Source organism: Streptococcus parasanguinis (assembly GCF_016648855.1).
Classification (GTDB): domain Bacteria; phylum Bacillota; class Bacilli; order Lactobacillales; family Streptococcaceae; genus Streptococcus; species Streptococcus parasanguinis_L.
Genome location: NZ_JACLQU010000009.1, coordinates 1 through 89,703, shown reverse-complemented (window position 1 = coordinate 89,703; position 89,703 = coordinate 1). Strand labels below are relative to the sequence as shown.

Below are 89,703 nucleotides of genomic sequence, written 5' to 3'. Positions count from 1 at the left end.
CCGAACACAGCAGTTAAGCCCTAGAACGCCGGAAGTAGTTGGGGGTTGCCCCCTGTGAGATAAGGTAGTCGCTTAGCTTGATTCCGCCATAGCTCAGTTGGTAGTAGCGCATGACTGTTAATCATGATGTCGTAGGTTCGAGTCCTACTGGCGGAGTATAGAATAAAAGAGATCAAGTAATTGGTCTCTTTTTTACTTTTGATTTTAATGTTAATTAAAGCTCCGTTTAGTTAACGGAGCTTTTCTCTATTTAGTTATTTGGGAAAAATGCTTGATATAAGGCTTTAATTGCTTTTTCTTCTTGATCTTTACTTACAACGAACATAATGGAAACTTCACTAGAACCTTGAGAGATCATTTGAATATTCACTTCATTCTCTGATAGTGCTTTGGCTGCAGTGGCAGTAACCCCTACCTGACTCTTCATTTTCTCCCCAACAATCATAATGATGGAAAGATCATGTTCAATTTCGGCTGTGTCAACTTCGAGTTTTTGCGTTAATTGTTTTAAAATTTCTTGTTCTTTGATTGGAGTCAGTTCACGTGAACGCAAAATGATGGACAAGTCATCGATTCCTGTTGGCATATGTTCCCAACTGATATTTAGATCTTCTAAAATTTGAAGGACTTTTCGACCAAAACCGACTTCACGGTTCATAAGGTATTTTGTAGTGTTAATACTAACGAATCCTGAATCACCTGCAATTCCTACAACAGTCACATGATCATTTGAATGTTCCAAAACAATGCGGGTTCCAGGGTGGTCTGGATTATTAGTATTTTTAATGACTAATGGAATTTTACCTCTGTATGCTGGAACGAGTGCTTCATCATGCAAGACTGAAAAACCAGCATAGGCCAATTCGCGCATTTCTTTGTAGGTTAATTCAGGAATAGAATGTGGGTGTTTAATAATACCTGGATGTGCTGCAAAAATACCATTTACGTCTGTAAAGTTTTCGTATAAGTCTGCTTTTACACCTGCTGCAATGATAGATCCTGTGATATCAGAACCACCACGAGAAAATGTACAAATGTCCCCATCTTGGGTAACACCAAAGAACCCTGGAATGACAATTACTTCACTTGCATCTTTTAGTTCTTCAATTTTATCGTAACTAGAAGGTAAAATACGAGCGTTGGAAGGTTCTGCGGTGACTGTGATTCCTGCTTCTTTTGGATGGATATATTTTGCTTCTAATCCATTTTGATTAAAATAGGCAGCTATGAGTTTAGCGTTGTTGTTTTCACCGGCTGCCAAAAATGCATCGTATGTAAATGGATTTCCTTTTTTAGGCAAATTTGTCAGATCATAGATATCTTCAGCAATTTCTTGAATGATAGAATCTTTGAGACCCAATTCTTCTGTAATGGCACGATAACGCTCAATAATCCACTGTTGTGTTTGCGTAACATCTTTATCTGAAGTGAATTCTTTATAATAACGGATCAGTGCATCTGTTACTTTTGTATCTTCTGCATTTCGCTTACCAGGAGCTGATACAACTACAAATTTTCTTTCTGGATCATCTTTAATGATATTAAGTACTTTTTTTAATTGTGGAGCTGATGCTAGAGAACTTCCACCGAATTTAGTTACTTTCATATTTTCTCCTTAATAGTTTCATTAGTACATTATACCAAACTTCAGTTGTTGATACAATGTATTTATAAATAGGGCATAGAATAGGTGGATCTTATGAGGCTAGAAATTTTCATGATTTAAATTTTACAATTTTGTTACATCTTATAGATATATTTTACTATTCTTATTTTTTATGGTATGATATGTTATAATTAAAAAGTTTTAATATCAAAATATTTTATATTTAAACAAAAGGAGTCTGTGATGTTTGAAACAATTTTGTATTCTGTCGAAAACGACCTCGCGACAATCTCTTTAAATCGTCCTGAAGTATCCAATGGTTTTAACATTCCAATGTGTCAGGAAATTTTAGTTGCCCTGGAAGATGCAGAAAAAAATGAGGAAGTAAAATTCATTATTCTATCAGCAGAAGGGAAAATCTTTTCAGTTGGTGGAGATTTAAGCGAAATGAAACGCGCAGTCGATGCGGATGACATCGAGTCTCTTGTTTTAATTGCCGAATTAGTTAATACGATTTCAAAGAAAATCAAGCAATTGCCAAAACCGGTTATTATGGTGGCAGATGGAGCGGTCGCAGGAGCGGCGGCCAACATTGCAGTAGCTGTTGATTTTTGTATTATTAGTGATCGTACTAAATTTATCCAAGCCTTTGTTGGGGTTGGTTTAGCACCAGATGCGGGTGGGTTATTCTTGTTAGGAAAAGCCATTGGCATGTCTCGGGCTACTCATTTAGTAATGACGGGTGAAGCCTTGACTGCTGAAAAAGCATTTGATTATGGCCTAGCTTATCGTGTTTGTGAATCTGAAAAACTCGATAAAACCGTTGAGCAATTGCTTAAAAAATTAAGAAGAGGATCTTCAAATTCTTATGCTGCCATGAAAGAAATGGTTTGGGAAGCATTCTTGAAAGAATGGGACCAATATGCGGGTCTTGAATTGGATTTGCAAAAGAAACTAGCATTTACAGAAGATTTCAAGGAAGGGGTTATTGCCTACTCTGAGAAACGTCGGCCACAATTTAAAGGAAAATAAATTTGTAATTTTTCTATGTTTTGTGAAAAAATGCTTGCAAATTATTTTCATTTTTGATAAAATTTGACTATCAAAGTAAAATTAGGAGGTGGAGTTTTGAATTACCAATTAGTTAACGACTATTTAACATCCATCTTTAATAATGTTTTGGTTATTGAGGAGTCGAGCCTAAGAGCAAGTCGATTCAAAGATGTTTCTATTAAAGAAATGCATACGATCGATGTGATTGGTTCGACACCGAATGCAACCCCGAGTGATATTTCACGGGAGTTGATGGTGACTTTGGGGACTGTCACGACAAGTTTGAATAATCTTGAGCGCAAAGGGTATATCGAAAGAAGAAGATCGGAAGTTGATCGCCGGGTTGTACACTTGAGTTTAACGAAGAACGGTCGTCTACTTTATCGTCTTCATCAGCAATTCCATAAACGGATGGTCAACCAGATTATTGGAGATATGAGTCCCGAAGAGAAGAAAGTGATGCAAAAAGGATTGCAAAATCTGTATCGTTTCTTGGAGGAAATTAAATAATGGTCTTTGCTAAAATTAGTCAAGTTGCTCATTATGCACCTGACCAAGTCGTATCAAATGATGATTTGGCTGAGATCATGGATACAAGTGATGAATGGATCAGTAGTCGGACAGGTATCCTTCGGCGTCACATTTCAAAAGATGAGACGACAAGTGATCTAGCAACAATTGTTGCACAAAGATTATTAGCAAAAGCAAACTTAGACGCTGAGGAAATTGATTTTATCGTTGTCGCTACGATTACACCAGATAGCTTAATGCCATCAACTGCAGCCCGGGTACAAGCTAATATTGGAGCTTCTCGAGCTTTTGGATTTGATCTGACTGCAGCATGTAGTGGATTTGTATTTGCATTAGCCACTGCTGAAAAATACATTTCTTCAGGGATGTACCGGCGAGGAATTGTGATCGGTAGTGAGACGCTTTCAAAAGTATTAGACTGGTCAGACCGTTCCACTTCAGTCCTTTTTGGAGATGGAGCTGGCGGTGTCTTGCTTGAAGCGAGCGATCAAAAATCGTTTTTAGCTGAAAGTCTTTTTACGGATGGTAGCCGTGGTTCTAGTCTTGAATCTTGCTATTTGGGTCTGTCTTCTCCTTATTCAGAGGAAGTTACCGATCGAAGATATCTGACAATGGACGGACGGGCAGTTTTTGATTTTGCCATTCGTGATGTCACGAAAAGTATTCAAAAAATTATAGCAGACGCCTCTATGGAAGCAGAAGAGATTGACTATTTTCTGTTACACCAGGCGAATGACCGAATGTTAGATAAGATGTCAAAAAAACTGGGTGTCTCTAGAGAGAAAATCCCAGCAAATATGATGGAATATGGGAACACTAGTGCTGCTAGTATCCCCATTCTATTATCGGAGTGTGTCGAGAATCATCGAATCAAGATGGATGGAAGTCAAAAAATTCTTCTGACAGGATTCGGTGGAGGTTTGACATGGGGCACACTTCTTGTTACAATCTAGTTAAATATGTGGAAACACATTTTAAAAATTTATATATTATTTTTTAAGGAGGCCTATCATGGCAGTATTTGAAAAAGTACAAGAAATTATCGTTGAAGAACTTGGTAAAGAACCATCAGAAGTAACTCTTGAATCTACATTCGAAGATTTAGAAGCTGATTCATTGGATTTGTTCCAAGTGATCTCTGAAATCGAAGATGCTTTTGATATTCAAATCGAAACTGAAGAAGGATTATCTACAGTTGGTGATCTTGTCGCTTACGTAGAAGAAAAAACAAAATAATGATAGATGAGAGTATCGAAAGATATTCTCTCTTGTTTAGGTAATAGTTTGAGGCTCAAAGAAACAATATTTCGAACTCAAACTATTACTTAAGCGAAAAAAGAGGTAGGTATAATGCAAACACGAATTACTGAACTATTGAATATTAAATATCCAATCTTCCAAGGTGGGATGGCATGGGTTGCTGATGGTGATTTGGCTGGAGCAGTATCAAATGCTGGAGGTCTTGGAATCATTGGTGGTGGGAACGCTCCAAAAGAAGTTGTAAAGGCTAACATCGATAAGGTGAAGTCTATTACAGATAAACCTTTTGGTGTAAATATCATGCTTTTGTCCCCATTTGCAGATGACATTGTTGACCTGGTGATTGAAGAAGGTGTAAAGGTTGTTACAACTGGTGCTGGAAATCCAGGGAAATACATGGATCGTTTCCATGAAGCAGGGATCACTGTCATTCCAGTGGTTCCGTCTGTCGCACTTGCAAAACGGATGGAAAAATTGGGCGCTGATGCAGTGATTGCAGAAGGAATGGAAGCTGGAGGTCACATTGGTAAATTGACGACTATGACCTTGGTTCGCCAAGTGGTTGAAGCTATTTCTATTCCAGTAATTGGTGCTGGAGGAGTCGCTGATGGTGCCGGTGCTGCAGCTGTCTTTATGTTAGGTGCCGAAGCTGTTCAGGTGGGAACTCGTTTCGTGGTTGCAAAAGAATCTAATGCTCACCAAAACTTTAAGAATAAAATCTTGAAAGCAAAAGATATCGATACTGTAGTTTCAGCATCAGTTGTTGGACACCCTGTTCGTGCGATCAAGAATAAATTGGCTTCTGCCTATAACCAAGCTGAAAAAGATTTCTTGGCAGGTAAGAAGACTCAAGAAGAAATTGAAGAATTAGGAGCAGGAGCCCTTCGCAATGCCGTTGTTGATGGAGATGTTGACAATGGTTCTGTGATGGCGGGTCAAATTGCTGGACTTGTAAGCAAGGAAGAAACTTGTGCTGAAATTCTAGAAGATATCTATTATGGTGCAGCCAAGGTGATTCAAAGAGAGGCTGCTCGTTGGGCAGATGTAAACGTCTAAAAACGTCGAAAGGATTAGGATAGTGACAAAACGTGCGTTCTTATTTGCTGGTCAAGGGGCTCAGAAATTGGGCATGGCGAGCGATTTGTATGCGGCTTATCCCGTTGTCAAAGAGACATTTGATACGGCTAGTCGTATTCTAGGGTATGACTTGCGTGAATTGATTAATTCTAACGAAGAAAAACTGAATCAGACACGCTATACTCAACCAGCTATTTTGACAACGTCAGTAGCCATTTATCGTCTCTTAGCAGAAAATGGTATCACTCCTGATATTGTTGCCGGCCTTTCTTTGGGGGAATATTCTGCCCTGGTTGCGGCTGGAGCTCTTTCGTTTGAAGATGCAGTAGCTTTGGTTGCGAAACGTGGTGAATTTATGGAAACAGCGGCTCCTGCTGGAAGTGGGAAAATGGTAGCTGTTATGAATACTGATCCAAGTTTGATTGAAGAAATCTGTCAACAAGCATCTGAAAAGGGTGTAGTGACACCAGCTAACTACAATACACCCGCACAGATTGTGATTGGTGGTGAGGTTGCGGCTGTGGACTATGCTGTGGAACTTTTGAAGGAAGCAGGTGCCAAACGCTTGATCCCTTTGAATGTGTCAGGTCCATTCCACACAGCCTTACTGGAATCTGCTAGTCAAAAATTGGCAGCTGAACTAGAAAAAGTATCATTTAATGATTTTGATCTTCCTTTAGTTGGGAATACAGAAGCTACTATCATGAAGTCAGAAGATGTGAAAGCACTTTTGGCCCGTCAAGTAAAAGAACCGGTTCGTTTCTATGATTCAATTGCTACGATTCAAGAATTTGGTGTAGATGAGGTCATCGAGATCGGACCTGGAAAAGTCTTGTCAGGTTTCTTGAAGAAAATTGATAAAACTCTTCCAACTTATAACGTCGAAGATCAGGCTAGTCTAGATGCTCTTCTGAATGCTTAAAATGAGGTAAATATGGAACTTAAAAATAAAAATGTTTTTGTGACAGGTTCAACACGCGGAATTGGATTGGCTGTGGCTCATAAATTTGCGAGTCTCGGTGCTAATGTTGTCCTAAATGGACGTTCTGAAATTTCTGAGGACTTGCTTGCGCAGTTTGCTGACTATGGTGTGACTGTTGTTGGTATTTCTGGGGATATTTCTAATGGCGAAGATGCGCAACGTATGGTAGCTGAAGCAATTGAAAAGCTTGGAAGTGTTGATGTTTTGGTCAATAACGCTGGGATCACAAACGACAAGTTGATGTTGAAAATGACTGAAGAAGATTTTGAACGGGTCTTGAAAATCAACTTGACCGGTGCCTTTAATATGACACAAGCTGTCTTAAAACCTATGTCTAAGGCTCGTCAAGGTGCCATTATCAACATGTCCTCTGTTGTTGGTCTAATGGGGAATATTGGTCAAGCGAACTATGCAGCTTCAAAAGCTGGATTGATTGGTTTTACCAAATCCGTTGCGCGTGAAGTTGCGGCCCGTGGTGTTCGTGTGAATGCCATTGCACCTGGTTTCATTGAATCAGATATGACAGACGCTATTCCAGAGAAAATGAAAGATGCCATGCTAGCTCAAGTGCCAATGAAACGAATTGGTCAAGCTGAAGAAGTGGCAGAAGTTGCGGCTTTCTTGGCAGGTCAAGAATATTTAACTGGCCAAACAATTGCCATTGATGGCGGCATGACTATGCAATAATGAATGCTTACTGATCGAAAATCACTTACTTAAATATCCATCCGACAAAAGGAGAATATATATGTCTACAAATCGTGTTGTTGTTACAGGTTACGGTGTAACCTCACCAATCGGAAATACACCAGAGGAGTTCTGGAATAGCCTTCATGAAGGAAAAATTGGAATCAAGCCCATTACAAAATTTGATGCTTCTGAAATTCCAGTCTTTAATGCTGGTGAAATTCAAGATTTCCCATTCGATAAATATTTCGTGAAAAAAGATCAAAATCGTATGGATACTTACTCATTGTATGCAATCTATGCTGCGATGGAAGCTATTGAAAATTCAGGCTTGAATATGGAAGAAGAAGACCGCGATCGTGTAGGTGTGATTGTATCATCTGGTATCGGTGGTTTGCAAGAATTGGAAGACCAAATTATCCGGATGCATGAACGTGGGATGAAGAGAATCCAACCAATGTTTATTCCAAAAGCTCTTTCAAACATGGGTGCTGGAAACATCGCACTTAAGATTGGGGCTCAAGGGGTATGTAAATCCGTGACAACAGCTTGTGCTTCTGCTAATGATGCAATTGGTGAAGCTTTCCGTGAGATTAAATTTGGTATGCATGATGTTGTTTTGGCAGGTGGTGCTGAAGCTTCGATTACTAAGATTGGTATCGGTGGTTTCAATGCCCTTACAGCTCTTTCAACAACGGAAGACCCAGAACGTTCCTCTATTCCATTTGACAAAGACCGCAATGGTTTTGTGATGGGGGAAGGTGCAGGGGTTCTTGTCATCGAAAGCTTGGAACATGCACAAAAACGTGGTGCTAATATTTTAGCTGAAATTGTTGGTTACGGTTCAAACTGTGATGCCTACCATATGACAACACCGACACCAGATGGTTCAGGTGCGGCCAAAGCGATTAAATTAGCGATCAATGAAGCTGGTATTAAGCCTGAAGATGTCGATTATGTCAATGCGCATGGTACATCTACACCTGCTAATGAAAAAGGTGAAAGCGGAGCTATTGTTTCTGTTCTTGGAAAAGAGGTTCCTGTATCATCTACTAAATCATTTACAGGACACTTGCTTGGTGCTGCTGGTGCGGTTGAAGCGATTGCTACCATCGAAGCGATTCGTCACAGCTTTGTACCAAAAACTGCTGGTACTAAAGAATTGTCTGACTATATCGAAGCAAACGTTGTTTATGGTGAAGGTCAAGAAGCGGATATTCAGTACGCTATCTCAAATACCTTTGGTTTTGGAGGACACAATGCTGTTCTGGCCTTTAAACGTTGGGAGGGTTAATTCATGAATATTTCTGAAATCAAAGATTTGTTGGCTCAATTTGATGCGTCAACTTTGCGTGAATTCTCATATAAAAATAATGGCGAAGAATTGAATTTGAGTAAAAACCAAACGAGTTCAGTTGCATCTACACCGGTTGCTCCTGCAGTTGAAGTGGTAGCAACTCCTCAAACTCCTGTAGTAGCCCCTGTTGTTGAAGCACCAGCAACTCCAGCTGTAGCGGCTGAACCAGTTGCTACTCCAGCTCAGGCTGCAGAAGGTGATGTGGTTGAAAGTCCATTGGTTGGGGTGGCTTACTTGTCGCCAGCACCGGATAAACCAGCCTTTGTATCTGTAGGAGACAAAGTTACTAAGGGTCAAACACTCTTGATTATCGAAGCCATGAAAGTGATGAATGAAGTCCCAGCACCAAAAGATGGGGTAGTCACTGAAATTTTGGTAACGAATGAAGAAATGGTTGAATTTGGAAAAGGATTGGTTCGAATCAAATGACAATTGATATTAATGCTATTCGTGAGGCTTTGCCGCATCGTTACCCAATGCTTTTGGTGGATCGCGTTATAGAAACAAGCGAAGATACGATTGTTGCCATTAAAAACGTGACAATTAATGAACCATTTTTTAATGGACATTTTCCACAATATCCTGTTATGCCAGGTGTTCTCATCATGGAAGCTTTGGCACAAACAGCAGGTGTATTAGAGTTGTCAAAACCTGAAAATAAAGGGAAATTAGTCTTTTATGCAGGGATGGACAAGGTGAAGTTTAAAAAACAAGTCGTTCCAGGAGATCAACTGGTGATGACAGCTACTTTTGTCAAACGTCGTGGAACCATTGCTGTTGTTGAAGCGAAAGCAGAGGTAGACGGTAAGCTTGCAGCTTCAGGAACACTTACTTTTGCAATTGGAAATTAAGAAAGGCCTATCTATGTTTCGTAAGATCTTAATCGCCAATCGTGGTGAGATTGCAGTTCGCATTATTCGTGCAGCTCGTGAACTTGGCATCGAGACGGTTGCGGTGTATTCTACTGCTGATAAAGAAGCCTTGCATACCTTACTAGCGGATGAAGCAGTCTGTATTGGACCTGCTAAATCAACAGAATCTTATTTAAATATGAGTGCTGTCTTGTCTGCTGCTGTTTTAACAGGTGCAGAAGCCATCCATCCTGGTTTTGGATTTTTAAGTGAAAACTCAAAATTTGCAACCATGTGTGAGGAAGTAGGTATTAAATTTATCGGCCCATCTGCTAAAGTCATGGATATGATGGGGGATAAGATTAATGCTCGTAAACAGATGATCAAAGCAGGAGTACCTGTTATTCCTGGATCAGATGGTGAAGTGTTTACTGCTGAAGAAGCCCTCGAGATTGCCGAACGCATCGGTTATCCTGTGATGTTGAAAGCATCTGCGGGAGGCGGTGGTAAAGGAATTCGGAAGGTTGAAAAACCAGAGGATCTGGTTGCTGCTTTTGAATCAGCTTCCTCAGAAGCCCAAGCTGCTTTTGGAAATGGTGCCATGTATATGGAGCGGGTGATTTATCCTGCACGCCACATTGAAGTACAAATTTTAGCGGATCAGCATGGACATGTCGTTCACTTAGGTGAACGCGATTGTTCTCTTCAACGAAATAACCAAAAGGTTCTAGAGGAATCCCCTTCGATTGCCATCGGAAAAACGCTTCGCAATCGCATTGGTTCTGCTGCTGTTCGGGCAGCTGAATCAGTTGGATATGAGAATGCTGGAACGATTGAATTCTTGTATGATGAAGGCAAGGGTGAGTTCTACTTTATGGAAATGAATACCCGTGTGCAAGTAGAGCATCCTGTTACAGAATTTGTAACAGGAGTTGATATCGTTAAGGAACAGATTAAAATTGCAGCTGGACAAGAATTATCCGTTACTCAAGAGGATATTGTCTTTAAAGGCCATGCGATTGAATGCCGGATCAATGCGGAAAATCCTTCCTTTAACTTTGCACCAAGCCCAGGTAAGATTACTAATCTCTATCTTCCAAGTGGTGGGGTAGGATTACGTGTGGATTCTGCTGTGTATCCTGGTTATACGATTCCGCCATACTATGATAGTATGATTGCTAAGATCATTGTCCATGGTGAAAATCGCTTTGATGCACTGATGAAAATGCAGAGAGCTCTTTATGAGTTGGAAATCGATGGTGTCACAACCAATAGCAGTTTCCAGTTGGATTTGATTTCAGATTCACATGTGATCGCTGGTGATTATGATACTGCATTTTTGATGGAACAATTCCTTCCAAATTATAATAAGGAATGATGAAAAAGCCTGGACTTGTGAGGGAAGTATGAACATCATCCTCACAGTTGCAGGCTTTTATAGTAATGCTACAGATGCAGTAGCATATTATAAGGAGTAAGTAATGGCATTATTTTCTAAAAAAGATAAATATATTCGGATCAATCCGAATAGGTCAGCCTGGAAGGAACCTCAGCCAAAACCTGAAGTACCTGATGAACTATTTTCACAATGCCCAGGTTGTAAACATACCATTTACCAAAAAGATTTAGGTAGTGAACGGGTATGCCCGAATTGTGGCTATACCTTCCGTATTTCTGCTAAAGAACGCTTGGCGCTGACAGTGGATCCAGCTAGCTTTGAAGAAATGTTTACAGGAATCGAAACGACAGACCCTTTGAATTTTCCTAATTATAAGAAGAAACTGGCAGCAGTGCGGGAAATGACAGGGCTGGATGAAGCTGTGCTAACTGGAACTGCCTTGATTAAAGGCCAAAAAGTTGCTCTTGGGATCATGGATTCCAACTTTATCATGGCTTCAATGGGTTCTGTAGTAGGTGAAAAAATTACTCGTTTATTTGAATTTGCGACAAAAGAAAAATTGCCAGTTGTTCTCTTTACTGCTTCCGGTGGCGCTCGGATGCAAGAAGGTATCGTGAGTTTGATGCAAATGGCAAAAATTTCTGCGGCTGTTCAACGTCATTCTAAAGAAAAATTATTTTATTTGACGGTATTGACAGATCCAACAACCGGTGGGGTGACGGCTTCATTTGCTATGGAAGGTGATATTATCATGGCAGAGAGTCAAGCCTTGGTTGGGTTTGCCGGTCGGCGCGTGATTGAATCAACTGTGCGTGAAAAATTGCCAGATGATTTCCAAAAAGCAGAATTTCTACAAGAACATGGATTTGTTGACTTGATCGTGGAGAGAAGCCAAATCCGAGCAACAGTTGGACAATTATTGGCCCTTCATGGAGGTAAACATGAGTAAAATAACACAGATTATTAAAGAGGCACGTGACCAAGGAAGATTGACTGCGCTTGATTTTGCTCAAGGAATCTTTGATGATTTTATCGAATTACATGGAGATCGAAACTTCCGTGATGATGGTGCGGTGATTGGTGGGATTGGACGCTTAGGCGATCAAACGGTTACAGTCGTTGGGATCCAAAAAGGAAAAAATCTTCAGGATAATCTAAAACGTAATTTTGGGCAACCACATCCAGAAGGCTATCGAAAAGCTTTGCGCCTCATGAAGCAAGCAGAGAAATTTGGCCGTCCAGTTGTGACCTTTATCAATACAGCGGGTGCTTATCCTGGTGTTGGTGCTGAAGAACGAGGACAAGGGGAAGCCATTGCCCGCAACCTCATGGAAATGAGTGATCTAAAAGTTCCAATTATCGCGATTATCATCGGAGAAGGTGGTTCTGGAGGTGCCTTGGCTCTTGCTGTAGCAGACAAGGTTTGGATGCTGGAGAACTCCATCTATGCAGTCTTGAGTCCAGAAGGTTTCGCCTCTATTCTTTGGAAAGATGGAAGTCGTGCCATGGAAGCAGCAGAGTTGATGAAGATTACTTCTCACGAATTGTTAAATATGGAAATTGTCGATAAGGTGATTCCCGAGCATGGATTTTCAAATGGAGAACTACTGGCTCAAGTGAAGAAGGAATTACAGGAAGAGTTAAAGGTTTTACAAGCCTTACCTCTCGAAGAGCTTCTGGAGCAACGCTACCAACGTTTTCGTAAATATTAAAAAACTGAGCTTGCAAATTGCAAGACTCAGTTTTTTTAAACTTTATTTTGGTGCGATGACTTCTGCACCACCCATGTATGGGCGAAGGACTTCTGGAATGGTCACAGAACCGTCTTCGTTTTGGTAGTTTTCAAGAATAGCAGCGACGGTACGTCCGACTGCCAATCCAGAACCGTTCAAAGTGTGAAGGAGTTTTACCTTGCCATCTGCTTCATCACGGTAGCGGATTTGCGCACGGCGAGCTTGGAAATCTTCTGTATTGGAACAGCTTGAGATTTCACGGTAGGTGTTTTGCGCTGGAATCCATACTTCTAAGTCGTAAGTCTTGGCAGCTGAGAAGCCCATGTCTCCCGTTGAGAGAGCTACTACACGGTATGGAAGGTTCAGTTTTTGAAGGATATTTTCAGCATTGACAACCATTTTTTCCAATTCATCATATGATTCTTCTGGTTTAGCAAACTTCACCATTTCAACCTTATGGAATTGGTGCAAACGGATCAAGCCACGAGTATCACGACCAGCTGAACCAGCTTCTGAACGGAAAGATGGACTCATAGCGGTGAAGTAGATTGGAAGGTCTTTCCCATCAAGAATTTCATCGCGGTAGTAGTTCGTCAAAGGAACTTCAGCTGTTGGAATGAGGACATAATTGGTATCGCTAAGTTCAAAAGTGTCTTCCTTGAATTTTGGATACTGACCAGTACCAAACATAGAATCATGGTTGACCATGTAAGGAGGGATGACTTCAGTGTAGCCTTCCTTGCCATGTTCGTCCAACATGAAGTTGTAGATAGCGCGTTCTAAGCGAGCTCCAAGTCCTTTGTAGAAGAGGAAACGAGCACCAGTGACTTTAGCCCCGCGTTCCCAGTCAAGGATATCAAGGTCTTCTCCTAAATCCCAGTGAGCTTTTGGTTCAAAGCCAAATTCGCGCGGTGTTCCCCAACGGCGAACCTCAACGTTGTCATCCTCATCTGCTCCAACAGGGACACTATCAGCAGGGATGTTTGGAAGGGTAGTAGTGAATTCAGTTAATTTGGCATCGATTTCAGCCAATTCTGTATCCAATGCTTTGACCTCTGCAGAGAGGGTTTGCATGGCAGCAATCTTATCATCTGCATTTTCCTTGTTGCGCTTAGCTTGTGCGATTTCAGCAGATACAGTGTTACGCTCTGCTTTGAGATTTTCTACTTTGACTAAGATATCTCGACGTTTGGCATCGATTTCTTTCATTTCATTCAAAATAGCTGCATCTACGCCACGTGTTGCCAATTTTTTAGCAACCGCATCAAAGTCTGTACGAATCCGTTTAATATCTAACATAGCTTCTCCTTTAACAAAAAACACACCTGTTAGAGTGTTGGAGTGGCAGAGCCACGGTTCCATCCAACTTCACAGGTGTGCACTTGATTCGATATTGTATTTTAAAGAAACGGTAGAATTTCAATTAAGATTTCTATCTGCTCGCAGCAACCGCAGACTTTCTGAAAGAACCTCTTAACTTACTTATCCGTTTGCGTCTATTATACAAGAAAAGATCCTATTTTGCAAATAGATTTTTAATTTTAGCCGTGATGATTTGGATCAACGTAGGAAGTTTGACAATTTTCTCATTTCCTAGATGTTCCCGAGCAATCTTTAAAATTTTTCCAGAGTCTTTTGAAGCAAAGAGAAATTTTGATTCTCTGGTATAGATTTCAAAATGGCGGCTAATTTTACGTCCGGATACATTGGCTCCGATTCGCTCGATTTCTTGCCAGGGAATTTGGATGTAGTCTTCAACATTTGCATCCGCATAAAATTCAAAAGCGGCATTCCCGACTAGGATTTTTCCAACCTTTCCCCCCACTCCAAGGTAAGAAACCCCTGTAGTATGGAATTCAACGGTTTTATTCAATGATTGAGCCATGAGATCCTCCTGTATTGCTGTTCACTCCATTATATCATAATAAAAAGAAGGCCGAAACCTTCTTTTTAGTTGATCTTTGCTTACATCAAGCCAGCAACGTGTGCTAATACACCGATTACAAAGAGAGCGATGATGATAGTGATTGGAGATACTTTTTTCTTCAACAACCACATACAAGCAAAAGTAAGAAGCAATCCCATCAAACCAGGAATCAATGAATCCAAGTTTTGTTGGAAAGTTGTAACTTTTTCAGGTGTTTGAGATAGGCCTGAACCAACTTGAGCGAAGGCTTCTTGAATTCCTTTGAAACCTTCAGGAAGTTTATCCCAATGGATATAAGCTTTGTCGTCTAATTTGACAGAAGAAACATTGAAGACGAATTTAATAGATACCCAACGTTCTACCAAGACAGCGAGGATGAACATCCCGAGGATAGAAGCTCCTTTGGTGATGTCTTGCAAGATCCCACCAGACATATCTTTGGTAATTTCAGAACCTGCTTTGTAGCCAAGTTCTTGCGTGTACCACAAGAAGGACATACGAATCGCATTCCATGCGATAAAGAAGATGAGTGGGCCAAGGATGTTACCAGACGCAGCAAGTGATGCACCAAGGGCACCAAGGATAGGACGTACTGTAAACCAGAAGACTGGATCTCCGATACCCGCCAAAGGACCCATCATACCAATTTTAACCCCTTGGATGGCAGCATCGTCAATCGCAGCACCGTTTGCTCTTTCTTCTTCAAGAGCAAGTGTTACCCCGATGATAGGAGCAGCAACGTATGGGTGAGTGTTAAAGAATTCCATGTGACGTTCAAGAGCAGCCGCTTGGTCTTCTTTCTTTGTGTAGAGTTTTTTGATAGCTGGGATCAATGAGTATGCCCAACCCAAGTTTTGCATCCGTTCATAGTTCCAAGAACCTTGCAAGAAGGTTGAACGCCACCAAACTTTTTGACGATCTGATTTAGATAATTGTAATTTTTCAGTCATGATAGTGTCACACCTTTCTTAATAGTCTTCGAGAATGTCGCCGATTGGATCGTTAGAAGTAGCGGCTCCACCACCTCCATTGCCACCTTTCTTAGAGAGTGAAAGGTAGATTAAGGCAAGAGCAACACCGATTGCTCCAAGAGCGATCAAGGTCAATTGGCTAACAGCTGCAAGAGCAAAACCGATGGCAAAGAATGGCCATACTTCACGGCTCGCCATCATGTTGATAACCATGGCATAACCAACGGCTACAACCATACCACCACCGATTTGCATTCCATCAGAGAGCCATTTTGGCATTGCTTCAAGAGCAGTTTTGACAGTTTCGGCAGGAATCATCAACAAGAGGGCTGCAGGAATAGCGATACGAAGACCTTGAAGAAGAAGGGCCACAAAGTGAGCACGTTCTACACCTTTGATATCACCTTTTTTAGCAGCAGCATCGGCAGTGTGGACCAAACCAACGGAAAGGGTACGGACGATCATGGTCAAGAAAAGACCAGCAACTGCAAGTGGAATAGCGACACTTTGAGCGACAGCGATTCCTTTTGCACTGAAGTCTCCCCCAAGTACCATGATGATGGCAGCAGCGACAGATGCAAGAGCAGCATCGGGTGCAACTGCGGCACCAATGTTTGCCCAGCCAAGTGCAATAAATTGAAGTGAACCACCAAGCATAATGCCAGCAGTCAGGTTACCTGTTACCAAACCGATTAAGGTACAAGCAACAAGTGGTTGGTGGAATTGGAATTGGTCAAGGATACCTTCAAGACCTGCTAAGAAGGCAACAACGACCACTAATACCATAGAAATAATAGACATGTTTAAAATCCTTTCGTAAGTAATCGATTATTGAACGTTGGCTTTGTTAATTAAGTCAAACAAATCTTTCTTAGAGTCATTTGGCACTTTACGGACGTCAAATTCTACTCCAAGATCACGCATTTTTTCAAATGTAGCCACATCCTCTTTATCCATTGACAACACATTGTTGACCATGGTTTTACCAGTTGAGTGGGCCATTGAACCAACGTTCAAGGTTTTAATCGGAACACCACCTTCGATGGCGCGAAGAGCATCTTGAGGTGTTTCAAATAAGATCAAAGCATGGGTATTTCCAAAACGTGGATCTTTTGCAACGTCGATCAATTTTTGAATTGGGACAACGTTTGCTTTCACACCATTTGGTGCCGCTTGTTTGATCAATTCCTTACGGAGTTCATCTTTTGCAACAGAATCTGAAGCAACAATGATCCGATCGGCTTTTGAATCAGGTGTCCAAGCAGTTGCCACTTGTCCATGAAGAAGACGCGTATCTAAGCGGGCAAGGTTAATCTTGAGTTTTCCATCTCCGATAACTGTTCCTTCTGGAATAGCAGCTTGGGCTACAGGAGCAGCAGCGGCTGTACTAGCTTCTTCAACAGGATTCAATTCTTCTGGAAGAGCTTTGACACCGTCTTTTGCTTCCTTAATGATGTTTGCAGCGACTTTATCAACGCCGGCATTTGCATCCATCAAACGTTCTGTATAAGCTTGAATCAACATCGGAAGGTTTAATCCTGTAATGATCGCAAATTTACGATCTGGATTTTCTCCCATGACGCGACTTGCTTGGTTAAATGGAGAACCACTCCAAAGGTCAGCCAAAACCAAGACTTCATCTTCTGCATCAAATGCGGCAACAGCTGCATTGAATTTAGCATAGAGATCATCCGGGCCTTCACTTGGCATGAACGTAACCACTTGAACTTTCTCTTGATCCCCAAAGATCATCGAGCCGGATTGGTGGATTCCAGCTGCAAATTCACCGTGGCTAGCAATAATGATACCAATACTCATTATTGACATTCCTCCTTATAAAATTTGTTTGACTTTCAGTTTAAGAAAACTTTAAGCTACTTTATTATAAATCGTTTCCACACTTAAGTCAATTTTTCTATCAAAATCTCGATGTAAAAATATTAATTTATTATATTAAATTATCGGTAAATAAAAATTAAATGCTATTGAATGGCTCTTGTTTATTAGTTGATGATGGCAGAAGAAATCAATGATATGTAAGTTTCATAGGATTTGAATTTCAATAAAAATATTCCAACAATCGATCTATATCCGCAAAAATAAAAAATAAATATATAATAAATTGTAAAATAGAGTGATTGAGAGCACTCAAAAAGACTAGCCCAACTGGGCTAGTCCTGTAGGTTCAGTTGTTTAGTTTGTAAAGTCAAGTACCATACGTCCTTGAATGGTTCCAGCTTCCATTTCGTCAAAGACTTTGACAGCATCTTCCACTGGACGTTTTTGAACGACAGGAACGACCAAGCCTTCTGCACCAAATTGGAAAGCTTCTTCTAAATCTTTACGAGTTCCTACAAGAGAACCAATGACTTGGATACCATCTAATACAGTTTTCACAATGCTGAGGTCCATCATTTCAGAAGGAAGACCAACTGCGACCACGCGGCCACCTGCACGAACAGAATCTACTGCTTGGTTGAAAGCTACTTTAGAAACAGCTGTTACGACAGCAGAGTGAGCTCCACCATTTGTTTTTTCTTTGATCAATCCTGGGACATCTTCAACTTCGCGACCGTTGATGACAAAGTCTGCACCAACTTCTTTCGCCAATTCTAGTTTATCATTGTTGATATCGACAGCGATGACATGTGCGTTGAAGACTTTCTTAGCATATTGAACAGCCAAGTTTCCTAGTCCACCAGCTCCATAGATAACGATCCATTGTCCTGGTTCAGCTTTGGCTTCTTTGATGGCTTTGTAAGTTGTAACACCTGCACAGGTAATAGAAGAAGCTTGGGCTGGATCTAATCCTTCAGGTACTTTCACTGCGTAATCTGCAGTAACGATACATTTTTCAGCCATTCCTCCATCAACAGAGTAACCAGCATTTTTTACAGTACGGCAAAGAGTTTCGCGACCAGTTGTACAGTATTCACAAGTTCCACATCCTTCGAAGAACCATGCGACACTGACACGATCCCCAACCTTTAGGCTCTTAACATCTGGAGCAACTTCTTTAACAATACCGATTCCTTCGTGTCCAAGAACACGGCCTGGAACTTTACCAAAGTCTCCGTGAGCAACGTGCAAGTCAGTGTGGCAGACACCACAGTATTCGATTTGAACAAGAGCTTCCCCTGTTTCAAGTGGACGCATGTCTTTGTTTGCAACGATTTCAACACCAGTACCTTCTGGATTTACAACAACAGCTTTCATTTTGTTCCTCCTTAAGTGAACGAGAAGCGGTTTAAAATTTTTGAAAGCGCTTCTTTAATAACTATGTTAATAATATCACAAACCAGATGACGAGGCAATGAAAAAAATGGAAAAAAGGGGCGGTATTGATTAACCGATTAAGGATTTGGCGCAGAAAAAGACATGAGGGGATAACTCATGTCTGTTAGTTTTATAAGAATAATTGAATGAGTTGGCGCGCGACACCATCTTCGTTATTTGTGAAATCTGTGACGGAGTCTGCATAAGGGAGAAGGACGGAGCTAGCATTTTTCATAGCGTATCCATGACCAGCGAGAGCTAGCATGTCAGTATCGTTGTGCTCGTCTCCAAAGGCAATCAAATCCTTCTGATCCATATTGAGTTTATCCAGAAGGTAGGTCAGAGCAGAAGCTTTGGTCACATTTTTTGGATTGCATTCCAGAATATTTAAGGGACCACCCCAAGTATTGATAGACAGATTGTAGTCATAATGACGATTCATTTCATCTGCCAGAGCATATTTGTCTTCCGCTTTCGTTTGAAAGAGAATACAGTTTGGGTCGCTCGTTACCCGCTCGGGATTGAATTGATTTTCTGGTTGGAAAGATTCAATCCCGAATAATTTAGGATCTGCAACATGCTCATTTGGATCGGTAATAAAGAATTTATTGCGGTATTCGCCTGCTATAAAGTCCGCTTGGATAGTGTCTCGGTTAGCGACCATATCTAACAGGTATTTTTTATCTAAAGTCAAACATTGTTCATCTGCCCATTTTTTCTCAGGTAGATGCGTAAGGGAGCCGTTAAAATTGATCATCGGAGTATCTAGCTCTAGTTGTTTGTAATAGGTATGTGCCATACGGTAAGGGCGGCCTGTTGTAATAATGACTTTATGGCCAAGAGCACTAATTTTTTTTATCGTATCAATGGTAAAGTCGCTCAATTTGCTTTCGGAATTTAAGAGAGTGCCGTCTAGATCTAGAGCGATCATCTTTTTATGCATATTTCAGTTCCTTTCGAGAAGAATGAGACCATTATATCAGAAAAATCGGAAAAGCGCTCAAAAATCGAGAAGAGAAGTAGGATTTCTTGAAAGGCGAAAGATCTTTTGGTAAAATAGAAATAACGTTCGCAAATTGATTGGGAGCGAGAATGATGAAAAAGGAGTTTATTCTGAAATGGATAAGTTTTTTAAACTTTCAGAACATGGAACCACTGTTCGAACAGAGGTTCTTGCTGGTTTGACAACCTTTTTTGCGATGAGTTATATCCTCTTCGTAAACCCTCAAATGTTGTCACAAACAGGTATGCCAGCTCAAGGGGTCTTCCTTGCAACGATTATTGGATCCGTTGTCGGAACCTTGATGATGGCTTTTTATGCCAATTTACCTTATGCACAAGCACCTGGGATGGGCTTGAATGCCTTCTTTACCTTTACCGTTGTATTTGGTATGGGCTACTCATGGCAGGAAGCTTTGGGAATGGTCTTCATTTGTGGTGTGATCTCATTGATTATCACATTGACAAATGTTCGGAAGATGATCATCGAATCGATTCCGACCGCTCTTCGCTCTGCTATTTCAGCTGGGATCGGGATTTTCTTGGCCTATGTTGGAATTAAGAATGCGGGATTTTTGAAATTCACGATTGACCCTCATACCTATACAGTGGTTGGAGAAGGAGCAGATAAGGCGAATGCAACGATCTCAGCCAATGCATCTGCTGTTCCTGGATTGGTTGATTTTAACAATCCGGCTGTCCTCTTGGCTCTTGTTGGTCTTGCGATTACTATTTTCTTTGTTGTCAAAGGGATTAAGGGAGGAATTATCCTTTCTATCTTAGCAACGACTGTGCTTGGAATTCTCATCCATGTGGTTGATATCACTAAAATCGACTTTGCAAGTAATCATCTAGGAGCTGCCTTTAATGATTTAGGCAAGATCTTTGGTCAAGCTTTGGGATCAAAAGGATTGGGTTCTTTGATTTCCAATACGTCTCGTTTGCCTGAGACCTTAATGGCAATCTTAGCCTTCTCCTTGACGGATATTTTTGATACAATTGGAACTTTAATCGGTACGGGTGAAAAAGTTGGGATTGTTGCGACAAATGGGGAAAACCATCAATCAGCGAAATTAGATAAGGCCCTCTATTCAGACCTTGTAGCGACTTCAGTCGGAGCTATTGCAGGAACTTCAAACGTAACGACGTATGTTGAATCTGCAGCTGGTATTGGAGCTGGTGGACGCACTGGTCTGACAGCCTTGGTTGTAGCGATCTGTTTTGCTATTTCAAGTCTCTTTAGTCCGTTGTTGGCGATTGTACCGACCGCTGCCACAGCCCCAATTTTGATTGTTGTTGGGATCATGATGTTGAGTGGCTTGAAAAATATCCATTGGGAAGATATGTCAGAAGCAGTTCCTGCTTTCTTCACCTCTATCTTTATGGGCTTCAGCTACTCGATTACACAAGGGATCGCTGCTGGATTTATCACCTATAGCTTAGTGAAAGTGGTTAAAGGAGAAGCCAAAGAAGTGCACAGCATGATTTGGATCCTAGATGTTCTCTTTATTTTAAACTACGTTAGCATGGCCTTGAATTAAGTATCAGAAAAGTGCCAAAAAGGAATGGGAGTTGTCTCCCATTCCTTTCAGATTGAAGACAAAGTTATACCAAAAACATTCCTTAGGTGAGTACGGACGTCAGCGAACTTCTTTGAAGTTCCATGACTAATTATTGAGCCTAAGGTCTCAATAATTCCGAGTGCCTGAAACGTTATTGTTTCAGGCACTTTTCTCACAGCGGAAAGTTTCAGTATTTTCTTAAATCGATTTAAAAATTGGAACTCAAATTTATTTTTTTTTGCAGAATCACTTAACTTATTTTACTTTAAAATAGTTTGTCTATCTATCTAAAAAGCAAACCTGAGTCGAACAATTTCTAAAAGAAAGAGCAGATTTTTAAAAAGTTTGGTATAATAGAGAAATGATTAGTCACAATGAAACGGAGCTGATCGCTCTAGGAAAACAGCTAGGAAAACTCTTAGAAAAGCAAGACGTGATTATCTTATCAGGTGATCTAGGAGCAGGAAAAACGACCTTTACCAAGGGAATTGCAAAGGGGTTAGGGATTGATCAGATGATTAAAAGCCCGACCTATACCATTGTTCGTGAATACGAAGGTCGCTTGCCTTTATACCATTTGGATGTTTACCGGATTGGGAATGATCCAGATTCTATTGATTTAGATGATTTTCTATTTGGAGATGGTGCTACCATTATTGAATGGGGAGAGCTGATTGAGCCGAGTCTTTCGGATGCTTATCTAAAAATTTTTATCCGAAAATTAGAAGATGGGCGAGAGTTAGCTTTTGAAGCTCATGGAGCGCGTGCAGAAGCTTTACTGACATCCTTTGAGCAGGTGGAAAAAACGGATGACTAAGGAAAAGGAAGTGACAGTAGAAATTCGGCAAGCTGACAGTGCAGATGCGGCTCTTGTCGTTGATTTCTTAAATCAAGTTGGGAAAGAGTCAGATTACATGACACTAGATGAAGCTGGAATTGGCATGTCTCCAGCAGACATGGAGCAATTTCTGATGGTGCAAGAGATGGCGGAAAACCGGATTTGCCTCTTGCTATTTCTAGATCAGGAACTGGCAGCTTTGTTAAATATCACTGCAGCTTCTCAACGGTCCATTCGGCATATTGGTGATGTCTTTATTGTGGTTCAAAAAGCTTATTGGAATCAAGGGCTTGGACAGATCCTGTTGGAAGAAGGGATCGAGTGGGCGCACTCGACCGGTGTTCTTAGGAAACTAGTCTTGAATGTCCAAGTGCGCAATGAACGGGCGGTTCACCTGTATAAAAAGTTAGGTTTTGAGATCGAAGGTTGCCAAGCTCGTGGAGCTTGTTCAGCTGAAGGAGAATTCTTAGATGTTTACCTTATGGGGAAACTGATAGATTAGAGAGAGATTCTATATGGTTAAAAAAATTATTTTAATGTTTTTGAGCTTATTGACGGTAACAGTGATTGGGATTGGGGCTTATGGCCTTACCATCCTAAACCAAACGACTGGGACTCTCAGTAAGACCTATAAAGGCTTTGGAAATGAGACCAATGTCATTGCAGAAAACAAGCCAATGACCATCCTTTTGATGGGGGTTGATACAGGTAGCGGTTCTCGGGAAGATCCTTGGGCCGGAAATAGTGATACTATGATTTTGGTGACTGTTAATCCTCAAACAAAAGAAACAACCATGACTAGCTTGGAAAGAGATATCCTAACCAATATTACTTCAGATGGCGAAACGGTCCAAGCAAAATTGAATTCGGCTTATGCTCAAGGTGGTGCCAAGTTAGCCATTAAGACCATTCAAGATCTTTTGAATATCCATATTGACCGCTATGTCATGATCAATATGAAGGGGCTGGTTCAATTAGTGGATAAGGTTGGTGGCATCACAGTCAACAATCCATTTGACTTCGATATCTCGATCGAGGAAAATGAGCCAGAATATACGGCTAAGATCGCACCAGGACGTCAGGAGATTAATGGGGACCAAGCTCTCGTTTATTCACGCATGCGCTACCAAGACCCAGAAGGAGACTACGGACGTCAAAAACGCCAACGTGAAGTGATCAAAAAGATTGTTGAGAAAGTTTTAAGCCTCAATAGTTTGAGTCACTACAAAGGAATCATTGAGTCTGTTAGTGACAATATGCAAACCAACATAGCGCTTGACAGTAATAGTCTTCTTCAATTGTTAGGATATAAAGATGCCCTTTCAACGATTCATCAGTACCAGCTGAAAGGAGAAGATGCCACCTTAGCAGATGGCGGAAGTTATCAGATTGTCACTTCAAAACATCTCTTGAAAATTCAAAATATCATCCGCAAAGCTTTGGGGATGAAAGAAATTAAAACATTGAAAACCAATGCTTACCTATTAGATGGAGATGAAGAGTTGAAGAATGCTTCTTCTCAAAATGATACGCCAGCGGCCTCATCTGAGGAAGCACCTGTTTACCAAGAGTTTAACCAACTACCAGTTGTACCATCGACCCAGGATACGGGAGTGGTGACACCTCAAAGTTCTGTTGCACCAGTGACACCAGTTGCTCCTGCAGCTACAGAGTCGAGCAGTGTGACACCTACGGTGCCTTCAGAATAAGAAAAAAACGATTGAGTTTTCTCAATCGTTTTTACTTGGTTGCCAGATGTCTTGAATTTCTTTTAGAGAAGCTGTTGCTTGTTGACTAAATAGTTTGGTCTTGTATTGGAAATCCGTTACCAATTCTTGAAGATTGGTCTTTTGGTCTTGGATAATATCCAGATTGCGTTGGATTTTTGCTAGGTTATCTTGAATTCCCTTGACCAATTGGCTGGATTCAGTCACCTCTGTTTTAATTTCTTTGCGGTTTTTTACTAGGTGGTAGCTAATGCTAGCTCCTGTTGCAAACCAAAAGAGATTTTTGAGTTTCATATAGACTCCTTTTTAACTGTTTTTGATGGTTTCTGCGAGAACTGCTAGTTGTTCAAAATTAGGCTCGTGTTCAGTAAATGAAATGGCAAGCTCATCTTGATCGGAATAGCGAGGGATAATGTGGACATGTGTGTGAAAAACGGTTTGTCCAGAAACTTCTTCCATGTTGCTGATGATATTCATTCCCTTAGCTTGGGTAGCAGCTTCTACTTTTTTAGCAACTTTAGAAACACGTGCAAATAGTTGAGCTGTGGCGGTTTCGTCCATCTCTAAGAGGTTGCGAGCGTGTTTTTTTGGAACCACTAACGTATGACCTGGTGTAACCTGAGAGATGTCCAAAAATGCGAGGACTTCCTCGTCCTCATAGACTTTGGAGGAAGGAATGTCGCCAGCTATAATCTTACAAAAAATACAATCGTCAACCATAAATACACCTCATTTAGACTAAATTTTGTTATAATATAAGAACATTATACCAGAAATCGGAGAAAATATGTTAGAAATCAACAAGTTGACAGGGGGCTATGTCAACATCCCTGTCCTGAAAGAGGTGAGTTTTTCAGTTCCGGATGGCCAACTGATTGGTTTGATTGGACTAAATGGAGCTGGGAAGTCAACCACGATTAATGAAATTATTGGTCTCCTGCATCCTTATGCTGGGGAAGTACGGATTGACGGCTTGAGTCTTCCAGAAGCTCCAACAGACTATCGTAAAAAAATCGGCTATATTCCAGAAACTCCTAGTCTATATGAAGAATTAACCTTGAGAGAGCATATCGAAACTGTAGCTATGGCCTATGATTTAGACATGGATCAGGTCATGGTGCGCGTCCAGCCTTTATTGGAACGATTCCGTTTGGCTGAAAAATTAGATTGGTTCCCGACCCAGTTTTCAAAAGGGATGAAGCAAAAGGTCATGATTATTTGCGCCTATGCAGTGGATCCAAGTCTTTATATTGTCGATGAACCCTTTTTGGGATTGGATCCTGTTGCGATTGCAGATTTGATTCAGTTATTGGCCGATGAGAAAGCAAAAGGAAAATCGATTTTGATGAGTACCCACGTTCTGGATTCGGCTGAAAAGATGTGTGATGGTTTTGTGATCCTCCATAAGGGTCAGATCCGAGCAAAAGGGACCTTGGACGAGCTGCGTTCAACTTTTGGGGATGAGAAAGCAAGTCTAAATGATATCTACATGACCTTGACAGAAGAGGAAACAGCATGAAAGAGTTGATGAAAAAACGGCAACAAACGTTTCGAACTCAATGTGTAAAATATAGCCGCTATGTTCTCAATGATCATTTCGTCCTCTTTATGCTGATTTTTATAGGATTTTTGGCGGTTCAATACAGCCAATTCTTACAAGATCTCCCCAAAGATACAAGCCTGATCCGCTGGAGTCTCATGATTGGTTTGCTCCTCTTGGTTCCGATAGGCTCCATTGCGACCTACTTAGAGAAGCCCGATGCCTTATTCCTTTTAGTAAAGGAAGAGGAAGTGAAACGTTATATCAAAGGGCAGGCCAAGAAGTCTTTTGTCTTTTGGTTTTTGATTCAAAGTGTTGTCCTTCTATTATTTGTGCCTCTTCTTCTGGCAACGGGGCTGGATAAACTTGCTATTGTAGCTTATATCCTTGTCTTAGGGATGGCTAAAGGGGCTATTTTTAGCTGGAAGGAAGCGCGCTTCTACCAGGATGGAAATCTGAATTGGACCTTGGCCATTGCTCGTGAGAATGCAAGGAAACAATTGATTCTTCGCTTCTTTGCCTTGTTTACAACGGTGAAAGGTATTACTAACAGTGTCAAAAGAAGAGCTTACTTGGATGGTTTCTTAGGGCTTCTTCCCAAAACACATGGCAATACGTGGCTTCACTTATATATGCGCTCCTTCCTACGGAATGGAGATCTTTTCTCTATGACTCTCCGACTCTTGGCTCTTTCCATTCTTGCCATGATCTTTATTCCTCAACCTCTAGTGGTGATTGCGCTTGTAGCCTTGCTCAATTACTTAATTATTTTTCAATTACTGGGGCTTTATAGTGCTTTTGATTACCAACCCTTGACCCTTCTTTTCCCGATGAAAAGGGGCAGTAAAAAGGCAGGGTTAAATAAAACGATTCAGCTGTTAATGGTTATGATAACGGTGATAGAAGGGGGAATTGGCCTGGTCTTTATATCAGATAAAGTCCTGTTACTAGGCTTATTAGCTTATACAGTTGCTTTAACCCTGCTCTATCTTCCATTTAAAATGGCGCGCTTGGTTGACGAAAGTCGTTAAAATTAGTAAAATAGATTGGAAACTTTTTACGGAGGAAAAGATGGACTCGAATGAAAAAGAGCTAAGCCTCACCCCAATTCCTGGGAAGAGTGGGAAGGCCTACATGGGGACCTACCCAGATGGTGGGCGCGTTTTTGTAAAAATGAATACGACCCCAATCCTTGCGGGTCTAGCAAAAGAACAGATTGCTCCTCAATTGTTATGGAGTCGACGTTTGCCAGATGGAAATGTGATGAGTGCCCAAGAATGGTTGAATGGGGAGATTCTCACGCCAAATGGAATGTCAAAAAAACAAGTGGTCAATATTTTAACGAGATTGCACCGTTCTAGACCTTTGATGACCCAATTAAAGAAACTTGGGTATCCTGTGGAATCTCCTTTAGAGTTACTCAATTCTTGGAGTAACCGCTTGCCAATTGCCCTACGTCAGAACCACTACATCCAATCAGTCGTAAAGAATTTACGGAAGACAGTGCCAGCCTTTCGGGAGGATTATGCGACGATCGTCCATGGGGATGTCCGTCATAGTAACTGGATTGAGACAGAGAGCGGCTTGATTTATCTAGTCGATTGGGATTCCGTTCGTTTAACTGACAGGATGTTGGATGTGGCGCATATCTTGAGTCACTATATTCCAGATTCCAATTGGCGCGATTGGTTAGGTTATTATGGTTACAAGTACAACCAAAAGGTGTTTGATAAACTCTATTGGTTTGGTCAATACTCCTTCTTGTGGCAAATTGCTAAATACTATGAAAATAATGATTTAGAAAATGTCAATCGCGAGATCTATGCTCTGCGCAATTTCCGGTTGAAATATGGAAAGGAAATATGAGAGTTAGAAATCGTAAAGGAGCGACAGAATTACTAGAAGCCAATCCACAATATGTGGTCCTAAATCCAGAAGATGCTAAGGGAAAATGGCATGGGATTTTCGGAAATGACCATCCTATTCATATCGAAGTGGGTAGCGGAAAAGGGGCCTTTATTACTGGGATGGCTAAGGCCAATCCAGAGATCAACTACATCGGAATTGATATTCAAAAATCGGTCTTGAGCTATGCTTTAGATAAGGTCTTAGAAGCAGATGTTCCTAACATTAAATTGCTTTGGGTAGACGGAGATAGCTTGACTAACTATTTTGAAGATGGGGAAATTGATCAGCTTTATCTGAATTTTTCAGATCCATGGCCAAAGAAACGTCATGAGAAGCGTCGCTTGACTTACAAGACTTTCTTGGATACCTTCAAGCAAATTCTTCCAGAACATGGGGAGATTCACTTTAAAACAGATAATCGAGGTCTGTTTGAATACAGTTTGGTGAGCTTTTCACAGTATGGTATGACTTTGAAGGGAGTCTGGCTAGACCTTCATGCTAGTGATTTTGAGGGAAATGTCATGACGGAATATGAGAAGAAGTTCTCAAGTAAAGGACAGGTCATTTACCGTGTAGAAGCACAGTTTTAGCATATTCCTTGCAATCATTGGGGAATCGTGTTATAATACATTAAATGAATAGAAAAGGAGAGGCGGGGAAATATCTTCGCCTCTTATCTATGAGGAGGTGGCAACCATCGCAACGATTGTTGACTTAGTAACAGAAGTGATTCAGCCTGCCATCCAGGAACCATTTGAATTGGTCGATGTTGAATATGGCAAAATGGGTGGTGACTACGTCTTAAGCATTTTCGTAGACAAACCAGAAGGGATCACACTGAATGATACAGCGGATTTGACAGAAATCATTAGCCCGCTATTGGATCAAATTAAACCAGACCCATTTCCAGAACAGTACTTTTTAGAAGTTACCAGTCCTGGTTTGGAGAGACCTTTGAAAACCAAGGAAGCACTCGAGGGAGCTGTTGGCAAGTATGTCAATATCAGCTTGTATAAGGCTGTTGAAAAGCAAAAGGTCTTTGAGGGGAACTTGGTAGGTTTTGAAGAGGATGTTTTGACCATTGAGTATATGGATAAAACACGAAAGAAAACTGTAGAAATTCCTTATAACCTTGTGTCCAAAGCAAGGTTGGCTGTAAAATTGTAACAGAATGAAAGAAAGGATGCCTTTATAGTAAAGGCAAGAAAAACATGAGTAAAGAAATGCTAGAAGCCTTCCGCATTTTGGAAGAAGACAAAGGGATCAAAAAAGAAGATATCATCGAAGCCGTCACAGAATCATTGCGTTCAGCTTATCGCCGTCGTTATGGACAATCAGAAAGTGCAGCGATTGAATTCAATGAAAAAACTGGAGATTTCCGTGTTTATACGGTTCGTGAAGTGGTGGATGAAGTCTTTGATAGCCGTTTAGAAATCAGCTTGAAGGATGCCTTGGCCATTAGCTCTGCTTATGAGTTGGGGGATAAGATCAAGTTTGAAGAAGCACCAGCTGAATTTGGTCGTGTAGCAGCTCAATCTGCCAAACAAACGATCATGGAAAAAATGCGTAAGCAAACGCGCACCATCACCTATAACACTTATAAAGAACATGAAAATGAAATCATGAGTGGAACGGTGGAGCGCTTTGACAATCGTTTTATCTATGTCAATCTTGGCTCAATCGAAGCACAATTGTCTAAGCAAGACCAGATTCCAGGAGAAGTGTTCCAATCTCATGATCGAATTGAAGTATTTGTCTACAAGGTAGAAGATAATCCACGTGGTGTCAATGTCTTTGTTAGCCGAAGCCACCCTGAAATGATCAAACGTTTGATGGAACAAGAAATTCCTGAAGTCTATGATGGAACTGTTGAGATTATGAGTGTAGCGCGTGAAGCTGGAGATCGTACAAAAGTTGCGGTTCGTAGCCATAATCCAAACGTAGATGCGATTGGGACTATCGTTGGTCGTGGTGGATCGAATATTAAAAAGATTACCAGCAAGTTCCACCCAGCTCGATACGATCAAAAATTAGACCGTATGGTTCCGACAGAAGAAAACATCGATGTCATTGAATGGGTTCCAGATCCAGCTGAATTCATCTACAATGCGATCGCTCCTGCAGAAGTGGACCAAGTTATTTTTGATGATGAAGATAGCAAACATGCTCTCGTTGTGGTTCCAGATAATAAACTATCTCTTGCCATCGGTCGTCGTGGTCAAAACGTTCGTTTGGCAGCTCATTTGACTGGTTACCGCATCGATATCAAATCTGCTAGTGAGTTCGAAGAAATGGAAGCAGCTCAAGAAACTTTTGAAGACCAAGTAGAAAGTGGCGAAGAGCAAGTCGATTAAGAGAGGGAGGGAAAATGGTAAAAACAAGAAAAATCCCTTTAAGAAAATCTGTCGTTTCAAATGAAATTATTGATAAGCGCGATTTGCTCCGCATTGTCAAAAATAAAGAAGGACAAGTCTTTATCGATCCAACTGGCAAAGCCAATGGTCGAGGTGCTTACATCAAGCTAGACAATGAAGAAGCGGCACTTGCTAAGAAAAAGAAAGTTTTTAATCGTAGCTTTAATATGGAAGTGGAAGAAGCTTTCTATGATGAATTGATCGCTTATGTAGATCATAAGGTGAAGAGAAGAGAGTTAGGCCTTGAATAAGCAAAAGATAAGTAATTTGTTGGGCTTGGCGCAAAGAGCAGGAAAACTCATTTCTGGAGAAGAACTCGTGATCAAAGCCATCCAGGAAGAAAAAGCACAATTAGTTTTTCTGGCAAATGATGCAGCTAGTAACCTGACAAAAAAGGTGACAGATAAGGGTCACTATTATGAGGTTCAAGTATCTACCGTGTTTTCAACACTAGAATTAAGCACTGCAATTGGACGTGCCCGTAAGGTCGTCGCTGTTGTAGATGCTGGATTTTCAAAGAAAATGAGGTCTCTTATGGAATAGAAGAGGAGGACAGCAATTGTCTAAGAAAAGATTATACGAAATTGCCAAAGAATTGGGCAAGGAAAGTAAAGAAGTCGTCACTCGTGCGAAAGAATTAGGTTTTGACGTCAAGAGTCATGCATCTAGTGTCGATACTGATGTTGCTGAAAAGTTGATCAAGAGCTTTTCAGCGAAAAAAGAAACAGTCGAAAAGAAAGTAGCAGAAGTGGCTGCCAAGACAACGGCTGTCGCAGAGAAAAAAGAAGCAGCGCCCGTCAAAAAAGAAGGAGCAACTGAGACAAAATCAGTAACGCCAGCTGCTAAACCAAAGAGTCGTAACTTTAAAGCGGAACGAGAAGCGCGTGCAAAAGAGCAGGCTGAACGTAGGAAACAACAAGATAATCGTCCAAAACGCGATCGCAAGGACAATCAGCGTCATGGTGACAACCGAAATCAACGACCACAAGAGCGAAATGAACAACGAAATCAAGGTTCTGAGCGTCGCAATAACCGACCAGATCAAAGACGTAGTGCACAACCCCAAGTGGCACCAAAAGTTGATTTCAAAGCGCGTGCAGCAGCACTGAAAGCTGAACAAAATGCTGAGTACGCACGTGGAAGTGAAGATCGCTACAAACAACAAGCTGCAAAAGCAGAACAAGAACGTCAACAGCGCCGGAAACGGGTAGAAGCACCAGAAGTGAAAGCACCTGTACAGGAGCCAGCTCTTGAGAACCATACAAAACCAGCTGTTGCTGCTGCTCCAGCTCAAGTCGATACACGTCGGAAGAAACAAGCGCGACCAGATAAGAAACGCGATGATTTTGATCGTGAAGAAGATGGTCCAAGAAAACAACAAAGGAATCGAAATAGTCAAAATCAAGTGAGAAATCAGAGAAATAGTAACTGGAATAACAATAAGAAAAATAAAAAAGGAAAGAACAACCGTAATGATGCTCCAAAACCAGTAACAGAGCGTAAATTCCATGAATTACCAAGTGAATTTGAGTATACGGATGGAATGACGGTTGCAGAAATCGCAAAACGCATCAAGCGTGAACCGGCTGAAATCGTCAAGAAACTCTTTATGATGGGAGTCATGGCGACTCAAAACCAATCGCTGGATGGAGATACGATTGAACTCTTGATGGTGGATTATGGAATTGAAGCCAAGAAAAAGGTTGAAGTGGACAATGCCGATATCGAACGCTTCTTCGTTGAAGATGGTTATTTGAATCCAGATGAGTTGGTAGAGCGTCCACCAGTTGTCACCATCATGGGACACGTTGACCACGGTAAAACTACCCTTTTGGATACCCTTCGTAATTCACGTGTAGCAACAGGTGAAGCGGGAGGAATCACTCAGCACATCGGGGCTTATCAAATCGTGGAAAATGGCAAGAAGATTACCTTCTTGGATACACCTGGACACGCGGCCTTTACTTCTATGCGGGCGCGTGGTGCATCTGTTACCGATATTACCATCTTGGTTGTAGCAGCAGATGACGGGGTGATGCCACAGACCATCGAAGCCATCAACCACTCAAAAGCTGCCAATGTCCCAATCATTGTGGCTATCAACAAGATCGATAAACCAGGAGCTAATCCAGAGCGTGTCATCGGTGAATTGGCAGAGCATGGAGTTATGTCAACTGCCTGGGGTGGAGATTCTGAGTTTGTAGAGATCTCTGCCAAGTTCAACCAAAATATCGATGAACTCTTGGAAACTGTCCTTCTTGTAGCTGAAATCCAAGAACTCAAGGCAGATCCAACTGTTCGTGCCATCGGTACTGTTATCGAAGCGCGTTTGGATAAAGGAAAAGGTGCGGTGGCAACCCTCCTTGTTCAACAAGGTACCTTGAATGTTCAAGACCCAATCGTTGTCGGAAATACCTTTGGACGTGTCCGTGCCATGACCAATGACCTTGGCCGTCGTGTGAAAGTAGCTGGACCATCTACTCCGGTTTCTATCACTGGTTTGAACGAAGCCCCAATGGCGGGGGACCACTTCGCGGTTTACGAAGATGAAAAATCTGCGCGTGCAGCCGGTGAAGAACGTGCCAAACGTGCTCTTATGAAACAACGTCAAGCAACCAACCGCGTCAGCCTTGAAAATCTCTTTGATACCTTGAAGGCTGGGGAAGTGAAATCTGTTAATGTCATCATTAAAGCCGATGTACAAGGTTCGGTTGAAGCCCTTGCTGCCTCCCTTCAAAAGATTGAAGTGGAAGGTGTGAAAGTGACCATCGTTCACTCAGCAGTTGGTGCGATCAACGAATCAGACGTGACCCTTGCAGAAGCTTCAAATGCCTTCATCATCGGATTTAACGTCCGCCCTACGCCACAAGCACGTCAACAAGCTGAAGCTGATGAGGTAGAAATCCGTCTTCACTCAATTATCTACAAAGTGATTGAAGAAATGGAAGATGCCATGAAGGGAATGTTGGATCCTGAATTTGAAGAGAAAGTCATCGGAGAAGCAGTTATTCGTGAAACCTTTAAGGTCTCTAAAGTGGGTACCATCGGTGGATTTATGGTCCTTAGTGGTAAGGTTACACGTGATTCCAAAGTACGTGTCATTCGTGACGGTGTCGTGATCTATGATGGAGCTCTTGCAAGCTTGAAACACTTCAAAGATGATGTCAAAGAGATCACAAATGGTCGTGAAGGTGGATTGATGATTGAAGGCTACAATGATATCAAGACAGATGATACCATCGAAGCCTACATCATGGAAGAAATAAAAAAATAAGATGCTGACTAGGAAAAAAGAGGGGGATCCTCTGATTTCCTAGTTTTTAAACACAGAGCAGAAAGGAGTTCCTATGGCAAGTCATTTTCGGACAGACCGAGTAGGGATGGAAATCAAGCGGGAAGTCAATGAGATTTTACAAAAGAAAGTCCGTGACCCGCGTGTTCAAGGCGTCACCATTACGGATGTTCAAATGCTAGGTGATTTGTCTATGGCCAAAGTGTATTATTCAATTATGAGTGATTTGGCTTCAGACAATCAAAAGGCTCAGACAGGCCTTGAAAAAGCAACAGGAACCATCAAGCGTGAATTAGGTCGGAATCTGAAATTGTACAAGATTCCAGATCTTACTTTTGTGAAAGACGAATCCATCGAATACGGAAATAAGATCGATGAGATGTTGCGCAATTTGAACAAAGACTAGAGAGGATGGAAATTTTCCACGCCCAGATTGAAAGACAAAGTCTTCTTAGAAACTTTCCTTAGGTGAGTACGGACGTCAGCGAACTTTTTCGAAGTTCCATGACTAATTATTGAGCCTAAGGTCTCAATAATTCCGAGTACCTGAAACTATTAAGTTTCAGGTACTTTTCTCACGACGAAAAGTTTCAGTAGATGATTGAATCACTCTAACGAGTAACATTTCTTTTTATAGAATTTATTAGATTTATAAAAAAGAATAGTTTGTCTACAGTCTCGGGTTGGAAATTTCCAACCTCTTTTTTGGCTCTTAAAATGAGGAAAATAAAACAGAAAGAAAAAAACGGTTTCAAAAAATAATAGAAATTTACAGAAATCTCTTGTGTGATTGGAAATTATCCTTTACAATAGGAGAGGAGTTTTATTTCTGATCTCATATTTGGAGGAATGATCATGTCCATTAACTGGCAGGAAATTTTGTTTAACTTTTTGGGAGGGTTAGGTCTCTTTCTCTATAGTATTAAAACCATGGGAGAAGGACTGCAACAAGCTGCAGGGGACCGTCTCCGCTACTATATTGATAAATATACAAGCAATCCCTTCCTTGGAGTCTTAGTAGGGATTGTTGTGACAGCCCTTATTCAGTCTAGTACTGGGGTAACGGTGATTACCGTTGGTCTGGTCAGTGCGGGTCTCTTGACCCTGCGTCAAGCCATTGGGATCATCATGGGGGCTAATATCGGGACCACGGTCACCTCATTCATTATTGGGTTTAAACTGGGGACTTATGCCCTTCCAATTATGTTTCTTGGAACGGTCTTACTTTTCTTTACCAAGAATCGAATGGCCAATAATATTGGTCGGATTCTCTTTGGGGTTGGAGGAATTTTCTACGCTTTAAACCTGATTAGTGCGGGAATGAGTCCTTTGAAAGAATTGCCAGAATTTAGTCAGTACATGATCACCCTTGGAAAAAATCCAATTCTAGGTGTTTTAGCAGGAGCCATCATCACCGTTTTGATTCAAGCTTCCTCAGCTACCATTGGGATTCTACAAGGTTTGTATTCAGGTGGTTTCCTAGATCTTCGCGGTTCTTTACCTATTCTTTTTGGGGACAACATCGGAACAACCTTGACGGTTATTATTGCAGCGATGGGGGCCAATGTTTCTGCTAAGCGTGTTGCAGCAACCCACGTGCTCTTTAACTTGATCGGTACAATCCTTTGTTTGATCTTGTTAACACCTTTTACAGCCATGATTGAATACTTCCAAGGGCTCTTGCACTTGTCACCTGAAATGACCATTGCTTTTTCTCACGGAGCTTTCAACGTGACCAACACTATCATTCAATTCCCATTCATTGGAGCTTTGGCATACTTTGTAACCAAGCTGATTCCTGGTGAGGATGAGGTTGTCAAATATGAACCGCTCTACTTGGATGAAAACTTGATCACTCAAGCGCCTTCGATTGCTCTTGGAAATGCGAAAAAAGAGTTGCTCCATTTAGGTGGATATGCAGACAAAGCTTTTAATCTTTCTTATGATTATATTGTTCACCAAAATGAAAAAACAGCTGAAAAAGGTCATAAGACAGAAGAAGCCATTAATACCATTGATGATGATTTGACTCGATACTTGATTCGTTTGTCGAGTGAAGCCTTGAGTCCTAGAGAAAGTGAAGTTCTCACCAATATCTTAGACTCCTCGCGGGATTTGGAGCGGATTGGGGATCACGCGGAAGCCTTGATCAATCTGACCGATTATTTAATTCGTAAGAAAGTCGTCTTTTCAGAAGCAGCCTTGGCTGAATTGGAAGATATTTACAACCAAACCCATCAATTTGTAGAGGATGCTTTGAAAGCCGTTGAGAACAATGATGTGAATCTTGCAAACCAATTGGTAGCACGTCACGAGGCAATTGAAAATTTGGAGAAAAAACTTCGGAAAACCCATATTCGTCGTTTGAACCACGGTGAATGTACACCTCAAGCTGGAGTAAACTTTATTGATATCATTTCTCACTATACACGAGTTGCAGACCATGCCATGAATCTGGCTGAAAAAGTACAAATCGAGCAAATTTAATGAACGTCAAACAGAGTAAGTAGGAAGCTTACTCTGTTTTTTTGTTGGATTCTATTTAAAAATAGGTCTAGACCATTTACAAATAGAAGTGAAAGCGTTATAATATGTATGAATATAAATGGAACACAGTTCCTACAATGGAAAGGACGATTTTATGTCTACATATATTAAAGCAGATCAATTTTATTACCCACATGGGGTTCGCCGCGGAGGCTATTTGGAGCTTGTTGATGGCAAGTTTGGAAAACATGTGGAAAGCTTACCAGAAGGTGCAGATGTGCTGGATTATTCTGGTTACAGCATTGCGCCTGGCCTCGTAGATACCCATATTCACGGATTTGGTGGGGTAGATGTGATGGATAATAATATCGAAGGCACTCTCCATACCATGAGTGAAGGTCTCTTGAGTACAGGGGTTACGAGCTTTTTGCCTACGACCTTGACTTCCTCTTACGAACAACTTTTGGCAGTAACTGAAAATATCGGTGCACGTTACAAAGAAGCAACAGGAGCCAAGATTCGCGGGATTTATTTTGAAGGACCTTATTTTACAGAAAAATACAAGGGAGCTCAAAACCCATCTTATATGAAGGATCCAAGTATGGAAGAATTCCGGGCTTGGCAAAAAGCTGCCAATGGTCTGTTGAATAAGATTGCCCTTGCTCCCGAGCGTGAAGGGGTAGAAGAATTTGTTCGGACCATTACAGGAGAAGGGGTGACTGTCGCTCTGGGACACTCCAATGCTACTTTTGAAGAAGCTAAAAAAGCGGTTGATGCAGGTGCGAGTGTCTGGGTCCATGCCTACAATGGTATGCGTGGTTTGACGCACCGTGAACTCGGTATGGTTGGTGCCATGTATGAATTGCCTCATACTACAGCAGAGTTGATCTGTGATGGCCATCACGTTGATCCGCTAGCATGTGATATCCTGATGAAACAAAAAGGAAAAGAAAATGTTGCCTTGATTACTGACTGTATGACAGCTGGGGGATTAGAAGACGGGGATTATATGCTTGGGGAATTCCCAGTCGTGGTTGCTGAAGGGACTGCTCGCTTGAAATCAACTGGTAATCTAGCTGGCTCAATCTTGAAATTGAAAGATGGATTAAAAAATGTTGTAGAGTGGGGGATTGCTAACCCTTACGAAGCAGTGATGATGGCCAGCCTCAATCCGGCAAAATCAGTCCATATTGATGATGTTTGTGGTCAAATTCGAGAAGGATATGACGCGGACTTCATCGTGCTTGATCAAAATTTGGATCTGGTTGCGACCTATCTCGATGGGGTCAAACGTTACCAAGCTACCAATTAGATTCAAGAATCGAAGATAGAATACTTCCTCTCTAAGTCATACCTAGAGAGGTTTTTGTTTACCGATGGTAGTGCAATTTTGTGAATGCTGTCTTTTCATGCTATAATGGGAATTGAAATGTGAGGTAGCTTATGAAGGCAATTGATATACGTTTTTTATTGATGGGAATTTTTTTCTTGCTCTATGGGATTGTAAGAAAAAATATCTTTATTGTGATTGTTGGTGGGGCATTTTTACTCTATAGTTTTTATAGCAAGAAGATGGAGCCAACCAAGAAGAATATTTTTAAGCCAGAGCTCAAGCTTCGAGGGCCTAAGAAACCGAAATCGAAGAAAGGAAAGAAAAAATGAATCATTATCGTTTAAATAATGGGGTGGAGATTCCTGTATTAGGATTTGGAACCTGGAAAGCAGCAGATGGAGAAGAAGCCTATCAAGCTGTCTTAGCTGCTTTAAAAGCAGGTTACCGGCATATCGATACAGCTGCGATTTATCAAAATGAAGAGAGCGTTGGTCGGGCGATCAAGGATAGTGGTCTTAAACGCGAAGACTTGTTTATTACCACCAAACTTTGGAATACTCATCACACCTATGAAGATGCTCAAGCTGCTTTGGACGAGTCTCTTGAGAAACTGGGTTTGGACTATGTCGATCTTTATTTGATTCATTGGCCAAATCCAAACCCCCTTCGAGAAAATGATGCTTGGAAAGTGCGAAACGCTGAGGTTTGGCGAGCCATGGAAGATATGCTAGCTGCTGGCAAGGTTCGGGCTATTGGCATTAGCAATTTTCTTCCTCATCATTTGGAAGCGCTCCTTGAAACTGCTCGGGTCATCCCAGCTGTGAACCAAATTCGTCTAGCACCTGGGGTTTACCAAAGCGAAGCCATTGCTGCAAGTCGCAAGCAGGGTATCTTACTAGAGGCTTGGGGACCTTTTGGCCAAGGGGAGTTGTTCCAAAATGAACAAGTAAAAGAAATGGCTGCCAAATATGGAAAGACCGTCGCTCAACTAGCCTTAGCTTGGAGTTTACAAGAAGGCTTCCTTCCATTGCCAAAATCGGTTACGCCTGAGCGGATTGCGAGTAATCTAAATTGTTTTGATTTTGAATTGGCGGCAGATGATGTGGAACTCCTGCGCCATCTTCCGGTTGAAGCAGGTGCACCAGATCCGGACACCAAAGATTTTTAAAAGAGAATTTCTATTCATTAATGAAAACCGAGGACAGTTTCGTTCTCGGTTTTTAAAAACCTTTCAAACATGAAATAATTTTAAGGATCCAATAAAAACAGATGTTCTATAATATTTTCCTGTTCAACTTCAAAAATTTCCGAACGAAAATAAGTTAATAGTTAGTAACATTCGTGAATGTTACATTTGTGTTACATTTTGTTTTTTGAATGAATTTTCAGATAATTTTGCGTTATAATAGTTACTATTAAAATAAAAGGGGAGTTTCTATGAATAGACAAGAACGTTTTTCATTAAGAAAATACAAATTTGGTGTAGCCTCAGTTTTATTAGGGGCTGTTTTGGTATTTGGATCTGCACAAGCGAGTGCAGAAGAACAAGCAGCCAGCCAAACGAGTGCTGGAACACAGCTTGTAGCCACTACTCAACAGGCACCTGCTGAAGAAGAGCATTCACAAGCAACAGAAGCAAGTACAGCAGTTGCTAGTGAGAAAGTAGAAGTTGCAAAAGAAGCAACAGTTGCTGAAAAGACAACGAATACAACAGAAGCAGCTCATGTTGAAAAAACAGAAGCTCCGAAAGAAGCAGCTACTGTTCCAGAAACAAAACCGGAAGTAGCAGAAAAACCTGTAGAAAAAGCAGCAGAAGTGGCTACTGCGACAAGTTCTGAAACAACGAATCGCCATGAGGAAGCTGAAAAACCTCAAAGCATCGAAAGTGACGAAATTATTACTGTTCCACAAACCTGGAAGCAAGGCTATAAAGGGGAAGGGATGGTTGTCGCTGTCATCGACTCTGGCTTGGATGTGAACCACGAGGTTCTTCGGATTACCGATCCTTCAAAAGCTAAGTTTAAAAACCAAGAAGAAATCGAAGCTGCTAAGAAAGCGGCAGGAATTGATTATGGTAAATGGTACAACGACAAGGTTGTCTACGCTTATGACTACTTTGATGGGACCGACAATATCAAAGAGGCCGAAAGAGATTCTCATGGGATGCACGTTACAGGGATTGCAACAGGGAATCCTGATAAAGAAGCAGGAAACGGAGAAAAGATCTATGGTGTAGCACCAGAAGCGCAAGTTATGTTTATGCGTGTCTTTTCAGATCGTCAAAAAACAACGGGTTCTGCCCTTTATGTAAAAGCAATTGATGATGCTGTAGCCCTTGGTGCCGATACCATCAATATGAGTCTTGGATCTTCTACTGGTTCTACGGTCAACGCAGGTTCAGATATCATTGATGCCATCAAACGGGCGCGTGCTAAAGGTGTATCTGTCCTAATCTCTGCAGGGAATAGCAATACTTTTGGGAATGGTTATTCAAGACCAGCTGCAGAAAATCCAGATTACGGCTTGGTCGGAAACCCATCAACAGTAGAGGACTCTATTTCTGTTGCTTCAATCAATAATAAAATCATTACCACAGAGGTTTTTGAAGTCAAAGGTTTGGAAGGTAATGCAGAAGTAGATAACGGGAAGTTTGACTACAGTAAATCTGCAACAGATACAGACTTTGAAAAAGGTAAAGAATATGAGTATGTATCAGTTGGTCTTGGGAAAGAAGATGATTTCAAAGATCTAGATCTTACTGGTAAATTGGCGCTTATCCAACGTGGAGAAATTCCATTTTCAGAAAAAATTGCGAATGCCCTCCATCATGGTGCAGTAGGGGCTTTGGTTTACAATAATGTAGAAGGATCGAATCTTGGAATGGCAATTGATGGAGATGCTAAGAAAATTCCATCTGTCTTCATTTCAAAACGCTATGGAGAAGCTCTGAAAGCTGGATCTTACAAAGTTGTCTTTAACAATACCATGGCCAATCGTCCATCTCCAGAAGCAGACCAATTGTCTGATTTCTCAAGCTGGGGAGTGACAACAGATGGTCAGTTGAAACCAGATGTCACAGCACCTGGTGGGAATATCTTCTCTTCTTTGAATGACAATACCTACGGGGATATGAGTGGTACTAGTATGGCCTCACCTCACGTAGCAGGTGTTGCAGCCTTGGTTAAAGAATACCTTGTGAAGAACCATCCAGAATTGACTCCTGAACAAGTTTCTGCAACTGTCAAAGCCTTGATTATGTCTACGGCTAAACCACATGTTAACAAAGAAACCGGTGTCTATACGTCTCCACGTCAACAAGGAGCAGGGGTTGTCGACACAGCCGCGGCTGTTTCAACAGACTTGTATGTGACTGGTGAAAACAACTATCCAAGTGTCACTCTTGGAAATGTTGGAGATAGCTTTACCTTTGATGTCACTGTCCACAATATTTCAGATACCGATCGTACCTTGAAAATGTTGGTGAATACTGACACAGATGAAGTGAAAGATGGTAAATTTACCCTCCGTCCACGTAAATTAACAGAAACTGCTTGGCCTGAAGTAACGGTGAAAGCGCATAGTTCTGAAACAGTTACGGTGAAAGTCGACACAAGTAAATTCACAGAAGAATTAAGCAAAGAAATGCCAAATGGCTATTTCCTTGAAGGATTTGTTCGTTTTGTCGATCCAGCAGATGATGGAGATGTAGTTAGCTTGCCATTTATGGGATTCAAGGGAGAATTCCAAAACCTTCCAGCAGTTGAAAAACCAATCTATGATTTGGTTCGTGAAGGAAAAGATGGCTTCTACTATCATGTTCCAAAAAATTTGAATATCTCATCTAGTGCCAATGTTTCTGCGCTCGTCACCCTTCAAAATGACCTTCTCCTTACACAAGGGAAACGTGATGGTCGTCGGATTACAGTCCTTGGTATTGAAGAAAATGCAGAAGGAACTCACTCTCTTCAACTAGATGAGAATGGAAATGTTCGCATTGCCATTTCACCAAATGAAGATGGAAATAAAGACCTCGTTGAATACAAAACTGTTGCTCTTCGAAACATTGAAAATCTTCATGCAACGGTCTATGCAGCAAGCGATACGGAACATAAAAATCCACTGTGGGAAGGAACTCCATCTGATCATCGTAAGAACTTCTTTGATGGCAATGAAAAGAACCCACGCAGCTATACACTAGATAACACTGCTTGGAATGGTACCGATGCAAATGGGAAAGCAGTAGCAGATGGTGTATATGATTATGTCATTCGTTACACCCCAATGGTTCCTGGAGCTGAGGAGCAATCAACAACCTTCAAGGTTCAAGTCGATACTCAAAAACCAGTGATCACATCTGGATATATCCGTTTCAAAGATGGGGCTCAACAGTTTGTAGCACGTAAAGCCAAAGATGTTGGCGAAGGTGGTATCTTAACTGAAAAACTCGTCTACGTGACTCCATTTGATGATCAGGGGACAATGGTCCAAACCAGTGAAGATAAGAATGGTACACGTGCGCTTGAAAATTACCATGTGATCAAGGCCAATGCAGATGGTAGCTTCGATCTTCCTGAAAACATCGATAAGAAGAATATCTACTACTATGTAGAAGACTTTGCGGGTAACGTAGATTATGTTTCACTAGCTGATTTAGTTCGGGATCAAAATAGTGGTCGGGTTCAAATTGCAGTTCGTGACGCTAAAACGAACAAAGATTTGGATACTATGTATGTTTACCGAATCAAAGATAGCAATGGTCAATACGTATCAGTTGATAAGACAAAAGATATTAACTTCTTGAACTTTGGTCATTATACTGCAGAAATCTTTACGTATGATCGTACAGAAGTGAAATTTGTCAGCAGCTTGACGCAAGAATTTGATTTGACAGAGGATAATAGTTTCCAAACGATCGCTTTTCTTGCCAATACTTTAGAATATGCACCAGTTAGCATCAACTTTGATCAACCGGTTTCAAAAGCGGCTACGATTGTATTAAAAGGGGCAGATGGTGAAAACTTTGTCTTGCCTGCTGAAAAATATGGTAAAAATGGCTTTGGTAAATCTGTAGCAACTGGTCAATATACCTTGGTTGCAACTCTTCCTACAGGCTATGAACTAGCTGAGGAAGCACCAGTGATTTCAGTTGTCGCAGGGCGCAACAACAATTACCGTATTGGAGTGATCTCAAAAGTGGATCTCTTAGCTGCTTTGAACAACCAAGCAGATGTTACAAAGACAGCGCAATACTTCAATGCCAGTGCGGATAAGAAGGAAGCCTATGATCAAGCCTTGCAAGCGGCCCAAGCAGCCTTGACCAACAAGGTTAGTCAAGAGCAAGTCAACCAAGCTCTAGCTAGTCTTGAAGCTGCCAGCCAAGCTTTGGATGGGAAAGATTCAAACGTTGCGGCCTTGAAAGAAGCTATGCAGGCTTACGATGCTACGACAAAAACTGGTCGTTATGCCAATGCCAAAGAAAAAGTACGTCGCGACTACGATCGTGCTTTCCAAACAGTAGCCTTGCTTGCAGTTGATCCAACTGTGAAACAAGAACAAATCAATCAAGCACTTGCTGAGCTTAGCCGTGCAGAAGGAAAATTAAACGGGAAAGCAACTGATTTTTCAAGTCTTGAAAAATACATCAAGGAAGAATTGAAGTTCCAAGAAAAGAATGCGAAATTCATCTATGCTGGAAATGAAGAAAAAGAAGCTTACCTAGTAGCCTTCAAGGATGCACAAACCATCCTTTCAAATCCAGGAGCAAGCCAACAAGATGTAAAAGATGCTTTGACAGCCTTGAAAAATGCCAAGAAAAAACTTCATGGTAAAAAACCAAAAGCTGCAAGACGTCCATAAGAAAAATAAAATAGTTTGTTAGCCTAGAATCCATCTGAAACATTTGTTTCAGATGGATTTTTATTTACAAGTACCTAAAAATTTGCTATAATACTAGTCAAGAAAGAAGGGCTTATGGCGTTTTTCTAGCGAGCTTGGGATAGTGAAAGCCAAGTAGAGCAAAGTAGGCAAGTGGCGCTTTCTCTCAGCAAAGAGCTGAAGACAAACAGATAAAATGAAGTAATAAATTAGGGTGGAACCGCGTTTCTGACGCCCCTAGTCGCAAGGCTTGGGTGTTGAAATTCGGTTCTTTTTGAATTCGTCTAATGCCTAAGTAGAAAGGAGTACAATGCTTAAAGGATCTTGTTTATGTAAAGCAGTGACTTACACTCTAGATGAGGAATTATCGGAATTAGTTTTTTGTCATTGCTCATTTTGTCGGAAAGCAACTGCGTCTGCCTATACAGTTAATGCTAAAGTTAGCAGTAAAAACCTAGTATTGCATGGAAAAGAACAGTTGGTTACCTATAGTTCATCTCCAGGAAAACAACGCTACTACTGCCAGAACTGTCATAGTCAAATTTTCACTGTTCAAGAAAATATACCAGAAGTCTGTGCTTTGAAATTAGGTACAATAGATGAATGCGATCAGAATTTACAAACTATTCCCAAACGTCATATTTTTCAGGATCCAGCTTTTTCTTGGTTGCTTGATAAATAAACCTAAAAAGATAATATAAATTAAAGGAGTAAATAATGTCTAAAAAACTAACCTTCCAGGAAATCATCCTTACTTTGCAACAATACTGGAATGATCAGGGTTGTATGCTGATGCAGGCTTATGATAACGAAAAGGGTGCGGGAACTATGAGTCCTTACACTTTCCTTCGTGCCATTGGTCCTGAACCATGGAACGCAGCCTATGTAGAGCCATCTCGTCGTCCAGCTGATGGTCGTTATGGGGAAAACCCAAACCGTCTTTACCAACACCACCAATTCCAAGTGGTTATGAAACCTTCTCCATCAAACATCCAAGAACTCTACCTTGAGTCATTGGAAAAATTGGGGATTAATCCTTTGGAGCACGATATCCGTTTCGTTGAAGATAACTGGGAAAACCCATCAACTGGTTCAGCTGGTCTTGGTTGGGAAGTTTGGTTGGACGGTATGGAAATCACTCAGTTCACCTACTTCCAACAAGTTGGTGGCTTGACAACTGGTCCGGTAACTTCTGAGGTTACTTATGGTTTGGAACGTTTGGCTTCTTACATCCAAGAAGTAGATTCTGTTTATGATATTGAGTGGGCTCCCGGCGTTAAGTACGGAGAAATCTTCCTTCAACCAGAATATGAACACTCAAAATACAGCTTTGAAGTTTCTGACCAAGATATGCTTCTTGAAAACTTCGAAAAATTTGAAAAAGAAGCAGGACGTGCTTTGGAATTGGGCCTTGTTCACCCAGCCTATGACTACGTTTTGAAATGTTCGCATACCTTCAACTTGCTTGACGCTCGTGGTGCTGTATCCGTTACAGAACGTGCCGGCTATATTGCCCGCATCCGTAACTTGGCCCGTGTCGTAGCCAAAACTTTCGTCGCAGAACGCAAGAAACTCGGTTACCCACTTCTCGACGAAGCCACACGCGCAAAACTCCTAGCAGAAGAGGAAGAATAAAAAGAGTTACAAGAATGGAAAATGGGCAAACAAAGTGAGCCCGTACGGCTACCCAGAGGCAAGTCGGAGACTTGCTAAAGGGATAGGCACCGCTGTACTGCTATATGGGGATTTTTGAAACGTTAGGTTCAAAAATCAGTTGGCTAAATCCACTTTGATGAGACTGTTGGAAATCGATGTCAAGGAGACAGAAGATTTCCAACAGTCTCACAAAGTTAGTTAGCGACGTCCCCAGTACCTAAGGTGCCTATCAAAAAGAAGAATTTTGTAAAGGAAAAAACATGACAAAAAACTTATTAGTAGAACTTGGACTTGAAGAGTTGCCAGCCTACGTTGTCACACCAAGTGAAAAACAACTCGGTGAGAAAATGGCAGCCTTCTTGGATGACAACCGTCTTTCATACGAAAGCATTCAAACCTTCTCAACGCCACGCCGTTTGGCTGTACGTGTGATTGGTTTGGCGGATCAACAATCGGATTTGACCGAAGATTTTAAAGGACCTTCTAAGAAAATCGCCTTGGATGCAGACGGAAACTTCTCAAAAGCGGCTCAAGGATTCGTTCGTGGAAAAGGCTTGACCGTTGATGATATCGAATTTCGTGAAGTCAAGGGTGAAGAGTACGTTTATGTCACGAAACACGAAGCTGGAAAACCTGCCAAAGAAGTCTTGGCTGGCGTTCCAGAAGTGCTTGCTTCATTGACCTTCCCTGTTAGCATGCACTGGGCTAACAACACATTTGAATACATTCGCCCAGTTCACACCTTGATCGTTCTTTTGGGCGACGAAGCGCTTGTCCTTGATTTCTTGGATATCCAGTCAGGTCGTGTTAGTCGTGGCCACCGTTTCCTTGGACATGAAGTGGAAATTACCAATGCGGATTCTTATGAAGAAGACCTTCGCACGGTTTACGTGATTGCGGATAGCAAAGAACGTGAAAACATGATCCGTGAGCAAATCAAGGCCATCGAAGCAGAACAAGGTGTTCAAGTTCAAATCGAAGAAGGACTTTTGAACGAAGTCTTGAACTTGGTCGAATACCCAACTGCCTTTATGGGAAGTTTTGACACTAAATATTTGGATGTTCCAGAAGAAGTTTTGGTGACCTCAATGGAAACGCACCAACGTTACTTTGTTGTACGTGACCTTGATGGTCAGCTGAAACCAAACTTCATCTCAGTTCGTAATGGGAACGCTGAGCACTTGGAAAATGTCGTTCGAGGAAATGAAAAAGTATTGGTGGCACGTCTTGAAGACGGTGAATTCTTCTGGCGTGAAGACCAAAAACTCAAGATTGAAGATCTGGTTGCTAAATTGGCGAATGTAACCTTCCATGAAAAAATCGGTTCTCTTTCAGAACACATGGCCCGTGCGGGTGTTATTGCAGCGTCATTGGCTGAGCAAGCTGGTTTGACTGCTGAAGAAACGGCAGCTGTCGCTCGTGCAGCTGAAATTTACAAATTTGACCTCTTGACGGGTATGGTCGGAGAGTTCGATGAATTGCAAGGAATCATGGGTGAAAAATACGCCCTCCTCGCTGGTGAAGATGCTGCGGTAGCGATAGCTATCCGTGAGCACTACCTTCCTGATTCAGCAGACGGAGCCCTTCCAGAGACTAAGGTTGGTGCTATCCTTGCCCTTGCAGATAAATTGGATACCCTCCTTTCCTTCTTCTCAGTTGGCTTGATTCCATCAGGTTCCAATGACCCTTATGCGCTTCGTCGTGCAACACAAGGGATTGTTCGAATCTTGGATGCCTTTGGCTGGCATATTCCGATGGATGAGTTGATTGATAGCCTTTACGGACTTTCATTTGATAGCCTTTCCTATGACAATCAAGCAGAAGTGCTCAACTTCATCAAGGCGCGTGTGGACAAGATGATGGGACGCACACCAAAAGATATCAAAGACGCTGTTCTTACTGGTTCAAACTTTGTCGTGGCTGATATGCTGGAAGCAGCTGAAGCTCTTTCAGAAGCTGCGAAGACCGATGGTTATAAGGCAGCTGTTGAATCCCTCTCACGTGCTTTCAACTTGGCAGAAAAAGCAAATGCTTCAGTAGCAGTAGATGCTAGTCTCTTTGAAAATGATCAAGAAAAAGCTCTTGCTAAAGCAATTGAAGAACTTGAATTGACCGGTTCAGCTAGCGACAAATTGGCTCAACTCTTTGCTCTTAGCCCAGTCATTGATGCTTTCTTTGACAATACCATGGTTATGGCAGAAGATGAGGCTGTTAAAAACAACCGTTTGGCCCTTCTTGCAGGCCTTGTAGCGAAAGCCAACGCTGTTGCAGCCTTCAACCAATTGAACACAAAATAATTACTGATAACAGGTAGAAAGTAGGTCTTATTATGACACCTGAAAAAATCGCTCGAATCAATGAGCTGGCTAAAAAGAAAAAAACAGAAGGTTTGACTCCAGAAGAAACAGTGGAACAAGCAAAACTTCGTGAAGAATACATTGAAGGTTATCGTCGCTCCGTTCGTCACCACATTGAAGGTATCAAAATTGTGGATGAAGAAGGTAACGATGTAACACCTGAGAAACTACGGCAAGTGCAACGGGAAAAAGGTTTGCATGGCCGTAGTCTCGATGATCCTAATTCATAATCAAAAGAGTGCTGGAATAGACTCCAGCACTCTTTTGTATCTTTAAAATTCAGAATATTCTGGACCAGATTGACCAATTTTTAAAAACATGGTATAGTAGATTGTGTGAAAATTTGAAGTATACTTTTCTGAAAATGTACAGAAAAAGAATTGGAGTAATCATATGTCAAAAAAACATCATCCTGGTGAAGAAAACGAAAATGGGATGGTTCGTGGTCTGCAAAATCGGCATGTTCAGCTGATCGCTATTGCAGGAACCATCGGGACAGGACTCTTTCTTGGAGCCGGTCGTTCCCTTTCTTTGACAGGTCCCTCTATTATTTTAGTCTATATGCTGACTGGCGCCTTCATGTACTTGATGATGCGGGCGATCGGAGAGATGCTTTATATGGACCCTGATCAACACACCTTTATCAACTTTATCACCAAGTATCTAGGAAAAGGTTGGGGTTATTTTTCAGGATGGTCCTATTGGGTCTCCTTGGTATTTTTGGGAATGGCAGAGATCACGGCTGTTTCCAACTATGTCCAGCTTTGGTTTCCAAATTGGCCAGCCTGGCAGATTCAAATTATCTTTTTAGCGCTTTTAAGTTGTGTAAACTTGATCGCTGTGAAGGTTTTTGGAGAGGTTGAATTCTGGTTTGGAATGATCAAGATTGTCACGATTTTAGCCCTGATCGCAACAGGGATCTTTATGGTGACGACGAACTTTGAAACACCAGCTGGACACGCTAGTTTAACTAATATTACTAGTGGTTTTCAAATGTTTCCAAATGGTTGGGTCAAGTTCGTCATGGCCTTCCAAATGGTCTTCTTTGCTTATCAAGCGATTGAGTTTGTTGGGATTACCACTTCTGAAACAGCTAATCCTCGCCAAGTATTGCCAAAAGCTATTAAAGAAATTCCAATCCGAATTGTAATTTTTTATGTAGGGGCTTTGTTAGCGATTATGGCTATTTTCCCTTGGCAACAGCTTCCTGTCAATAAGTCACCGTTTGTAACGGTCTTTCAGATGGTAGGAATCAAGTGGGCAGCAGGATTGATTAATTTTGTCGTACTGACAGCTGCTGCATCTTCCTTGAATTCTACCCTCTATTCAACAGGGCGTCACTTGTACCAGATTGCAAAGGAAACACCAAACAGTAAAGTGATGAATCGTTTGAAACTGAATAGCTTATCTCGTATGGGGATTCCAAGTCGCGCGATTATTTTTTCTGCGATTGTGGTTGCTGTTTCAGCCTTTATCAATGTCTTGCCAGGTGTCTCAGATGCTTTTGCCTTGATTACGGCATCTTCTTCTGGTGTCTACATTGCTATTTACATTTTGACTATGCTTGCCCATCTTAAGTACCGTAAATCGAAAGAATTTATGCCAGATGGTTTTGTCATGCCAGCCTATAAAGTGTTGAATCCATTGACCATTGTTTTCTTCCTCTTCGTATTCGTTTGTCTCTTCTTGCAAGAATCAACATACATTGGAGCGATTGGAGCAACCATCTGGATCATCCTCTTTGGAATTTACAGCAATTGGAAACATAGTAAATAAACTGCAAAACTCACCCTTAGGTGAGTTTTTATTATTTCAGAGCTATTTGCTTTTTTAGGGGTTTCTTGGAGTGGTTAAAAGAAAAACAGAGGTGGGAGAAATTAGTTTTCTTCCATCTCTGTTTTTTGTCCTTGAATTGCTTTTTTGAGCCACCAAAGTGAGCCGACTAGGATCAGGGCAGCAAGCCAAAAAATCCAAGCCTCAATAGTGGTTAGAAAAAAGTAGAGAGCGATAGCATCGACCAATAAAAGTGGGATGAGAATCTGTTTTCTTATTTTCATAAGAATATTGTATCATAAATCCTAGAGGAAACAAGTGAAATCAAGCCTTTCTAGGTATTTTGTAGGATCCAAAAAGGTCAGATAAGATTAGTTAGTGAATTTTCTTTCAGGAGTGCATCTTGGACCCATTTGTGGTAAAATAGTAAAGATATGAGTAAAGAATTTCATCATGTAACGGTTTTGCTTCATGAAACGATCGATATGCTGGATGTTAAGCCAGATGGGATCTATGTAGACGCCACATTGGGTGGAGCAGGCCACAGCGAATATTTGTTAACAAAATTAAATGAATCGGGCCATCTTTATGCCTTTGACCAAGATCAGCATGCAATTGAGAATGCTAAGATTCGTTTAGCTCCATTCATCGAGAAAGGCATGGTGACCTTCATTAAGGATAACTTTCGTCATTTAAAGGAACGTCTAAACGAATTGGGTGTGACTGAAATTGATGGAATCTGTTATGATCTAGGTGTCTCTAGTCCTCAGTTAGACGAACGGGAACGCGGATTTTCTTACAAGAAAGATGCGCCGTTAGACATGCGGATGAATCAAGAAGCTTCCTTGACAGCCTATGAGGTCGTAAATAGCTACGATTACCATGATCTAGTCCGTATTTTTTTCAAATATGGAGAGGACAAATTTTCCAAGCAAATTGCGCGGAAAATTGAGCAAGCACGAGCAATTAAACCGATTGAAACGACAACGGAATTAGCAGAGATTATTAAATCTGCTAAACCAGCTAAGGAGCTCAAGAAAAAGGGTCATCCTGCTAAACAGATCTTCCAAGCCATTCGTATCGAAGTCAATGATGAACTGGGAGCGGCGGATGAATCGATTCAGCAAGCCATGGATTTGTTGGCCCTCGATGGTCGTATTTCTGTGATTACCTTTCATTCGTTAGAGGATCGATTGACCAAACAATTGTTTAAAGAAGCTTCGACGGTTGAGGTTCCAAAGGGGCTTCCCTTTATTCCAGATGATTTGAAACCAAAGATGGAGTTAGTCAACCGGAAACCTATTTTGCCAAGTGAAGAAGAGCTTGAGGAAAATAATCGATCTCATTCAGCAAAATTACGGGTTGCTCGAAAAATACACAAGTAAGAGGAATTGATATGGCAGCAAGAGATGAGAGAACAAGAACACAGGTATTGCAAGACCACTTTCGCCGTTTCTCTAGAGTAGAAAAGGCTTTTTATGGGTCGATTGTCTTAACAGCTGTGATTTTAGCCATTAGTATCGTCTTTATGCAGACACGAATTTTACAAGTACAGAGTGAGTTGACTGATTTGAATACGGAACTAGAAGCCAAAAAGACGGAATTGGCAGATGTTCGTCAAGAGGTCAATGAATTAACACGTTATGACCGCTTATCACAGTTGGCTAGCTCCCAAGGAATGAAGCTGCAAAAAGAAAATCGAAAAACAGTGAGTGCAAGTAGTGATGAATAAATTTAAAAAATTTTTAATCAGGTATTCGATAAAGAAACGTCGCTTGCCGGATCAGAATCGAAAACAAGTTGGGAAAAATCTCAGTGTACTGGCGATTTTCCTCTTTTTTCTCTTTCTGATTAATTTTGCAATGATTATTGGGACTGACAAAAAATTCGGTGTGACCTTATCGGATCAAGCAAAAAAAGTCCATGAGCAGACGGTTATTGTTCCTGCAAAACGTGGAACGATCTATGACCGAAATGGAGCAGTAATTGCTGAAGATGCTACGACCTATAACGTTTATGCCGTTATTGATAAAAAGTACAAATCAGCAACCGGGAAAATCCTCTATGTAGAAGAGAGCCAATTTAAAAAAGTAGCAGAAATCTTGAAGCAGTACTTAGGGATGGATGAGGATTACGTTATTCAACAGTTGTCGCAAAAGAAATTGAAACAGGTTTCTTTTGGGGCGAACGGAAACGGCATCACTTATAGTACTATGACAGCTATCCGTGATGCTATGGAAGCAGCGAAGATTGAGGGGGTTGCTTTTACAACTAGTCCAAATCGGAGCTATAAAAACGGAGTTTTTGCCTCTCAATTTATAGGCCAGGCCTCTCTTCAAGAAGATAAAGAGGGTAATAAAACTCTGAAGGGGCAATCAGGGATGGAGAAATCCCTCGATCGTATTCTCGCTGGTCAAAATGGGGTTATCACCTATGACAAAGACCGAAACGGCAATATCGTTCCTGGTTCAGATAAGGTTTCTGTCAAAACAGAAGATGGAAAAGATGTCTATACGACCATTTCAGCAGAATTACAAACCTACCTTGAGACGCGAATGGATGTTTTCCAAGAAAAAGTAAAAGGAAAGTATGTTAGTGCGACTCTTGTGAGTGCAAAAACTGGAGAGATCCTAGCGACAACGCAACGTCCAACCTATAATGCGGATACCAAACAAGGGTTGGATCTGAAAAACTTGAAAACCTGGAATACCATCCTTTATCAAGATCAATATGAACCGGGTTCAACGATGAAGGTCATGTTATTAGCTTCGGCGATTGATCATGGAACCTTCCCAGCCTATAATGAAGTATACTACAGTAACGAACTACAAGTAAAAGATGCGACCATCCGTGACTGGGATGTCAATATGGGACTGTCTGAAGGTCGCTATATGAATATCGCACAAGGCTTTGCTTACTCAAGTAACGTGGGGATGACCCGCTTGGAGCAAAAGATGGGAAATGCTGTCTGGATGGACTACCTAACCCGCTTTAAATTCGGTCTTCCGACCCGTTTTGGAATGGGAAATGAAGCTTACGGGGGTCTTCCAGGGGATAACTATGTCAGTCAGGCCATGTCTTCCTTCGGTCAAGGGATTTCCGTCAGTCAAACCCAAATGTTACGGGCCTTTAGTGCCATCGCTAATGATGGACAAATGTTGGAGCCGAAGTTTATTAGTGCTATTTACGATAAAAAATCAGACACAGCCCGCAAATCAAAAAAAGAAGTTGTTGGAAAACCAGTTTCAGGATCAGCTGCACAACAGACACGGAACTATATGATCACCGTCGGAACAGATCCAGAGTATGGAACCTTGTACAGTGATGGACCCATCATTCAGGTACCCGGTCAAAACGTTGCGGTGAAATCAGGGACTGCCCAAATGGCGACAGATCAAGGATACTTGCAAGGAGAAAATGATTATATCTACTCGGTTGTAGCCATGACACCTGCAGAAGATCCTGAATTCATCATGTATGTGACGGTCCAACAACCAGAAGTGAAATTCTCATTCACCAGCTGGGAAGAGCTGGTCAATCCTATTTTGGAAGATGCAGTTGCTTTAAAAGACGAATTGCATCTAACATCAGAGGCACCAACTTTGGATGATGTGACCAAAGAAACGACCTACAAAATCCCTTCAGTAGAAACTCTCTCTAAGGAGTTGAATCTGAAACAAAATCTGAGCCCAGGTGCTTATTCAGAGGAATTGCGTCGCAATTTGGTGCAACCAATTGTCCTAGGAACCGGGAAAAATATCCGCAAGATGTCTGTGGATGTAGGCTCTAAAGTCAAAGCCAATCAGCAAGTATTGTTATTGACAGAAGACTTTGATGCGGTTCCAGATATGTACGGTTGGACAAAGAAAAATGCGGACATCTTTGGAGAATGGACTGGAATTGAGATTACCTATAAAGGTAGTGGAAAGAAAGTAACCAAACAAAGTGTCAAAATGAACACCTCACTTAATAAAACTAAAAAGATTACGTTAACATTAGGAGACTAAGATGTATATTGCTACGATCCTTGTATCGTTTCTATTAACAGTGGCTGCTATTCCAGCCTTTATTCGATTTTACCATCGTGCTCATATTTCTGGGCAACAAATGCATGAAGATGTGAAACAACACAAAGCGAAAGCTGGCACTCCGACAATGGGTGGAGTTGTATTTCTCATTACAGCCGTTCTAGTTAGTTTTGTCGTTACCGTATTGACTGGAAATTTCACGCGCTCTGTTCAACTGATTCTATTTATCTTGATTCTTTATGGAATTGTTGGATTTTTGGATGACTTTTTAAAAGTTTTTCGTAAGATTAATGAAGGTCTTAACCCAAAACAAAAATTGGCCCTTCAACTTGTTGGTGGAATCATCTTCTATATTTTTTCTGAACGCCACGGTGCAGGAAGCCTTTTGAATGTTTTCGGATATGAACTTTACTTGGGCCATTTCTACATTCTCTTTGCTTTATTTTGGTTGGTTGGTTTTTCAAATGCTGTCAATTTGACAGATGGGATTGATGGATTAGCCAGCATCTCCGTTGCCATTAGCCTGAGTGCCTATTCCTTTATTGCCTATATGCAAGGGAAATGGGACATTCTCTTTGTCACCTTGAGTATGATTGGGGCCTTGCTAGGATTTTTTGTCTTCAACCACAAGCCAGCTAAAATCTTTATGGGAGATGTCGGTAGTCTAGCTCTTGGAGGGATGCTTGCAGCCTTGTCAATGGCTTTGCATGTCGAGTGGACGCTGCTCTTGATTGGTCTGGTCTATGTCATTGAAACAGGTTCAGTGATGCTACAAGTGACCTATTTCAAATGGACCAAGAAACGTTACGGGGAAGGACGTCGGATTTTCCGAATGACTCCTTTCCACCATCATTTAGAACTGGGTGGCCTTTCTGGCAATGGGCAAAACTGGTCAGAATGGAAAGTGGATGCCTTTATGTGGAGCATTGCCTTGGTGACAAGTGTCGTGACTCTAGTCCTTCTCTACCTATAAAACGACGGTGGGCTTGCCCATCGTTTTTTTGCTGACTCAGAGAGACTTCGCTGGTTAGGAAAAATGACCCATAAGAGAGGCAAGAAGACAGCTTTTCTGATATAATAATAGAGATCATGAAAGGAACTGAGAAAATGAAATTTACAGAGTTTAATTTTAAGCCCTATATTCAAGAGGCACTGAAAGAAATCAATTTTAGAGAAGCAACCGAAGTACAGGAAAAACTAATTCCGATTGTCCTAGCTGGAAATGATTTGGTAGGAGAGTCAAAGACAGGTTCTGGGAAAACCCATACTTTCCTCTTGCCGATTTTTCAAACCTTAAATGAAGACAGCCAACAAGTAGAAGCGGTCATCACGGCTCCTAGTCGGGAGTTGGCGACGCAAATTTACCAAGCTGCTCGTCAAATCGCTAGTCATTCTGAAAAAGAGATTCGGATTGTAAATTATGTTGGAGGAACGGATAAAAGCCGTCAGATTGAAAAACTCCAGGTCAAACAACCACATATCGTGATTGGAACTCCAGGCCGGATTTATGATCTGGTTGCATCGGGTGATCTGGCTATTCATAAGGCCCATACTTTTGTGGTGGATGAGGCAGATATGACACTGGACATGGGATTCTTGTCTACTGTGGATAAGATTGCTTCAAGTCTTCCGCAACAACTGCAATTTTTAGTTTTTTCAGCCACCATTCCGCAAAAATTGCAGCCTTTCTTGAAAAAATATCTCTCAAACCCAGTCATGGAGCAAATTAAGACTAAGACGGTGATTTCAGATACCATCGATAATTGGCTGGTTTCCACCAAGGGTCGGGATAAAAATGAGCAAATTTACCAATTGACCAAGACCTTGCAACCTTATTTGGCCATGATTTTCGTTAATACCAAAACGAGAGCAGATGATCTCCATGCCTATTTGGTGGCTCAGGGATTGAAAGTGGCAAAGATTCACGGAGATATCCCACCACGTGAACGGAAACGGATCATGAATCAGGTTAAAAATCTTGATTTTGAGTATATTGTGGCCACAGATTTAGCGGCTCGTGGAATTGATATCGAAGGGGTGAGTCATGTCATCAACGATGCTATTCCACAAGATCTTTCTTTCTTTGTCCACCGTGTCGGTCGGACAGGGCGCAATGGTCTACCAGGTGTCGCTATTACTCTTTATCAACCGAGTGATGATTCAGATATCCGTGAACTAGAAAAAATGGGAATTCGTTTCGTACCGAAAGTGTTGAAAAATGGGGTTATTGAAGATACTTATGATCGGGATAGACGGGCCAATCGTGAGAAAAAGCAAGAGAAACTCGATATCGAAATGATTGGTCTGGTGAAGAAGAAAAAGAAAAAAATCAAACCAGGCTACAAGAAAAAAATCAAATGGGCAGTTGATGAAAAGAGGAGAAAAGCTAAGCGAGCTGAAAACCGTGCGCGTGGTCGGGCGGAACGAAAGGCCAAACGCCAAACTTTCTAATCCCTTGTTTCAAATGTTCAGAACAAAACATAAATTTTCTTTATGAACTCCATAAAGAAAATCTATTAGGAACTTGTCTAAAATTATGATAGACTAAATTTGAGTAGTCTATCATTTTTCTATTTCTGTAGCAATTTTTGGAATTCCGATAGTGAATGTGATAGAATGTTTATGTTTGAGAAAGGAAGTAACAAAAATGTTTACAACTAATCTTTTAGCTGCCAACTGGTATGCTGACTTTTTAAAACACGTTCCAGATAGCAAGCTGTTTAGTTTGAGAGCCGTATTGGATGCATTTCCGGCAGTCATAGGAAAATTGCCTGTGACGATTTTATTAGCCCTAGGAGGCGCATTTTTTGGGATTGTTTTTGCTATGATTTTTGCTCTGGTCAAAATTAATCGTGTACGAATTCTTTACCCGATTCAAGCTGTTTTTGTCAGTTTTTTACGTGGGACTCCTTTGTTGGTTCAGCTGATGTTGACCTATTATGGGATTCCTCTTATTTTAAAAGCGATCAATCAGTCTTATGGAACAGCTTTTAACATTAATGCTATTCCAGCTGAGCTGTTCGCAATTGTGGCTCTTGCCTTTAATGAGGCGGCTTATGCGAGTGAGACCATCCGGGCAGCTATTTTATCAGTGGACCCTGGTGAAATTGAGGCAGCACGTAGTCTTGGGATGACCAACCGTCAAGTTTATCGACGGATTATTATTCCCAATGCAGCAGTCGTTGCAACTCCAACCTTAATCAATTCTCTCATTGGCTTGACCAAGGGGACCTCGCTAGCCTTTAGTGCCAGTGTGGTTGAAATTTTTGCCCAAGCACGGATTGTTGGGGGGAGCGATTTGAAGTACTTTGAACGCTTTATCACGGTATCGATTGTTTACTGGATTGTGAACATTCTCATTGAAATACTAGGCCGTCACATTGAACGTCGACTGGATATTGAGACTCCCGTAGCAATTGATTTACCAGATCAGGAGGTCCGGATCTAATGATTTATATTTCAGAATTATCAAAGACATTTTCAGGTCAAAAGGTTTTAAATAATCTAAGTTTGGAAATTCAAAAAGGGGAAGTCGTGGCCTTAATCGGGTCTTCGGGAGCTGGTAAATCAACCTTCTTACGCAGTTTAAACTATTTGGAAGCTCCAGACAGTGGTAGAATTAAGATTGATGATTTCGAAGTTGATTTTGAGCACATTACCCAAGATCAAATCTTAACCTTAAGAAGAAAATTGGCCATGGTGTTCCAACAGTTTAATTTATTTGGTAGAAAAACAGCCCTTGAAAATGTGAAAGAAGGGCTCATTGTTGTGAAGGGCTTATCCGATCAAGAAGCAACGAAAATTGCTCGAGAAGAACTGGCAAAAGTCGGCTTATCGGATCGTGAAAATCACTATCCTCGTCACCTCTCAGGTGGACAAAAACAACGGGTGGCTTTGGCTCGTGCCTTGGCCATGAAACCAGAGGTTCTTTTGCTGGATGAACCGACTTCAGCCTTGGATCCAGAATTGGTTGGAGAAGTTGAAAAATCCATTGCCAATGCGGCAAAATCGGGACAAACCATGGTACTGGTCAGCCATGATATGTCTTTTGTAGCGCAAGTAGCAGATAAGGTCCTATTTTTGGATAAAGGACGGATTATTGAATCTGGAACACCAGAGGAAATCATGCAACATCCAAAAGAAGAACGGACAAAAGAATTCTTTGCTAGTTACAAACGGACCTATGTTTGATATAATAGAGAAGAGGTAAGACTCAGCTGGCGATGCTAGCTGGGTTTGTTTTCTGAAAATGTAAAAATATTTGGAGTCGTGATGTTAAATAAATTATTGTCCTTATATTTACAAAGTTTAGTGACGACAACGATTTTAGTTGGGATCGCTTCTTGTATTTGGATTGGCTACCGTGCCCTTAAGAAGAAAGATAAAACAGCCAAGCAACGACAAGCCCATTTGTATGATATCCTCTTAATTGATATCATGACGATTCCTATTTTAACCTTTGCGGTCATAGGGATTTTGTTTATCTTTCAAGCACGATAATTGCAAAAAGACCGTGTTAGAATTATAATGGTTACAACAAAACAGAAAGAGGTTGAGTATGTTTGATACAGTGATTATTGGAGCAGGTCCTGCAGGGATGACTGCTGCCCTTTATGCAGCACGAAGCAATTTAAAAGTCGCATTAATTGAGAGAGGAATTCCAGGCGGTCAAATGAACAATACGTCTGACATTGAAAACTATCCTGGCTATGCGAATATTAGTGGCCCAGACTTGGCTGAAAAAATGTTTGAGCCTTTAGAAAATCTTGGCGTGGAACATTTGTTTGGTCAGGTAGAGCGCATCGAAGACCTCGGAGCAACCAAAAAGATTGTCACAGATGACGGAGAATTTGAAGCTAAAACTATTGTGATTGCAACAGGTTCCAACCACCGTTTATTAAATGTCCCTGGTGAAGAGGAATTGAATAGTAGAGGGGTTTCCTACTGTGCTGTTTGTGATGGAGCTTTCTTTAGAGATGAGGATCTCTTGGTCGTTGGTGGTGGCGATTCAGCAGTAGAAGAAGCTGTCTTTTTGACTCAGTTTGCAAAAACAGTGACCATTGCTCATCGTCGTGATCAATTGCGTGCCCAAAAAGTTCTTCAAGACCGTGCCTTTGCCAATGATAAAATTCACTTTGCTTGGAATACAGTTGTTGAAGAAATTAAGGGGGAACAAAAAGTAACGTCTGTCCTTTTAAAAGATGTGAAGACAGGAGAGGTTAGAGAGCAGGCCTTCGGAGGTGTCTTTATCTATGTCGGTTTAGATCCTGTCAGTGAATTTGCGACAGAACTTGGTATTTTAGATGAAAATGGCTGGGTGGTCACGGATGATCATATGAGAACCACAGTCCCAGGTATTTTTGCAGTTGGCGATGTTCGTCAAAAAGATTTGCGTCAAGTGACGACAGCCGTCGGAGACGGTGCGATTGCTGGCCAAGAAGTTTATAAATATATCACAGAAAACTTTTAATCCAAAAAATCTGAGCTTCCTGTCTCAGATTTTTTTTGTGCTTTCCTTTCAGTATTCAATGGGGCTGAAATGTGCTATAATGGTACTAATTTTATGGTAGGAATTCATAGAACAAATCTAAAAAAAGAGGTATTCATATGTATCCAGATGACAGTTTAACCTTGCATACTGATTTATACCAAATCAACATGATGCAGGTCTATTTTGATCAAGGTATCCACAATAAACATGCTGTATTTGAAGTGTATTTTCGTCAACAGCCTTTTAAAAACGGCTATGCTGTATTTGCTGGCTTAGAGCGAATTGTGAAATATTTGGAAAACTTGAGTTTTTCTGAGAGCGATATTGCCTATTTAGAGTCACTTGGTTATCATGGAGCCTTCTTGGAATATCTCCGTGATCTTAAATTGGAACTGACAGTACGCTCGGCTCAAGAAGGTGACTTAGTTTTTGCCAATGAACCAATTGTCCAGGTCGAAGGTCCTCTGGCTCAGTGTCAATTGGTGGAAACAGCCCTCTTAAATATAGTCAACTTTCAAACCTTGATAGCCACAAAGGCTGCACGCATTCGTTCGGTCATTGAAGATGAGCCTTTGATGGAATTTGGGACACGTCGCGCGCAAGAAATGGATGCTGCGATTTGGGGAACTCGTGCAGCAGTCATCGGAGGGGCCAATGGGACTAGTAATGTTCGTGCAGGAAAACTCTTTGGAATCCCAGTATTAGGAACCCATGCCCATTCTCTTGTACAGGTATATGGAAATGACTACCAGGCTTTTAAGGCTTATGCGGAAACCCATAAAGATTGTGTCTTCCTCGTCGATACCTATGATACCCTGCGTATTGGGGTACCAGCAGCTATTCAGGTAGCGCGTGAAATGGGAGATGAAATCAATTTCCTAGGCGTACGGATTGACTCAGGAGATATTGCCTATATTTCTAAAAAGGTTCGCCAGCAATTAGATGAGGCTGGGTTTACAAATGCTAAAATCTACGCTTCTAATGACTTGGATGAAAATACTATCCTCAACTTAAAAATGCAAAAAGCAAAAATTGATGTTTGGGGTGTAGGAACCAAGTTAATTACAGCTTACGATCAACCAGCGCTTGGAGCGGTATACAAAATTGTCTCTGTTGAAAACGAAGCAGGAGAGATGATCAATACCATCAAGCTTTCCAATAATGCAGAGAAAGTTTCTACTCCAGGTAAAAAGCAAGTCTGGCGGATTACGAGCCGTGAAAAAGGTAAGTCAGAAGGGGACTACATCACTTATGATGGAGTAGATGTTTCACAACTGACAGAACTTAAAATGTTCCATCCAACTTATACCTACATTAATAAAACGGTCCGAAACTTTGAGGCTATTCCTCTTTTAGTGGATATTTTTAAAGAGGGGCAATTGGTTTATCAACTACCACCATTATCAGAAATTCAAGAATATGCTCGTAAAAATTACGATCAATTGTGGGATGAATACAAGCGTGTCCTTAATCCACAGCATTACCCAGTTGACTTGGCAAAAGATATTTGGCAGGATAAGATGGATCTAATCGAGGAAATGCGTAACAAGGCCAATGGAGAAGGAGAAGCAAAATGAGTTTGCAAGAAGAGATTATCCAACAATTGGGTGTCAAGCCTAGCATTGATCCTCAGGAAGAGATTCGCCGCTCGGTTGATTTCTTAAAAAGATATCTAAAAAAACATCCCTTCTTGAAAACATTTGTATTAGGGATCTCAGGAGGACAAGATTCGACTCTTGCTGGGCGATTAGCTCAATTAGCCATGGAAGAAATGCGCTCAGAGACAGGAGATGCCTCCTATCAATTTATTGCTGTTCGCCTTCCTTATGGGGTACAGACAGATGAAGCAGATGCACAAAAAGCTTTGGCCTTTATCCAGCCGGATGTTAGCCTGGTTGTGAATATCAAGGAGTCTGCTGACGAAATGGTACGAGCAGTAGAAGCGACTGGAACAGAGGTTTCTGATTTTAACAAAGGCAATATTAAGGCTCGCAGTCGCATGATTGCTCAGTATGCTTTAGCAGGTGCGCGGAGTGGAGCCGTTATTGGGACGGACCATGCAGCGGAAAATATTACAGGTTTCTTCACAAAATTTGGAGATGGTGGTGCAGATATTTTACCCCTTTTCCGTTTGAACAAGCGCCAAGGAAAACAATTGCTTAAAGCCTTGGGAGCTGATCCTGCTCTCTATGAGAAAATCCCAACTGCAGATTTGGAAGAAGAAAAACCAGGAATAGCAGACGAAGTAGCGCTGGGTGTCACCTATAATGAAATCGATGATTACCTAGAAGGCAAACAAGTGAGCCCAGAAGCTCAAGCCACTATTGAAAAATGGTGGTACAAAGGCCAACACAAACGCCACCTGCCAATCACAGTATTTGATCATTTCTGGGAGTAAAAAGGTCCACTGGACCTTTTTAGCCCGAGTCTTAAAATAGGAAAACGAGACAGAAATCGGTAACTCGCAGAGTTCGATTTCGTAGTCTCACCATACAATATTGTGAAAAGCATCAAAAAGAAGGGCGATTTCATCCGTCCTTTTCTTCTAGATTAAAGTAACCAACTTGCAACGTTCAAGTTGCATGAAAAAATGAAGGGAGACAATCTATGAATCATCTTGGAAGTCTTGTCATAGAGACAGAGCATTTATACTTGAGGCCTTTCGTTTTGGAAGATGCACCAGCGATGTTTGAAAATTGGGCTTCGGATCCTGAAACCCTGAAATATGTCACTTGGGATGCCCATGCATCTACTGAGAGAACCAGAGAATCGATCAAAAGATGGATCGAACAGTATCGTAAACCAGATACTTATAAATGGGCGCTTTGTTTGAAAACATCACTGGATCAGGTAATTGGAGATATTAGTGTGGTTTCTCAAGACCAGGAAAGTCAATCATGCGAGCTAGGTTATATCCTTGGCAAGAAATTCTGGGGGCGGGGATTCATGACAGAAGCCGTCATAGCTGTTTTGGATTTCTTATTGAACAAAGTCGGATTTAAAGAAATCAAAGCCACTTATGTCAGTTTAAATCCTGCTTCAGGGAAAGTCATGGAAAAGGCAGGAATGCAGTATGTAGAAACCATCCCTCATGCCATTCAACGCAAAGGATATTGCGGGGATAAAATCATCTATTCTAAACAGAATCCCTCTCTATAGGGTGATTTTTACTTGAAGATTCTGCTCAAAGGATTATAATAGTAAATAATGAAAAAAGGAGATTGCTATGTCAGAATTAACGAAAGAATTTACAGACCAGCTCTATGCTAATTATGAAGCAAATGTGAAATATGCGGCTCTTGAAAATGCTGTTACCCACAATGGGATCCATGCATCGCTTGAAACGCGCAAGAGTGCAGTAGAAAATACACCAGTTTTTTCACTTGATTTGACCAAGGATAAGGTGACAAACCAAAAAGCATCTGGACGTTGTTGGATGTTTGCGGCTTTAAATACCTTCCGTCACAAGATGATTTCAAGCTTCCAATTGGAGGATTTTGAATTGTCTCAAGCACATACTTTCTTTTGGGATAAGTATGAAAAATCAAACTGGTTTTTGGAGCAAGTGATTGCTACAGCAGATCAAGAATTGACCAGCCGTAAGGTGGCTTTTCTCCTACAAACCCCACAACAAGATGGTGGTCAATGGGATATGGTGGTATCCCTCTTTGAGAAATACGGAGTGGTTCCAAAATCAGTTTATCCGGAATCGATTTCTTCAAGTAATAGCCGGGAATTGAACACCTACCTCAATAAACTCTTGCGTCAAGATGCGCAAATCTTGCGTGACTTGATTCACTCAGGCGCAGATAGTGAGGCAGTTGCGAGCAAGAAACAAGCGTTGTTGCAAGAAATCTTTAACTTCTTGGCTATGTCTTTAGGATTGCCTCCGCGTGAATTTGACTTTTCATACCGTGATAAGGACAACCAATTCCATACCGAAAGTGGCTTAACTCCACAAAGCTTCTACAAAAAATATGTAGACCTTCAATTAGACGATTACGTCTCCATTATCAATGCCCCAACTACAGATAAGCCATATGGAAAATCTTACACCGTAGATATGCTGGGCAATGTGGTTGGTAGCCGTCCAGTCCGCTACCTAAATGTTCCAATGGATCGATTGAAAGAATTAGCTATTGCTCAAATGAAAGCAGGAGAAACTGTCTGGTTTGGTTCAGATGTAGGCCAAGTCAGCAACCGTAAAGCCGGAATCCTGGCAACAGATGTCTACGATTTTGAAGCAGGCATGGACATTCATTTGACACAAGACAAGGCGGGTCGCTTGGACTATGCAGAAAGTCTCATGACACACGCTATGGTCTTGACAGGGGTTGATTTAGACGAAGCAGGTCAGCCTCGTAAATGGAAGGTTGAAAATTCATGGGGAGACAAGGTCGGTACAGATGGTTACTTTGTGGCTTCTGATGCTTGGATGGATGAATATACCTATCAAATCGTGGTTCGTAAAGAATTCCTAACAGCAGACGAATTAGCAGCCTATGAAGCAGAACCAATTGTCCTAGCACCGTGGGATCCAATGGGAGCTTTAGCAAAATAATGATATAGAAAAGAGCCGAAAGGCTCTTTTCAGATTGAAGACAAAATATCTTAAAAACTTTCCTTAGGTGAGTACGGACGTCAGCGAACTTCTTTAAAGTTCCATGACTAATTATTGAGTCTAAGGTCTCAATAATTCCGAGTGCCTGAAACAATAACGTTTCAAGCACTTTTCTCACAGCGGAAAGTTTCAGTATTTTCTTAAATCGATTTAAATATTGGAACTCAATTTTGTTTTTTGCAGAATCACTTAACTTATTTTGCTTTAAAATAGTTTGTCTACATTCTAATAAGAGCCGAAAGGCTCTTTTTTTTATATACTCAAAAATAAAAAAGCTGGGAAGTCTAACTAAATAAATCAGATTTTATTCGTTCTGGTTTTTTAACCATTGTTTTAAAAAAAGCCGGGCAAAAGCCCGACTTCTCCATTCTATTATTCGTTATGATTGTTAGAGTCTTGCGAAGAAGGCTCAGATGGTTTAGATTGATTTTCTTCGTTCGAAGAGCTAGACGATGGTTCTTCATACGAATACTGATCAGTGGAATAACTTGGCTCATAGTAGTAGTTATTGTAGTTGTTCTTACCATTGTTTAAGTAGAGATAAGAACCACTTCGATACAGTCCACTTGGTTGCGTCCAATCCGTATGACCAGAGTTATTATTATTAGCAAGATAGAGCATCATTTGACGGTAGACATCCGTTGCGACCTGTATTCCATTATCCAATACTGGTGTAAAGCGATTGGAATAACCTGTCCAGACGGCCATAGCATATTCAGGTGTGTATCCTACGAATAACTCATCCGGAGTTACGATACTTGAATAACTTGAATTTTTAGTTAGTTTACTTAACTCATTATCGGAGTAGTTTGACGTACCAGTCTTACCAGCTTGATAGACTCCTGAAATAGCTGCATTTGTACCAGAACCAGCCATGAGGACTGTCTTCATCATATCTGTCATCATGTAGGCAGTTGTTGCTTTCATCGCGCGGGTTCCTTCCGAATCAAAATCTTTAGTAGTTCCATCGCTAAAGATAACCCGACTGACATATTTCGGTTTGTAATAGGTACCGCCATTGGCAAAAGCAGCATAGGCAGCTGCCATTTTCTCACTGCTGGCTCCGTATTTGTTGCTAGAATCGCTAGTGTTACTCGAGATAGCGTTGGCGTAAACCATTTCTGGGTAATCGATCCCTAATCCATTGAGGAATTTCTTAGCTTGTTTAAGACCAACTTTTTCCAGGGCCTTCACCGCAGGCACGTTACGAGATTGTTGAATTGCGTAGGTAATGGACATGCTACCATAGTATGAACGGTCCCAGTTGTAGACAGGCGTTGATGAATGAGGGAAGTTGTATGGCGCATCTGTTGTAGTAGCTGCTGTAGAGGTATATTCCTCATGTTCAAGAGCTGGTGCGTAATCTGTGATTGGTTTCATTGTTGAACCCCAGTCACGGTTCGTTTCAACCGCTTGGTTTGTACCAAAGGAAACATTGCTGGATTGGTGACGAGAACCCAGCTGAGCAATGACTTTACCAGTATTGACATCAATAACGGTAGAAGCTACTTGCATTTCATCATCCGGGTAATTGACATATTCATCTGTATTGTAGATATCCCATAGTTTCTTTTGAGCTTCTGTATCCACGTTTGTATAGACATCCATTCCGGTTGTCAACAAATTGTAGCCCGTTTCTTCTTCGACTTGCTCGATCACTTCTTTTAGGTAATTATCCATATAGGCTGGGTAACTGCTTGAAGAACTGAGACTTTGCAGACCATCTGTAACAGGTGTATTGACCGCTGCTTCGTATTGTTTGTTAGAAATGGTCTTCATATCGAGCATTTCTTTTAATACTAAGTTTCGGCGCTGTTGCGCTGCTTCAGGATGGGAGTATGGATCGTATTGGTTTGGTGCTTGGGGCATCCCCGCAAGGAGTGCCAATTGAGGGAGCGAAAGATCTTTTAGATCTTTTCCGTAATAACTTTTCGCAGCTGTCTGCATTCCATAGTTCCCATTCGCCATAAATACTTTATTAACGTAATAGGTCAAGATTTCTTGTTTGGTTGCTTTCTTTTCCAACTGAGTTGCTAACCAAGCTTCTTGGATCTTACGAGAGAGGGTACGGTCAGAGGCTGAAGTGGAGAAATAGGTTAACTTGATCAATTGTTGCGTCAAGGTTGACCCACCTTGACTTCCTCCTCGCAAGTTGTGAAGGAAGGAACCGCCGATCCGAATAATATCGACCCCACGGTGATTGAAGAAACGGTGGTCTTCAATCGCTACGATAGCATTGACCAAATCAGTAGGGATTTCATTGGCTGTGACATTGATTCGTTTCTCAGCCCCCAAATCTGCGATCAAGTTATTTTGGTTGTCATAGATCTTACTAGATGTTGTTGCAACCAAATCTTTTTCAGACAAGGTTGGTGCTTTCATAGCATAGTAACCAAATATCAGTCCACCGAGGACAAATAAAAGTAAGAAAAATGAAATGGCTGCGATGGCAACATATTTCAACCATTGAATGACTGTTTGTTTATTCATTTAAATACCACCTAGAAGTTTCTGTTCGATAATATCAAGATAAGGAACGCTTGGAAGACGATTCTTATCTACTAGAAAGCCGTGCTCCTGAATATAGGAGAGGGGCATGGATTTACTACCATGATCGATGTTGTAATAGTGAATTAATGCAGGAGCAGGAAGTAAGTAGGTTTCACTCAACTTTGCAAAATGCAAGAGAACGAAACAGATACCGCCTTGCTGGACAACCGCCTCCATATGATCGATCTGATGTTGATGAAAATTTTTCATCGGCATGGATTGCTTTTGCTGTGTTTCCTTGGCTTCAAAATCGATATAGTGTCCCTTGTATACTCCAGAATAGTCCGTCGTTGAGGCTTGCCTGAAATAGGCTTCAACAATTTTTGCCCGACTGCGACGTGGATAATCCACTTTCACGATTTGAATCGGTGTTGGTTTTTTATGGATGACAGCTAGACCTCGAGAAAGATAGTATTGATTACTTTCATTGATCATTTTTTCAAATGTCATCCCACGATTCGCAAAGTCGACTGGATGTTTCCTTTGTGTAGAGACCAAGGTTTTTTTGGCTACTTTATGTGGATAGTTGACCATAGTTCTCCTTATTGGTACAATTACATCACTCTATTATATCATAAATTAGAATAATGAGGAAAAAATGAATACCATACTTGTTGCAGGTTATAAGAGTTTTGATGTGGGCGTCTTTTCCAATAAAGACCCTCGACTGACCATTATCAAAAAAGCCATTGAAAGAGATCTTCGTCGTCTATTTGAAGAAGGAGTGAAATGGCTAGTCTTTTCTGGTAATTTGGGATTTGAGGCTTGGGTACTAGAAGTTGCCTTTGAGTTAAAAGAAGATTACGATTTTCAAATGGCGACGATCTTTCTATTTGAGAACGTTGGCGAAAATTGGAATGAAGCCAATCAGGAAATGTTGGCACGTTTCAAACAGGTGGATTTCGTGAAATATGCTTATCCCAACTATAGCAATCCGGGTCAATTAAAAGAATACAATCAGTTTTTGATAGATAATGCGGATGGAGCTTACCTTTTTTACGATCCAGAAAATGAAACCAATTTAAAGTATCTTTACAAAATGATGCAAGAAAAAGAACTATTTTATATCAAACAATTAAGTTTTGATGACTTAAATGAACTTGCTGAAAATTTTTACGAAAACTAAGTGTTATACCTTGATTTTTCTTACCAATTTTTTATATAATTGAGATGATGAACTAGATTGGAGAGAGTAATGGCAAGTATTATTTTTACTGCGAAAGATATTTTTGATCAAGATTTCAAACGAGAAGTTCGTGGTTATAGTAAAGATGAAGTAAATGAATTTTTGGATGATGTTATAAAAGACTATGAAACCTATGCTGCTTTGGTGAAGGAATTGCGTGAAGAAAACGCACGCCTTCGTGAAGAACTTGCCCAAAAAGCACAGGAAACACCACAAACATCTCCAATTGCTAGTACAGCTACGCAAGAATTCCCGCAAGTGACAACAGCGACGAACTTTGATATTCTTAAACGACTCAATCGTTTGGAAAAAGAAGTTTTTGGGAAACAGATCGTAGATCGCGATTATTAATCCCATAGATCGTGCAATTTTTGGATAATCGCGTGGGAGAATGCTCTCATGAGGAAAGTCCATGCTAGCACAGGCTGTGATGCCTGTAGTGTTTGTGCTAGGTGAATCCATAAGCCTAGGGACTTGGTATTCAAGTTACGGCGAGTGAAGGAGCTAAGTCTAAGGATAAGCTCTAGTAGCTCTGAAAGTGCCACAGTGACGTAGTTTTTAGGGAAACCTAAAAAGTGGAACGCGGTAAACCCCTCAAGCTAGCAACCCAAACTTTGGTCGGGGCATGGAATGCGTGGAAACGAACATAGCATTCTGACTGGAAACAGTAGACAGATGATTATCGAAGGAAATGGTACCTAGTCATTTCTGGAACAAAACATGGCTTATAGAAAATTGCATATAGGTTGATGAGGTGGAGAGAGATCTCAACCTCCTTTTTTAAAGTGATAGGAATAAGATGAAAAAACAATTTGAATTGATTGCAACGGTAGCTGCTGGTCTAGAGGCAGTTGTTGGTCGAGAACTACGCGATCTTGGCTACGATTGCCAGGTCGAAAATGGACGGGTTCGATTTCAAGGAGACCGTCGAGCAATCATAGAGACCAATCTCTGGTTGCGCGCGGCTGATCGAGTAAAAATTGTGGTTGGGACTTTTCCAGCCAAAACCTTCGAAGAACTCTTTCAAGGTGTCTTTGCTTTGGATTGGGAAAATTATTTGCCTTTAGGAGCACGTTTTCCTATTTCTAAGGCTAAATGTGTCAAATCAAAACTGCATAATGAACCTAGCGTTCAGGCCATTTCGAAAAAAGCAGTTGTTAAAAAGTTACAAAAACACTATGCCCGACCAGAAGGGGTTCCCTTGATGGAAAATGGGGCAGAGTTCAAGATTGAAGTATCGATCCTTAAAGACCAAGCCACCGTCGTGATTGACACGACTGGTAGTAGCCTCTTCAAACGTGGCTATCGGACCGAAAAAGGGGGAGCCCCTATTAAGGAAAATATGGCGGCAGCAATCCTTCTGCTGTCAAACTGGTATCCAGATAAGCCCTTGATTGACCCCACATGTGGTTCTGGTACGTTTTGTATTGAGGCGGCGATGATTGCTAGAAAGATGGCACCTGGATTGCGTCGGACCTTTTCTTTTGAAGAATGGAACTGGATGGATGATCGCTTGATTCATGAAGTTCGTCAAGAAGCGAGCAGGAAAATCAATCGTGAGATCGAATTGGATATTATGGGAACCGATATCGATGCACGGATGGTTGAGATTGCTAAAGAAAATGCTCAGAAAGCGGGCGTTAGCAATGACATTACTTTCAAACAAATGCGAGTCCAAGATCTCCACTCAGATAAGATCAATGGGGTGATTATTTCTAACCCTCCATATGGAGAACGCTTATCCGATGATGAAGGCGTGACGAGATTGTATACTGAAATGGGGCACGTATTTGCACCTCTCAAAACCTGGAGTAAATTTATCTTAACCAGTGATGAAGGTTTTGAATCTAAATTCGGTAGTAAAGCAGAAAAAAAACGAAAACTTTATAACGGAACCCTTAAAGTTGATCTATACCAATATTTTGGGGAACGTGTAAAAAGGCAGATAAAGGCATAGAAAGGATTTTTATGACAGAGAAGGATAAAAAGCCATTAGAGCAAGAAACAGAATCAATTTTAGATTTTGAAGACGCTAAAGAGATGACGATTGGGCAGGCCAATCGAAAGGCAGAAGAAATTGAAGCAGGTGTAACAGAGGGCGATAATGTCTTAGACAAATACATCAAACAACACCGAGCAGAAATTGAAGCAGAAAAATACGATACAAAGATTTTGGCCAAAGAGGAATTGGCTAAGGCTGAAGAGTTGGCAGCTGCAGAAACAGTTGCTGAAGTTGCTGAAGTAGTGGAAGTACCGGAAGTACCGGAAGTAACGGAAACGGTCTTGGAACAAAGGCCTGAAATGGATGCCATCTCAACAGAATTACCAGCTAAGATTAAATTTGGACCAACACCAACCGAACCAATTGTAGAAGCAGAGGACCTTCCTGAGGAAACTCCAAGCAATGCTGGTAAACGAATCAAAGCGGTTCTATACTCTGCATTAGGTCTTGCGATTGTCGGTTCGGCCATTTTTGTGACCTATAACTGGATGCACAGTCGTGGAAAATCTGGTGGTACAACTGTTGTGTCGTCTTCATCTAGCAAGTCATCTTCTACTTCTAAATCAAGTAGCAGTGAAACACAAGCTCAAAAATTGGAAGAGTTTACCAAAGCCTACGATGCCTTTTTTGTAGATGAATCAAAAAGTGCTCTTAAAAATGATAAATTCGGAGACTTGGAAAATCTGAAGAAACTGCTGGACAAATTAGAAGGAAGCAGTGATTATAATGCGGCTAAAACAAAATATGAAGACCTTGTAAAGCAAGTTTCTGCTATTCAAAAAGTGAATTCTCAATTTAGTTCTCCAGTCATCAAAGATGGAGTTCTTGATGCAACTGCCAAAGCGAAAAGTGATGCGACCTTTGCAGAAACAAAGACAGGCAATGAAAAATTAGATAGCTTATTGAATGAAGCGGTTGCGCAAGGACGTTCACAACAAGTTGCGACACCGGCACCAGTGACTGGAACAGGTGGTACAGATACTTCTAATGCAACCCCAGCCCCAGCTCAAGCAGCAACACCTACGGCCCCAGCTGTCAGTGCTGCTACAGGTAGTGCAGGAACGGCAAGTCCAGGCTATTCAAGGTACGGTCTTCCAAGTGATGGTGTCCCACTTCAGCGGAACTTGAGTCGTGTGCCATATAACCAAGCAGCTATCAATGATGTCAATAACCCAGCTTGGGTATTTGGTGATGGGATCCTTGAAAAAGTATTGAATATTGCTCGTAAACGTGGACATATCACTGGCAATCAATACATTTTAGAGCGTGTCAATATCATTAACGGTAATGGCTATTACAACCTCTTCAAACCAGATGGAACCTATCTCTTTAGTATCAATGCCAAGACTGGTTATTTCGTAGGAAACGGAAAAGGTCATTCAGATGCTCTGGATTATTAATGCTTGATCAGACATCCCCTTTTTGGGAAAAATGACAATAAAAAAGGATGAACCAGAGGTTCATCTCAGATTGAAGACAAAATCATCTTAAAAACTTTCCTTAGGTGAGTACGGACGTCAGCGAACTTCTTTGAAGTTCCATGACTAATTATTGAGCCTACGGTCTCAATAATTCCGAGTGTCTGAAACGTTATTGTTTCAGACACTTTTCTCACAGCGGAAAGTTTCAGTATTTTCTTAAATCGATTTAAAAATTGGGACTCAATTTTATTTTTTTGCAGAATCACTTAGCTTATTTTACTTTAAAATAGTTTGTCTACATTCTAGGATGAACCATAGGTTCATCCTTTTTCGTATTAAACAATATGACGTTCAAATGGATCGTCAGAAATTCCTTGATCTAGAATCAGGCGACACCATTCTTTGGCTGAGAAGAGGCTGTGGTCCTTGTAATTTCCACAAGACTCAATAGTTGTGCCTGGGACATCCTCCCAAGTGCTGACAGATGCAATTTCTTCTAAAGAATCTTTGATTACTTTAGCAATTTCCGTACTCGAATGTTGTCCCCACATGATCATATGAAAACCGGTGCGACATCCAAATGGGGAACAGTCAATCATACCATCTATGCGTTTGCGAATGAGCATCGCAAGAAGGTGCTCGATCGTGTGAAGCCCTGCCGTTGGAATCGCATTTTCATTCGGCTGCACTAGGCGAATATCAAAGTTAGAGATGATGTCTCCTTTGGGTCCAGTTTCTTCCCCAATCAAGCGTACATAGGGAGCCTTCACAGCTGTGTGGTCCAATTCAAAACTTTCAACAATTACTTCTTTTGTCATACTTAAATCCTTCTTTGTTTTTCTTGATTATAGCATAAAAAAGCAGATTCAACAAAGTGGAAATTAATGAATTCCTCACAGATGTTCCATGAAAGAAAAGACGATAAAAGAACAAGCGTAAAGCAAAAATATAAAAGGTTTTTCCTGTTTTTTTAGATTGTTAATTTTAGTAATTTATGGTAAAATGTAAAAGAATTTTTAATTCAACTAATTAAATAGATTTGGGGTAAAAGCATGAATTTTGTTATTACAGGTGTTTTTGCCGCGGTCATTGGTTTAGTCATTGGATATGTGGGAACTGCTCTTAAAATGAAAGCTTCAAAAGAAGCTGCGGAACTCACCCTTTTGAATGCTGAACAAGAAGCAACGAATTTACGTGGACAGGCTGAACGCGAAGCCGATTTGATTTTAAAAGAGGCGAAGCATGAGTCAAGTTCACTTAAAAAAGAAGCACTTTTGGAGGCAAAGGAAGAAGCCAGAAAATATCGTGAAGAGGTCGATGCTGAGTTTAAGTCAGAACGACAAGAATTGAAGCAATTAGAAAGCCGTTTGGCAGAACGTGCTAGCAATCTTGATCGCAAAGACGACATTTTAACAAGCAAAGAACAGTCTCTTGAACACAAAGAGCAAAGTCTTACAGATAGAACTAAACACATTGATGCGCGTGAACAACAGCTGGAAGAGCTTGAACACAAGAAAGTAGAAGAACTGGAACGTGTCGCTGCTCTAAGTCAAGGAGAAGCGCGTGACATTATTTTGAGTCAGACGGAAGAGCAACTTTCAAAAGAAATTGCCTCACGGATTCGAGATGCTGAATTGGAAGTGAAAGAACGTTCTGATAAAATCGCAAAAGACATTCTCGTGCAAGCTATGCAGCGAATGGCGGGTGATTTTGTTGCTGAGCAAACAAACTCAACCGTTCATTTGCCAGACGATAGTATGAAGGGTCGAATTATCGGTCGTGAAGGTCGCAATATTCGTACCTTTGAGAGTTTGACAGGTGTCGATGTGATTATTGATGATACGCCTGAAGTGGTGACCTTGTCAGGGTTTGATCCGATTCGTCGTGAAATCGCCCGCATGACAATGGAGAGCCTTCTCAAAGATGGTCGGATCCATCCAGCCCGCATCGAAGAGCTGGTTGAGAAGAACCGCCAGGAAATTGACAACCGGATTCGTGAATACGGTGAGGCGGCTGCCTATGAAATCGGTGCGCCAAACCTCCATCCAGATTTGATGAAAATCATGGGACGGTTGCAATTCCGTACTTCTTATGGTCAAAACGTTTTGCGTCACTCCATTGAAGTTGCTAAACTTTCTGGTATTATTGCTAGCGAGTTGGGTGAAAATGCTACCTTGGCACGACGTGCAGGATTCTTACATGATATCGGTAAAGCGATTGACCGTGAAGTGGAAGGAAGTCACGTCGAGATTGGAACTGAATTGGCACGGAAGTACAAGGAACACCCAGTGGTGGTCAATACCATTGCCAGTCACCATGGGGACGTGGAACCAGAAAGTGTCATTGCAGTCATTGTCGCTGCGGCGGATGCCTTGAGTGCAGCTCGACCTGGAGCACGAAGTGAGTCACTTGAAAGCTACATCAAACGCTTGCAAGATCTTGAAGAAATTGCAAATAGTTTTGAAGGAGTTAAGACAAGTTTCGCCCTTCAAGCGGGTCGTGAAATCCGTATTATGGTTAGCCCTGAGGCAATTAAGGATGATAAAGTGACGATCTTGGCTCATGATATTCGTGAGAAGATCGAGTCCAATCTTGAATATCCTGGAAACATTAAGGTTACCGTTATTCGAGAATTGCGTGCAGTCGATTACGCAAAATAAACAAAAAGCTTGAGATCTAGCATCTCAAGCTTTTTGAATGAAAAAATCAGTTGAAAATTAGGCCGATTTTTGTTACACTAGATAGAAAGACATTGAAGGAGAAATCATGGCGGATCGTGGCTTATTAATCGTATTTTCTGGCCCTTCGGGGGTTGGAAAAGGAACGGTTAGACGAGAAATTTTTGAAAACTCGGACAATCAGTTTCAGTATTCTGTATCGATGACGACGCGTGCACAACGTCCAGGTGAAGTGGATGGTGTCGACTATTTTTTCCGTACACGTGAAGAATTTGAAGATTTGATCCGTCAAGGGCAAATGTTGGAGTACGCTGAGTACGTTGGAAATTACTATGGGACTCCTTTAACCTATGTGAATGAAACCTTGGACAAGGGAATCGATGTATTCCTTGAAATTGAAGTTCAGGGTGCCCTTCAAGTAAAGAAGAAAGTTCCAGATGCAGTTTTTATTTTCCTAACTCCGCCTGATTTGGATGAATTGCAAGATCGATTAGTGGGTCGCGGGACAGATAGTGCAGAAGTCATTGCGCAACGGATTGAAAAAGCAAAAGAAGAAATCGCCATGATGCGTGAATATGACTATGCCATTGTGAACGACGAGGTTCCTCTTGCTGCAGAGCGTGTCAAACGTGTGATCGAAGCAGAGCATTTCCGTGTAGACCGTGTCATTGGCCATTATCTGGATATGTTACCAAAAACACAAACTATTGTGAAGAGATAAATAATTAGAAATTAGGTATAGGAATATGATGTTAAAACCTTCTATTGATACGTTGCTTGACAAAGTACCATCAAAATATTCATTGGTCATTCTTGAGGCAAAACGGGCCCACGAATTGGAAAGTGGTGCAGTGCCAACTCAAGAATTCCAATCAGTTAAATCAACATTACAAGCGCTTGAAGAAATCGAGTCTGGGAACGTAGTTGTTCACCCGGATCCAGAAGCAAAACGTGAAGCGCTTCGTCGTCGGATTGAAGCAGAGCGGATTCGCAAAGAAGAAGAAGAGCGCAAAATTAAGGAACAAATTGCCAAAGAAAAAGAAGATGGTGAAAAAATTTAAGGTTGGGGCTTCTCAATCTTATTTTTTGCTATTTAAAGGGTTCCGTGATAAAGTAAAGCTCATATGATAGAGGCTGGAGGTGAAAAAGTGATAGCAAAAGTCATCGTAGATGTCCCATTGATGCAGACAGATAAACCCTATTCGTATCAGATTCCATCAGAATTTGAGGATATGGTAGAGGCAGGTATGCGAGTTCATGTCCCCTTTGGTAAAGGGAATCGCCTCATTCAAGGGATTGTGGTAGATGTTTTAGAAGAGGCAGACACAAGCGAGGAATTAAAAGCAATTGTGGAGGTCTTGGATTACACTCCGGTCTTAAATCAAGAGCAGTTCTGGTTGGCAGATCAATTACGAAAAAGTGTTTTTTCATATAAGATTACGATTTTAAAAACCATGCTTCCTTCTCTCCTCAATTCAAGTTATGATAAGATTTTGTATCCTCAACCTTCTTTAGATCCCACTCTCAAAGTGAAACTTTTTGGTGAAAAAAATGAAGTTTCTTTTTCTTCTCTAGATGCGGCCGATCAAGCCCAAGTGATGCGGTTGGTCAGAAAAGGAGATTTGCTACTTGAATACAAGGCCAAGGATAAGAAACAAATTAAAACAGAAAAACGGTATCGCGTTAACCTGGAAGGATTAAAAGAACTTCAACCATCAGAGAGAGCTAAAAAAAGGCTCGCATTGAAAGAGCGCCTGTTACTAGAGCAAGGGGAGCAACCCTTAGCAGGATTGTATCAGGAATTTTCACGAGAAGTAGTGGCTTATTTTATTGATCAGGGTGTTTTAGAAATAACAGAACGAGAAGTGAATCGGGCGGCTGCATATTATGAAGGCAAAGAACAGACCCAGGCTCTGCTTTTAAATTCAGAGCAAGCAAAAGCTGTCGAAACAGTAGTTTCTCAAATTGGGAAAACATCAAAGCCTTTTTTATTAGAGGGTGTGACTGGAAGTGGGAAAACAGAAGTTTATCTGCAGATTATTCAGGAAGTTCTAAATAAGGGAAAAACAGCTATCATGTTGGTCCCTGAAATCTCCCTGACACCACAGATGACAGACCGTTTTATCTCGCGTTTTGGTCAGGAAGTAGCCATTCTACACTCGGGCTTATCAAATGGTGAGAAGTATGATCAATGGCGGAAAGTTGAACGTGGGGAGGCTAAGGTAGTCGTTGGAGCGCGCTCAGCAATCTTTGCTCCTTTAAAAAACATCGGAGCCATCATCATTGATGAGGAGCACGAGGCATCCTATAAACAAGATAGTAATCCGCGCTACCACGCAAGGGAAGTCGCGGTCCTAAGGGCTCAGTACAATCAAGCAGTTTTGCTTCTTGGATCTGCTACACCAAGTTTAGAATCGCGAGCTCGTGCAACAAAAGGGGTTTATGAATTAATTCGTCTAACCCAGCGGGCCAATCCGGCAGCCAAAATTCCAGAAGTTAAAGTCGTTGATTTCCGTGATTATATTGGCCAAAATGAAGCTGGTAATTTCACTCCGGTTCTAGTGGAAGCTATTGCTGATCGCTTGCAGAAAAAAGAGCAGGTTGTCTTGATGTTGAACCGCCGTGGTTATTCCAGCTTTGTCATGTGTCGCGAGTGTGGAACTGTAGATACTTGTCCCAATTGTGACATCTCACTGACCCTCCACATGGATACTAAAACCATGAACTGTCATTATTGTGGCTATAGTAAAGCGATTCCTCGACACTGTCCAAATTGCCAAAGTCCTTCTATTCGTTATTACGGGACAGGAACGCAAAAAGCCTATGATGAATTACAAGAGATCTTTCCTGAAGCTAAAATTCTGCGCATGGATGTGGATACCACCCGAAAAAAAGGGAGCCACGCAGCAATATTAGATGCTTTCGGGAATGGAGAAGCGGATATTTTGTTAGGGACGCAAATGATTGCGAAGGGGTTGGATTTTCCAAATGTGACCTTAGTGGGTGTCTTGAATGCGGATACTTCTTTAAATTTACCGGATTATCGATCCTCTGAGAGAACCTTTCAACTCTTGACTCAGGTGGCAGGAAGGGCCGGACGAGCAGAGAAAGAAGGAGAGGTTATCATTCAAAGCTATAACCCCAATCATTATGCGATTCGATTTGCCAAAGACCAAGATTATGAAGGTTTTTTTGCCTATGAAATGCAGATTCGCCGGCAGTTAGGCTATACGCCTTATTACTTCACAGTTGGGTTAACCCTATCCCATAAGAGTGAGGAAATTGTGATGGAGAAGTCACATCAGGTCATGGAAATTCTCCGATCTGGCTTATCTGATCAGGTCCAAATCTTAGGACCAACACCTAAACCAATTGCACGCACACATAATTTGTATCATTATCAAATCATTGTGAAATATCGTTTCGAAGAAGGCATGACTCAGGTCTTGAATCAAATCTTAGAATTTACACAAGAAAGAGGCAACCAAGATCTACGTGTCAGTATTGATAATGAACCTCAAAGTTTTATGTAAGGAAGAAAGAAATGACAAAATTAATTTTTATGGGAACGCCTGATTTTTCAGCGACGGTTTTAAAGGGATTGTTAGCAGATTCGCGCTATGAAATTTTGGCAGTTGTGACGCAACCAGACCGTAAAGTAGGTCGCAAAAAAGAGATTCGAATGACCCCGGTGAAGCAGGTAGCTTTAGAACATCAACTACCAGTTCTTCAGCCGGAGAAATTATCGGGTAGTCCAGAAATGGAAACTCTCTTATCACTAGATGCAGATGGAATTGTGACCGCTGCTTTTGGACAATTTTTACCGACAAAATTGTTGGAGAACTTTCAGTTTGCGGTGAATGTCCACGCGTCTTTATTACCTAAATATAGAGGTGGAGCTCCCATTCACTATGCCCTGATCAATGGTGACGAAGAAGCTGGGGTTACAATTATGGAAATGGTCAAGGAAATGGATGCCGGAGACATGATTGCAGCTCGTTCTCTCCCAATTTTAGATGAGGACAATGTGGGAACTTTGTTTGAAAAATTGGCAGTCCTTGGACGTGACTTACTCCTAGATACTTTGCCAGCTTACCTGGCAGGGGAGATCAAGCCATGTCCACAAGATCCAAGTTTGGTCACATTTTCACCGAATATTTTACCGGAAGAAGAGGTTTTGGACTGGACCAAAACCAATCGCCAAGTCTTTAACCAGATTCGGGGAATGAATCCTTGGCCGGTCGCTCATACGTTATTAAATGGTCAACGCTTCAAAGTCTATGAAGCAGAACTATGCGAAGGAAATGGAAATCCAGGAGAAGTGATTGCTTTGACCAAAAAAGAGTTGCTGGTCGCTGCAGGAGAAGGCGCATTGTCCCTTAAAGTTGTGCAGCCAGCAGGAAAACCAAAAATGTCCATCACAGACTTTTTGAATGGCGCTGGCCGTCAATTGAAAGTAGGAGATCACTTTGGAAGTTAAACAAATGAATGCGCGTGAACAGATCGTTCGAGTGCTAGAAGAGGTTTTTGAGCAGGGAGCTTATTCTAATATTGCCCTAAATCAAGCGCTAGAACACTCTCAACTTTCAGATAAAGATAGAAGCTTTGTTACGGAAGTTGTATACGGTACTGTAGCACGGAAGATAACGCTCGAGTGGTATCTCGCCCACGTAATTGAAGACCGGACGAAATTAGATCCTTGGCTCTATTATCTTTTGATGATGAGTTTGTATCAACTTGTCTATTTAGACCGAATTCCCGATCATGCCATCGTCAATGAAGCTGTCCGGATAGCAAAACGTCGTAAAGAAGGCAGTGAGAAGTTTGTCAATGCTATTCTTAGAAAGCTCCTCCGCGAGGGACTACCAGCTATTGATACGATCAAGCGAAAGAACAAACGTTATTCGGTAGAGTATTCCCTACCCGTATGGTTGGTCAAAGCATTGATCGAAGAATACGGTGAAGAACGTGCTGGCGCTATTTTTAAGAGTCTCTATCAACGTAATAAATCCAGTATTCGTGTGATTAATCTAGACGAAAAAGAAGAGTTAGCGCAGCTACTCGAAGCAACCTCCTCTCTACTTGCTCCCTCTGCTCTCGTGAAAGAACAGGGACATTTTGCAGCGCATTCCTTGTTCAAAGAAGGGCACATTACTATTCAAGACGAGTCCAGTCAATTGGTGGCACCGGCTTTGGATTTGCAAGGAGATGAGTGGGTTTTAGATGCCTGTGCGGCGCCAGGTGGAAAGACGACTCACCTGGCTTCTTATCTCACAACTGGGAAAGTCACAGCCTTGGATCTCTATGACCATAAGCTCAAATTGATTCAAGAAAATGCTAATCGGCTCCATGTTGCGGACAAAATTTTGACAAAGAAGTTAGATGCGACAAAAGTCTTTGAAACATTTGGACCTGATGCTTTCGATAAAATTTTGGTGGATGCGCCTTGTTCAGGGATTGGTTTGATCCGGAGAAAGCCTGATATCAAGTACAATAAAGAGAGTGCAGATTTTGTATCTTTACAAGCTATTCAATTGGCCATTCTGGATAGTGTTTGTCAAAGTGTGCGTAAAGGTGGTATAATAGTGTACAGTACGTGTACAATTATGGGTAAAGAGAATTTTGAAGTGGTGGACCAATTTTTGAAAAACCATCCAAATTTCGAACAAGTCCCATTGGATCACGAAAGAAAAGATATTCTTAAAAATGATTGTATCCTTATTACACCCGAATTATATGGAAGCGACGGCTTCTTTATCAGTCGTTTTAAGAGAATCTCATAATATCAGGAGGAAACTGACAGTATGGATATTACGATCTTAACCGATGTAGGTCAAAGACGGACAAATAACCAAGACTATGCAAATCAATATAAAAACAAGGCAGGAAAATCTATGGTTTTACTTGCTGATGGTATGGGAGGACACCGTGCCGGAAATATTGCTAGTGAAATGGCAGTCACAGACCTAGGTGCGGCTTGGGTTTCTTCTGAGATCGAGACGGTTAATCAAGTACGGGAATGGTTTGCAGAACATTTAGAAGCTGTGAACCGTCGGATCCATTTAGCTGGGCAAGATGATGAGCACAAAGGAATGGGAACGACACTGGAAGCTTTGGCTTTTGTAGAAGGACAAGTGATTTATGCCCATGTTGGAGATTCGCGGATTGGCCTCATTCGTCAGGGCGAATACCAGCAGTTGACCAGTGATCATTCTCTTGTAAATGCTCTTTTGCGAGCAGGTCAAATCACAGAGGAAGAAGCAGCCCATCATCCTCAACGTAACATCATCACTCAGTCCATTGGCCAAAAAGATGAGTTGGAGCCGGATTATGGTTTGGTGACGGTTGAAGCAGATGATTATATTTTGATCAATAGTGACGGTTTAACTAATATGATTGGCCCGGATGAAATCAGAGATATTGTCTTGAGTGATGTTTCACTGGAAGAAAAAGCTCAAACCTTGATTCGTTTTGCCAATAATGCTGGAGGCTTGGATAATATCACTGTTGTACTGCTCCACTTTACTGAGGAGGACGCAGCATGATTCAAATCGGCAAAATTTTTGCCGGGCGATATAAAATCATCCAACAAATTGGACGCGGCGGGATGGCAGATGTTTATCTTGCGCGTGATTTGATTTTAGATGGGGAAGAAGTTGCAGTCAAGGTACTGCGTACGAATTACCAGACGGATCCCATTGCAGTTGCGCGTTTTCAGCGTGAAGCAAAGGCGATGGCAGAGCTGGACCATCCAAATATCGTTCGGATTACAGATATTGGCGAAGAAGAAGGACAACAATACCTTGCAATGGAATATGTTGCAGGTTTAGACTTGAAACGCTATATCAAAGAAAATGCTCCTTTATCAAATGAAGAAGCTGTTCGTTTGATGGGGCAGATCCTTCTAGCTATGCGTCTTGCCCATACGCGTGGCATTATCCATAGAGATTTAAAACCACAGAATGTCCTCTTGACACCAGATGGAACAGCAAAAGTTTCAGACTTTGGGATTGCAGTGGCCTTTGCAGAGACTAGTTTGACCCAGACCAACTCGATGTTGGGGTCGGTTCATTATTTGTCCCCTGAGCAGGCGCGTGGTTCAAAAGCTACGGTGCAAAGTGACATCTACGCTATGGGAATCATTTTCTATGAGATGTTGACAGGACACATTCCTTATGATGGAGATAGTGCAGTCACAATTGCTTTGCAGCATTTTCAAAAGCCACTCCCATCTATTCGTGAAGAAAATAAGAATGTTCCACAAGCTTTAGAAAATGTAGTGATCAAAGCGACAGCTAAAAAACTGACGGATCGCTATAAATCAGTGGCAGAGATGTATGTGGATCTTTCAAGTTGCTTGTCCTATGAGAGAAGAAATGAGAAAAAACTGGTTTTTGAAGACCAAGCGAAAGCTGATACAAAGACTCTTCCAAAAGTGAGTCCAACTCCAAAAACGGCTCCTGTTCCAATCTCTGAAGTACGCAGTGAAATCAGTTCAGTAGATCCTAATCGACCATTATCTGATCAGCAGACCATGGCGCCAAGTAAAAAGCCAAGAAGACGCTTGCGGGCGCGCTACAAGGTCTTGTTTGTTGCCATTGCCCTAGTTCTTGCAGCCTTTACTTTCTTGTTGTATATGAGCCCAGCCAATAAAACAGTTCCAGATGTTTCCGGCAAAACCATTGCCGAGGCTAGAGCGGTTATTGAGGGACAAGACCTTCAAGTCGGTGAAGAGAAAGAAGAGTACAGTGATTCGGTTGCAGAAGGCTACGTCATTCGAACCAATCCAAATGCAGGGGCCCAAAAGAAAGAACAAAGTCGAATTGATTTGATTGTTTCAAAAGGACCAAACAGCTTTGAAATGCCAAATTACGTGGGTGAAACACGGGCAAAAGCAGAAGAAGATTTGAAAAATACTTATAAAGTATCAAGCAAAATGATCACGATTGAAGAAGTTGAGACCTTCGATTATGCTGCAGGGACAGTTCTTGAACAAACTCCAGCTCCAGGAGAGCAATATTCTCTGAATTCAAAAACTAAGATTGTTTTGAAAGTAGCGAAAGAAACGACTTCAATTGAAATGCCAAACTATGTTGGATCAACTTATGATTTTGCTAGAAGTAATTTGATTGAGATCTATGGTATTAAAGAAGCCAATATCGAATTAAGAAAAACAGAACATCTCCCTGATGGGGTAGTTGTTTCTGCCGGTCAAATTGTCAGTCAAACTCCAGAAGTTTCGAGTACGGTGGATATTAACCGAACACGAATTGTTTTGACTGTATATGAGCCTAAAGTGACAGCTTCTTCAAGTACGAAAGCCTCATCAAGTTCTGATACATCTAGTTCATCCTCTGGTGAACGATCAGATACAGAAAGTTCAAGCAGTAGTGCAACTAGTGGAGATTAATAAATCAGTCTAAGACTCAGATGGATTTCTGGGTCTTTTTGATTGTCTGCTATTATCCACCCACAGACGGAAGTCAAATGAGGAAAAATTTGATAAAATAGGAAAAGATGAGGTAGACTATGTGGAAAATACAAATTTTTATTTTCGTTGAAGCCGTTTTGTTAACATTAGCAGCGATCACCATTTTATCAATCGATTTTTCCAGATTTGTTGTCTTGATGGTTCTCTTTTTGCTCCTTTTGTATTACTATTTTGGCAAACAAAAAGCGAATTTTCTATTAATCGCGCTGAGTGTGCTCTTGTTTTTTATCGTGATGCTGAATCCTTTTGTGATTGCAGCCATTTTATTTGCGGTGGTTTATGGTTTATTGATTGCTTACCCTTATATGTATAAGGAAAATGAAGCAGTTGTGTTTGATGTTGAAGAGGATACGAAAATTCGTCAGGAAAAAACTCGATGGATTGGTGATTTACAACATTTTTCAAAGCAAAGTCGAGGGTATCGAGATCTGAATGTGATCCGAGTTTTTGGGAATGACACCCTCCATTTAGAGGAGGTAGCCATTTGCAATTGGGACAATGTAGTGATCATTCGGAAAGGGTTTGGAAATACAAAAATTATCTTACCGATTGATTTGGAATTGCATTTACAAATTAACACCTTGTATGGAGATCTGAAGTTTTTGGATCTTCCTGTCCGTAAAATGAGGAATGAAACCATAGATATTGAAACGGCACATTATCGGAGATCGCACCGTTCTGTAAAAATTGTGTTAGTTGGTATTGTTGGGGATGTTGAGGTGTTTCGCGCATGAAGAAATTAGACTATCTCCTATTGTATTTCTATTCCCTAATGGTGGTTGCGGTCATTTGTCATACCATTTTCCATTTTGTTGGTTTTCAGTGGGGCAAACTTCTCTCAGATCTTTCCTTGCTTCAATCATTCCTATTTTTGATTTTTAGTCTGACGCTTGCATTGACGGCTTTGGTTATCTTAATTATTAAAATCACGCAATTTGTAACAGTTCATGCAGTACAACAAAAGGTAGAAGCGATCCTGACTGCTTCACAGCGAAAAGAAATTGCCCCCAAAGAATTGAATCAACAGTTAGATTTATTGGACAGCAAATTGCTTCGACTAGAAGAAAATTTACAAAAAAGTGAAAATCGTGTGATGCGAAATGAGGAAGAAATTGTGGAAATCGAGCGTAAGAGAATTGCGCGTGATCTACATGACACGGTTAGTCAAGAGTTGTTTGCAGCCAATATGATTTTATCTGGAGTGGCAGCACAGGCCCTTGAGTTAGAGAAAAGTCAGATCCAGCAGCAACTAAATGGTGTGTCAGATATTCTAGGGACAGCCCAAAATGATTTACGCGTCTTGCTCTTACATCTTCGTCCTACAGAATTGGAAGGAAAAAGTTTGGTAGAAGGGATGGAGATGATTTTTAGAGAATTGAAGGAAAAGAGTAACCTAACAGTTGTCTTCCATCATAATGACGTGAGCATTCCAAAAGATATGGAAGAACATCTATTTCGAATCGTCCAAGAAATTGTCAGCAATACCTTGAAACATGCTAGAGCTCAACAAATGGATGTCTTTTTGCATCAGGAAGGAAAACAACTTCATTTACGGATGGTGGATGATGGAATCGGCTTTGAGCAGGAAAAATTGGAACGATTGAGTTATGGGTTGAAAAATATTCAAGAACGTGTAGAAGACATGGCGGGGACCATTAAAATAAGAACGAGTCCTCAAAAGGGAGTGGCTGTAGATATTCGTGTTCCCCTCCTTGTAAAAGATAAAAATGAAAAGGAAACTGTATGAAAGTATTATTAGTAGATGATCATGAAATGGTCCGATTGGGATTGAAAAGCTTTTTGTCCATGCAAACCGATATTGAGAAAGTCTTAGAGGCGAAAAATGGGCAAGAAGGGGTGGAGTTGGCGCTGAAAGAAAGACCAGACGTCATCATCATGGATATTGTGATGCCAGAGCTAAATGGAATCGATGCGACTCTAGCCATCCTAAAAGAGTGGCCGGAAGCTAAAATTGTCATTTTGACGTCTTATTTAGATAACGAAAAGATTTACCCTGTCTTAGATGCCGGTGCAAAAGGATATATTTTAAAGACCTCGTCAGCAACTGAGATCTTACAGGCTGTCAGAAAGGTTGCAAAGGGAGAATTTGCAATTGAGACAGAAGTTAGTCAAAAAGTTGAGTCACGAAAGAACCATGCTGAATTGCATGATGATTTGACAGCTAGAGAACGAGATATTCTGGCTTTATTGACGAAAGGATATGAAAATCAACGAATAGCAGATGAACTCTTCATTTCTTTAAAAACAGTGAAGACCCATGTCTCCAACATCTTATCCAAATTAGAAGTCAGTGATCGGACGCAAGCAGTCGTCTATGCCTTCCGACACCATCTGGTGAATCAAGAAGATTTTTAAAGGGAAACATGCTATAATAGAGCATGATCATAAGGGGGAGACAAGTGGACGCAAAATTACGTTATAAAGCCAAAAAAGTTAAAATCGTCTTTTTTGATATTGATGATACATTACGTGCAAAAGAAACTGGATTGATCCCAGAATCTGTCAAAGAAGTCTTTCATCAGTTGAAAGAAAAAGGAATCCGAACAGGGATTGCAACCGGCAGAGGGATTTTTGGGGTTGTTCCTGAAATCATGGACTTAAAGCCGGATTTTCTGGTAACCTTAAACGGTGCCTATATAGAAGATACAAAAGGAACTGTGATCTACCAATCACCAATCAATGAAGCAATCGTTTCTTCTTTTGTAGATTGGGCCAAAAAATCTGAGATTGATTATGGGTTAGTGGCTAGTCATCAAGCTGCCCTGTCTAATCGGACACCCTTGATCAGTGATGCTATTGACATCATTTATCCCAACTTACCTGTAGATCCAGATCTGCATCTGAAAGAACCTATTTTCCAAATGTGGACCTTTGATGAACAGGATAGTGAGCTAGAGTTGCCCCCTTCTTTGCAAGAGGATTTGCGCCTAGTTTCGTGGCATCCCCATTCGTCAGATGTTGTTCGCTTTGAAGCTTCAAAAGCTTCAGGAGTTTCTCATCTTGTAAATCATTTGGGCTTGAAGCCAGAGAATGTTTTAGTATTTGGGGATGGATTAAATGATCTAGAACTGTTTGATTATGCTGGAATTAGTATCGCAATGGGAAAATCTGCTCCAGAGTTACAAGAAAAAGCTGATTATATCACTAAGAATTTAGAAGAAGATGGCATATTCTATGCCTTAGAGGAGTTAAATATGGTTGAAAAAGAATTGACATTACCACAGTTAGAACTTGCTACGGTTGACGGTCCTGTCGCTGTGATCAAAACCAATCACGGTGAGATGAACATTCAATTGTTCCCGGATCAAGCACCAAAAACAGTTGCAAACTTTGTAGCTCTTGCTAAGTCCGGCTATTATGATGGTGTCATTTTCCATCGGATTATTAAAGATTTTATGATCCAAGGGGGAGATCCAACAGGTACAGGTATGGGTGGCGAATCCATCTATGGGGAGAGCTTCGAAGACGAATTTTCAAAAGAATTGTACAATATTCGCGGAGCCCTTTCAATGGCAAATGCTGGACCAAACACAAATGGCAGCCAATTCTTTATTGTACAAAATCAACATCTTCCATATTCGAAAAAGGAATTGGTCCGCGGTGGCTGGCCTGAAAAAATTGCTGAAATCTATACGACAGAAGGGGGAACTCCTCACCTAGATCAACGCCATACCGTATTTGGACAATTGATGGATGAAGCTTCTTTTGCTGTGTTGGATGAGATCGCGGCTGTTGAGACCGGGATGATGGATAAGCCAGTAGAAGATGTCGTGATTGAAACCATCGAGATTGAGGACTAATATGAAAATTGGAGATAAGTTAGAAGGGACCATTACAGGCATTCAACCTTATGGTGCCTTTGTCGAACTAGAGTCGGGTGTCACAGGCTTGATTCATATCTCAGAGATTAGAAGTGGTTATGTAAGTAATATTCATGATATTCTTTCAATTGGAGAAAAAGTCTTTGTCCAAGTCATCGATGTTGATGAATATTCTAAGAAAGCTAGCCTCTCTCTGAGAACACTAGAAGAAACACCACAACGAAGTATTCGACACCATCGTTTTTCAAATGACCGCCACAAGAGTGGTTTTGCACCCTTAGCTCAACAGATGCCGACCTGGGTCAAAGAAGGAAAGGTATTCTTTAGCAAACAAGAAAAAAAATAAAAACTTCGATAGGTTGATGAAACCTACCGAAGTTTTTTTAATATAGAGAATTATTCAAATTCGTAAAGGGTAGTAGAAAGGTAACGTTCTCCATTATCTGGTGCAAGAGCAAGAACTTTTTTACCGCTACCCAATTCTTTTGCGACTTCAATAGCAGCATAGATAGCAGCTGCGCTTGAGATTCCGACTAAGAATCCTTCAGCTCCACCGATAGCGCGTGCAAGTTCGAAAGCTTCTTCTGAAGATACGCGACGAACACCATCATATGCATTAGTGTCTAAAGTATTTGGGATAAAGCCTGCTGAAATCCCTTGGATTTTATGTGGTCCAGGTTTTTCACCAGAAAGGACTGCAGATTCATTGGCCTCAACGGCATAGACTTTGACAGCAGGATTATTCTTTTTCAAAGTATGAGAAATACCAGAAACAGTACCACCAGTACCAACACCTGCGACAAAAGCATCTAAACCATCTTTTCCAAAGGCATCAACGATTTCTTGTCCTGTTGTTCTTTCATGTACCTCTGGGTTAGCAGGGTTTTCAAATTGAAGAGGAAGGAAGCCATTTCTTTCTGCAGCGATTGCTTCAGCTTTAGCGATAGCGCCTTTCATTCCTTCACTTCCAGGAGTCAAAACGAGTTCAGCTCCATAGGCTTGGATGATTTTACGACGTTCCACACTCATGGTTTCAGGCATGACAATCACAACTTTGTAGCCTTTAGCTGCGCCAACCCATGACAAACCAATCCCTGTGTTCCCACTAGTTGCTTCGACAATGGTATCACCTGGTTTGATCAAGCCATCCGCTTCAGCTTTTTCAATCATGCTCAAAGCAATCCGGTCTTTGACAGATGATCCAGGATTGAAGGCTTCGAGTTTGACATAGACATCTGCAGCTCCTTCAGGAACAAGACGATTCAATTTGACAATCGGAGTGTTCCCAATCAATTCTGTAATATTTTCATAAATAGCCATAATATACCTCAGTTCTAGGTTTTCTTGATACTAACAAGTATAGTCTCTTGCGAGAAGAATGTAAAATATAGAAATTTTATGGGTGTGATAAAAAAAAACTATCGTTGCCGATAGCTTCTTTGATTATTTTTCTACAGAAAGTAGGGGTACTTCAACCTCACGAATTCCGTGATCCTCAATAATGACTTTGCCATTGTAAAATTCGACTAAAGCTGCTGTGATAGAGTTTGTGTTTTCTTTATCCACAAAAATCGTTGTCATTACCTGATCTGTAAACATCGGATCTTGTTCCGCCAATTGATGGTCTTTTAAGAAATTAGCAAATTCTTGGTATTGGGAGTAAGAAAGTGTGATCCCAAGAACCACTTGCTCTTTGATTTCTACCAGTCCAATCTCTCGAACTGCTTGTGCAACACTTCCAGCATAAGCACGAATCAGACCGCCAGCGCCTAATTTAATACCTCCAAAATAGCGGGTCACCACGACGCAACTATTAGTGATGCGATGATTCTCCAAAACACCTAACATCGGTACCCCAGCTGTTCCACTAGGCTCTCCATCGTCACTGGTTCGTTTGATATCACTTTGTTCTCCAATGATGAAAGCAGAGCAGTTATGTGTAGCCTTATAGTGTTCCTTTTTGATGGCATTGATAAAATCTCTGGCTTCCTCTTCAGAGGAGACTCGCTTGACATGACAAATGAATTTTGATTTTTTGATTTCTTCTTGAACAGTACCGTTCTCTTTAAATGTAACATATTCCATATTCTTATTTTACAAAAAAAGAATGATTTTCTCCAACTTTTGCGAATTAATAAGTATGAAGATAGAAGATTCTTATGGAAGACTCTTAACGGAGAGTCAAATGACAAATGATCTAAAAGAAATTGCCTACGAACTTCCAGCTATAGAAAAACAGAATGGAAGGTACCAATGCTTTCGATGTGGCAGTTTGATTGATCAAAAACTGTGGAAGTTAAGTGAAGAGGTACTGTATTGTAGAGCCTGTATCCAATTGGGAAGGATCCGGAGTGATCAAAAACTTTATGCTATTGCACAGCAAGACTTTGAAGGACAAGAGGTGCTAAACTGGAAAGGAACCTTGACTTCCTATCAACAAGAGGTATCTGAAGGGCTTATCCAAGCAGTTAAAGCAGGGAAACATGCCCTGGTTCATGCTGTGACAGGCGCCGGGAAAACGGAAATGATGTACCAGGTTGTAGCAACAGCGATCAAGTCAGGAAAAGCAGTCTGTATTGCCACCCCAAGAATCGATGTCTGTATAGAATTGTACGGAAGGATGGAGGAAGATTTTTCCTGCCCCATCTCTTTACTTCATGGAGAATCGGAACCCTATTTTAGAACCCCCTTGGTGATCGTTACAACCCATCAATTGCTAAAGTTTTATCAGGCCTTTGATCTCCTTATTATAGATGAAGTAGATGCGTTTCCCTATGTGGACAATCCAATCTTATATAAAGCAGCTCAGAATGCAATAAAAAAAGAGGGAAATACCCTTTATTTAACCGCAACCTCTACAGATGAGTTAGATAAAAGGGTCAAGAAAAAAGAAATCATTCGTTATAGTCTTCCAAGAAGATTTCATGGGAACCCACTAGTGGTCCCTGAAATAAAATGGGTGCCGAAAATTAGAGAAAAAATAGAAAAAGGAAGAATCCCTTACCAACTATTGCAACTGATCAAGAAACAAAGACAGACTCACTACCCATTGTTAATCTTTGTATCTGAGATAGAATTAGGACAACAATTTACTGAGAACTTAAAAAAATACTTTCCAAAAGAAACAGTAGGTTTTGTATCCTCACAGACAACAGACCGCCTACGAATGGTAGAAGAGTTTAGAAACAGAGCCATAACCATGCTAGTCTCGACAACAATTTTAGAAAGAGGAGTGACCTTTCCGTTTGTAGATGTCTTTGTTTTAGAAAGTAATCATAAATTATTTACTAAAAGTACCCTCGTACAAATTTCAGGAAGGGTCGGTCGAAGTAAAGAAAGACCAACAGGTAAACTACTTTTTCTATCAGATGGCATAACACGAGAAATGAAGAAAGCGGTTAAGGAAATAAAGGAAATGAATCAGGAGGCTGGATTTTGAAAGAATGTCTGCTTTGTACGAAAGAGTTGAAAACTGGTGAACATTTCACAGACCTTATTTTTATGAATCAACAAGAAGAATGGATTTGTAAAGAATGCAAAGAAGACTTCGAACAAATTTGCGAAATCCATTGTCCTAGATGTTATAAAGATAAGGAGGAGAAAGTATGTAAAGATTGCGAATACTGGATACAAAAGGGGAATATGGTCGAACATGAAGCATTATATAGATATAATGCAGCAATGAAGGACTATTTCAAGCGATATAAATTTGAAGGAGATCGTTTATTAGGAATGGTATTTGCATATGACATCAAAAAAGCCTTGAAAAAGTATAAAAGCTATACGATAATACCGACTCCAATCAGCCACGAAAAAAAGAAGGAGAGAGGATTCAATCAAGTCTCGACTATACTAGATTTTGCAGAGATAAAATACAACAGTCTATTCCAAAAAGAAGACACTTTAGCTCAATCAAAAAAAACAAGAGAAGAAAGATTAAAAACCTCTCAACACTTTCAATTAAAAGGAGAAGTTTCAAAAAAGCAGAAATATCTTATATTCGATGATATCTACACAACGGGCAAAACAATCGAATTAATGAAGCGCCTACTAATTGAAAAAGGTGTGAAAGAAATAAAGACATTTTCAATCGCAAGGTAAAAAAAGATTTGCAAAAAGTTTATGAAAGCGTTATAATATACATATAAATAAAAACATAATGTTTAGAAAGTAGGTACTAATATGATTAAATATAGTATCCGTGGTGAAAACCTAGAAGTAACAGAAGCCATTCGCGACTATGTCGTTTCTAAACTCGAAAAGATTGAAAAATATTTTCAGGCAGATCAAGAGCTAGACGCTCGAGTAAACTTAAAAGTTTACCGTGAAAAGACCGCAAAAGTAGAAGTAACCATTCCGCTTGGATCTATCACACTGCGCGCAGAAGATGTCTCTCAAGATATGTACGGTTCAATTGATCTAGTTGTAGATAAAATTGAACGTCAAATTCGTAAGAATAAAACAAAAATCGAAAAGAAAAATCGTATTAAATCTGGTGCAGGTAAATTGTTTACCGATGCAGTTGTAGAAGAAGCAGCAACCACAGAAAAAGTTGTTCGCTCAAAAACAATTGATCTAGAACCAATGGATTTAGATGAAGCGATCCTTCAAATGGATCTATTAGCACACGATTTCTTCATTTATCGTGATGCAGAGGATAACACAACAAATGTGATCTACCGTAGAGAAGATGGAGACATCGGTCTATTGGAAGTAAAAGAATAGAGATCAAAAAAAGAGATTGAAAACATCAAATAAATTATAGAAGAATCAGGAGCATCTGTGCTCCTGATTTTTTATATAACTTAAAAACTTTCAAAAAAATAAATTTTTTTGAGAAAAAGTGTTGACAGTAAGGGTAGGTCATGATATACTAATATAGTTGTCGCGCGAGAGCGACAAAGACCTTTGAAAACTGAACAA

General features: G+C 41.0%; 85 protein-coding genes, 1 tRNA gene, 1 other RNA gene and 2 pseudogenes. 73 read left to right on the top strand and 16 right to left on the bottom strand.

The window, feature by feature from the left end; genetic code table 11:
* Positions 1–82: 82 nt before the first annotated feature.
* Positions 83–156: transfer RNA gene (locus tag H7T92_RS06950), tRNA-Asn, on the top strand.
* 94 nt (positions 157–250) lie between these two features.
* Here H7T92_RS06950 and H7T92_RS06945 read toward each other — a convergent pair.
* A complete protein-coding gene (locus H7T92_RS06945; RefSeq protein WP_201037394.1) occupies positions 251–1,606 on the bottom strand; it encodes an aspartate kinase in 1,356 nt (451 codons plus the stop codon).
* A gap of 240 nt (positions 1,607–1,846) precedes the next feature.
* On the opposite strand from H7T92_RS06945, the gene H7T92_RS06940 reads away from it, so the two are divergent.
* From H7T92_RS06940 to H7T92_RS06880, 13 genes are all read left to right on the top strand, one after another.
* On the top strand, positions 1,847–2,638 hold the full coding sequence (locus tag H7T92_RS06940; RefSeq protein ID WP_049474392.1) for an enoyl-CoA hydratase: 792 nt from the start codon (positions 1,847–1,849) through the stop codon (positions 2,636–2,638).
* 96 nt (positions 2,639–2,734) lie between these two features.
* On the top strand, positions 2,735–3,169 hold the full coding sequence (gene fabT / locus H7T92_RS06935; protein WP_003003993.1) for a fatty acid biosynthesis transcriptional regulator FabT: 435 nt from the start codon (positions 2,735–2,737) through the stop codon (positions 3,167–3,169).
* Positions 3,169–4,143, top strand: coding sequence for a beta-ketoacyl-ACP synthase III (locus H7T92_RS06930; protein ID WP_201037393.1), 975 nt, complete (start codon positions 3,169–3,171; stop codon positions 4,141–4,143). The genes fabT and H7T92_RS06930 overlap by 1 nt, the downstream gene beginning before the upstream one ends.
* A gap of 58 nt (positions 4,144–4,201) precedes the next feature.
* Positions 4,202–4,426: an acyl carrier protein gene (locus H7T92_RS06925; RefSeq protein WP_003003892.1), complete on the top strand. Its 225-nt coding sequence runs from the start codon at positions 4,202–4,204 to the stop codon at positions 4,424–4,426.
* Positions 4,427–4,540: 114 nt separating this feature from the next.
* A complete protein-coding gene (gene fabK / locus H7T92_RS06920; protein ID WP_201037392.1) occupies positions 4,541–5,506 on the top strand; it encodes an enoyl-[acyl-carrier-protein] reductase FabK in 966 nt (321 codons plus the stop codon).
* Between the two features lie 22 nt (positions 5,507–5,528).
* On the top strand, positions 5,529–6,449 hold the full coding sequence (fabD, locus tag H7T92_RS06915) for an ACP S-malonyltransferase (RefSeq protein WP_201037391.1): 921 nt from the start codon (positions 5,529–5,531) through the stop codon (positions 6,447–6,449).
* Positions 6,450–6,461: 12 nt separating this feature from the next.
* Positions 6,462–7,196: a 3-oxoacyl-[acyl-carrier-protein] reductase gene (fabG, locus tag H7T92_RS06910; protein ID WP_003010456.1), complete on the top strand. Its 735-nt coding sequence runs from the start codon at positions 6,462–6,464 to the stop codon at positions 7,194–7,196.
* 61 nt (positions 7,197–7,257) lie between these two features.
* Positions 7,258–8,490 carry a beta-ketoacyl-ACP synthase II gene (gene fabF, locus H7T92_RS06905; RefSeq protein ID WP_003010454.1) on the top strand — a complete coding sequence of 411 codons (1,233 nt, stop codon included), beginning with the start codon at positions 7,258–7,260 and terminating at the stop codon, positions 8,488–8,490.
* A gap of 3 nt (positions 8,491–8,493) precedes the next feature.
* Positions 8,494–8,982, top strand: a complete 489-nt coding sequence (accB, locus tag H7T92_RS06900) for an acetyl-CoA carboxylase biotin carboxyl carrier protein (protein WP_070664905.1) — start codon at positions 8,494–8,496, stop codon at positions 8,980–8,982.
* Positions 8,979–9,404 (top strand): 3-hydroxyacyl-ACP dehydratase FabZ, encoded by a 426-nt coding sequence (gene fabZ / locus H7T92_RS06895; RefSeq protein ID WP_049490988.1) that lies wholly within the window; start codon positions 8,979–8,981, stop codon positions 9,402–9,404. Before accB ends, fabZ begins: the two co-directional genes overlap by 4 nt.
* 13 nt (positions 9,405–9,417) lie before the next feature.
* Positions 9,418–10,782 carry an acetyl-CoA carboxylase biotin carboxylase subunit gene (locus H7T92_RS06890; RefSeq protein ID WP_070664917.1) on the top strand — a complete coding sequence of 455 codons (1,365 nt, stop codon included), beginning with the start codon at positions 9,418–9,420 and terminating at the stop codon, positions 10,780–10,782.
* A 103-nt stretch (positions 10,783–10,885) separates the two neighbouring features.
* Positions 10,886–11,752 carry an acetyl-CoA carboxylase, carboxyltransferase subunit beta gene (gene accD / locus H7T92_RS06885; RefSeq protein ID WP_003003810.1) on the top strand — a complete coding sequence of 289 codons (867 nt, stop codon included), beginning with the start codon at positions 10,886–10,888 and terminating at the stop codon, positions 11,750–11,752.
* Positions 11,745–12,515, top strand: coding sequence for an acetyl-CoA carboxylase carboxyl transferase subunit alpha (locus tag H7T92_RS06880; protein WP_021154504.1), 771 nt, complete (start codon positions 11,745–11,747; stop codon positions 12,513–12,515). The genes accD and H7T92_RS06880 overlap by 8 nt, the downstream gene beginning before the upstream one ends.
* A gap of 42 nt (positions 12,516–12,557) precedes the next feature.
* Here H7T92_RS06880 and serS read toward each other — a convergent pair whose 3' ends face one another.
* From serS to H7T92_RS06845, 7 genes are all read right to left on the bottom strand, one after another.
* On the bottom strand, positions 12,558–13,835 hold the full coding sequence (gene serS, locus H7T92_RS06875) for a serine--tRNA ligase (protein ID WP_003018473.1): 1,278 nt from the start codon (positions 13,833–13,835) through the stop codon (positions 12,558–12,560).
* A gap of 217 nt (positions 13,836–14,052) precedes the next feature.
* Positions 14,053–14,421, bottom strand: coding sequence for a DUF956 family protein (locus tag H7T92_RS06870; protein ID WP_201037390.1), 369 nt, complete (start codon positions 14,419–14,421; stop codon positions 14,053–14,055).
* Positions 14,422–14,501: 80 nt separating this feature from the next.
* Positions 14,502–15,413 (bottom strand): PTS system mannose/fructose/sorbose family transporter subunit IID, encoded by a 912-nt coding sequence (locus H7T92_RS06865; RefSeq protein WP_201037389.1) that lies wholly within the window; start codon positions 15,411–15,413, stop codon positions 14,502–14,504.
* An 18-nt stretch (positions 15,414–15,431) separates the two neighbouring features.
* Positions 15,432–16,235: a PTS mannose/fructose/sorbose transporter subunit IIC gene (locus tag H7T92_RS06860; RefSeq protein WP_201037388.1), complete on the bottom strand. Its 804-nt coding sequence runs from the start codon at positions 16,233–16,235 to the stop codon at positions 15,432–15,434.
* Positions 16,236–16,262: 27 nt separating this feature from the next.
* The gene (locus H7T92_RS06855; RefSeq protein WP_201037387.1) at positions 16,263–17,252 is read right to left on the bottom strand and encodes a PTS sugar transporter subunit IIB; all 990 of its coding nucleotides are present in this window, start codon (positions 17,250–17,252) and stop codon (positions 16,263–16,265) included.
* 375 nt (positions 17,253–17,627) lie between these two features.
* A complete protein-coding gene (adhP, locus tag H7T92_RS06850) occupies positions 17,628–18,650 on the bottom strand; it encodes an alcohol dehydrogenase AdhP (protein WP_201037386.1) in 1,023 nt (340 codons plus the stop codon).
* Positions 18,651–18,840: 190 nt separating this feature from the next.
* The gene (locus H7T92_RS06845; RefSeq protein WP_049471729.1) at positions 18,841–19,653 is read right to left on the bottom strand and encodes a Cof-type HAD-IIB family hydrolase; all 813 of its coding nucleotides are present in this window, start codon (positions 19,651–19,653) and stop codon (positions 18,841–18,843) included.
* A 175-nt stretch (positions 19,654–19,828) separates the two neighbouring features.
* Between H7T92_RS06845 and H7T92_RS06840 the strand changes: the two genes are divergently transcribed.
* The 4 genes from H7T92_RS06840 (at position 19,829) to lytR (ending at position 23,818) form a co-directional block, all read left to right on the top strand.
* Positions 19,829–21,250 (top strand): NCS2 family permease, encoded by a 1,422-nt coding sequence (locus H7T92_RS06840; RefSeq protein WP_049471728.1) that lies wholly within the window; start codon positions 19,829–19,831, stop codon positions 21,248–21,250.
* A 382-nt stretch (positions 21,251–21,632) separates the two neighbouring features.
* On the top strand, positions 21,633–22,088 hold the full coding sequence (gene tsaE / locus H7T92_RS06835) for a tRNA (adenosine(37)-N6)-threonylcarbamoyltransferase complex ATPase subunit type 1 TsaE (protein ID WP_003010422.1): 456 nt from the start codon (positions 21,633–21,635) through the stop codon (positions 22,086–22,088).
* Complete coding sequence (locus H7T92_RS06830; RefSeq protein ID WP_049472478.1) at positions 22,081–22,611, top strand: GNAT family N-acetyltransferase; 531 nt, start codon at positions 22,081–22,083, stop codon at positions 22,609–22,611. Before tsaE ends, H7T92_RS06830 begins: the two co-directional genes overlap by 8 nt.
* A 13-nt stretch (positions 22,612–22,624) precedes the next feature.
* Positions 22,625–23,818, top strand: coding sequence for a glycopolymer--peptidoglycan transferase LytR (lytR, locus tag H7T92_RS06825; RefSeq protein WP_201037385.1), 1,194 nt, complete (start codon positions 22,625–22,627; stop codon positions 23,816–23,818).
* Between the two features lie 21 nt (positions 23,819–23,839).
* On the opposite strand, the gene H7T92_RS06820 is transcribed toward lytR, so the two are convergent.
* Positions 23,840–24,130, bottom strand: coding sequence for a hypothetical protein (locus tag H7T92_RS06820; protein ID WP_003012641.1), 291 nt, complete (start codon positions 24,128–24,130; stop codon positions 23,840–23,842).
* A 12-nt stretch (positions 24,131–24,142) separates the two neighbouring features.
* Positions 24,143–24,556, bottom strand: a complete 414-nt coding sequence (locus H7T92_RS06815; RefSeq protein ID WP_003012582.1) for an HIT family protein — start codon at positions 24,554–24,556, stop codon at positions 24,143–24,145.
* A 67-nt stretch (positions 24,557–24,623) separates the two neighbouring features.
* On the opposite strand from H7T92_RS06815, the gene H7T92_RS06810 reads away from it, so the two are divergent.
* The 21 genes and pseudogenes from H7T92_RS06810 to H7T92_RS06715 all read left to right on the top strand — a co-directional run bounded on the left by H7T92_RS06810 (position 24,624) and on the right by H7T92_RS06715 (position 48,473).
* The gene (locus H7T92_RS06810; RefSeq protein ID WP_021154515.1) at positions 24,624–25,355 is read left to right on the top strand and encodes an ABC transporter ATP-binding protein; all 732 of its coding nucleotides are present in this window, start codon (positions 24,624–24,626) and stop codon (positions 25,353–25,355) included.
* Entirely contained in the window at positions 25,352–26,407 is a 1,056-nt protein-coding gene (locus H7T92_RS06805) for an ABC transporter permease (protein WP_201037384.1), read from the top strand. The genes H7T92_RS06810 and H7T92_RS06805 overlap by 4 nt, the downstream gene beginning before the upstream one ends.
* 40 nt (positions 26,408–26,447) lie before the next feature.
* Positions 26,448–27,242, top strand: a complete 795-nt coding sequence (gene ccrZ, locus H7T92_RS06800) for a cell cycle regulator CcrZ (protein ID WP_023920250.1) — start codon at positions 26,448–26,450, stop codon at positions 27,240–27,242.
* Complete coding sequence (gene trmB, locus H7T92_RS06795; protein ID WP_023920251.1) at positions 27,239–27,874, top strand: tRNA (guanosine(46)-N7)-methyltransferase TrmB; 636 nt, start codon at positions 27,239–27,241, stop codon at positions 27,872–27,874. Before ccrZ ends, trmB begins: the two co-directional genes overlap by 4 nt.
* A 97-nt stretch (positions 27,875–27,971) precedes the next feature.
* Positions 27,972–28,451, top strand: coding sequence for a ribosome maturation factor RimP (gene rimP, locus H7T92_RS06790; RefSeq protein ID WP_023920253.1), 480 nt, complete (start codon positions 27,972–27,974; stop codon positions 28,449–28,451).
* 44 nt (positions 28,452–28,495) lie between these two features.
* The gene (gene nusA, locus H7T92_RS06785; RefSeq protein ID WP_003010402.1) at positions 28,496–29,638 is read left to right on the top strand and encodes a transcription termination factor NusA; all 1,143 of its coding nucleotides are present in this window, start codon (positions 28,496–28,498) and stop codon (positions 29,636–29,638) included.
* Positions 29,639–29,652: 14 nt separating this feature from the next.
* Positions 29,653–29,949: an RNase P modulator RnpM gene (gene rnpM / locus H7T92_RS06780; RefSeq protein WP_003010401.1), complete on the top strand. Its 297-nt coding sequence runs from the start codon at positions 29,653–29,655 to the stop codon at positions 29,947–29,949.
* The gene (locus H7T92_RS06775) at positions 29,942–30,241 is read left to right on the top strand and encodes a YlxQ-related RNA-binding protein (protein ID WP_023920256.1); all 300 of its coding nucleotides are present in this window, start codon (positions 29,942–29,944) and stop codon (positions 30,239–30,241) included. The genes rnpM and H7T92_RS06775 overlap by 8 nt, the downstream gene beginning before the upstream one ends.
* A gap of 16 nt (positions 30,242–30,257) precedes the next feature.
* Positions 30,258–30,381, top strand: a pseudogene (locus H7T92_RS10565) (translation initiation factor IF-2 N-terminal domain-containing protein); the annotation flags it as partial.
* A gap of 98 nt (positions 30,382–30,479) precedes the next feature.
* A pseudogene (gene infB, locus H7T92_RS06770) lies at positions 30,480–32,972 on the top strand (translation initiation factor IF-2); the annotation flags it as partial.
* Between the two features lie 73 nt (positions 32,973–33,045).
* Entirely contained in the window at positions 33,046–33,396 is a 351-nt protein-coding gene (gene rbfA, locus H7T92_RS06765; RefSeq protein WP_003003976.1) for a 30S ribosome-binding factor RbfA, read from the top strand.
* Between the two features lie 449 nt (positions 33,397–33,845).
* Positions 33,846–35,477 (top strand): Na/Pi cotransporter family protein, encoded by a 1,632-nt coding sequence (locus H7T92_RS06760; protein ID WP_201037383.1) that lies wholly within the window; start codon positions 33,846–33,848, stop codon positions 35,475–35,477.
* A gap of 154 nt (positions 35,478–35,631) precedes the next feature.
* Positions 35,632–36,789: an N-acetylglucosamine-6-phosphate deacetylase gene (gene nagA, locus H7T92_RS06755; protein ID WP_070590019.1), complete on the top strand. Its 1,158-nt coding sequence runs from the start codon at positions 35,632–35,634 to the stop codon at positions 36,787–36,789.
* 131 nt (positions 36,790–36,920) lie between these two features.
* Positions 36,921–37,139 (top strand): hypothetical protein, encoded by a 219-nt coding sequence (locus H7T92_RS06750; RefSeq protein WP_003018530.1) that lies wholly within the window; start codon positions 36,921–36,923, stop codon positions 37,137–37,139.
* On the top strand, positions 37,136–37,978 hold the full coding sequence (locus tag H7T92_RS06745; RefSeq protein ID WP_201037382.1) for an aldo/keto reductase: 843 nt from the start codon (positions 37,136–37,138) through the stop codon (positions 37,976–37,978). Before H7T92_RS06750 ends, H7T92_RS06745 begins: the two co-directional genes overlap by 4 nt.
* A 269-nt stretch (positions 37,979–38,247) precedes the next feature.
* Positions 38,248–42,666: a S8 family serine peptidase gene (locus H7T92_RS06740; RefSeq protein ID WP_201037381.1), complete on the top strand. Its 4,419-nt coding sequence runs from the start codon at positions 38,248–38,250 to the stop codon at positions 42,664–42,666.
* Positions 42,667–42,994: 328 nt separating this feature from the next.
* Positions 42,995–43,366 carry a GFA family protein gene (locus H7T92_RS06735; protein ID WP_023920269.1) on the top strand — a complete coding sequence of 124 codons (372 nt, stop codon included), beginning with the start codon at positions 42,995–42,997 and terminating at the stop codon, positions 43,364–43,366.
* A 35-nt stretch (positions 43,367–43,401) separates the two neighbouring features.
* Positions 43,402–44,319 carry a glycine--tRNA ligase subunit alpha gene (glyQ, locus tag H7T92_RS06730; RefSeq protein ID WP_023920271.1) on the top strand — a complete coding sequence of 306 codons (918 nt, stop codon included), beginning with the start codon at positions 43,402–43,404 and terminating at the stop codon, positions 44,317–44,319.
* Positions 44,320–44,600: 281 nt separating this feature from the next.
* Positions 44,601–46,637 carry a glycine--tRNA ligase subunit beta gene (glyS, locus tag H7T92_RS06725; RefSeq protein ID WP_201037380.1) on the top strand — a complete coding sequence of 679 codons (2,037 nt, stop codon included), beginning with the start codon at positions 44,601–44,603 and terminating at the stop codon, positions 46,635–46,637.
* A 32-nt stretch (positions 46,638–46,669) separates the two neighbouring features.
* Complete coding sequence (locus H7T92_RS06720; RefSeq protein ID WP_003010384.1) at positions 46,670–46,927, top strand: DUF896 family protein; 258 nt, start codon at positions 46,670–46,672, stop codon at positions 46,925–46,927.
* 163 nt (positions 46,928–47,090) lie between these two features.
* Positions 47,091–48,473: an amino acid permease gene (locus H7T92_RS06715; RefSeq protein WP_049485559.1), complete on the top strand. Its 1,383-nt coding sequence runs from the start codon at positions 47,091–47,093 to the stop codon at positions 48,471–48,473.
* Positions 48,474–48,574: 101 nt separating this feature from the next.
* Here the strand turns inward: H7T92_RS06715 and H7T92_RS06710 are convergent, their stop codons facing one another.
* Positions 48,575–48,754, bottom strand: coding sequence for a hypothetical protein (locus tag H7T92_RS06710; RefSeq protein WP_070659659.1), 180 nt, complete (start codon positions 48,752–48,754; stop codon positions 48,575–48,577).
* A 150-nt stretch (positions 48,755–48,904) separates the two neighbouring features.
* Here H7T92_RS06710 and rsmH point away from each other — a divergent pair, with 150 nt between their 5' ends.
* The 13 genes from rsmH (at position 48,905) to pepC (ending at position 62,550) form a co-directional block, all read left to right on the top strand.
* A complete protein-coding gene (gene rsmH, locus H7T92_RS06705; RefSeq protein ID WP_003010377.1) occupies positions 48,905–49,855 on the top strand; it encodes a 16S rRNA (cytosine(1402)-N(4))-methyltransferase RsmH in 951 nt (316 codons plus the stop codon).
* Between the two features lie 11 nt (positions 49,856–49,866).
* Positions 49,867–50,202, top strand: coding sequence for a cell division protein FtsL (gene ftsL / locus H7T92_RS06700; protein WP_003010374.1), 336 nt, complete (start codon positions 49,867–49,869; stop codon positions 50,200–50,202).
* Positions 50,195–52,477, top strand: coding sequence for a penicillin-binding protein PBP2X (gene pbp2x, locus H7T92_RS06695; RefSeq protein WP_201037379.1), 2,283 nt, complete (start codon positions 50,195–50,197; stop codon positions 52,475–52,477). Before ftsL ends, pbp2x begins: the two co-directional genes overlap by 8 nt.
* Position 52,478: 1 nt before the next feature.
* A complete protein-coding gene (gene mraY, locus H7T92_RS06690) occupies positions 52,479–53,471 on the top strand; it encodes a phospho-N-acetylmuramoyl-pentapeptide-transferase (RefSeq protein ID WP_201037378.1) in 993 nt (330 codons plus the stop codon).
* Between the two features lie 134 nt (positions 53,472–53,605).
* The gene (locus H7T92_RS06685) at positions 53,606–54,949 is read left to right on the top strand and encodes a DEAD/DEAH box helicase (RefSeq protein WP_037608303.1); all 1,344 of its coding nucleotides are present in this window, start codon (positions 53,606–53,608) and stop codon (positions 54,947–54,949) included.
* 196 nt (positions 54,950–55,145) lie between these two features.
* The gene (locus H7T92_RS06680; RefSeq protein WP_003010368.1) at positions 55,146–55,946 is read left to right on the top strand and encodes an amino acid ABC transporter permease; all 801 of its coding nucleotides are present in this window, start codon (positions 55,146–55,148) and stop codon (positions 55,944–55,946) included.
* Positions 55,946–56,689 carry an amino acid ABC transporter ATP-binding protein gene (locus H7T92_RS06675; protein ID WP_003003991.1) on the top strand — a complete coding sequence of 248 codons (744 nt, stop codon included), beginning with the start codon at positions 55,946–55,948 and terminating at the stop codon, positions 56,687–56,689. Before H7T92_RS06680 ends, H7T92_RS06675 begins: the two co-directional genes overlap by 1 nt.
* 81 nt (positions 56,690–56,770) lie before the next feature.
* On the top strand, positions 56,771–56,998 hold the full coding sequence (locus tag H7T92_RS06670) for a DUF4059 family protein (RefSeq protein WP_003003995.1): 228 nt from the start codon (positions 56,771–56,773) through the stop codon (positions 56,996–56,998).
* Positions 56,999–57,056: 58 nt separating this feature from the next.
* Positions 57,057–57,968 (top strand): thioredoxin-disulfide reductase, encoded by a 912-nt coding sequence (gene trxB, locus H7T92_RS06665; RefSeq protein WP_201037377.1) that lies wholly within the window; start codon positions 57,057–57,059, stop codon positions 57,966–57,968.
* Positions 57,969–58,105: 137 nt separating this feature from the next.
* Positions 58,106–59,566, top strand: a complete 1,461-nt coding sequence (locus H7T92_RS06660) for a nicotinate phosphoribosyltransferase (RefSeq protein ID WP_201037376.1) — start codon at positions 58,106–58,108, stop codon at positions 59,564–59,566.
* On the top strand, positions 59,563–60,387 hold the full coding sequence (gene nadE / locus H7T92_RS06655; RefSeq protein WP_201037375.1) for an ammonia-dependent NAD(+) synthetase: 825 nt from the start codon (positions 59,563–59,565) through the stop codon (positions 60,385–60,387). The genes H7T92_RS06660 and nadE overlap by 4 nt, the downstream gene beginning before the upstream one ends.
* 209 nt (positions 60,388–60,596) lie before the next feature.
* Positions 60,597–61,148, top strand: a complete 552-nt coding sequence (locus H7T92_RS06650; protein ID WP_031575284.1) for a GNAT family N-acetyltransferase — start codon at positions 60,597–60,599, stop codon at positions 61,146–61,148.
* A 67-nt stretch (positions 61,149–61,215) separates the two neighbouring features.
* Positions 61,216–62,550 (top strand): aminopeptidase C, encoded by a 1,335-nt coding sequence (gene pepC / locus H7T92_RS06645; RefSeq protein ID WP_009732326.1) that lies wholly within the window; start codon positions 61,216–61,218, stop codon positions 62,548–62,550.
* Positions 62,551–62,982: 432 nt separating this feature from the next.
* Here pepC and pbp1a read toward each other — a convergent pair whose 3' ends face one another.
* On the bottom strand, positions 62,983–65,100 hold the full coding sequence (gene pbp1a, locus H7T92_RS06640; protein ID WP_201037374.1) for a penicillin-binding protein PBP1A: 2,118 nt from the start codon (positions 65,098–65,100) through the stop codon (positions 62,983–62,985).
* Positions 65,101–65,694 (bottom strand): Holliday junction resolvase RecU, encoded by a 594-nt coding sequence (recU, locus tag H7T92_RS06635; protein WP_195412123.1) that lies wholly within the window; start codon positions 65,692–65,694, stop codon positions 65,101–65,103. It abuts the gene before it with no gap.
* A gap of 64 nt (positions 65,695–65,758) precedes the next feature.
* On the opposite strand from recU, the gene H7T92_RS06630 reads away from it, so the two are divergent.
* The 5 genes from H7T92_RS06630 (at position 65,759) to H7T92_RS06610 (ending at position 69,748) form a co-directional block, all read left to right on the top strand.
* Positions 65,759–66,286, top strand: a complete 528-nt coding sequence (locus H7T92_RS06630; protein ID WP_201037373.1) for an SLOG family protein — start codon at positions 65,759–65,761, stop codon at positions 66,284–66,286.
* Between the two features lie 69 nt (positions 66,287–66,355).
* On the top strand, positions 66,356–66,697 hold the full coding sequence (gene gpsB, locus H7T92_RS06625; RefSeq protein WP_049473359.1) for a cell division regulator GpsB: 342 nt from the start codon (positions 66,356–66,358) through the stop codon (positions 66,695–66,697).
* A 16-nt stretch (positions 66,698–66,713) separates the two neighbouring features.
* An RNA gene (gene rnpB / locus H7T92_RS06620) (RNase P RNA component class B) lies at positions 66,714–67,079 on the top strand.
* A gap of 66 nt (positions 67,080–67,145) precedes the next feature.
* On the top strand, positions 67,146–68,303 hold the full coding sequence (locus H7T92_RS06615; protein WP_201037372.1) for a THUMP domain-containing class I SAM-dependent RNA methyltransferase: 1,158 nt from the start codon (positions 67,146–67,148) through the stop codon (positions 68,301–68,303).
* A gap of 11 nt (positions 68,304–68,314) precedes the next feature.
* A complete protein-coding gene (locus H7T92_RS06610) occupies positions 68,315–69,748 on the top strand; it encodes a cell division site-positioning protein MapZ family protein (protein ID WP_201037371.1) in 1,434 nt (477 codons plus the stop codon).
* A gap of 356 nt (positions 69,749–70,104) precedes the next feature.
* Here H7T92_RS06610 and H7T92_RS06605 read toward each other — a convergent pair whose 3' ends face one another.
* Positions 70,105–70,587 (bottom strand): S-ribosylhomocysteine lyase, encoded by a 483-nt coding sequence (locus H7T92_RS06605; RefSeq protein WP_049498849.1) that lies wholly within the window; start codon positions 70,585–70,587, stop codon positions 70,105–70,107.
* 234 nt (positions 70,588–70,821) lie between these two features.
* On the opposite strand from H7T92_RS06605, the gene H7T92_RS06600 reads away from it, so the two are divergent.
* The 13 genes from H7T92_RS06600 to H7T92_RS06540 all read left to right on the top strand — a co-directional run bounded on the left by H7T92_RS06600 (position 70,822) and on the right by H7T92_RS06540 (position 85,126).
* On the top strand, positions 70,822–72,429 hold the full coding sequence (locus tag H7T92_RS06600) for a ribonuclease Y (RefSeq protein ID WP_049492366.1): 1,608 nt from the start codon (positions 70,822–70,824) through the stop codon (positions 72,427–72,429).
* A gap of 106 nt (positions 72,430–72,535) precedes the next feature.
* The gene (gene gmk, locus H7T92_RS06595) at positions 72,536–73,168 is read left to right on the top strand and encodes a guanylate kinase (protein ID WP_003003905.1); all 633 of its coding nucleotides are present in this window, start codon (positions 72,536–72,538) and stop codon (positions 73,166–73,168) included.
* A 25-nt stretch (positions 73,169–73,193) separates the two neighbouring features.
* A complete protein-coding gene (rpoZ, locus tag H7T92_RS06590; protein WP_003010339.1) occupies positions 73,194–73,508 on the top strand; it encodes a DNA-directed RNA polymerase subunit omega in 315 nt (104 codons plus the stop codon).
* Positions 73,509–73,571: 63 nt separating this feature from the next.
* On the top strand, positions 73,572–75,980 hold the full coding sequence (locus tag H7T92_RS06585) for a primosomal protein N' (protein WP_070449000.1): 2,409 nt from the start codon (positions 73,572–73,574) through the stop codon (positions 75,978–75,980).
* Between the two features lie 11 nt (positions 75,981–75,991).
* A complete protein-coding gene (fmt, locus tag H7T92_RS06580) occupies positions 75,992–76,927 on the top strand; it encodes a methionyl-tRNA formyltransferase (RefSeq protein WP_201037370.1) in 936 nt (311 codons plus the stop codon).
* Entirely contained in the window at positions 76,917–78,230 is a 1,314-nt protein-coding gene (gene rsmB, locus H7T92_RS06575; protein WP_023920307.1) for a 16S rRNA (cytosine(967)-C(5))-methyltransferase RsmB, read from the top strand. The genes fmt and rsmB overlap by 11 nt, the downstream gene beginning before the upstream one ends.
* A 21-nt stretch (positions 78,231–78,251) precedes the next feature.
* Positions 78,252–78,992, top strand: coding sequence for a Stp1/IreP family PP2C-type Ser/Thr phosphatase (locus tag H7T92_RS06570; protein WP_021154558.1), 741 nt, complete (start codon positions 78,252–78,254; stop codon positions 78,990–78,992).
* The gene (gene pknB, locus H7T92_RS06565; protein ID WP_201037369.1) at positions 78,989–80,857 is read left to right on the top strand and encodes a Stk1 family PASTA domain-containing Ser/Thr kinase; all 1,869 of its coding nucleotides are present in this window, start codon (positions 78,989–78,991) and stop codon (positions 80,855–80,857) included. Before H7T92_RS06570 ends, pknB begins: the two co-directional genes overlap by 4 nt.
* 119 nt (positions 80,858–80,976) lie before the next feature.
* Positions 80,977–81,672 carry a cell wall-active antibiotics response protein LiaF gene (gene liaF / locus H7T92_RS06560; protein WP_021154560.1) on the top strand — a complete coding sequence of 232 codons (696 nt, stop codon included), beginning with the start codon at positions 80,977–80,979 and terminating at the stop codon, positions 81,670–81,672.
* On the top strand, positions 81,669–82,685 hold the full coding sequence (locus H7T92_RS06555; RefSeq protein WP_021154561.1) for an envelope stress sensor histidine kinase LiaS: 1,017 nt from the start codon (positions 81,669–81,671) through the stop codon (positions 82,683–82,685). The genes liaF and H7T92_RS06555 overlap by 4 nt, the downstream gene beginning before the upstream one ends.
* Entirely contained in the window at positions 82,682–83,314 is a 633-nt protein-coding gene (locus H7T92_RS06550) for a response regulator transcription factor (protein ID WP_021154562.1), read from the top strand. The genes H7T92_RS06555 and H7T92_RS06550 overlap by 4 nt, the downstream gene beginning before the upstream one ends.
* A 44-nt stretch (positions 83,315–83,358) precedes the next feature.
* Positions 83,359–84,759 carry a bifunctional Cof-type HAD-IIB family hydrolase/peptidylprolyl isomerase gene (locus tag H7T92_RS06545; RefSeq protein WP_023920310.1) on the top strand — a complete coding sequence of 467 codons (1,401 nt, stop codon included), beginning with the start codon at positions 83,359–83,361 and terminating at the stop codon, positions 84,757–84,759.
* A gap of 1 nt (position 84,760) precedes the next feature.
* Positions 84,761–85,126 carry a S1 RNA-binding domain-containing protein gene (locus H7T92_RS06540; protein ID WP_023920312.1) on the top strand — a complete coding sequence of 122 codons (366 nt, stop codon included), beginning with the start codon at positions 84,761–84,763 and terminating at the stop codon, positions 85,124–85,126.
* A 50-nt stretch (positions 85,127–85,176) separates the two neighbouring features.
* Here the strand turns inward: H7T92_RS06540 and cysK are convergent, their stop codons facing one another.
* Both cysK and H7T92_RS06530 read right to left on the bottom strand, forming a co-directional pair.
* Entirely contained in the window at positions 85,177–86,100 is a 924-nt protein-coding gene (cysK, locus tag H7T92_RS06535; protein ID WP_003004014.1) for a cysteine synthase A, read from the bottom strand.
* A 123-nt stretch (positions 86,101–86,223) separates the two neighbouring features.
* Positions 86,224–86,865, bottom strand: coding sequence for a YigZ family protein (locus H7T92_RS06530; protein WP_070664862.1), 642 nt, complete (start codon positions 86,863–86,865; stop codon positions 86,224–86,226).
* Positions 86,866–86,920: 55 nt separating this feature from the next.
* On the opposite strand from H7T92_RS06530, the gene H7T92_RS06525 reads away from it, so the two are divergent.
* From H7T92_RS06525 to hpf, 3 genes are all read left to right on the top strand, one after another.
* Positions 86,921–88,219: an ATP-dependent helicase ComFA gene (locus tag H7T92_RS06525; protein ID WP_201037368.1), complete on the top strand. Its 1,299-nt coding sequence runs from the start codon at positions 86,921–86,923 to the stop codon at positions 88,217–88,219.
* Positions 88,216–88,881 (top strand): ComF family protein, encoded by a 666-nt coding sequence (locus H7T92_RS06520; RefSeq protein WP_201037367.1) that lies wholly within the window; start codon positions 88,216–88,218, stop codon positions 88,879–88,881. Before H7T92_RS06525 ends, H7T92_RS06520 begins: the two co-directional genes overlap by 4 nt.
* A gap of 81 nt (positions 88,882–88,962) precedes the next feature.
* Positions 88,963–89,505 (top strand): ribosome hibernation-promoting factor, HPF/YfiA family, encoded by a 543-nt coding sequence (gene hpf, locus H7T92_RS06515; RefSeq protein WP_003010301.1) that lies wholly within the window; start codon positions 88,963–88,965, stop codon positions 89,503–89,505.
* The last annotated feature ends 198 nt before the right edge of the window (positions 89,506–89,703 follow it).

What these genes read in the sequence shown, in the direction of transcription:
- hpf (WP_003010301.1), top strand. Translation starts at nt 88,963, where the DNA reads ATGATTAAATATAGTATCCGTGGTGAAAACCTAGAAGTAACAGAAGCC.
- rpoZ (WP_003010339.1), top strand. Translation starts at nt 73,194, where the DNA reads ATGATGTTAAAACCTTCTATTGATACGTTGCTTGACAAAGTACCATCA.
- H7T92_RS06605 (WP_049498849.1), bottom strand. Translation starts at nt 70,587, where the DNA reads ATGACAAAAGAAGTAATTGTTGAAAGTTTTGAATTGGACCACACAGCT.
- fabZ (WP_049490988.1), top strand. Translation starts at nt 8,979, where the DNA reads ATGACAATTGATATTAATGCTATTCGTGAGGCTTTGCCGCATCGTTAC.
- H7T92_RS06585 (WP_070449000.1), top strand. Translation starts at nt 73,572, where the DNA reads ATGATAGAGGCTGGAGGTGAAAAAGTGATAGCAAAAGTCATCGTAGAT.
- pbp2x (WP_201037379.1), top strand. Translation starts at nt 50,195, where the DNA reads ATGAATAAATTTAAAAAATTTTTAATCAGGTATTCGATAAAGAAACGT.
- gmk (WP_003003905.1), top strand. Translation starts at nt 72,536, where the DNA reads ATGGCGGATCGTGGCTTATTAATCGTATTTTCTGGCCCTTCGGGGGTT.
- fabK (WP_201037392.1), top strand. Translation starts at nt 4,541, where the DNA reads ATGCAAACACGAATTACTGAACTATTGAATATTAAATATCCAATCTTC.
- mraY (WP_201037378.1), top strand. Translation starts at nt 52,479, where the DNA reads ATGTATATTGCTACGATCCTTGTATCGTTTCTATTAACAGTGGCTGCT.
- H7T92_RS06820 (WP_003012641.1), bottom strand. Translation starts at nt 24,130, where the DNA reads ATGAAACTCAAAAATCTCTTTTGGTTTGCAACAGGAGCTAGCATTAGC.
- H7T92_RS06810 (WP_021154515.1), top strand. Translation starts at nt 24,624, where the DNA reads ATGTTAGAAATCAACAAGTTGACAGGGGGCTATGTCAACATCCCTGTC.
- H7T92_RS06925 (WP_003003892.1), top strand. Translation starts at nt 4,202, where the DNA reads ATGGCAGTATTTGAAAAAGTACAAGAAATTATCGTTGAAGAACTTGGT.
- H7T92_RS06685 (WP_037608303.1), top strand. Translation starts at nt 53,606, where the DNA reads ATGAAATTTACAGAGTTTAATTTTAAGCCCTATATTCAAGAGGCACTG.
- H7T92_RS06880 (WP_021154504.1), top strand. Translation starts at nt 11,745, where the DNA reads ATGAGTAAAATAACACAGATTATTAAAGAGGCACGTGACCAAGGAAGA.
- nusA (WP_003010402.1), top strand. Translation starts at nt 28,496, where the DNA reads ATGAGTAAAGAAATGCTAGAAGCCTTCCGCATTTTGGAAGAAGACAAA.
- H7T92_RS06710 (WP_070659659.1), bottom strand. Translation starts at nt 48,754, where the DNA reads ATGAAAATAAGAAAACAGATTCTCATCCCACTTTTATTGGTCGATGCT.
- rnpM (WP_003010401.1), top strand. Translation starts at nt 29,653, where the DNA reads ATGGTAAAAACAAGAAAAATCCCTTTAAGAAAATCTGTCGTTTCAAAT.
- H7T92_RS06570 (WP_021154558.1), top strand. Translation starts at nt 78,252, where the DNA reads ATGGATATTACGATCTTAACCGATGTAGGTCAAAGACGGACAAATAAC.
- H7T92_RS06815 (WP_003012582.1), bottom strand. Translation starts at nt 24,556, where the DNA reads ATGGTTGACGATTGTATTTTTTGTAAGATTATAGCTGGCGACATTCCT.
- H7T92_RS06550 (WP_021154562.1), top strand. Translation starts at nt 82,682, where the DNA reads ATGAAAGTATTATTAGTAGATGATCATGAAATGGTCCGATTGGGATTG.
- adhP (WP_201037386.1), bottom strand. Translation starts at nt 18,650, where the DNA reads ATGAAAGCTGTTGTTGTAAATCCAGAAGGTACTGGTGTTGAAATCGTT.
- fabG (WP_003010456.1), top strand. Translation starts at nt 6,462, where the DNA reads ATGGAACTTAAAAATAAAAATGTTTTTGTGACAGGTTCAACACGCGGA.
- ccrZ (WP_023920250.1), top strand. Translation starts at nt 26,448, where the DNA reads ATGGACTCGAATGAAAAAGAGCTAAGCCTCACCCCAATTCCTGGGAAG.
- H7T92_RS06945 (WP_201037394.1), bottom strand. Translation starts at nt 1,606, where the DNA reads ATGAAAGTAACTAAATTCGGTGGAAGTTCTCTAGCATCAGCTCCACAA.
- liaF (WP_021154560.1), top strand. Translation starts at nt 80,977, where the DNA reads ATGTGGAAAATACAAATTTTTATTTTCGTTGAAGCCGTTTTGTTAACA.
- H7T92_RS06610 (WP_201037371.1), top strand. Translation starts at nt 68,315, where the DNA reads ATGACAGAGAAGGATAAAAAGCCATTAGAGCAAGAAACAGAATCAATT.
- H7T92_RS06540 (WP_023920312.1), top strand. Translation starts at nt 84,761, where the DNA reads ATGAAAATTGGAGATAAGTTAGAAGGGACCATTACAGGCATTCAACCT.
- H7T92_RS06720 (WP_003010384.1), top strand. Translation starts at nt 46,670, where the DNA reads ATGACACCTGAAAAAATCGCTCGAATCAATGAGCTGGCTAAAAAGAAA.
- nadE (WP_201037375.1), top strand. Translation starts at nt 59,563, where the DNA reads ATGAGTTTGCAAGAAGAGATTATCCAACAATTGGGTGTCAAGCCTAGC.
- H7T92_RS06675 (WP_003003991.1), top strand. Translation starts at nt 55,946, where the DNA reads ATGATTTATATTTCAGAATTATCAAAGACATTTTCAGGTCAAAAGGTT.
- H7T92_RS06530 (WP_070664862.1), bottom strand. Translation starts at nt 86,865, where the DNA reads ATGGAATATGTTACATTTAAAGAGAACGGTACTGTTCAAGAAGAAATC.
- glyS (WP_201037380.1), top strand. Translation starts at nt 44,601, where the DNA reads ATGACAAAAAACTTATTAGTAGAACTTGGACTTGAAGAGTTGCCAGCC.
- H7T92_RS06740 (WP_201037381.1), top strand. Translation starts at nt 38,248, where the DNA reads ATGAATAGACAAGAACGTTTTTCATTAAGAAAATACAAATTTGGTGTA.
- H7T92_RS06680 (WP_003010368.1), top strand. Translation starts at nt 55,146, where the DNA reads ATGTTTACAACTAATCTTTTAGCTGCCAACTGGTATGCTGACTTTTTA.
- nagA (WP_070590019.1), top strand. Translation starts at nt 35,632, where the DNA reads ATGTCTACATATATTAAAGCAGATCAATTTTATTACCCACATGGGGTT.
- pbp1a (WP_201037374.1), bottom strand. Translation starts at nt 65,100, where the DNA reads ATGAATAAACAAACAGTCATTCAATGGTTGAAATATGTTGCCATCGCA.
- H7T92_RS06750 (WP_003018530.1), top strand. Translation starts at nt 36,921, where the DNA reads ATGAAGGCAATTGATATACGTTTTTTATTGATGGGAATTTTTTTCTTG.
- accD (WP_003003810.1), top strand. Translation starts at nt 10,886, where the DNA reads ATGGCATTATTTTCTAAAAAAGATAAATATATTCGGATCAATCCGAAT.
- trmB (WP_023920251.1), top strand. Translation starts at nt 27,239, where the DNA reads ATGAGAGTTAGAAATCGTAAAGGAGCGACAGAATTACTAGAAGCCAAT.
- accB (WP_070664905.1), top strand. Translation starts at nt 8,494, where the DNA reads ATGAATATTTCTGAAATCAAAGATTTGTTGGCTCAATTTGATGCGTCA.
- H7T92_RS06525 (WP_201037368.1), top strand. Translation starts at nt 86,921, where the DNA reads ATGAAGATAGAAGATTCTTATGGAAGACTCTTAACGGAGAGTCAAATG.
- H7T92_RS06735 (WP_023920269.1), top strand. Translation starts at nt 42,995, where the DNA reads ATGCTTAAAGGATCTTGTTTATGTAAAGCAGTGACTTACACTCTAGAT.
- pknB (WP_201037369.1), top strand. Translation starts at nt 78,989, where the DNA reads ATGATTCAAATCGGCAAAATTTTTGCCGGGCGATATAAAATCATCCAA.
- H7T92_RS06830 (WP_049472478.1), top strand. Translation starts at nt 22,081, where the DNA reads ATGACTAAGGAAAAGGAAGTGACAGTAGAAATTCGGCAAGCTGACAGT.
- ftsL (WP_003010374.1), top strand. Translation starts at nt 49,867, where the DNA reads ATGGCAGCAAGAGATGAGAGAACAAGAACACAGGTATTGCAAGACCAC.
- serS (WP_003018473.1), bottom strand. Translation starts at nt 13,835, where the DNA reads ATGTTAGATATTAAACGGATTCGTACAGACTTTGATGCGGTTGCTAAA.
- H7T92_RS06805 (WP_201037384.1), top strand. Translation starts at nt 25,352, where the DNA reads ATGAAAGAGTTGATGAAAAAACGGCAACAAACGTTTCGAACTCAATGT.
- H7T92_RS06870 (WP_201037390.1), bottom strand. Translation starts at nt 14,421, where the DNA reads ATGGCTCAATCATTGAATAAAACCGTTGAATTCCATACTACAGGGGTT.
- trxB (WP_201037377.1), top strand. Translation starts at nt 57,057, where the DNA reads ATGTTTGATACAGTGATTATTGGAGCAGGTCCTGCAGGGATGACTGCT.
- H7T92_RS06860 (WP_201037388.1), bottom strand. Translation starts at nt 16,235, where the DNA reads ATGTCTATTATTTCTATGGTATTAGTGGTCGTTGTTGCCTTCTTAGCA.
- cysK (WP_003004014.1), bottom strand. Translation starts at nt 86,100, where the DNA reads ATGGCTATTTATGAAAATATTACAGAATTGATTGGGAACACTCCGATT.
- H7T92_RS06555 (WP_021154561.1), top strand. Translation starts at nt 81,669, where the DNA reads ATGAAGAAATTAGACTATCTCCTATTGTATTTCTATTCCCTAATGGTG.
- H7T92_RS06650 (WP_031575284.1), top strand. Translation starts at nt 60,597, where the DNA reads ATGAATCATCTTGGAAGTCTTGTCATAGAGACAGAGCATTTATACTTG.
- pepC (WP_009732326.1), top strand. Translation starts at nt 61,216, where the DNA reads ATGTCAGAATTAACGAAAGAATTTACAGACCAGCTCTATGCTAATTAT.
- H7T92_RS06630 (WP_201037373.1), top strand. Translation starts at nt 65,759, where the DNA reads ATGAATACCATACTTGTTGCAGGTTATAAGAGTTTTGATGTGGGCGTC.
- recU (WP_195412123.1), bottom strand. Translation starts at nt 65,694, where the DNA reads ATGGTCAACTATCCACATAAAGTAGCCAAAAAAACCTTGGTCTCTACA.
- fmt (WP_201037370.1), top strand. Translation starts at nt 75,992, where the DNA reads ATGACAAAATTAATTTTTATGGGAACGCCTGATTTTTCAGCGACGGTT.
- glyQ (WP_023920271.1), top strand. Translation starts at nt 43,402, where the DNA reads ATGTCTAAAAAACTAACCTTCCAGGAAATCATCCTTACTTTGCAACAA.
- fabF (WP_003010454.1), top strand. Translation starts at nt 7,258, where the DNA reads ATGTCTACAAATCGTGTTGTTGTTACAGGTTACGGTGTAACCTCACCA.
- H7T92_RS06660 (WP_201037376.1), top strand. Translation starts at nt 58,106, where the DNA reads ATGTATCCAGATGACAGTTTAACCTTGCATACTGATTTATACCAAATC.
- lytR (WP_201037385.1), top strand. Translation starts at nt 22,625, where the DNA reads ATGGTTAAAAAAATTATTTTAATGTTTTTGAGCTTATTGACGGTAACA.
- H7T92_RS06715 (WP_049485559.1), top strand. Translation starts at nt 47,091, where the DNA reads ATGTCAAAAAAACATCATCCTGGTGAAGAAAACGAAAATGGGATGGTT.
- H7T92_RS06930 (WP_201037393.1), top strand. Translation starts at nt 3,169, where the DNA reads ATGGTCTTTGCTAAAATTAGTCAAGTTGCTCATTATGCACCTGACCAA.
- H7T92_RS06600 (WP_049492366.1), top strand. Translation starts at nt 70,822, where the DNA reads ATGAATTTTGTTATTACAGGTGTTTTTGCCGCGGTCATTGGTTTAGTC.
- H7T92_RS06865 (WP_201037389.1), bottom strand. Translation starts at nt 15,413, where the DNA reads ATGACTGAAAAATTACAATTATCTAAATCAGATCGTCAAAAAGTTTGG.
- gpsB (WP_049473359.1), top strand. Translation starts at nt 66,356, where the DNA reads ATGGCAAGTATTATTTTTACTGCGAAAGATATTTTTGATCAAGATTTC.
- H7T92_RS06670 (WP_003003995.1), top strand. Translation starts at nt 56,771, where the DNA reads ATGTTAAATAAATTATTGTCCTTATATTTACAAAGTTTAGTGACGACA.
- H7T92_RS06745 (WP_201037382.1), top strand. Translation starts at nt 37,136, where the DNA reads ATGAATCATTATCGTTTAAATAATGGGGTGGAGATTCCTGTATTAGGA.
- H7T92_RS06890 (WP_070664917.1), top strand. Translation starts at nt 9,418, where the DNA reads ATGTTTCGTAAGATCTTAATCGCCAATCGTGGTGAGATTGCAGTTCGC.
- rsmH (WP_003010377.1), top strand. Translation starts at nt 48,905, where the DNA reads ATGAGTAAAGAATTTCATCATGTAACGGTTTTGCTTCATGAAACGATC.
- H7T92_RS06845 (WP_049471729.1), bottom strand. Translation starts at nt 19,653, where the DNA reads ATGCATAAAAAGATGATCGCTCTAGATCTAGACGGCACTCTCTTAAAT.
- H7T92_RS06840 (WP_049471728.1), top strand. Translation starts at nt 19,829, where the DNA reads ATGGATAAGTTTTTTAAACTTTCAGAACATGGAACCACTGTTCGAACA.
- H7T92_RS06855 (WP_201037387.1), bottom strand. Translation starts at nt 17,252, where the DNA reads ATGAGTATTGGTATCATTATTGCTAGCCACGGTGAATTTGCAGCTGGA.
- H7T92_RS06615 (WP_201037372.1), top strand. Translation starts at nt 67,146, where the DNA reads ATGAAAAAACAATTTGAATTGATTGCAACGGTAGCTGCTGGTCTAGAG.
- rbfA (WP_003003976.1), top strand. Translation starts at nt 33,046, where the DNA reads ATGGCAAGTCATTTTCGGACAGACCGAGTAGGGATGGAAATCAAGCGG.
- tsaE (WP_003010422.1), top strand. Translation starts at nt 21,633, where the DNA reads ATGATTAGTCACAATGAAACGGAGCTGATCGCTCTAGGAAAACAGCTA.
- H7T92_RS06760 (WP_201037383.1), top strand. Translation starts at nt 33,846, where the DNA reads ATGTCCATTAACTGGCAGGAAATTTTGTTTAACTTTTTGGGAGGGTTA.